112 protein-coding genes and 6 tRNA genes (2 of these 118 running past the window's edge) are annotated in these 115,343 nt (G+C 38.7%); 72 read left to right on the top strand and 46 right to left on the bottom strand.

All coding sequences use genetic code 11. The features are described from left to right. Nucleotides 1–972: the 5' portion of a DNA methyltransferase gene (locus tag TEL01S_RS08045; protein WP_028843832.1), read on the bottom strand. It extends 267 nt beyond the left edge of the window; 972 of the gene's 1,239 nt are visible here — the first part of the coding sequence; it begins with the start codon at nt 970–972; its stop codon lies off the left edge, out of view. A gap of 156 nt (nt 973–1,128) precedes the next feature. Here TEL01S_RS08045 and TEL01S_RS08040 point away from each other — a divergent pair, with 156 nt between their 5' ends. Next, entirely contained in the window at nt 1,129–1,902 is a 774-nt protein-coding gene (locus tag TEL01S_RS08040) for a class I SAM-dependent methyltransferase (protein ID WP_028843833.1), read from the top strand. A gap of 285 nt (nt 1,903–2,187) precedes the next feature. Continuing rightward, on the top strand, nt 2,188–2,310 hold the full coding sequence (locus TEL01S_RS11210) for a hypothetical protein (protein WP_269764064.1): 123 nt from the start codon (nt 2,188–2,190) through the stop codon (nt 2,308–2,310). Between the two features lie 253 nt (nt 2,311–2,563). Here TEL01S_RS11210 and TEL01S_RS08035 read toward each other — a convergent pair whose 3' ends face one another. Together TEL01S_RS08035 and TEL01S_RS08030 are read right to left on the bottom strand one after the other, a co-directional pair. Then, nucleotides 2,564–3,454: an MBL fold metallo-hydrolase gene (locus TEL01S_RS08035; protein WP_028843834.1), complete on the bottom strand. Its 891-nt coding sequence runs from the start codon at nt 3,452–3,454 to the stop codon at nt 2,564–2,566. 298 nt (nt 3,455–3,752) lie between these two features. Further along, a complete protein-coding gene (locus tag TEL01S_RS08030) occupies nt 3,753–4,259 on the bottom strand; it encodes a nucleotidyltransferase domain-containing protein (protein ID WP_012003594.1) in 507 nt (168 codons plus the stop codon). 376 nt (nt 4,260–4,635) lie between these two features. On the opposite strand from TEL01S_RS08030, the gene TEL01S_RS08025 reads away from it, so the two are divergent. The 3 genes from TEL01S_RS08025 (at nt 4,636) to TEL01S_RS08015 (ending at nt 10,904) form a co-directional block, all read left to right on the top strand. After that, nucleotides 4,636–6,240, top strand: coding sequence for an HNH endonuclease (locus TEL01S_RS08025; protein WP_028843835.1), 1,605 nt, complete (start codon nt 4,636–4,638; stop codon nt 6,238–6,240). 183 nt (nt 6,241–6,423) lie between these two features. Then, a complete protein-coding gene (locus tag TEL01S_RS11130) occupies nt 6,424–8,328 on the top strand; it encodes a site-specific DNA-methyltransferase (protein WP_028843836.1) in 1,905 nt (634 codons plus the stop codon). After that, nucleotides 8,325–10,904, top strand: a complete 2,580-nt coding sequence (locus tag TEL01S_RS08015; protein ID WP_028843837.1) for a DEAD/DEAH box helicase — start codon at nt 8,325–8,327, stop codon at nt 10,902–10,904. The genes TEL01S_RS11130 and TEL01S_RS08015 overlap by 4 nt, the downstream gene beginning before the upstream one ends. Nucleotides 10,905–11,200: 296 nt before the next feature. On the opposite strand, the gene TEL01S_RS08010 is transcribed toward TEL01S_RS08015, so the two are convergent. From TEL01S_RS08010 to TEL01S_RS07985, 6 genes are all read right to left on the bottom strand, one after another. Next, nucleotides 11,201–11,407: a helix-turn-helix domain-containing protein gene (locus tag TEL01S_RS08010; RefSeq protein WP_028843838.1), complete on the bottom strand. Its 207-nt coding sequence runs from the start codon at nt 11,405–11,407 to the stop codon at nt 11,201–11,203. Between the two features lie 240 nt (nt 11,408–11,647). Continuing rightward, nucleotides 11,648–11,723: transfer RNA gene (locus TEL01S_RS08005), tRNA-Asn, on the bottom strand. A gap of 85 nt (nt 11,724–11,808) precedes the next feature. Continuing rightward, nucleotides 11,809–13,119, bottom strand: coding sequence for an esterase EstD (estD, locus tag TEL01S_RS08000; protein WP_028843839.1), 1,311 nt, complete (start codon nt 13,117–13,119; stop codon nt 11,809–11,811). A 14-nt stretch (nt 13,120–13,133) separates the two neighbouring features. After that, nucleotides 13,134–13,901, bottom strand: a complete 768-nt coding sequence (locus TEL01S_RS07995; RefSeq protein WP_012003592.1) for an ABC transporter permease subunit — start codon at nt 13,899–13,901, stop codon at nt 13,134–13,136. Continuing rightward, entirely contained in the window at nt 13,898–14,680 is a 783-nt protein-coding gene (locus TEL01S_RS07990) for an ABC transporter ATP-binding protein (protein WP_012003591.1), read from the bottom strand. The genes TEL01S_RS07995 and TEL01S_RS07990 overlap by 4 nt, the downstream gene beginning before the upstream one ends. After that, entirely contained in the window at nt 14,664–15,044 is a 381-nt protein-coding gene (locus tag TEL01S_RS07985) for a GntR family transcriptional regulator (protein ID WP_012003590.1), read from the bottom strand. Before TEL01S_RS07985 ends, TEL01S_RS07990 begins: the two co-directional genes overlap by 17 nt. Nucleotides 15,045–15,323: 279 nt before the next feature. Here TEL01S_RS07985 and TEL01S_RS07980 point away from each other — a divergent pair, with 279 nt between their 5' ends. The 16 genes from TEL01S_RS07980 (at nt 15,324) to TEL01S_RS07905 (ending at nt 32,990) form a co-directional block, all read left to right on the top strand. Continuing rightward, a complete protein-coding gene (locus tag TEL01S_RS07980; protein WP_012003589.1) occupies nt 15,324–16,652 on the top strand; it encodes a short-chain fatty acid transporter in 1,329 nt (442 codons plus the stop codon). Nucleotides 16,653–16,665: 13 nt separating this feature from the next. Beyond that, nucleotides 16,666–17,871 carry an acetyl-CoA C-acetyltransferase gene (locus TEL01S_RS07975; protein WP_028843841.1) on the top strand — a complete coding sequence of 402 codons (1,206 nt, stop codon included), beginning with the start codon at nt 16,666–16,668 and terminating at the stop codon, nt 17,869–17,871. A gap of 12 nt (nt 17,872–17,883) precedes the next feature. Further along, complete coding sequence (locus tag TEL01S_RS07970) at nt 17,884–18,543, top strand: CoA transferase subunit A (RefSeq protein ID WP_028843842.1); 660 nt, start codon at nt 17,884–17,886, stop codon at nt 18,541–18,543. Continuing rightward, a complete protein-coding gene (locus tag TEL01S_RS07965; protein WP_028843843.1) occupies nt 18,540–19,214 on the top strand; it encodes a 3-oxoacid CoA-transferase subunit B in 675 nt (224 codons plus the stop codon). Before TEL01S_RS07970 ends, TEL01S_RS07965 begins: the two co-directional genes overlap by 4 nt. Before the next feature lie 384 nt (nt 19,215–19,598). After that, nucleotides 19,599–20,174: an alpha/beta hydrolase family protein gene (locus TEL01S_RS07960; protein ID WP_051366218.1), complete on the top strand. Its 576-nt coding sequence runs from the start codon at nt 19,599–19,601 to the stop codon at nt 20,172–20,174. A 264-nt stretch (nt 20,175–20,438) separates the two neighbouring features. Beyond that, nucleotides 20,439–21,206, top strand: a complete 768-nt coding sequence (locus TEL01S_RS07955) for a DeoR/GlpR family DNA-binding transcription regulator (RefSeq protein WP_051366216.1) — start codon at nt 20,439–20,441, stop codon at nt 21,204–21,206. Nucleotides 21,207–21,233: 27 nt separating this feature from the next. Further along, on the top strand, nt 21,234–22,229 hold the full coding sequence (locus tag TEL01S_RS07950; RefSeq protein ID WP_028843844.1) for an SIS domain-containing protein: 996 nt from the start codon (nt 21,234–21,236) through the stop codon (nt 22,227–22,229). A 21-nt stretch (nt 22,230–22,250) separates the two neighbouring features. Further along, nucleotides 22,251–23,933 carry a family 10 glycosylhydrolase gene (locus TEL01S_RS07945; RefSeq protein WP_028843845.1) on the top strand — a complete coding sequence of 561 codons (1,683 nt, stop codon included), beginning with the start codon at nt 22,251–22,253 and terminating at the stop codon, nt 23,931–23,933. Nucleotides 23,934–23,989: 56 nt separating this feature from the next. Beyond that, entirely contained in the window at nt 23,990–24,751 is a 762-nt protein-coding gene (locus TEL01S_RS07940; protein ID WP_161632325.1) for a sugar isomerase domain-containing protein, read from the top strand. Between the two features lie 27 nt (nt 24,752–24,778). Next, the gene (locus tag TEL01S_RS07935) at nt 24,779–25,894 is read left to right on the top strand and encodes a family 10 glycosylhydrolase (protein WP_028843847.1); all 1,116 of its coding nucleotides are present in this window, start codon (nt 24,779–24,781) and stop codon (nt 25,892–25,894) included. A gap of 48 nt (nt 25,895–25,942) precedes the next feature. Then, complete coding sequence (locus TEL01S_RS07930) at nt 25,943–27,214, top strand: ABC transporter substrate-binding protein (RefSeq protein WP_028843848.1); 1,272 nt, start codon at nt 25,943–25,945, stop codon at nt 27,212–27,214. Between the two features lie 79 nt (nt 27,215–27,293). Next, complete coding sequence (locus tag TEL01S_RS07925; RefSeq protein WP_051366214.1) at nt 27,294–28,175, top strand: carbohydrate ABC transporter permease; 882 nt, start codon at nt 27,294–27,296, stop codon at nt 28,173–28,175. Between the two features lie 11 nt (nt 28,176–28,186). Beyond that, nucleotides 28,187–29,026: a carbohydrate ABC transporter permease gene (locus tag TEL01S_RS07920; protein WP_028843850.1), complete on the top strand. Its 840-nt coding sequence runs from the start codon at nt 28,187–28,189 to the stop codon at nt 29,024–29,026. After that, nucleotides 29,023–30,144, top strand: coding sequence for a hypothetical protein (locus TEL01S_RS07915; protein WP_028843851.1), 1,122 nt, complete (start codon nt 29,023–29,025; stop codon nt 30,142–30,144). Before TEL01S_RS07920 ends, TEL01S_RS07915 begins: the two co-directional genes overlap by 4 nt. Nucleotides 30,145–30,163: 19 nt before the next feature. After that, the gene (locus tag TEL01S_RS07910; protein WP_028843852.1) at nt 30,164–31,111 is read left to right on the top strand and encodes an N-acetylglucosamine kinase; all 948 of its coding nucleotides are present in this window, start codon (nt 30,164–30,166) and stop codon (nt 31,109–31,111) included. A 49-nt stretch (nt 31,112–31,160) separates the two neighbouring features. Next, nucleotides 31,161–32,990: a beta-N-acetylhexosaminidase gene (locus tag TEL01S_RS07905; protein WP_038051542.1), complete on the top strand. Its 1,830-nt coding sequence runs from the start codon at nt 31,161–31,163 to the stop codon at nt 32,988–32,990. Nucleotides 32,991–33,085: 95 nt separating this feature from the next. Here the strand turns inward: TEL01S_RS07905 and TEL01S_RS11095 are convergent, their stop codons facing one another. The 4 genes from TEL01S_RS11095 to TEL01S_RS07885 all read right to left on the bottom strand — a co-directional run bounded on the left by TEL01S_RS11095 (nt 33,086) and on the right by TEL01S_RS07885 (nt 35,832). Beyond that, complete coding sequence (locus tag TEL01S_RS11095; RefSeq protein WP_028843854.1) at nt 33,086–33,397, bottom strand: class II fructose-bisphosphate aldolase; 312 nt, start codon at nt 33,395–33,397, stop codon at nt 33,086–33,088. Further along, nucleotides 33,394–33,912, bottom strand: a complete 519-nt coding sequence (locus TEL01S_RS07895; RefSeq protein WP_028843855.1) for a hypothetical protein — start codon at nt 33,910–33,912, stop codon at nt 33,394–33,396. Before TEL01S_RS07895 ends, TEL01S_RS11095 begins: the two co-directional genes overlap by 4 nt. 346 nt (nt 33,913–34,258) lie before the next feature. After that, nucleotides 34,259–35,527 (bottom strand): MFS transporter, encoded by a 1,269-nt coding sequence (locus TEL01S_RS07890; RefSeq protein ID WP_269764072.1) that lies wholly within the window; start codon nt 35,525–35,527, stop codon nt 34,259–34,261. Between the two features lie 229 nt (nt 35,528–35,756). Then, nucleotides 35,757–35,832, bottom strand: a tRNA-Met gene (locus TEL01S_RS07885). A gap of 80 nt (nt 35,833–35,912) precedes the next feature. Between TEL01S_RS07885 and TEL01S_RS11050 the strand changes: the two genes are divergently transcribed. Genes TEL01S_RS11050 through TEL01S_RS07875 form a run of 3 tightly spaced genes read left to right on the top strand, consistent with a single transcriptional unit; the run spans nt 35,913 to nt 38,881 of the window. Further along, entirely contained in the window at nt 35,913–36,071 is a 159-nt protein-coding gene (locus tag TEL01S_RS11050; RefSeq protein ID WP_012003572.1) for a hypothetical protein, read from the top strand. Between the two features lie 36 nt (nt 36,072–36,107). Next, nucleotides 36,108–37,553 carry a TldD/PmbA family protein gene (locus TEL01S_RS07880; protein WP_028843857.1) on the top strand — a complete coding sequence of 482 codons (1,446 nt, stop codon included), beginning with the start codon at nt 36,108–36,110 and terminating at the stop codon, nt 37,551–37,553. Continuing rightward, on the top strand, nt 37,550–38,881 hold the full coding sequence (locus TEL01S_RS07875) for a TldD/PmbA family protein (RefSeq protein ID WP_028843858.1): 1,332 nt from the start codon (nt 37,550–37,552) through the stop codon (nt 38,879–38,881). Before TEL01S_RS07880 ends, TEL01S_RS07875 begins: the two co-directional genes overlap by 4 nt. Nucleotides 38,882–38,906: 25 nt before the next feature. Here the strand turns inward: TEL01S_RS07875 and TEL01S_RS07870 are convergent, their stop codons facing one another. Next, a complete protein-coding gene (locus TEL01S_RS07870) occupies nt 38,907–40,655 on the bottom strand; it encodes an NAD+ synthase (protein ID WP_012003569.1) in 1,749 nt (582 codons plus the stop codon). Nucleotides 40,656–40,788: 133 nt separating this feature from the next. Here TEL01S_RS07870 and TEL01S_RS07865 point away from each other — a divergent pair. From TEL01S_RS07865 to TEL01S_RS07845, 5 genes are all read left to right on the top strand, one after another. Next, nucleotides 40,789–40,864 (top strand) — tRNA-Thr (locus tag TEL01S_RS07865). A gap of 26 nt (nt 40,865–40,890) precedes the next feature. Continuing rightward, nucleotides 40,891–42,234 carry a tRNA lysidine(34) synthetase TilS gene (gene tilS, locus TEL01S_RS07860; protein WP_012003568.1) on the top strand — a complete coding sequence of 448 codons (1,344 nt, stop codon included), beginning with the start codon at nt 40,891–40,893 and terminating at the stop codon, nt 42,232–42,234. Further along, nucleotides 42,231–44,111 carry an ATP-dependent zinc metalloprotease FtsH gene (gene ftsH / locus TEL01S_RS07855; RefSeq protein WP_012003567.1) on the top strand — a complete coding sequence of 627 codons (1,881 nt, stop codon included), beginning with the start codon at nt 42,231–42,233 and terminating at the stop codon, nt 44,109–44,111. Before tilS ends, ftsH begins: the two co-directional genes overlap by 4 nt. After that, the gene (locus TEL01S_RS07850; RefSeq protein ID WP_012003566.1) at nt 44,068–44,469 is read left to right on the top strand and encodes a thioesterase family protein; all 402 of its coding nucleotides are present in this window, start codon (nt 44,068–44,070) and stop codon (nt 44,467–44,469) included. Before ftsH ends, TEL01S_RS07850 begins: the two co-directional genes overlap by 44 nt. Next, nucleotides 44,453–45,898 carry a B12-binding domain-containing radical SAM protein gene (locus TEL01S_RS07845; protein ID WP_012003565.1) on the top strand — a complete coding sequence of 482 codons (1,446 nt, stop codon included), beginning with the start codon at nt 44,453–44,455 and terminating at the stop codon, nt 45,896–45,898. Before TEL01S_RS07850 ends, TEL01S_RS07845 begins: the two co-directional genes overlap by 17 nt. A 287-nt stretch (nt 45,899–46,185) precedes the next feature. On the opposite strand, the gene TEL01S_RS07840 is transcribed toward TEL01S_RS07845, so the two are convergent. Next, entirely contained in the window at nt 46,186–47,040 is an 855-nt protein-coding gene (locus TEL01S_RS07840; RefSeq protein WP_012003564.1) for a BadF/BadG/BcrA/BcrD ATPase family protein, read from the bottom strand. 99 nt (nt 47,041–47,139) lie between these two features. Here TEL01S_RS07840 and TEL01S_RS07835 point away from each other — a divergent pair, with 99 nt between their 5' ends. The 7 genes from TEL01S_RS07835 to TEL01S_RS07805 are packed head-to-tail and all read left to right on the top strand — an operon-like array spanning nt 47,140 to nt 55,069. Continuing rightward, nucleotides 47,140–48,912, top strand: coding sequence for an ABC transporter substrate-binding protein (locus tag TEL01S_RS07835; RefSeq protein WP_012003563.1), 1,773 nt, complete (start codon nt 47,140–47,142; stop codon nt 48,910–48,912). 45 nt (nt 48,913–48,957) lie between these two features. Continuing rightward, nucleotides 48,958–49,926 carry an ABC transporter permease gene (locus TEL01S_RS07830; RefSeq protein ID WP_012003562.1) on the top strand — a complete coding sequence of 323 codons (969 nt, stop codon included), beginning with the start codon at nt 48,958–48,960 and terminating at the stop codon, nt 49,924–49,926. Nucleotides 49,927–49,938: 12 nt separating this feature from the next. Then, the gene (locus TEL01S_RS07825) at nt 49,939–51,024 is read left to right on the top strand and encodes an ABC transporter permease (RefSeq protein WP_012003561.1); all 1,086 of its coding nucleotides are present in this window, start codon (nt 49,939–49,941) and stop codon (nt 51,022–51,024) included. Then, nucleotides 51,021–51,995 carry an ABC transporter ATP-binding protein gene (locus tag TEL01S_RS07820; protein ID WP_012003560.1) on the top strand — a complete coding sequence of 325 codons (975 nt, stop codon included), beginning with the start codon at nt 51,021–51,023 and terminating at the stop codon, nt 51,993–51,995. Before TEL01S_RS07825 ends, TEL01S_RS07820 begins: the two co-directional genes overlap by 4 nt. Continuing rightward, a complete protein-coding gene (locus TEL01S_RS07815) occupies nt 51,992–52,960 on the top strand; it encodes an ABC transporter ATP-binding protein (RefSeq protein ID WP_012003559.1) in 969 nt (322 codons plus the stop codon). Before TEL01S_RS07820 ends, TEL01S_RS07815 begins: the two co-directional genes overlap by 4 nt. A 4-nt stretch (nt 52,961–52,964) precedes the next feature. Next, nucleotides 52,965–53,996: a serine hydrolase domain-containing protein gene (locus tag TEL01S_RS07810; protein ID WP_012003558.1), complete on the top strand. Its 1,032-nt coding sequence runs from the start codon at nt 52,965–52,967 to the stop codon at nt 53,994–53,996. Further along, entirely contained in the window at nt 53,975–55,069 is a 1,095-nt protein-coding gene (locus TEL01S_RS07805; protein ID WP_028843859.1) for an anhydro-N-acetylmuramic acid kinase, read from the top strand. The genes TEL01S_RS07810 and TEL01S_RS07805 overlap by 22 nt, the downstream gene beginning before the upstream one ends. A gap of 2 nt (nt 55,070–55,071) precedes the next feature. Here TEL01S_RS07805 and TEL01S_RS07800 read toward each other — a convergent pair whose 3' ends face one another. Both TEL01S_RS07800 and TEL01S_RS07795 read right to left on the bottom strand, forming a co-directional pair. Next, nucleotides 55,072–55,830 carry an acyltransferase gene (locus TEL01S_RS07800; RefSeq protein WP_012003556.1) on the bottom strand — a complete coding sequence of 253 codons (759 nt, stop codon included), beginning with the start codon at nt 55,828–55,830 and terminating at the stop codon, nt 55,072–55,074. Between the two features lie 5 nt (nt 55,831–55,835). Continuing rightward, nucleotides 55,836–57,077, bottom strand: a complete 1,242-nt coding sequence (locus TEL01S_RS07795; RefSeq protein WP_232504355.1) for a sn-glycerol-1-phosphate dehydrogenase — start codon at nt 57,075–57,077, stop codon at nt 55,836–55,838. A gap of 154 nt (nt 57,078–57,231) precedes the next feature. Here TEL01S_RS07795 and TEL01S_RS07790 point away from each other — a divergent pair, with 154 nt between their 5' ends. From TEL01S_RS07790 to nuoF (TEL01S_RS07770), 5 genes are read left to right on the top strand one after another with little or no spacing between them, the layout of a single operon-like run. Beyond that, complete coding sequence (locus TEL01S_RS07790) at nt 57,232–57,726, top strand: NADH-quinone oxidoreductase subunit NuoE family protein (protein WP_012003554.1); 495 nt, start codon at nt 57,232–57,234, stop codon at nt 57,724–57,726. Next, entirely contained in the window at nt 57,727–58,104 is a 378-nt protein-coding gene (locus TEL01S_RS07785; protein ID WP_012003553.1) for a (2Fe-2S) ferredoxin domain-containing protein, read from the top strand. A gap of 15 nt (nt 58,105–58,119) precedes the next feature. Then, nucleotides 58,120–59,919 carry an NADH-quinone oxidoreductase subunit NuoF gene (nuoF, locus tag TEL01S_RS07780; protein WP_028843861.1) on the top strand — a complete coding sequence of 600 codons (1,800 nt, stop codon included), beginning with the start codon at nt 58,120–58,122 and terminating at the stop codon, nt 59,917–59,919. Between the two features lie 15 nt (nt 59,920–59,934). Beyond that, nucleotides 59,935–60,423, top strand: coding sequence for an NADH-quinone oxidoreductase subunit NuoE (gene nuoE / locus TEL01S_RS07775; protein ID WP_028843862.1), 489 nt, complete (start codon nt 59,935–59,937; stop codon nt 60,421–60,423). Then, nucleotides 60,420–62,045, top strand: coding sequence for an NADH-quinone oxidoreductase subunit NuoF (nuoF, locus tag TEL01S_RS07770; RefSeq protein WP_028843863.1), 1,626 nt, complete (start codon nt 60,420–60,422; stop codon nt 62,043–62,045). The genes nuoE and nuoF (TEL01S_RS07770) overlap by 4 nt, the downstream gene beginning before the upstream one ends. On the opposite strand, the gene scpB is transcribed toward nuoF (TEL01S_RS07770), so the two are convergent. From scpB to TEL01S_RS07725, 9 genes are read right to left on the bottom strand one after another with little or no spacing between them, the layout of a single operon-like run. Further along, nucleotides 62,017–62,535, bottom strand: coding sequence for an SMC-Scp complex subunit ScpB (gene scpB / locus TEL01S_RS07765; RefSeq protein ID WP_012003549.1), 519 nt, complete (start codon nt 62,533–62,535; stop codon nt 62,017–62,019). The genes nuoF (TEL01S_RS07770) and scpB overlap by 29 nt on opposite strands. Next, nucleotides 62,519–63,187 (bottom strand): segregation and condensation protein A, encoded by a 669-nt coding sequence (locus TEL01S_RS07760; RefSeq protein WP_012003548.1) that lies wholly within the window; start codon nt 63,185–63,187, stop codon nt 62,519–62,521. The genes scpB and TEL01S_RS07760 overlap by 17 nt, the downstream gene beginning before the upstream one ends. A gap of 27 nt (nt 63,188–63,214) precedes the next feature. Continuing rightward, nucleotides 63,215–64,201 carry a tryptophan--tRNA ligase gene (trpS, locus tag TEL01S_RS07755; RefSeq protein ID WP_028843865.1) on the bottom strand — a complete coding sequence of 329 codons (987 nt, stop codon included), beginning with the start codon at nt 64,199–64,201 and terminating at the stop codon, nt 63,215–63,217. Then, nucleotides 64,198–65,019: a bifunctional 5,10-methylenetetrahydrofolate dehydrogenase/5,10-methenyltetrahydrofolate cyclohydrolase gene (locus tag TEL01S_RS07750; RefSeq protein WP_028843866.1), complete on the bottom strand. Its 822-nt coding sequence runs from the start codon at nt 65,017–65,019 to the stop codon at nt 64,198–64,200. The genes trpS and TEL01S_RS07750 overlap by 4 nt, the downstream gene beginning before the upstream one ends. An 11-nt stretch (nt 65,020–65,030) precedes the next feature. Further along, on the bottom strand, nt 65,031–66,692 hold the full coding sequence (locus TEL01S_RS07745; protein WP_028843867.1) for a formate--tetrahydrofolate ligase: 1,662 nt from the start codon (nt 66,690–66,692) through the stop codon (nt 65,031–65,033). Nucleotides 66,693–66,707: 15 nt separating this feature from the next. Next, on the bottom strand, nt 66,708–67,112 hold the full coding sequence (gene nusB / locus TEL01S_RS07740) for a transcription antitermination factor NusB (RefSeq protein ID WP_038051556.1): 405 nt from the start codon (nt 67,110–67,112) through the stop codon (nt 66,708–66,710). 27 nt (nt 67,113–67,139) lie between these two features. Continuing rightward, nucleotides 67,140–67,478, bottom strand: coding sequence for an Asp23/Gls24 family envelope stress response protein (locus TEL01S_RS07735; protein WP_012003543.1), 339 nt, complete (start codon nt 67,476–67,478; stop codon nt 67,140–67,142). A gap of 11 nt (nt 67,479–67,489) precedes the next feature. After that, nucleotides 67,490–68,047, bottom strand: a complete 558-nt coding sequence (efp, locus tag TEL01S_RS07730) for an elongation factor P (RefSeq protein ID WP_012003542.1) — start codon at nt 68,045–68,047, stop codon at nt 67,490–67,492. A 15-nt stretch (nt 68,048–68,062) separates the two neighbouring features. Beyond that, entirely contained in the window at nt 68,063–69,151 is a 1,089-nt protein-coding gene (locus tag TEL01S_RS07725; protein ID WP_232504354.1) for a M24 family metallopeptidase, read from the bottom strand. Between the two features lie 35 nt (nt 69,152–69,186). Here TEL01S_RS07725 and nth point away from each other — a divergent pair, with 35 nt between their 5' ends. The 8 genes from nth (at nt 69,187) to TEL01S_RS07685 (ending at nt 77,398) form a co-directional block, all read left to right on the top strand. After that, the gene (nth, locus tag TEL01S_RS07720) at nt 69,187–69,840 is read left to right on the top strand and encodes an endonuclease III (RefSeq protein ID WP_051366213.1); all 654 of its coding nucleotides are present in this window, start codon (nt 69,187–69,189) and stop codon (nt 69,838–69,840) included. A gap of 73 nt (nt 69,841–69,913) precedes the next feature. Then, nucleotides 69,914–71,455: an ABC transporter substrate-binding protein gene (locus TEL01S_RS07715; RefSeq protein ID WP_028843869.1), complete on the top strand. Its 1,542-nt coding sequence runs from the start codon at nt 69,914–69,916 to the stop codon at nt 71,453–71,455. A 13-nt stretch (nt 71,456–71,468) separates the two neighbouring features. Beyond that, nucleotides 71,469–72,488, top strand: coding sequence for an ABC transporter permease (locus TEL01S_RS07710; protein ID WP_012003538.1), 1,020 nt, complete (start codon nt 71,469–71,471; stop codon nt 72,486–72,488). Nucleotides 72,489–72,501: 13 nt separating this feature from the next. Next, nucleotides 72,502–73,359 (top strand): nickel transporter permease, encoded by an 858-nt coding sequence (gene nikC, locus TEL01S_RS07705; protein ID WP_012003537.1) that lies wholly within the window; start codon nt 72,502–72,504, stop codon nt 73,357–73,359. Continuing rightward, nucleotides 73,356–74,318: an ABC transporter ATP-binding protein gene (locus TEL01S_RS07700; RefSeq protein ID WP_012003536.1), complete on the top strand. Its 963-nt coding sequence runs from the start codon at nt 73,356–73,358 to the stop codon at nt 74,316–74,318. The genes nikC and TEL01S_RS07700 overlap by 4 nt, the downstream gene beginning before the upstream one ends. Then, nucleotides 74,311–75,267: an ABC transporter ATP-binding protein gene (locus tag TEL01S_RS07695; RefSeq protein ID WP_012003535.1), complete on the top strand. Its 957-nt coding sequence runs from the start codon at nt 74,311–74,313 to the stop codon at nt 75,265–75,267. Before TEL01S_RS07700 ends, TEL01S_RS07695 begins: the two co-directional genes overlap by 8 nt. Before the next feature lie 15 nt (nt 75,268–75,282). Beyond that, nucleotides 75,283–76,386 carry a DUF917 domain-containing protein gene (locus TEL01S_RS07690; RefSeq protein ID WP_012003534.1) on the top strand — a complete coding sequence of 368 codons (1,104 nt, stop codon included), beginning with the start codon at nt 75,283–75,285 and terminating at the stop codon, nt 76,384–76,386. Further along, nucleotides 76,376–77,398: an aminopeptidase gene (locus tag TEL01S_RS07685; RefSeq protein WP_012003533.1), complete on the top strand. Its 1,023-nt coding sequence runs from the start codon at nt 76,376–76,378 to the stop codon at nt 77,396–77,398. The genes TEL01S_RS07690 and TEL01S_RS07685 overlap by 11 nt, the downstream gene beginning before the upstream one ends. On the opposite strand, the gene TEL01S_RS07680 is transcribed toward TEL01S_RS07685, so the two are convergent. The 4 genes from TEL01S_RS07680 to TEL01S_RS07665 form a co-directional block, all read right to left on the bottom strand. Continuing rightward, complete coding sequence (locus TEL01S_RS07680) at nt 77,376–78,293, bottom strand: ribonuclease HIII (protein WP_012003532.1); 918 nt, start codon at nt 78,291–78,293, stop codon at nt 77,376–77,378. The two genes, TEL01S_RS07685 and TEL01S_RS07680, sit on opposite strands and share 23 nt — an antisense overlap. After that, entirely contained in the window at nt 78,290–79,492 is a 1,203-nt protein-coding gene (locus tag TEL01S_RS07675) for an FprA family A-type flavoprotein (protein ID WP_012003531.1), read from the bottom strand. The genes TEL01S_RS07680 and TEL01S_RS07675 overlap by 4 nt, the downstream gene beginning before the upstream one ends. Before the next feature lie 39 nt (nt 79,493–79,531). Beyond that, nucleotides 79,532–79,924, bottom strand: a complete 393-nt coding sequence (locus TEL01S_RS07670; RefSeq protein WP_012003530.1) for a class II SORL domain-containing protein — start codon at nt 79,922–79,924, stop codon at nt 79,532–79,534. Between the two features lie 108 nt (nt 79,925–80,032). Next, the gene (locus TEL01S_RS07665; protein ID WP_028843872.1) at nt 80,033–80,908 is read right to left on the bottom strand and encodes a radical SAM protein; all 876 of its coding nucleotides are present in this window, start codon (nt 80,906–80,908) and stop codon (nt 80,033–80,035) included. A gap of 65 nt (nt 80,909–80,973) precedes the next feature. Between TEL01S_RS07665 and TEL01S_RS07660 the strand changes: the two genes are divergently transcribed. The 8 genes from TEL01S_RS07660 to ispE are packed head-to-tail and all read left to right on the top strand — an operon-like array spanning nt 80,974 to nt 88,723. After that, nucleotides 80,974–82,917, top strand: coding sequence for a molybdopterin biosynthesis protein (locus TEL01S_RS07660; RefSeq protein ID WP_012003528.1), 1,944 nt, complete (start codon nt 80,974–80,976; stop codon nt 82,915–82,917). Then, on the top strand, nt 82,886–83,404 hold the full coding sequence (locus tag TEL01S_RS07655) for a MogA/MoaB family molybdenum cofactor biosynthesis protein (protein WP_012003527.1): 519 nt from the start codon (nt 82,886–82,888) through the stop codon (nt 83,402–83,404). Before TEL01S_RS07660 ends, TEL01S_RS07655 begins: the two co-directional genes overlap by 32 nt. After that, on the top strand, nt 83,394–84,626 hold the full coding sequence (locus TEL01S_RS07650; RefSeq protein ID WP_028843873.1) for a molybdopterin molybdotransferase MoeA: 1,233 nt from the start codon (nt 83,394–83,396) through the stop codon (nt 84,624–84,626). Before TEL01S_RS07655 ends, TEL01S_RS07650 begins: the two co-directional genes overlap by 11 nt. A gap of 10 nt (nt 84,627–84,636) precedes the next feature. After that, nucleotides 84,637–85,914, top strand: a complete 1,278-nt coding sequence (locus TEL01S_RS07645; protein ID WP_232504353.1) for an ArsB/NhaD family transporter — start codon at nt 84,637–84,639, stop codon at nt 85,912–85,914. A gap of 4 nt (nt 85,915–85,918) precedes the next feature. Further along, nucleotides 85,919–86,779, top strand: coding sequence for a site-specific tyrosine recombinase/integron integrase (gene xerA / locus TEL01S_RS07640; protein ID WP_012003524.1), 861 nt, complete (start codon nt 85,919–85,921; stop codon nt 86,777–86,779). 2 nt (nt 86,780–86,781) lie between these two features. Beyond that, nucleotides 86,782–87,339: a thymidine kinase gene (locus TEL01S_RS07635; protein WP_012003523.1), complete on the top strand. Its 558-nt coding sequence runs from the start codon at nt 86,782–86,784 to the stop codon at nt 87,337–87,339. A gap of 14 nt (nt 87,340–87,353) precedes the next feature. After that, nucleotides 87,354–87,944, top strand: coding sequence for an NUDIX domain-containing protein (locus TEL01S_RS07630; protein WP_012003522.1), 591 nt, complete (start codon nt 87,354–87,356; stop codon nt 87,942–87,944). Next, nucleotides 87,896–88,723 (top strand): 4-(cytidine 5'-diphospho)-2-C-methyl-D-erythritol kinase, encoded by an 828-nt coding sequence (gene ispE, locus TEL01S_RS07625; protein WP_012003521.1) that lies wholly within the window; start codon nt 87,896–87,898, stop codon nt 88,721–88,723. Before TEL01S_RS07630 ends, ispE begins: the two co-directional genes overlap by 49 nt. Here ispE and TEL01S_RS07620 read toward each other — a convergent pair. Next, complete coding sequence (locus TEL01S_RS07620) at nt 88,695–90,383, bottom strand: acyl-CoA dehydratase activase (RefSeq protein WP_012003520.1); 1,689 nt, start codon at nt 90,381–90,383, stop codon at nt 88,695–88,697. The genes ispE and TEL01S_RS07620 overlap by 29 nt on opposite strands. After that, nucleotides 90,380–91,621, bottom strand: coding sequence for a 2-hydroxyacyl-CoA dehydratase subunit D (locus tag TEL01S_RS07615; protein ID WP_012003519.1), 1,242 nt, complete (start codon nt 91,619–91,621; stop codon nt 90,380–90,382). Before TEL01S_RS07615 ends, TEL01S_RS07620 begins: the two co-directional genes overlap by 4 nt. Before the next feature lie 97 nt (nt 91,622–91,718). Here TEL01S_RS07615 and glmS point away from each other — a divergent pair, with 97 nt between their 5' ends. The 3 genes from glmS to TEL01S_RS07600 are packed head-to-tail and all read left to right on the top strand — an operon-like array spanning nt 91,719 to nt 96,121. Further along, complete coding sequence (gene glmS, locus TEL01S_RS07610; RefSeq protein WP_028843875.1) at nt 91,719–93,515, top strand: glutamine--fructose-6-phosphate transaminase (isomerizing); 1,797 nt, start codon at nt 91,719–91,721, stop codon at nt 93,513–93,515. Nucleotides 93,516–93,529: 14 nt separating this feature from the next. Continuing rightward, nucleotides 93,530–93,730 carry an FmdB family zinc ribbon protein gene (locus TEL01S_RS11215; protein ID WP_028843876.1) on the top strand — a complete coding sequence of 67 codons (201 nt, stop codon included), beginning with the start codon at nt 93,530–93,532 and terminating at the stop codon, nt 93,728–93,730. Nucleotides 93,731–93,742: 12 nt separating this feature from the next. After that, nucleotides 93,743–96,121, top strand: coding sequence for a Lon protease family protein (locus TEL01S_RS07600; RefSeq protein ID WP_012003517.1), 2,379 nt, complete (start codon nt 93,743–93,745; stop codon nt 96,119–96,121). A gap of 2 nt (nt 96,122–96,123) precedes the next feature. Here the strand turns inward: TEL01S_RS07600 and tsaB are convergent, their stop codons facing one another. The 9 genes from tsaB to fliJ form a co-directional block, all read right to left on the bottom strand. Continuing rightward, nucleotides 96,124–96,789 carry a tRNA (adenosine(37)-N6)-threonylcarbamoyltransferase complex dimerization subunit type 1 TsaB gene (gene tsaB, locus TEL01S_RS07595; RefSeq protein WP_012003516.1) on the bottom strand — a complete coding sequence of 222 codons (666 nt, stop codon included), beginning with the start codon at nt 96,787–96,789 and terminating at the stop codon, nt 96,124–96,126. Beyond that, nucleotides 96,786–98,510: a CehA/McbA family metallohydrolase gene (locus tag TEL01S_RS07590; protein ID WP_012003515.1), complete on the bottom strand. Its 1,725-nt coding sequence runs from the start codon at nt 98,508–98,510 to the stop codon at nt 96,786–96,788. Before TEL01S_RS07590 ends, tsaB begins: the two co-directional genes overlap by 4 nt. Nucleotides 98,511–98,531: 21 nt before the next feature. Continuing rightward, nucleotides 98,532–101,294: an excinuclease ABC subunit UvrA gene (gene uvrA / locus TEL01S_RS07585; protein ID WP_012003514.1), complete on the bottom strand. Its 2,763-nt coding sequence runs from the start codon at nt 101,292–101,294 to the stop codon at nt 98,532–98,534. A gap of 51 nt (nt 101,295–101,345) precedes the next feature. Beyond that, a tRNA-Gly gene (locus TEL01S_RS07580) sits at nt 101,346–101,420 on the bottom strand. Nucleotides 101,421–101,429: 9 nt separating this feature from the next. Further along, nucleotides 101,430–101,514 (bottom strand) — tRNA-Leu (locus TEL01S_RS07575). Further along, a tRNA-Lys gene (locus TEL01S_RS07570) sits at nt 101,515–101,590 on the bottom strand. It abuts the tRNA gene before it with no gap. 54 nt (nt 101,591–101,644) lie between these two features. Next, entirely contained in the window at nt 101,645–102,346 is a 702-nt protein-coding gene (rlmB, locus tag TEL01S_RS07565) for a 23S rRNA (guanosine(2251)-2'-O)-methyltransferase RlmB (protein WP_012003513.1), read from the bottom strand. After that, the gene (locus tag TEL01S_RS07560) at nt 102,330–102,707 is read right to left on the bottom strand and encodes a Mini-ribonuclease 3 (protein WP_012003512.1); all 378 of its coding nucleotides are present in this window, start codon (nt 102,705–102,707) and stop codon (nt 102,330–102,332) included. Before TEL01S_RS07560 ends, rlmB begins: the two co-directional genes overlap by 17 nt. A gap of 4 nt (nt 102,708–102,711) precedes the next feature. Then, the gene (gene fliJ / locus TEL01S_RS07555) at nt 102,712–103,146 is read right to left on the bottom strand and encodes a flagellar export protein FliJ (protein ID WP_012003511.1); all 435 of its coding nucleotides are present in this window, start codon (nt 103,144–103,146) and stop codon (nt 102,712–102,714) included. 98 nt (nt 103,147–103,244) lie between these two features. On the opposite strand from fliJ, the gene minC reads away from it, so the two are divergent. From minC to gltX, 10 genes are read left to right on the top strand one after another with little or no spacing between them, the layout of a single operon-like run. Next, nucleotides 103,245–103,874 carry a septum site-determining protein MinC gene (minC, locus tag TEL01S_RS07550; RefSeq protein ID WP_028843878.1) on the top strand — a complete coding sequence of 210 codons (630 nt, stop codon included), beginning with the start codon at nt 103,245–103,247 and terminating at the stop codon, nt 103,872–103,874. A gap of 13 nt (nt 103,875–103,887) precedes the next feature. Further along, on the top strand, nt 103,888–104,901 hold the full coding sequence (locus TEL01S_RS07545) for a M42 family metallopeptidase (protein ID WP_012003509.1): 1,014 nt from the start codon (nt 103,888–103,890) through the stop codon (nt 104,899–104,901). Between the two features lie 2 nt (nt 104,902–104,903). Then, nucleotides 104,904–105,923 carry a M42 family metallopeptidase gene (locus tag TEL01S_RS07540; protein ID WP_012003508.1) on the top strand — a complete coding sequence of 340 codons (1,020 nt, stop codon included), beginning with the start codon at nt 104,904–104,906 and terminating at the stop codon, nt 105,921–105,923. Further along, nucleotides 105,920–106,924: a M42 family metallopeptidase gene (locus TEL01S_RS07535; RefSeq protein ID WP_012003507.1), complete on the top strand. Its 1,005-nt coding sequence runs from the start codon at nt 105,920–105,922 to the stop codon at nt 106,922–106,924. Before TEL01S_RS07540 ends, TEL01S_RS07535 begins: the two co-directional genes overlap by 4 nt. A gap of 2 nt (nt 106,925–106,926) precedes the next feature. Next, on the top strand, nt 106,927–107,631 hold the full coding sequence (locus tag TEL01S_RS07530) for an SPOR domain-containing protein (protein ID WP_012003506.1): 705 nt from the start codon (nt 106,927–106,929) through the stop codon (nt 107,629–107,631). Then, complete coding sequence (locus TEL01S_RS07525; RefSeq protein WP_012003505.1) at nt 107,628–108,170, top strand: ComEA family DNA-binding protein; 543 nt, start codon at nt 107,628–107,630, stop codon at nt 108,168–108,170. Before TEL01S_RS07530 ends, TEL01S_RS07525 begins: the two co-directional genes overlap by 4 nt. Before the next feature lie 12 nt (nt 108,171–108,182). Next, complete coding sequence (locus TEL01S_RS07520) at nt 108,183–108,659, top strand: OmpH family outer membrane protein (RefSeq protein WP_012003504.1); 477 nt, start codon at nt 108,183–108,185, stop codon at nt 108,657–108,659. Then, nucleotides 108,656–109,366, top strand: a complete 711-nt coding sequence (lptB, locus tag TEL01S_RS07515) for an LPS export ABC transporter ATP-binding protein (protein ID WP_012003503.1) — start codon at nt 108,656–108,658, stop codon at nt 109,364–109,366. The genes TEL01S_RS07520 and lptB overlap by 4 nt, the downstream gene beginning before the upstream one ends. Continuing rightward, a complete protein-coding gene (locus tag TEL01S_RS07510) occupies nt 109,363–109,887 on the top strand; it encodes a TIGR00725 family protein (RefSeq protein WP_012003502.1) in 525 nt (174 codons plus the stop codon). Before lptB ends, TEL01S_RS07510 begins: the two co-directional genes overlap by 4 nt. Then, the gene (gltX, locus tag TEL01S_RS07505; RefSeq protein ID WP_012003501.1) at nt 109,884–111,284 is read left to right on the top strand and encodes a glutamate--tRNA ligase; all 1,401 of its coding nucleotides are present in this window, start codon (nt 109,884–109,886) and stop codon (nt 111,282–111,284) included. Before TEL01S_RS07510 ends, gltX begins: the two co-directional genes overlap by 4 nt. Before the next feature lie 255 nt (nt 111,285–111,539). On the opposite strand, the gene TEL01S_RS07500 is transcribed toward gltX, so the two are convergent. The 4 genes from TEL01S_RS07500 to TEL01S_RS07485 form a co-directional block, all read right to left on the bottom strand. Next, nucleotides 111,540–111,896: a hypothetical protein gene (locus TEL01S_RS07500; RefSeq protein ID WP_012003500.1), complete on the bottom strand. Its 357-nt coding sequence runs from the start codon at nt 111,894–111,896 to the stop codon at nt 111,540–111,542. Continuing rightward, a complete protein-coding gene (locus tag TEL01S_RS07495) occupies nt 111,889–112,107 on the bottom strand; it encodes a 4Fe-4S dicluster domain-containing protein (protein WP_228369006.1) in 219 nt (72 codons plus the stop codon). Before TEL01S_RS07495 ends, TEL01S_RS07500 begins: the two co-directional genes overlap by 8 nt. Before the next feature lie 10 nt (nt 112,108–112,117). After that, complete coding sequence (locus TEL01S_RS07490; RefSeq protein ID WP_012003498.1) at nt 112,118–112,390, bottom strand: ArsR/SmtB family transcription factor; 273 nt, start codon at nt 112,388–112,390, stop codon at nt 112,118–112,120. 232 nt (nt 112,391–112,622) lie between these two features. Then, nucleotides 112,623–113,342 (bottom strand): GntR family transcriptional regulator, encoded by a 720-nt coding sequence (locus TEL01S_RS07485; protein ID WP_012003497.1) that lies wholly within the window; start codon nt 113,340–113,342, stop codon nt 112,623–112,625. A gap of 668 nt (nt 113,343–114,010) precedes the next feature. Between TEL01S_RS07485 and TEL01S_RS07480 the strand changes: the two genes are divergently transcribed. Together TEL01S_RS07480 and TEL01S_RS07475 are read left to right on the top strand one after the other, a co-directional pair. Further along, nucleotides 114,011–114,313, top strand: coding sequence for a nucleotidyltransferase family protein (locus TEL01S_RS07480; RefSeq protein WP_012003496.1), 303 nt, complete (start codon nt 114,011–114,013; stop codon nt 114,311–114,313). After that, a complete protein-coding gene (locus TEL01S_RS07475) occupies nt 114,306–114,665 on the top strand; it encodes a HepT-like ribonuclease domain-containing protein (RefSeq protein ID WP_012003495.1) in 360 nt (119 codons plus the stop codon). The genes TEL01S_RS07480 and TEL01S_RS07475 overlap by 8 nt, the downstream gene beginning before the upstream one ends. Before the next feature lie 160 nt (nt 114,666–114,825). Here TEL01S_RS07475 and TEL01S_RS07470 read toward each other — a convergent pair whose 3' ends face one another. After that, nucleotides 114,826–115,343: the 3' portion of a succinate--CoA ligase subunit alpha gene (locus TEL01S_RS07470; RefSeq protein ID WP_012003494.1), read on the bottom strand. The gene runs 319 nt beyond the window's last position; 518 of the gene's 837 nt are visible here — the last part of the coding sequence; its start codon lies off the right edge, out of view; it ends in the stop codon at nt 114,826–114,828.

Below are 115,343 nucleotides of genomic sequence, written 5' to 3'. Positions count from 1 at the left end.
TCCCGTATCTATCTGGACTGTTTGTTCATCAATGATACTAACAACTTTATATAGCTTGCTGTTAGAGTTGAATTTTTGAGGATTAATGAGTGGTTTGGCATCTTTAATTGTTGGGGTATAATTAATTTCATCTACGTTTATCTTGTGTTCTCGTTTTATGATTTCGACATTAAAATTAGATTGAAACAGATTTTTTTTCGACTCTATTTTGTTTTCTATTACAGTTAAGAATTTATCATTTATTTCATAACCTATAGCATTTCTTCCTATTTCAAGAGACATCTTTGCAGTTGTTCCGCTACCAAGGAATGGATCAAGGACCGTATCGCCAACAAATGTATACATCTTTATGAGCCTTCTTGGCAATTCTTCAGGAAACATTGCTTCGTGCCCTATTTGCTTCGCCCCACCAAAATACCAGTGCCCGTAGAAATACTCTTTCCATTCTTCTTTTGTGAGTTTTGATTTTTCTTTTATATCCGCAGATGCTTTCGAACTCTTTCCTGGTTTTTTAAAAATAAGGATGAATTCATAGTCTATCTCTATCATTCCATTTGGAGGGTATGGATAAGATCCCATAACATTTGCTCCACCAGAGGTGTTCATTGTGGTTTTTTTCTGCCATATTATTGATCCCATATAATCAAAGCCTATATCTTCACATTGAGCTACTATTTCGGCGTGCAGCGGTATAATTTTGTATCTTCCATAAATGGCCGAACGAGCAAATTGATCACCTATGTTTATACATAACCTCCTGCCAGGTTTGAGAACACGAAAACATTCATTCCAGACTCTGTAAAGATCTTTCAGATATTCATGAAGACTTTGTCCATAACCAATTTGCCCTTTGATGCCGTAATCTTTGATGTGCCAATAAGGAGGGGATGTGACTATTAAATCCACACTTTCATCATCTATCTCTGGCATTTTTCGGCTATCACCAATTATTATCTTTACCCATCTATCCATAATCTCACCGTATTTCATCGCTTTATTTTAACATTTCTGAGTTGAGAAATCTCTATCCTGAGATCGATATGAGTTTAAAGATATTGAGATAAAGTGATATAATATTGCAGTTATCACATATATCAAAAATTTCGGGTATACAAAGGAGCCCATTGTATGAAAAAAGAAGAAATGTTAATTCATGATTTCGATTTGGGATTAATCTGTGATTATTTTGGCAGATTGGAGCGGCAGGGCCCTGGCAGCCGCGAATCTACTATTAGAGCATTGAGTTTTATCGATAACATTTCGAGTGAATTAAGAATAGCAGATTTAGGCTGTGGAACGGGCGGTCAAACGATGGTCCTTGCCCAAAATACAAAAGGTACTATTATTGGGCTTGACATTTCTCCGGATTTTATTGAAAAATTCAATAAAAACGCTGAAAAGCTCGGCTTGCAGAATAGAGTAAAAGGTATTGTTGGTTCGATGGATAATTTACCATTTCAAAAAGAAGAATTCGATATTATATGGTCTGAAGGGGCTATTGCAATTATAGGTTTTGAGAAAGGTTTGAATTACTGGAGAGATTTTCTAAAAAAAGGTGGCTATATAGCTATAACATATGAATCGTGGTTTACCAATGAAAGGCCTGCCGAAGTCGAAAAATTCTGGGTCGATTCTGTTCCTGAAATGAATACAGTGGGGCACAATATTTCAACAATGCAAAAAGCTGGTTATAGTTTTGTCGCAGCATTTGCATTGCCTGAAAAGTGCTGGACGAATAATTATTTTATTCCGCAGAAAGCGATACAAAAAGCATTTTTGCAGGAACATTTTGAAAGCAAATCTGCAAAAGCTTTTGTTGAATATATGAATTATGAGGCAGAATTGTATTCAAAGTATAAACAGTATTATGGATATGTTTTCTACATTGGCAGGAAAATATGAGATGAAATATATTGCTATTCTTTCAGTACATGTATATTTCTGCTGACTTTTTATTGACTGCGCAACTTGAAGAAACAAAATCTGCCATTCGTTTTTTATAGAAGATTTTGAGATTTTTCAGCTGGCATATCAGGTTTGCGGTATTTTCTCGATAAATTTTAAGATATAATGCTGCGCGCGAGTGAAAATCCAAACTAACATTTCTATCTATCCGCTCAGAATTCAGATAGAGATGAGTTCGTTTGTAGATAGAGGGTAGGCCCAGCGATTGTTGCGGTTGCCATAATGGAGTTGAAACAGATAGAAACAACTTTTATAATAGAAACAACTTTTATAACTGCTAAGGAGGTAAAAGAAAAGCTTGAAACAAATAGGCGCGCCGCGACGATGGAGGTTTTATTTTTTTAAGTGAAAATATAGAGGTACTGGGAGAAAAGTTGAACATAGACATAATCGGAAGCAATATAGAAAAGAAAGATTGTAAAATGGAAAATTGAAACGATGAGGAGTAAGTAAAATTCATTTTCTGTTATCACAAGCCCACTTTCGAGGCTGTTGTGGGGATCTGGTCAGAGCTTTCAATCTTCGCTCAAATTGCCTTTGACGAGTTCAGATACCACAGAGTGACGGAGCGCCCTGCTTACTGAGCATTTTGAGTCTTTCATATTCTTCTCCAATGCAACATATTATCTTCTATCGTTAAATCCAGAATTTTTCTATTATTCAATGAACTAAGATAAGCCATTACTAACGTTTTCATTAAATAGTAGTGTTGAACATCTTTTATTCTGATTCTGTAGTTGGAGCATAGGTCTTTTAAAATTTGTTCTGTCGTTTTCTTTTCTCTGGTAGTTCTGATAAGATATTCTTCAACATCATTGATTATCTCTAAGGTCATATCGACTAGCTCTGTAATATTCTCTAATGGTTCTGCATGGCTTGGTACATAAAGTTTGTATCTACTATCTTTAAGGAAATTCAAAGTCTTTTTCTGAGCATCTATGTCAATATAAAAAGGAAGCCTATGCCTTCTTAGCATATCTTTAGAAAAAACGGAATCTGCGCAAAAGAGAATGTTATCAATAACAATGCCAATTTGGTTCGGAGAATGACCTGGCAAATTAACAATATCTAATTCGATTTCATCAAAGCCTAATTTTTTCCCATCTCTTATGACATAATCAACCTTTGATGATCTTGCCATCAAAAATTTATTCTTCAAATTGATAATAGGGTTTGCACCTGAAAATAAATACAAAGGTTCTAAAAGAGGGTTTTCTATTATGGCTGATTCAATTTCTGGAGCATAAATTTTTGATCCTGTTTTTTCTTTCAGATGAGCATTGCCTCCACAGTGATCAGCGTGAGAGTGTGTGTTTATTATTGCTTTAGGATAAAGATTTTCTCTTTCTAAGATTTTTAATATCTTTCTGGCTGTGTCGTCGTCCAATCCGCTGTCTATAAGGATTGCTGTTTTTCTATCTCTAATTACACCTACATTTGCTGGATTCTGAATATAATATACTTTTTCGCCAAGTTGTCTTAACTCCATTTTTCCACCTCATACTAGCACATGGCGATATAAGCAAGTTCATCGAAGTCATTAGCCATGATAATACCTGTTTCTTTAAAACTTCTTACTAATTTTTATTCTGTAATAAAAATTTGGATTTTTCTGAGAATTCTAATAGGCTCGTTGAAAACCTTACGATTATGCATCAAAACACAATTTTCTTTTCATTCAACCGCTGCACTAAATTTAGTATACATTCAATTTGTTAATAGGACATGTGGAATTTTTGCTAACTTTCTGGGGATAAATGAAGGTAATTTGTGGAAACCTTTGATTTTTATTCGCTGCCGGGCGGTGTGCTGTCTGAAAATTCATACTCACCATGCAACCACTTTCTTAACATTTCGGCTCTCTCTATCCTGCCCAATTTCAAATATGCTTGATATTCATACTCTAAAGATAGAACTGGTATTTTCATCCCTTGTATCTCTACAAACCTCTTGTGCTTGTTCAAATCCACAGGATCCTCCCAATTTCCATCTTCAAGCCGTTTCCGGATATCTCCCATAATTTCCACCTTTATCCCGTCAATAATTAATTTGCCGAAGTGCGAACGGATTTTTTCTGTAGAGGAGAACCTAACCTTTTTACTCACAAACTCGGAAAAGAGACATTCGATCTCATAAGCTCCTGCTTTGTCAGTCTGAATGTCAATATCATGAATTTCAATGGGAACACCCTGCAGCGCAAAACCAAGACTGCCTGTAACTACCCAATTCACATTCTTACTCTTCAGTCGGTCGTATATTTTCCGAAGAACACAAAGATATTCAGGCTTAATCATTTTCTTACCTCGGAAAGCATTTCGCCTAACTCATCCCTGAGTACAATCATGATTCCCTCTCCTTACATAATATATATATCAAAGAAAAGCAAGAATTTTTTGAAAATTGACTTGACCCTTTGCTTTTCTTTGATATATATTATTATGTGATGTTAAAAAATGATAAACTTTGACACGCACAAAAGGAGTTAAACCTATGATGGAAGGTTTCTCTGAAATAATGACCCTTGAGGAGACCGCAAAATATTTAAAAATGAGTTCATGCAAAGGAAGGTATATGCGAACAGTTCGCATATCTTCCAAATTCAGTAGCATATCTGAACAGTTCGGATATGAACGAGTTGTGCGACATGCTTGCTGAGAAGGAGGTAGGAAAATGGGATCTTTATATTTAAGTCGTCTAACACCAAATGAACGAGAAGAACTTGTCAAAAAACTATGGGAGGCTCAAAACCACAAATGTTTTATTTGTGGTGAAGAGATAGATTTAGATATACATCAGGTAGACATAGATCATGTTATTCCCTTAAAATTAGGTGGTAAAGATGACTCATCTAATTTTGCCATAACCCATCAATCCTGCAATAGATCGAAACAAGATTCTGATTTGAGAATTGCAAGAATCCTCCATAAATTTTCAAAAATTTCAGAAACTACTATAAATGAGAAGGGAACGGCTCCTAATCTGAGTGATATTCTGGCGGAGTATGGTGGTTCAAAATACAAATTAAGATTTAAGATTGAAGGTAACATCATAAAATTTTCATTCCCAGAAATAGGAGATAACACGATATACTCATATCCAATATTTGAGGATAAGCTTAGCGGATTCAAATATTTTTTTGGTACATTCCCGATTGAATATTTACACCATGACGAGAGAATAAATCCAAGGTCAATTGGTAAAAACATATCAAAGTTAATTAAGGAATTCTTTTTAAAACGTCCCCAACTCCATGTGACTTTAGGATATATATTGTCAAAGGATAGTAGTTCGGAAGTTAAAGTTTTTGATGGACAACATAAGGCTGCGGCACAAGTCTTGCTGGGTGTAAGAGAATTACCTGCTAGAGTATTCATTGATCCAGATTTAGATGTGCTCCTTACTACAAACACCAATGCAGGAACGACATTAAGACAGGTTGCTTTTGACAAATCAGTCCAGAGGCATCTTGGAAGTGCGTTATATATTGAAAGAGTTGAAAGATATAAGAAAGAGCGTGGCTTAGCAGAAGATGATTATAGTTTTTCAGAAGCAGATTTGGTTAAATATTTCAAGGGAGAATCTAGAGAGATGAAAAGATATATTCTGGACTCAATAAGAGACTGGATTACACATAATCCAGAAAATAAACTTAAAGATTTTATAGATTTTGGGGGTAGAGCAAAAGAGAAACCATTGTCATATAGTACTATAGAAAAGACATTCTATTCATTTTTTATATATCGAGACGCATTACAAACTCCGATTAATTATAGATTAGAAGAAGGAGAAAATCCGAGAGAATTGGAAAAACAACAAATACTTAAGCTGATGAATATCATTGCAGAAGAAATTTATATTGGCAGGTTTGATCCAGATATAGGTACATACAGAATAGAAAATAGAATTCAGAAAGGAGAAAACATTCCAGAACCACATCTAATAGCGTACAGGATGAGCAAGGAGGAAATTATATATAATTGGCTTAAATATATATCACAGATAATAAAGAATTACTTCATAATGCAGGGCAAACCAATAGATGAAAACAAGCTGTTTCAGTATAGTTTTCCTGAACCACTGTGGGATAGAATAAAAATATTCGTGAAGAATCTGAGAGATCTTCCGATCTGGGTCAACAAAGAATTATCCAATACCGTCTTTGGTGGAAAACAAAATTATGAGTACTGGCAAACAATATTTGAGACCGGAAAAACTCCACAAGGATATCAAGTTTTGCCTCGTCCAATAAACTTAATGGAGATGATTAAAGAATGAGCACGTCGCACAACAAGCGGGTATCTGGTTCGGGCTTTCAGCCCTCACCCAAATCGCCTATGGCTGGACTTCAGATACCCGCCGGACGTTAAGTGAAATCGGGGGCGTATGGCTTATGAAAAAAGTAAATAAGGAGACCGCCTTAATGGAAATTAATCAGACAACAGAAAGAGGTTGGTAATCATGGCAAATAATAAAAAATATGTAGAACTCCTCTGGTATGGAAAATACGAGAAAATAGAACTGGGCAATAAAATGCCAATTGAAAGGCCAAATCTTCCTTTCCAGGTAGTGGAAACAATCAATAAGCCAAGAATCAAAGGAGAAGTTCAAAGTTTCCTTTTTCCAGAAAAAGAATGGCCAGAGAATTATCCAAAGGACTGGAAAAACCTCTTGATATGGGGAGATAACAAACTTGTTATGTCCTCACTTCTTAAGCAAGGTTGGGCTGGAAAGATAAATCTGATCTACATTGACCCGCCGTTTTTCACAGGTGCTGATTTCACGATAAGAACAAAGGTGGGAGATGAGCAGATAGAAAAGGCACCCTCCATAATTGAGGAGCGAGCATACAGGGACACATGGAGCGGTGGCATTGCCTCTTATCTCAAATACATGTATGAGAGATTGGTTTTGATGAGGGAACTTCTGGCAGAGAATGGGACTATATGGGTTCATTTGGATGAACATGTAGGTCATTATGTTAAGGTTATGATGGATGAGATCTTTGGGTATGAGAATTTCCTGAATGAGATAGTTTGGTATTATCCTGATAATTTTCAAGGAAATGTAAACAGATACGCAAATAACCATAATATAATTTTAGTTTATAGCAAGACTTTAGAAATAAAACTTAATAGAATCAAAATACCGTTAGATAAGCCTATTAAACGAGATAAAAGAGTTTGGGATAAAGAAAAAAGCAAGATAGTCGCTGCAAGAGATGAAAATGGCAATATCATATATGAATTATTCACACACAAATATGCAGACGATGTATGGACTATTGGTCAGAGTAGTGTATCTAAAGCTCATAGTAGTGAATATTTAGGATTTGATACCCAAAAACCAGAAGAATTATTGAGAAGAATCATACTTTCTGCATCCAACCCCGGTGACATAGTTGCAGATTTCTTCTGTGGCTCTGGCACAACCTTAGCGGTAGCAGAGAAACTTGGCAGGCGGTGGATTGGGTGTGATTTGTCTAAATTCGCTATTCAGGTAACGAGAAAGAGGCTGTTGGATATTCATAATTCAAAGGACTTATTGAATGATGATGAAAAGAAGAAGAAACTCTATGGCAAGCCGGCAAGACCCTTTGAGGTGTGGAATATAGGGAACTACGAGACAATATACTGGAAGGACAGAGAAGATGAATACCTTGCCTTTATGCTTAAGCTCTATCAGGCTCAGCCGCTACATGGCTTCAGATACTTGCACGGGAGAAAAGGAGATAGAATCGTTCATGTTGGACCGCTGAACGCACCGGTAACAATGGAAGAGGTTGAAAAAGTGGTTTTAGAGTGCAGGGCTAACAATTTCTACAAAGCAGACATCCTCGGCTGGGAGTGGAGTTATGAGGTAAATGAACTTGCCAAAGAACTGGCAAAGAAAAACGGCGTTGATATAAGACTTATTCAGATCCCATCTGTGAATGAGATCAAGTCTGCCCTCGTAGGTTTTGATTTGCAACTCCTAAAAATACCAGATCAGGTTGTTGAAAAAGAACTTGCTCCGCATATAAAATTCCCAGAAGTGGCATATCTTGAAATAGAGACGGAAGTTAATGGCAGAGAAGTTGTGTTAAAGATAACCGATTTCCAGCTCCTGCCAACGGCAGAACTCGCAGAGATTGCAGACAAGATAAAAGATTCTCGTGAGTTAATAGATTACTGGGCGATAGATTGGGATTATAAGGGCGATACCTTCCACAATCAGTGGCAGAGCTTCAGAAAGGAGAAAGAGCCAAGAGTGGAGTACGAAGCAAAGCACAGGTATGATGAGCCCGGGGAATACACCATAATGGTTAAGGTTATAGATGTATTTGGGACAGATACAAATAAAGTATTGAAGGTGAGGATAAAATGAATCCAACCGATATATTAAAACCTACAGAGCGAAGGCCAAGCAGGGCTTATTTAGTTAATGAACTCAGAGAAGCGGTGTATAAATGGCGTGAGGATGGTTATCCCGGTGTAACAGATACTACAAAAAGACTTTTGCAATTCTGGTTTGAGGAAGATCACAAACTGAATGGAGAATTGTTCCAGTTCTGGTTCTGCCAGAGAGAAGCTATTGAAACCCTTATTTATGTTTACGAAGTTATGAAGAAACGCAATTTTATAGACCTGGCAAGGGATTTTGGAGCAGGACCAATACAGGCCTATGACCCATCTTATGACCAATATCCGCTGTACGCTTTTAAAATGGCAACCGGCTCGGGAAAGACTTTTGTTATGGCTCTTGCTATCATCTGGTCATATTTCAATCATAAATGGGAAAACAAAGAAGATTATACATCCAAGTTCCTCTTAATTGCTGGCGAGAAAAATGTTATCTATGATAGGTTAAAGAGAGATTTTAAAGATGGTGCCATATTCAAAAAGTGGCCTTTTATCCCACCAGAATGGGAAGAAGAATTTGATTTACAGGTAATTTTGAAGGAAGACCCAATCCAGGTGATTCCTGACAGTGTTTTATTTTTAACAAATATTCAGCAACTGGAGGAGAGAAAAAACAAAAAGGAAGAAGTTGAGGAATATGTAGATGATGTTTTAGTACTTGAGGAAGTGAAAAAGCACGATATTTATCAGGAAAACAGAATAAAGGAAGTTCTTACAAAATGCCCAAATATCATGATCTTAAAGGATGAGGCTCACCACATATACAGTTTTGAAAAGGCATGGAAAAAGACCCTTCTGAATCTCCATAAGAACCTTGTTTCTCAGTTTGGCAAAGGTATCAATATGGAGCTTGATTTTTCTGCAACACCAAAAACGGAAACAGGTGCTTTATTTCCGTGGATAATAGTAGATTTCTCGCTCAAAGAGGCCATAGAAATGAACATTGTTAAGCTACCGCTTAAAGGAATAGTAAAGAATGCTGAAGAAATCGCATCTAAAAAGGCGGTAGAAAGATATAGGGCTTGGATAGACGCTGGAATAAGGAGATGGAGAGAATATAAAAAAGCGTTGAAGCCTCTTTCTAAAATACCTGTCTTATTCATTCAGTGTTCAAGCAACAAGGAATCCGACGAAGTTTTTGAGTACATTAATTCAATACCGGATCTTAAGGGAAAAGTCTTGCTCATTCATACTGACAGCACTGGAAACATCCAGAAAAAAGACCTTGAGCCTGCCAGAAAGGCTGCAAAGCTTATTGATGAGCCAGAAAAAATTGCAACTGATCCAGAACTTAACAAACTCTTTCCAGAAGGGATTGAAGCTATTGTCAGTACAATGATGTTGAACGAGGGTTGGGATGTTAGAAATGTAAATGTTATTGTTGGACTGAGACCGTATGGTTCAAAAAGAAAGGTTTTACCAGAACAGGTTATAGGGAGAGGTTTAAGAAAAATGTTCCCTGAAGAACCGGCAGATGTTGAACATTCAATAAACACCTTAGAAGTTATTGGTCCACCCGGATTAACAGAGATACTTGAGGATTTAGAAGCGGAAGAAGGTATAAAGTTTGCAGAATTTGATACGGACAAATCTTTAAATTTGACATCGATATTTGTAGATGAAAATAAATTGGACAAAGACATAGAAATTCCAATTCTCAGTTCCAGAATTGTCATAAGGGAATTTGATATAAACTCTATAGATATTGATTCTCTGTCATCTCTTGGAATTCATCTTGAAAACAAAGTGCTGGAAATGGAATATGTCGCTGTGGATATGCTTGAAGGTGTTGAAAGAATTAATAGAAGGTGGAATTTACCGGTACCCAAGGATGCAAAGAGCGTTATTGCCTATTACACTGACTTAATACTTAAAGAATTAAAGATTGGCGGAGCGTTTGCAAGCTTCTATCCCATAGTAAAAAAATATGTTCAGGAAAAACTGTTTGATACTGTGGTTGATATAGATGATCCTCGTGTTCTTTATATGCTAAGCAGTCCAGATGTTCAGGAGAAAATCGTAAAATTATTTGTTGATACATTTAAAGATATGACCTTCTCTGAAAGAGAACCCAAGAAAATGGATACAATAAAACTTTCTGATACTCCGCCCTTTGTATGGTCAAAACAGGTTTATCCAGCGGATAAGTCCATATTTAACTATGTACCCTGCGATAACAATTTTGAAGTGGATTTCGCTAAATTCCTGGATAGAGCTGATGATGTAAGAGCATTCAGCAAAATTATCCCTAAAATTGGCTTTTTTATTGAGTATAGAGATTCAAAAGGCAACTTGAGATTGTATTATCCTGATTTTATTGTGGAAACCAATGGGGGTGAGAAGATAATAATTGAAACGAAGGGTAGAGTGGATGTAGATGTTGAACATAAGGATAAAAGAGCAAAAATCTGGTGTAAAGATGCTTCTAATTTAACCGGTGAAACATGGAGATTCTTTAGAGTAAATCAGGAATTATTTGAAAAACATAAGTTTGAAAATTTAGGAGAAATTGCTTCAGTCTTAAAAAATGAAAATGAATAGGCGGTCTCCTATGAAAATAAGAAGTGACAGGATAGTAAAGACGCCATACGCCCCCGACTCGTCACAACCCTTTGGGTTGCTTGCCTCGGCCATAAGGCCTCGGTCACTTAACAAGCGGATAAACGGTTTCGGGCTAAAGCCCTTCGCCCAAAGTTTGCTTCGCAAACCTTCGTTTATCCGCAAAACGTTATAGTGAAATACTAATGTGGCGGAGAAGCCCGCATCTTCATAAACACCAAAAAGTTCCCAGCCCTCAAACTTTCGGCTTTTAAAAGTTGAATAGAAAGAGAGAGGATTTATTTTTCTTTGTAGGTAAGAATTTCCTTATTTCTTACTTCACGCCACCATTTATCAATTTCATCTTTTCTAAATCTCCATTGATTAGCAATTTTCACGGCGGGGATTTTTCCTTCCCTTGCCATTTTATAAAGAGTAGATTTTCCTATTTTTAAATATTTTGCGGTCTCCTCAAGGGTCATTATTTCAGAGAAACCTTCCATCATAGGTTTAACTCCTTTTGTGCGTGTCAAAGTTTATCATTTTTTAACATCACATAATAATATATAGCAAAGAAAATCAAAAAGTCAAGTTCCTTTTCAAAAATTTTTCCTTTTCAGGGCGGGTGTGGGGGGTCTCATCGCCAATCCAAAACAGGAAAAAGGGAGAGTTTTATTTTCCCTGCCTTTTCTCTTGTGCGGATAAACGGAAGGAGACTTTGAATGAGTTTAAGACAGCTATTAAAATGGCTCCGGCGGAGGGACTCGAACCCCCAACCTAGTGGTTAACAGCCACCCGCTCTACCGGTTGAGCTACGCCGGAGCGAATCTTTGTTCTGAATGAGATTCTATCAGATGTTTGGTACTTTTCAAGTGTCTGAATGGTGAATAATTTATTGCTTTGTAAATCACTTGATTGTCTTTATCCACTGGACTATATCTTCGATCACTTCTTTTGGTATATTATTTGGTTTTTGGTATTCATAAGGTGTTGAAGGGCCTTCGCCCGGCATAAAGAGGTGGTTTAATTTTTCATAAAACTTGAAAGATACATTATGCTTTTCTGAAAGGGCTTCTTTCCACATCTCAAAATCTTTTATTGTGACCTGATAATCTCTTGCTCCCTGGAGTATTAAAATTGGTATTTCCAAACTGCGCGCAACTTTCAGTGGATCGTAATCAAGCAGATCTTCCCAGTATTTTTTTGAAGCACCAATCAAAACCTCGGATTGTTCCATCTGGCGACTTTTGATGCGTTCCAGTTGCTGTTTTGTCTCATCGAGTTGTTTTGATTCTGTTTCATCTATTTTTCCATCGAGCGAGAAAATATACTCAAGTTGACTTAAAAGATTTTCAGCATAAAATCCATGAGCAGCAGGAGCCATAAGTATTAAACCGGACAGTTTATCTGTCATAGTTGCTATTCTCGGTGCGACTGTACCGCCAAGACTGTGTCCAATCAAAAATATTTTGTTTTTATCTACCATGTCAAAACTGCTCAATAGATCAATTGCCGTAACGGCATCATTTACGGTTTCATCATTGACTGTGAAAGTGCTGATCATTTCGGAGCTTTCTTTTGCATAGATTTTGGTGCGTTTGTCATACCTGAGCGCCGCTATTCCTTTGCTTGCGAGTCCCCAGGCAATGTCTTTAAAAGGTTTGTTTGGACCTATTGTTTCGTCTTTATCATTCGGGCCAGAACCATGCACCAGAACAACTGCGGGAAAAGGTCCTTCACCTTTTGGAACTGTCAAAATGGCAGGAAGTTCCCATTTATCATTTTTTACAGTACATTCGATTTCATAAAATCTGTTTTTATCAACATATTCTGGTTCTTGATATGAAACTTCCCCGGTATAAGGCAAAAATTGAAGCCCTGCTATTTTTTCGTCTCTGTCGAAAACTATTCTTGCATCAAGTGATGCTTTCTCGAACTCACATGCAACATAAACTACCTGATAACCCTGTTCCTGGGAAAGCTTAATTCTTTTTACCTGCTCCAATTTTCCAACCTGTTGATTTAAAGTGTTCCAGAATGATTCCATGGTAAGACTTGATTGATTTAGGGCATTCAAAAACACATCTGAGACCATTTTCTGTGCGTTCTCAAAATCATTCGATGATAATAGAGTGATGAACTGCAGGGCTTTCTGCTCGTAACTCGACCCAAAAGTTAGACCAGCTATAAGCAATATTGGCAAAAGAAACTTTCTCATTTTAACACCGCCTTTCAGTATTCTCTTTTTAGAAATGTAAAATAACTGATGACAAATAAAACCACTGTAATGCACAGCAACCCGGAAGTGTACGGTAAATTCATTTTTCCACTCTGAAATATCTCACTTCCAAGTATGTAAGAATATGTGTTTAGAAATCTCAGCGGTTTGATCATTCCGGCCACTGTAGTTGCGGCTAAAAGGCCAAATGAAATAAGAATAGGTTTTACCTGATCGCTGGACAAAACAGATAAAAACAGGGTCACCGAAAACCAGAAAAATGCGCCAACTACAGTGTGGACAACGAAAGCCGGCAGATATCTGTAAGCCAGATCTTTATTTGCAACAAGAGAGTATATTCCCGGTAGCAAGGAAAATACAATCATTTGAGAAAATAAAACGAAAGATGCCAGAAGTGATTTTGATAGAAAGATTTCCTTCCTGCTTCTTCTTGCAAGCAGAAATTCTATTGTACCATTCTCGTTTTCACGTGAAAATAGAGGAAATGCCATTATAATTGCCAGAATAGGAATCATTTGTCCGAGGTTTTTTCCAAACCACTGACTGTATATATAAAAGTTCCAATCGCTCAGGTTTTCAACGATACCCTTGGGAAAGAATTTTTCAAGGGATTTTGGTAGATTTTCTGCCTGTGAATACTGTTTAAGCATTTCTACAGTGATATTTTGTAATGGAGCAAGTGTGAAAAAAAGCCCTATTCCCAAGAAAAGTATTACAAAAGTTCTGAGTCTCATATCATAGAACTCTTTTTTAAGCATCATTTCGCCCCCTTTACAATAGCTTCAAAGATCATGTCGAATGTTGCTGGTTCGACAACTCCCTCGGCTTTTTCTTTTCTCACTATGTAAATATTTTCTCTGTCGGTACTTTTGTAAAGGAAACCTCCCGGGTTTTTGCCTTTTGGCGTAATACATACCACATACTTATCTTTTATATTGTCAATTTCGTCAAGTTCGATTATCTTTCCATTAACCATTATTGCTATGGTATCTGCGAGTTTTTCGACTTCCGCGAGAATATGGCTGGTGTAAAAAATTGTCTTTCCTTCGTAGGAAAGCTGTCTTATCAGTTCGAGTATCCTGTTTCTCATTATTGGGTCAAGCCCCCACGTTGGTTCGTCCATGAAATATATATCAGCATCTTGAGCAAATATAAGAGAAATGTAAGTCTGTGTCATCATGCCATGCGATAAATTAGAAATTTTCTCATCCAGTGGTATTTGAAATTCTTCGAGAAAATTGAGCGCCTTCTGTGAAGAAAAATTATCTGTAATTTGAGAAGTTATCTGTACTGTTTTTTTCACAGTGAGATATCTGTAAAGTTCCTTTTCTTCCGGCAAATATGCATAACTGCCATGCAGCAAAATTTTTCCCGAATCAGGCTTTCTCAATCCAAGGATGCATTTTATTGTTGTGGTTTTTCCTGCACCGTTTGGGCCAAGCAATGCAAAAATCTGCCCTTTTTCGATTTCGAAAGAAACATCATTCACAGCTATTTTTGAATTATAAGATTTCCTCAAATTTTCAACTTTCAGGATCATTTTTATCCCTCCAGTAGATTCTCTCTAACAGATTGTAAAGTTCTTCAAAAGAAATTCCTGCTTTTTTGCATGATTCTATTTGAAGCTCCAGTTTGGAAAGAATTTGTTTTGTGAACTCATCTCTGTTTAGTTTTCGAACTATATAGCCTTCACCCCTAACCGGCTCAAGGACCCCTTCTATAGTCAGCTCCCTGTATGCCCGGGCGACTGTATTTATGTTCACACCTAAATCCTCGGCAAGATTTCTGATAGAAGGCACAAATTCACCTTTTTTAAGAATATTTGCGTTAATCAAGCCCTTTATCTTCTCTTTTATTTGCTTGTAAACAGGAACATGTGAAGAAAAATCTAAGGTGAACCACATTGACTTACCTCCATACTGTAATACTACAACATTACAGTATATCTGTCAAGACTGTTGTTCAGATATTAAACCATTAATTGATGAATTTATTGGAAAAATGATTTGTTTGCAGATACGATTATCTCTCAAAAATGAGCCTGTATAAAACTTAATTTATGTTCTATTTGCACAGTTAGCTTAAGTTAATTTATACAGAATGAATATTGTTGAAATAGAAAAAATATAGTGGTATAATTTCGTTGCATTTTGTCACATTTTTCACAATAGGAGGGTGAGAGTATGCTTAGGGTTCTGGGTAGTGCTTTTTCCAGGTTTGCGAAAAAGTGGTTACCTGATGCTCTGATTTTTGCTATTATTCTGACGCTGCTAACTTTTGTGCTTGGTATGCTTATCCAGCACAAAAGCCCTATTGACATGATTCGTTACATGGGCGATGGTTTCTGGAACTTACTTTCTTTTGCAATGCAGATGTGCTTGGTGCTCATGACGGGACACATTCTGGCTCAGACCAAACCTATGGCAGCTATTTTAAGAACGATTGCGAAAGCTGCCAACACACCATTTAAAGCTGTTGCACTGGCATGTGTGGTTATGATCATCACGAGTTATTTGAACTGGGGGTTTGGTTTGATCTTTACATCGCTTCTGGCAATTGAAATAGCAAAAAATATGAAAGGGAAAGGCCTGCACTATCCGCTGCTTGTTGCTTCTGCTTATTCTGGCTTTCTTGTATGGCACGCCGGGCTTTCAGCATCTGCACCACTTCTGGTTAATACAAAAGGGCACTTTTTGGAAAAGCAGATTGGTCTGATACCTGTTTCGCAGACAATTTTCTCTCCTGTAGGTTATGTGCCTGTCCTGGTATTGCTTTTCACATTGCCATTCATCATGGCTGGAATGCATCCGAAAAAAGAAGAAGTTATAGAAGTAGATCCATCTGTGTTTGCCGAGAAAAAAGAAATCGCAAAGAAAAAATGGTCTGATATGACACCTGCTGAAAAGATGGAAAATAGTCCTGTTTTGTCCTTGATCATAGGTTTAATAGGTCTGGTTTACATCTTTTACTACTTCTTTGTAAAAGGTGGTTCTCTTGATTTGAATATACTCAACTTTATTTTTCTTATGATCGGGTTATTGCTGCATGGTACACCAAAGAATTTTATAAATGCTGCGATCGAGGCTGGAAAAACTGTCTGGGGAGTTGTCATACAATTTCCATTTTATGCAGGAATTATGGGTATGATGATCAATTCTGGCCTTGCTGCAACAATTGCAAACTGGTTTGCCTCTTTCTCCACTGCAAGAACTTTACCTCTGTTCTCTTACTGGAGTGCAGGTTTGATAAATCTGTTTGTTCCATCAGGCGGAGGTCAGTGGTCTGTTCAGGGTCCAATAATGACGCAGGCAGCTCAGCAAATAGGCGCTTCTATACCAAAGGTTGTTATGGGTGTTGCATGGGGCGATGCATGGACAAATATGATTCAGCCATTCTGGGCTTTGCCACTACTTTCAGTTGCAAAACTTGATATAAGAGACATCATGGGGTATTGCGTAATGGCTTTGATATGGAGTGGGGTTGTAACAAGCTTGCTGATACTCATTTTGTAAGGAGGTGAATAAATTGAGAAAGGTTTACATTGTTGGTGCTAAGAGAACGGCTATAGGTACATTCGGTGGTAGTTTGAAAGATGTTCCTGCTGTGCAGCTTGCAGTTGCGGCATCAAAGGCGGCTATTGAGCAGGCAAATGTTAATCCAGAATGGATAGATGAAACAATCGTCGGAAATATACTAATGGCTGGGCAAGGAATGGGGCCAGGCAGACAGGTGAGTATTTACTCCGGTGTCCCCGCAGAGAAACCGGGGTATACCGTGAACATGCTCTGTGGATCTGGGATGAAAGCCATCATGATAGGCGCGGTAGATATCATGGCAAATCAAGCTGAAATAGTTCTGGCTGGTGGTATGGAAAGCATGAGTACCGCACCATATTTGTTGCCGAAGGCAAGGTTTGGCTACAGACTTGGCGATGGTCAGATAATAGATCACATGGTTTTTGATGGGCTTACAGATGTTTTCAACATGTATCACATGGGAGTCACAGCGGAAAATCTTGTAGAAAAATATGGCATATCGAGAGAAGAACAAGATCTTTTTGCCTACAAAAGTCAGATGAAAGCAAAAAAAGCCATTGAGACAGGTAGGTTTAAAGATGAAATAGTGCCATTTGTCGTAAAAGAAAAGAAGAGCGAAAAAATCTTTGACACAGATGAACATCCAAGATTCGACACAACACTCGAAACACTTGCAAAATTGAGGCCTGCCTTCAAAAAAGATGGTACTGTTACTGCTGGAAATGCTTCGGGAATAAACGACGGTGCTTCTGCCACAGTTCTTGCAAGCGAAGATGCCGTGAAAAAATATGGTTTAAAACCTCTGGCAGAAATAATTGCATTTGCTCAACACGGGGTTGATCCAAGTATAATGGGTATAGGGCCTGTGGGAGCTATCTCAAAGGCTTTGAAATGTGCGAATCTCAAACTTACAGATATTCAATTGATAGAGCTCAATGAAGCATTTGCTGCTCAAAGCATAGCTGTTCTGAAAGATCTGAAAAATGAACATGGTGTGACAGATGACTGGCTTGAAGAAAGAGTAAATGTAAACGGTGGAGCTATCGCACTCGGTCATCCAATTGGAGCAAGCGGCAATAGAATAACGGTGACATTACTTTATGAGATGAAAAAGCGCAATCTTGAATTAGGACTTGCAAGCCTTTGTATAGGTGGAGGTATGGGTACAGCAATCATCATCAGAAATGTTAATTAGGAGGTGCCTGCAGTGAAAAACAAAGTTATAACAGTAGAAAGAGCCGTTGAAATGATACCAGATGGTGCCGTGCTGATGATTGGTGGATTTCTTGGAGATGGCACACCTGAATTACTCATTGACGCTCTTGTAAAAAGTGGCAAAAGAAACTTCACCATCATCGCTAATGATACAGCCTTTCCAGACAAAGGCATCGGGAAGATGATAGTCAATAAAATGGCGAAAAAAGTGATTGTTTCGCACATTGGTACAAATCCAGAAACACAAAAGCAGATGATCGAAGGTACTCTTGAAGTGGAATTGGTACCGCAAGGTACACTGGCTGAAAAAGTTCGTGCAGGTGGATTTGGCCTTGGCGGGATCCTGACACCTACTGGTGTCGGTACAGTTGTTGAGAATGGAAAACAAAAAATAGTCATTGACGATAAAGAATATCTCGTTGAGCCAGCCCTAAGGGCTGATTTTGCCCTGATAAAGGCTCAAAAAGCTGATTTCTATGGAAATCTTTTCTTCAATCTCACTTCGAGAAACTTCAACCCATTGATGGCATTTGCTGGAAAGATTACGATAGTAGAAGTTGAAGAATTCGTTCCAGTAGGAGGGCTTTCACCAAATGAAATTCATACACCACACGCAGTTGTAGATTACATTGTAAGGGGGAATGCCAGATGATACAGGATCAGAACCTTGCAAAAGCTGTAATTGCTAAGAGGGTGGCACTTGAACTCAAAGATGGAGATATCGTAAATCTGGGTATAGGCATTCCAACCTTGGTGGCAAATTACCTGCCTCCAAAAGTCGAAATTTTTCTACAGTCCGAAAATGGAATACTTGGTATGGGACCTGCACCAATGAGTGGGTATGAACATCCTAATTTGACAAATGCCGGTGGCTCGCCGATAACATTTTTGCCGGGCGCCTGTGCTTTCGATTCGGCAGTTTCTTTTGGTCTTATAAGAGGCGGCCATGTTGATGCAACGGTCCTCGGGGCTTTGCAGGTGGACGAAGAAGGTCATCTTGCAAACTGGATGATACCAGGTAAAATGGTTCCGGGTATGGGTGGAGCGATGGACCTTGTTACAGGCGCAAAAAAGGTTATAGTTGCAATGCAGCATGTTGCAAAGGGCAACGCACCAAAAATTGTCAAAAAATGTACATTACCTTTGACATCGATCAGGCGTGTTGATTTAATCGTTACAGATATGGCGGTTATCGAAGTAACAGAGAATGGCTTAATTTTAAAAGAACTCGCACCTCAAACAACCGTAGATGAAGTTGTGAAGTTTACTGAGGCAAAGTTGATTGTACCAGAAGATGTTCCAGTAATGCCAGTGAGTTTGTAAAATAAAAGCGGGCTTAATGCCCGCTTTTTTTCTGGATAGCAGTTTCATTGTTCTTATTTTCTTATAGACATCGATGTTTGATGATCGAAAGTATATTGTTTCTTTATAATCACATTGTCTAACGCGACAGCTAAATCGCCTTTTGGAGTAGGTAAGCATTTAAATTGACCCTGTGTTTAGGAATACTCTGTCCTAGTTTTGAATCAATTTGCGCTTTCTGGTATGTTTTTGGTCTATAATTTTTTCCTACTCATTTGTTTACTGTTTTTAAGATATATTCTCAAAAAACTCTCATATTTAATTTTTAATTTCTCTCTGATAATTTGTTCTCCATTGGTTTAAAAACTTTGGTAGATTTATTATTCGATCTTGGCGTTATTTTTGGTGTCACAGGGATTCATTGTGGCAGCAATAGGATACAGCAGAGGTTATATTCAAGAGATAGAAAAATTGCTCGAAGAGCTTTCCAACGCTATATTGTTTTTGAAAAAAAAGATCGACAATCTCTCCAAAAACCAATTTGCCTTGATGGGCTTGTCTGCTGGAGGCCTCCTTGCCCTTTTAACTGGCTTGAGGTATATGAATCTTGTTGACAAAATAGTAGCTTACTACACTCCATGTGATCTCATGGACATATGGAGATCTGAATCAATCTTTGCACGATTCTCTGTTACGGCAACGATCAAGAGATTGCCAAATAAGTCTAAGGATATTTACGAAAAATACTCTCCAATAAACTATGTAACACCAGCATCTCCTAAGATTCTACTCGCCCATGGAATGAAAGATTCTGTTGTTCCATATGTGAGTTCTGTAAAGATGTTCAAAAAACTCAGACAAAAAGGATGTACAGCGAAATTGTTGTTGCACCCGAAGGGCGATCATGGTTTTGAATTCGTGTTGAAAGATCGCAAGACTTTGGAAATATTGGAAAAAACTATTGATTTTTTGACAAACTAATGTTATCTCCAAATTTTTATACTGTTTGTTAAATCCTCAAACTGTTTTGCATCCAACCTATCACTCAAAAACCCCAGAAAACTCACGAAAAGCCAAGTAATCTTGAGAACCCAGGTGAAAAGAACGAACAACTGTCATTTTTTCACTTCAAGGTACAAAAATCAACAAAAGCGACTATTGATATTATCATTATGGATCATATATAGTTATAAAAGATGATATATAAATGATCGATTATGATCGAAATAGGAAGGGAGTGATCCGGTGGGCCGGCAAGAACGACTGAAAGCGATCCTAACCACATTAAGGCAATACGGTCAGATAGGCATTAATGATATTTGCAAATCCTTTGATATATCCGTAATAACTGCTCGACGCGATCTTGATATCCTGGAATCCCAGGGTTTGGTTGAAAGGACACGAGGTGGCGCTGTTCTTAAAACCATAACAGGTGATTCTCCGTTTTTCAAGAATTTAGACATTCGGAAAGATGAAAAACAGCGCATAGCAAAAAAGGTTGTAGAGTTTTTCAAGAATGGACAGACAATTGCAGTTGGTGGCGGTACAACAGTTTATTACGTCATCAAAGCTTTGGAAAGCAGCTCAATTCATTCTTTGAATATAGCAACAAATTCAATAACAACTGCTTGGGCTGTCATAAACTTGAGTAAAACCTTTAATCTAATACATTCAGGTGGAATTGTACGTCATGGATCATTTGAATGCGTTGGCGAATATGCATCAAAGCTATTCGAAAATTTGTATTTTGATTGCTATGTACTTGGAGCAAGTGGGGTGGGGCTTGAATCAGGCGTAACTGTTGCTGATTTTGAAGAAAGAAACCTCGCTGAGTTAATAATTCAAAAATCAAAAACTGTGATTTTAGTTGTTGACAGCACAAAGATAAATCAGGTGGCACCTTACAAAATATGCAATATAGAGAAAGTCAATGTACTTGTTACTGACAATGGCATCGATCAAGAGCAGGCCAGAAAATTTAGATCCATTGGAATAAATGTAATAATCGCTTAATTTTTTGACCAAAGAGGTGATGGCAGATTGTACACAAAAGAGGAAATACTCAGTCAACCTGGTGAATTCAAAAAAGTACTTTCATATTTGAATCAACTACCAACATCTTCTTTCCCATATTTTCTCACTGACAGTGATGTAGTTTATTTTGTTGGTTGTGGTTCATCGTACTACTTAGGCATCTCGGCTTGTAAATATTTCTCTCGTGTCACTGGCATAGAAACAAAAGCAATTCCAAGTGGTGAATTATTGTTATCTGATATGAAATCAATGATCAGCACAAAACTCAAATACTCAGCCGTGATGATCTCTCGTTCAGGTAATACAACAGAAACCGTGGTCGCGGCAGAAAAGTTAAACAAAATTGGCATAAAGACGTTCGGAATCACACTCGATGGAAAAAGTGATCTTCAAAAAGTATGTGATTTATGTTTATCTCTACCATTAGAAGAAAAGTCAGTAGTTATGACTAAATCATTCAGTTGCATGTTGTTGAGTCTATTTTTTGTTAGCGACAAACTTTCTGGTAAAGAACCAAAATATGATCGACTTATTAATGATTCAAGCGATTTTGTCAGTGAGTTATGTCAACTGGGAGAAGACCAAACTTTGTTTAAAGCCAATCATTACGTTTTTCTTGGCTCTGGGATATATGAGGGTATAGCAAGAGAATCTGCATTGAAATTACAGGAAATGTCCCTCAGTATGGCGGAAGCCTTTTCCTCCCTTGAATACAGGCATGGCCCAAAGGCACTCGTAACTAATGACACAGTTATCGTCCTGTATTCATCAGGCCAGAGCGAAAAAGAAGAAATGAATTTGCTGGGCGAGATGAGAGAGCTTGGAGCCTCAACCATTTGCCGTTCACCAATTGCTGAGGACGGGCGTGATGCATTTATACAAGTTATTTTTGCACAACTTTTAGGCTTATTTATCGCCAAGTGTAAGGGTTTAAATCCAGACCAGCCAAGAAATCTATCCAGAACAGTTATTCTGAATCACAGTTTCAAGAAAAATACGTGATTTTTTGGTGGGAGGGATAGTATGAAGAAGGGTCTAATATTGATTGCTGTGGGGTTATCGGCATTTGTATTAACTGGTTGTTTTGTAATTGCTAATAATAAGCTTCAAGAAACATTTGCAAGTGATGATGTATTGATGTTAGCAGAAACTATAGCTGAGCAAGTTGACATGTATCAAAGGTTACCAGAAGCATGTGAAAAGGTATGGCAAGCCAAAGGAAAGGTCTCGGACAACGTAAACCTAAACGACGCATCGTATATTATGGCCAAATACACTGTTGAATTGCTTAATTCTAACAAGAGACCAAGTGGTGTGCCATATATCCAAATTATTTTACCATCGAATTTTGAAGCTGGAGATTTTGAACTTGAAAGTACATCATCAACGTGTACAATGTCGGATTTCCATACTGCCCTGTCATGGTTTGTAAATGAAGTTGAAAAAACCAAAACCCTACCAAGTGCTATTCCAATAAGTATTAATGGATCACAAAAGAAAATGTCAATCGATGTCTTCATCGCAACAGCGTCAAAGACTTTGAAGGAATTTTCTGATACTGGGAAATTGCCAAACGATGTAATTTTATCAAAAGCCTTGTTACCCTTTTCATGGCCTGCCAAGATAAAGGCAGTATGGGTCTGGGGAAGCACACTTGCTAATCTTGGAGTTGAAAATACTCTACAACATCTTAAAGAGGTCGGCTTCACCGATATATTACTCCTTGTTAAAGGAACCTCTGGTACAGTTAACTGGCCATCTCAAATTGCGTTGGGTTTTTCATCAGACACAACTGTTCTGCCCAGAGCATCGGAATTTTGTAGAACAAGCGGCTTAAGGTTACACATGTGGTTTGTCTGCAACCAAGATCAGGCATTCACCTCAACTTATCCAGAGAGCAAGATGTACGGAATTCCAAAAACAGTGGATGGGGATCCTCAAAGAGCAGGAAAAACTGTAGATTTTGTTGGTTTTGATGAATACAAAGAGTATATGAAATCACTCATACGCGAAGTCATAGAGAATTATAGGCCAGATGGACTGCACTTTGATTACATAAGATACCCAACGGGTGCTTGGGGTTGGGGGCCAATAGAAATCCAAACAGCTATGGAAAATGGCCTTAATGATTCGGATATTCAGTATCTCAAGAATTTGGCTATTCAAACATGGGGAACAAATGGCGATAACCAGTCTTTCGTAAATGCATACATTAGCGGAGATGCGACAGTTACAAAATGGGTTGAAATCAGGTCAAGAAATGTCCAGAATTTTCTTCAAGACTTATCCAGTTGTGCCAAACAAGTAAAACCAGACATAATAATCAGCGCCGCTCTAATGCCAGAACCTGCAAGTCTCGATAGTACTGAGAAAGCCTTTGGATTAGTTCATTATGGTCAGAATTATGCGATTTTTTCAGACGATTGTGAAATGATCATACCCATGGCTTATCACAGAGATTATGGTAAGGATTCATCCTGGATTACGGGAGAGATCTTCACTGGAGCAAGACAACAGATTCAAATGAATACCAAACTTGTCTTGGGACTTCAAGGATATTCTCCAGTAACAGGGGATGAACTTGCACAAATTGTTGATGATTGTATTGATAAAAATGCCGAAGGCATATGTATCTTCAGGGCAGGGACAATTCTCAACACTGAAAGAGAAGAACCACTCAGAAATATTTTCAAGGAATTCAAGTGAGGCATAGCTGTATTGCAGAATATGTTCATTCATTGAGTACAAGGAGGGAATTTTTTGTGACAAACGAATTTTCAAAGCACGATGCTGTGAGTTTAATTGATCAATATTATCAAAAGATCAACATCAGTCTTCAACAAATCGTTGAAAAAGAAACAAACAAGATCAAAATTCTTGCAGAAAAAGCATACAAAGCAATTAAATCCAATGGACTCATCTATGCTTTTGGTACTGGACATTCTCATATACTTGTGGAAGAAATTTTCTATCGTGCTGGTGGAATAGCACCAGTATATCCTGTGTTGATTGGTTCACTAATGCTTCATGAAAGGGCTGTATTGAGCTCAAAACTTGAAAGAATAGATGGTATTGGAGAAGCAATAGCTTCTGATCTACCCATTTCTTCTCGCGATGTGGTTGTCGTGTTTTCCAATTCTGGCTCAAATTCTGTCGTTGTAACATTTGCTGAAAGTACCAAGAAAATAGGTGCATACGTAGCAGCAGTCACATCTGTTGAGCATTCAAAGAACGTAACTGCGAGAAACGAGTTAGGTAAAAAATTGTACGAAGTCGCTGATTTAACCATTGACAATCATGTTCCATACGGAGATGCATCTTTGAAAATGAACGATATTACCGTTGGACCACTTTCAACGATATGCGGCGCATTCATCATAAATTCCGTCATGGCTGAGATCGTCAAACTTTTTGAAAAAGATGGAGTAGAACCTCCCGTATTTCTCAGTGCGAATGTACCGCAAGGAGATGAAGTAAATGCATTATTGGTGGAAAAGTATAGAAAGTATATTCCAATGCTCTGAGCCAAATCTTCAAAGGGTGTATTGGGTATGAGTGAAAACCTTCAAGGTTATGTAAAAGGTATCTGGTCCTGGAGTTCATCGTTATCAGAGTATGGCGTGGAGAAAGCTATCAAAGATTCGAAAGAGATGGGTTTCACAGACTTATTTCTTCTTGTGAAAGGAACTACAGGGAAGGTGTATTGGCCTTCTAAAATTGCCATAAGCGTTTCAAAGAATAATGTGGTCTTGCCAAAAGCTTCAGAAATATGCAAAAAGTTGAACATAAGACTCCATGCTTGGTTTATTGTGTCACAAGATAGATCTTATCTTCAGTTAAACCCCAGCTCTGGCATGTGGGGGATACCACTTGAAGAACTGTCTCACGAGTATAGATTGGGTGAACACACTTGTTTCAGAGTATCAACATCTGTTATAGATTTCACAACCGATCAGAATTACAAGGAATATCTTTTTTCTTTGATCAAAGAAGTTGTAAATGATTACGAACCCGAAGGAATTCATTTAGATTATATAAGATATCCCAATGGCGCATGGGGATGGGGACCTTCCCAAATTCACAAATTACGCACTTTTGGTTTAGATGTTGAAAAACTCCTTAAAAAAGCGATTCAAACCTGGGGCAGAAACGAAGATGGTCGAGGCTTTCTGGATGCATTCGAACATGGAGATCCTGACGTTCTTAAATGGACAGAGTTAAGGGCTAATGACATCAAAGATTTCACGCAAGCAATATCACAACTAATCAAGAACATGAGAAATTCTACTACATTTAGTGCGGCTCTTATTCCAGAAGGAGGTGATCCAAACCCAAGTGAAAGAAATTTTGCGTTAATACATTGTGGACAAAGATATCAAGATTTTGCAGAATTATGTGATCTCATGTTACCCATGGCTTATCATCAAGATTTTAACAGATCAAATTCATGGATCGAAGACATAACTAAGACAACTCACAAGATAGCTATGGGTAAATCAAGAGTAGTGATCGGAATTCAAGCACACAACAATATAAGAGCACATGAGGTTGTTGAAACAATTAAAATTGCACAGAATTCTGGAGCAGATGGTGTATGCATTTTTGCATTTCATGAAGTATTCAAAAACGAAGAAATGAGATTTTTCTTAAGCAGATGCATGAATTGAAAAAGGATTTCTGAGTTATTTGCCAAAAGGTAGAAGGGAGGTTTTGTTATGAGAAAGCTTTTTGTTTTATCGGTAGTGTTCCTGACCTTAACGATCTGTTTAGCAACCGAAGTGACGTTTTGGTTTGCCGGGGGAGACCCACAACTCGACCTTCCGGTCGTAAAGAAACATATAAAGGCATTTGAGGAAGCTACAGGTATTAAAGTCAACTTAGTGGTAATTCCGTGGGCAGAAGATCCACACACAAAACTCGATGTTGCAATAATGTCAGGTAAGGCACCAGATCTGGCAAAAGTAGGATCACCACGTGAACATGCATTAGCTTGGTCGAAATCGATCGAACCTCTTGAGAAGTATTTACCGCAAGATTTTCTAAAGGCTTTCCCGGAATCAGTCCTTTTAGGAAGCACTTACAAAATGAACAAACCAAAAGAAATGAGTGGAAAAATTGTAGGTATCCCATATTTTTGTCATACACGTGTTGTCCTTTACAGGAAAGATATTCTTGCAGAAAGAGGGTTACCAGAACCATCACCCAACTGGACTTGGAATGATTTTCTTGAATATGCAAAACGCTTGACCTTTGATAGAGACAACGATGGGCAAATTGATGTGTATGGTTTTGGGGCATCTGCTCAGTACGCATATCAATTGATGATTTGGGTATGGCAAGCTGGTGGACATATGATAAACGAGAATGGCGCCCCAGCTATTACAACTGACGCATTTCGGAAGGGTGCAAAATTTTTTGTAGATTTGTTCAAAACATACAAAGTCGTTCAACCAGGAGCTGTGAATGCTAATCTGGCTGATGTTCGTCGACAGCTTGTAGCTGGTCAAGTAGCAATGTACATCGATACAGGTGATGCAGGGACAGCATTGAGAAAAGAACTCGGTGACAAAGTTGGTGCTGTTGTATTGCCAACCAACCCAGAGACTGGTAAAAAAACTTCCTATTACGGTGCCGATGTGTTTGTCATACCCTCATCTGCAAAACACAAAGAAGAGGCAGCAAAACTTTTAATGTGGTTATGCAGCAAAGAAAATATGCTGGAATATTGTAATGTTGCGGGATTTATTCCTTCAAGGTCAGATTCTGCTGAATTGTATGTTGCCGACGATGAAATAATGAAGGCTTTCGATGAACAGATGTCTGATTCGAGACCATGGGTTGAACATCCAGAATATTCTGCTTTCACAAGAATAATAAGAGCAGCAATCCAAGATGTACTTTCCGACAAAATATCGTTAGAAAGCGGATTAGAAAGGGCACAAAAAGAACTTGAGTCACATTTGAAAGATAAAGGTTACACTTGGTGAAAAATCGAGGGAAGGCTTCGGCCTTCTCTTGTTTTGATTAGTACAAGCCTGCTGGAAAGCCTATGAGGTGATAATAGAAGTGAGAAAAAAATTGAGAGAAAATCTGATCGCTTATACTTTTTGTGCACCTGCATATATTGTTTTTACTGTTTTTCTCTTTATCCCCATTGTATGGGTGGTAATTTTGAGCTTCAAAGAATTCAGTATAATAACATTTAATTCTGCGGAATTTGTTGGATTGAAAAATTATACTAAATTGTTGAAAGATCAAGTATTTCTTAGATCCATTCTTAATACTCTGTACTTCACGATTTTATATGTTCCTGGTAACACCATCTTGGGACTCATCTTTGCTCTTTTGTTGAACAAACCATTTAAAGGTAGAAATTTCTTCAGACTTGCTTTGTTTATTCCAAATATTATTTCAATGGTGGTTGTGAGCATAATATGGTCACTGATCTTTTCTTCAAGTACGACAGGCATAGCAAACAAACTGCTGGTCACGTTACATTTGAAGCCCATAGAGTGGCTAAGTGATTACAGATATGCTTTGATTGCTGTTGGTATAGTCCTTATCTGGAGTGGATTTGGATACAGAATGCTCATCTTTCTGGCTGGACTTCAAAATATCCCAGATGAACTCTATGAAGCAGCAGCGCTGGACGGTGCTTCGAAGTGGCAAATCACATTTAAGATAACTTTACCACTCTTGAGGCCGACCACTTTTTTTGTGATCACAACCTCATTGATAAATTCTTTCCAAGTTTTCACACCCATCTACATAATGACAGGTGGAGGACCAGGGTATTCAACAACAACAATAGTTAATTATCTGTACACAAAAGGATTCAGCGAATTTCAAATGGGTTATGCATCAGCAATCAGTGTTATATTACTCATTATCATCATGGTATTAACTTTCATTCAAAGAAAAATCGGTAGGGAAGACCTTATTTTTTAGGAGTGAGATCTGTGAGAAGACAAAATCGATGGGCGTTGTTGGTTAAATATATTCTTGTTATACCCGCATGCGCCTTTACACTTCTACCGCTTTTATGGGTAATTGTAAGATCTATAGAACCAGATACAGGTATAGAATCTTATTCATTCATGCCAAGAGCAATCACTTTTGATAATTACAGTGCCGCATGGAACTATCCAAGGGTGATAGATGAAGATGTTACCCTTGGCACTATGCTTTTGAATAGTTTATTTGTAGCGATAACAGTGACAATTGTGAGCATTTTATTTGATTCTATGGCTGGGTACGCTTTAGCGCGGAAAAACTTTTGGGGAAAGAAGATACTTTTTTGGCTGGCTTTGTCAACACTAATGATACCGTTCTATACAGTTGCAATACCGATGTATATAATAGTTATCCGCATGGGTATGTACGACTCGTTGTCATCACTTATAGTTCCTTTCACAGCAAGTGGATTTGGCGTATTCATGTTCAGACAGGCTTTTCTATCTATTCCGCTTGATTTTGAACAAGCAGCCAGAGTTGACGGTGCAAATGATTTCTTCATTTACTGGAGAATCATGTTGCCAATGGTGAAACCAACCATTGCAACCATGATAGTCTTCAAAGTTCTGTGGTCGTGGGGTCAATTTTTCTGGCCATTGTTGGTAATCCAAGATTATTCGAAGATGCCAATCAATTTAGGACTCGCTATGTTTAGAGGTCATAATATTACAAGATGGGGTCTATTGTGTGCAGGAATGGTTGTAGCAACTATACCGATTTTGATCGTTTTCTTGATGTGTCAAAAATGGTATGTAGAAGGACTAAGCGGTGGCCTAAAGGGATGAAAAAATCGTTAGGATGTGATCGTGTGATAAAAGTTGGTATTTCAAGTATGGATCTTTCTTTCCCAAAAGGGTTGGAAATGGCTGGTTATATCCTTAGAAAAGGAGTTTCTGCAGACTATCATGATCCATTACAACTATTCTGCATTTATTTGAGCGAGAATGAAACTGAAATGGCAATATTGGTATTCGATCTGCTCACAGTTCCAAAAACATTTCCAAAACAAATAGATAATATAAAACTCATACCTATTGCTACTCACACGCATTCTGGACCCAAACCGGGTCTTGTTAAGGATATTCTTGAATCATCAGCAAGGGAGGCCTTAGTCAAGGCAAAGCAAAATTCGGCTAACCTGAACAAGTTGGTTGTAAAACAATCCGAGGTGTCCGGCATTTGTGATTTTAGAGACAAACAGGATAGTACGACAGTACCTGCCAATTTAATTGAATTTGAAACTGCAAGGCAAAGATTCTCAATAACATTATTCCCCTGTCACCCCACTATTCTTGGCCCAGAAAATTTACTATATTCGAGTGACATAGCTGGAGCAATAAGAAGAAAATTGCAAATGAAAGATGGGTACCCAGTTGTTTTTCTTAATTCCTGCTGTGGTGATTTAAGCACACACAAAACAAGAAAGGAAAGATCATTTGCAGAAATTGAGAGATTATCAGATATCTTTCTTGAACAATATACCCCATATGTTGTGTATCAAACCTGCGTACCAGAAAAGTTTTCACTGAAAGAAATTGAGTTTGAGATAGAAAACGTCGAAAAGAATATTGAAGAAACCTCATTAAATGAAAGAGATTTACCAGGTGTAATGTTACTCAAGCAACGTGGCCAACTACCAAAGAAGGAAAAAATCACAATATCTTTTCTCGTGATCGACTCACTTAAATTTATTTTTGTCCCTTTCGAATTATTCTTTGGATTCTGCAATCTCGTTTCGTCAATAGCTAAATTTACCTTTATAGTATGTTATGCGAATTCTCCTGCTTCATATGTAGTACCAAAGAGTGTGAAAAGTGGCTATGAATGGTTCGCATCTCCTTATGCAGAAGATACTGAGGACAAATTATTATCTTTAATATCTTACGAATTGATGTGTCTGTAAAATACCAGGAGGTATAAAAATGAGATTTCTTGGAGTAGATGCTGGTGGAACTAAAACTCGACTAGCCTTATGTGATGAAAACGGGATAATAATCTCTTCCGTTTCAGGAGGACCAGGAAACCATCTTGACATAGGAATTGAGAAACTGATGGAAACTATCTCAGAATGCTTGAAAAACATGAAACAAAACTCAAATGAAGTAGATGCATGTGTTCTTGGACTATCTGGAGCGGGTTTTTCCAAAAAAAGTTGCGATAAATTATGTGAACTGATGAAGTCAGTTATACCCGCAAGAAAGCTTATGGTTGTGAATGATTGTTTAATTGCCTTAATGGGCTCATTGGGACATATTAGAAAATCCGGTGCAATAATCGTTGCTGGCACTGGTTCAATGATCGTTGGTATAGATGAAAATGGTAATATTTATAGAGCAGGAGGATGGGGCCACATAATAGGTGACATATGGAGCGCCTATGGAATAGCCTTTGAAGCCGTTAAAGAAGTAATGAGATACTGGGAAAACAGAGGTGAATTTACCGACCTTGTACAGTATGTAGAAGAAATCCTAAACCTTCATTGCGTAGACGATGTATTGAGATATTTCTATGTTGACAAACATCCCAAAAGTCATCTTGCTTCTTTTGCACCGTTTGTTCTGAAATGTGCTCGTGAGAATGATCATGTAGCCAGAATGATTGTACAAAGGAGTGTTGAAGAACTCATTAACGCCACTGAATCCATTTTAAAATCGATTCACAGCGACTTTCTATCTTATACCGGAGGGCTTTTTGAAGAACCATATTTTTTCAATTCTGTACAGGAATCTGTGAAAAGAAATTTTGGTATCTCACTTCAAGAACCATATCTCCCTCCCGTTGGCGGAGCGCTGATGATGGCAATAAAGCTAATATCTTCAGTCAAAAATGAGGTTGTCCAGAATTTGAGAGATCAGTTTAGGAACAATTAAATCACGCATAAATTTGAATACTTGTATGCGAAGGAAAGGAGATTGGGATATGCTACCTCGTCCGAAGAAAATCACTATACTAAACGATATTTTTGAAATTCCAGTTGAAGGTAAGATTTTCACCCTGCCAGAATCCTTTAAACTTGCTGCATTTTTAAAAGATGAGCTGACCAGATACGGGAAAAGATTCTTACTCACAGGTTTTAACGATAAATCTACAACGATAAAAATCATCTTGAATCCAAACATGGTATCACATTCACAGGGTTATAAAATCAAAATAACACCCAATGGAATCGTTTTGATGGCAAAAACGACTCAAGGTATTTTCTACAGCCTGCAATCTCTAATTCAATTAATGAGAGAATATGAATGTAGAATACCCACGATGATCATAGAAGATGAACCAGATTTCGAGAATCGTGGATTTATGTTGGATATAAGCAGAGATAGGATACCAAATATGGACACATTAAAAAAAATAGTAGACATATTGGCTGAACTCAAATACAACCAATTTCAACTCTATACAGAACACACATTTGCTTACAGTAAGCATGAATTAGTTTGGAGAGATTATACACCACTTACCTCAGAAGAAATACAAGAACTAGATAATTATTGCAGAGAAAGATTTATCGAACTTGTCCCAAACCAAAATTCATTCGGGCATCTCGGTAAATGGCTTAAACACGATCAATACAAATATCTCGCGGAATGTCCAGATGGTTTCATAACTCCTTGGGGAGAAAAGTACGGACCGTTTTCTCTCTCTCCAGCCGTACCAGAAACATTGAATTTCTTGAGTGAACTGTTTGACGAACTTCTTCCCAACTTTACAAGTACCAAGGTTAATATCGGAGCCGATGAAACGTACGATCTTGGCTTGGGAAAATCAAAAGAATTGTGTGAAAAATATGGAAAAGGAAGGGTATATCTCGATTTTCTGCTAAAAATCCATCAAATATTGAACAGACATGGCAAAACTGTGATGTTTTGGGGGGATATCATAAAGAATTACCCAGAACTTGTGGCACAGTTACCAGATAACACAATTGCATTGCTCTGGGGTTACGAAGGTGATCATCCATACGATGAGGAATGCAAATTATTTGCAACCAAAGGTGTGGCGTTTTATGTTTGCCCAGGTACTTCTACCTGGGATTCTTTCACCGGTAGGAGCGATAATGCTCTTGCAAATATCAAAAACGCCTTGGTAAATGGCAAAAAGTACAATTCTATTGGTTTTTTATTAACAGATTGGGGTGATAATGGTCATCATCAACACCTCCCATTTTCTATGATAAGCCTTGGTTATGCAGCATCATTGGGTTGGAACCTATCGGAGAATTTGATGGATGATGAATTACTGAAAAAAATTAACACTCATGTGTTCAAAACAAGGCTTTCCATAGCAGAATCAGTCTACAATCTTGGTACAATTTACAAGCGCATAAAACTCAAATTGCACAATACAAGTCCATACTTCATATCACTCGTATTTCCACACAGAATATCGAAATACTTGAACGAAATCGATGATGAAGACATTAAAAATACCGAGGATGCAATAGAAATTGTAAACACGACTGTTCATAATTTATCTGAATTTATGGCAGAAACAAAATCTGAATCTGAAAAGCTCACCATTTTGCAGATCATTAATAATGCTGAAATGTTAGCCTTGGGGATGGAATCATTGATACTTATAAAGCAGAATGGAAATATCTCGTTGATACCAGAGGAGAGAAAAACCTACCTAAAGCAAAAATTAGAACAGATAACTGAACAGTACAGAACTCTCTGGCCTATCTTAAACAGAGAAGGTGGTTTAAACTACAGTGTAGAAAAACTGTCTCAGATATCAAAATATCTTTGAGTGTTTCATTGTTATATATTCATGCAAAAATAACCACTGAAAAAATCCTGACCAGAACTCAAAACTGATCAGGGTGGTTGTATTACGACAATATTTCATATTCTCTGATTACTGTTGAGCAACTTTATCTTGTGTTTGACCATTTCAGTTACAGCACAAGATGCGTCTTTTAACAGTATAATTTGGTCTTTCAACTCCGGTTTGTTTTGCAATATCTCTCTTATCTTCTTCACGTAAACTGTTTTCAAAACTGTACCTATGTTTATCTTTCCAAATCTCATTTTGCTGATCTTTGACGCCATGCTACTCGACTCATTTGCAAAGGCAAAGTTGATCGTACCAGAAGATGTTCCAGTAATGCCAGTGAGTTTGTAAAATAAAAGCGGGCTTAATGCCCGCTTTTTCATCCCGGTATATCGTACCAGTAAGTTGCGTAAAATCCAAATGGTATGTTATCCCACCATGTAATTCCTGCGATTGCTCTTTTCATTGTCTTGAGAGTCTGGGTGAATATATACCCATCGAATCTTTGGTCATCTTGTTGATTGTTTGGTGTATTTGCAAAATCAACAAAGAAAACTACTCGGTGGCCGAGGTTAGTTTTCTTTCCAGTATAACCAGGGCCTGTCATACTTGATATACTGTCCTGAGGATTGCGAAGAATAGTGTAAGTAAGGTTATATTTATTTCTGTTTTCATCTTCTATATATCCTTTTCCATCTTTTTGAAATACCAAGGTTCCTTCCCAACCATCCCAGAAAATTTTCCAGACAGAACCATAACGGCCAAGTAAATCGCTCTCTTGAACAGTGGTTGGCAGTTGCGGAATAAAAGGAATATTTGGCTTAATTGGCTGAAGTTGTGTCTGTGCAAAAATTAAGGTGCTGAACAAAACAAGTGTTATCACAAAAACTTTACCCATACCTATCGCCTCCTTATAATTGGATGGCTTATTATACAACGAGGGTCATTAGAAAAAAATTAAATATTATTATGAAGCCATTCGATGAGGAGGCTTACGACGGATTAGACCTATCCCAATGTACGGTTCTATGGTATTTACCAGGACCTGGTAGGCGCCTTCCATAATATAATATACGGAAGTGTCAAAATTGAAAAATATCAAAAAAGCCTGTCAAAACAGTATTTTTTAAGAGAAAATATGAATAATCCTTGTCAGATAAGAAAGATTGTAAAGTGCAAAAATTCACAAGGTAGAAACTATCTTCTAAAGCCAATTTCGGCGCTTTTTTCTATTTTGAAACGATTCATTTGCTTTTTCTCCAGATATTCGTCCAGCTTCTCATCCACGGAATGATAGCTGTTGTGAAAGATTCTCGTACCAGCTCAAAGAAAGGAACTTTTCTTGCTGATCCAAGATCTGCTTTGGACATTGTATATGCTGCGAGAATCCGGAGGCAAAATGAGATAAACATAGTCAACCTGATGGAGGTAACATCCAGATAGAAGACCTTAAAGCCAAAATTTGAAAGAGAAGACACGATAATTCCAGAGATCAGAGAACCAAGCGTCAGAGCAATGTTAGAAAAACTGTTGAAAATGGAAAATGCCTCAGTTCTTAGATCAGCTGGCGCGATGTACATTAATGTATAAAAAATAAGCTGACTTGAACCAGCAGTTACGAAAATGCCGATAAATATTTGCAGCAAGAATACATAAAGAAAAGATTTTGGAGTCAGACCCCAGAAAAGAATCAAAAAAGCCTGAACCCAGATGCACATTTTCAGAAAATTTTGAAAACCGTATTTGTCACCTGCTTTTCCCCAGAATGGTTGAAACAGCGTGCCGATAAACATTGCAACAGCATTTAAAATACTTACCTGAAGGTAGCTAAATTGAATTTCTTTGAGCAGCATAACATTTATATAGACTGAACCAAAGCCAACAGCAAAATACCAGATAGCAAAGCTCAACATGAGATTTTTGAATTGCTTATTATGCATAAGGAGTTTAAATGAGGTCATAGGGCCAATAGAGCTTTCTCGAATTCTGTATACAGGTTCATGCTGAATTTTCAGAAGATATCCGTTCAGAAAACCTGCCAGACCGGCAAGTAAAAATAGAACACTGAATCCTTTTGTGTTTTCTCCCAGCGCATCCAGAACAATACCAGCTATAAACATTGCTGGTATCTGTACTACTCCAAGAACAAAATTTCTGAGCCCAAAATAACTGCCTATAGAGTGCTTAGGTACGAGATCGGCCATCCAACTCTGCCAGAGCGGTGAAGATATTGCACCTGCTATCTGGATGTACATGTACATGGCGTAAGAAAGAAATAAACCTCCTTTGAGAATAGGGAAAAGTGCAAAAGTTGCTATACCAGTCCTTGCAATCCACATTAAGGGAACGATCAATTGTTTTCTTGAGTTTAACCTGTGGGCAAAAAGAAGAGGGAGTATTTGAAGAGCGCTTGCAAGTGAAGGAATAGAGCCAAACAAACCTATCAAAAATGGAGAAGCTCCCATCCATAGAAAATAACCGGTCAGGTAAACTCCACCAAAAAGCTGATTTATAAAAACTGCTAAGGTCCCTTCGAAAATAGAGATCTTCAGAGCCAGGTTGATTTTCTCTTTATCATTATCATTTATTTGAGATGGATTACTTGGCTCTGGATCGATAGACTCTCTGCTCGTTGAGTTTAACCTCCCTGTTTCTTTTCAACACAGAAGATATTTTATAATGACGTGTTAACTTTACAAAAATCGAAATTAATGGTAAAATAAAAGGGAGCCGAAGCTCCCGTGGTGGGCTCGGGTGGACTCGAACCACCGACCGCCCGGTTATGAGCCGGGCGCTCTACCAGTTGAGCTACGAGCCCACAACCACTGTTCATTATACATCCAGCCCTTAAAGGTGTCAAGGGCTTTTAGGATGGTGATTGCCTTGGAGACCAACGTAATGAAGCTTGACCCGGTTAGAAAACTTCTGAAGCGTTATCCCAGAATTGTAGTAATTAAAGCAGCTCTGATGGTTCTCAAATCGGGCCAGAAGGTTGATGCAAAAAGTATAGAAGAAGCAATAAGCGTTATAATGAAAGCGGAAAAGAGCAGGGAATAAATCCCTGCTCTTCAGTTTACGGAGGGAGGTTAGATTGTGCAAGAAAAACTACAGAAAATTCTGCAATATCTCACAAACAAGGGGGCGAGATATGCGGATGCAAGGTATGAAGAGCATCTTCAGCAGGAAATTTTTGTTGAAAATGGAACTCTGAAAACATTGACTAACAATTTCAGCGCAGGAACAGGTGTTAAAGCACTACTAAAAAACGGATGGGGATTCGCTGCTACTGATGAGCGAGGAGATTCTGCGCTCGAGCGAATAGCGGATGAAGCTTTGGAAATAGCCGAAGCTTCGAACAAACGCGCTAATAAAGAGGTAAAGCTTGCCGAGGAACCTGTGCACAAAGATAAATTTAGATCTCCTTATGAGAAAGATCCTTTTGAAATTTCTGAAAAAGAGAAAATTGAACTTCTCAGGCATGCCACCTTAAAAGCGAAAGAAATTGAAGGCGTGATTAGGGCGACGGGATCAATGTTTTTCAAGAAGATCAGGAAATTGTTCGTGAGTAGCGAAGGTTCTGTAATTGAACAGGAGATAGTTATTTCCGGAGCAGGTATTTCTGCCCAGGCAATAGGCGAAGGAGGTTTTCAAGCAAGGTCGTATCCAACAAGCTTTGGTGGAGATCATTCAACAAAAGGCTGGGAGTTTATACAGAAAATGAATTTGATTGAACATGCACCAAAGATTGCCCGTGAAGCTGTCGAACTTGTGAATGCGCCGGAGATAGAGCCGGGGGAATATGACGTGGTGATCAGCGGAAATCAGCTTGCCCTGCAGGTACATGAATCCTGTGGCCACCCTGTAGAGCTTGACAGAGTCATGGGTTCAGAGTTGAGTTTTGCTGGCGGGAGTTTTCTGAGCCTTGAGAAATTGAATAAACTGAGGTATGGTAGTGATTATGTCACAATTACTGCTGATGCAACTATTCCAGGTGGACTTGGTAGTTTCGGTTATGATGATGAGGGTGTTGAAGCACAGAGATCATATATAGTGAAAAATGGGCTTTTTGTTGGTTATTTGATGGATAGACAGACTGCGGCAGAGATAGGATTGAGATCTAACGGTGCAGCAAGAGCTGATAGCTGGTCTCATTTACCTATAATAAGGATGACAAATATAAATCTGATGCCAGGAAAATACACGCTGGAAGAACTCATTTCCGGTATTGATTATGGATTTCTGCTGGATACAAACAAAAGCTGGTCGATAGATGATCTGAGATTGAATTTTCAATTTGCTACAGAAATTGCCTATGAAATAAAATCGGGTAAGCTTACCGGGAGAATTTTCAAAAATCCAGTATATTACGATATAACGCCGCAGTTCTGGAATAAATGCGACGGAGTGGCCAATGAGGATTTTTGGCACGTTTGGGGTGTACCAAATTGCGGTAAAGGTCAACCAATGCAGGTTATGCATGTTGGCCACGGAACATCGCCTGCAAGATTTAGAAAAATAAAGGTAGGTGTTCGAAAATGAGAGGGGAAAATTTTTACAGAAATTTCTTTAGATTGATGAATGAACATTTTGTCGATATTAAATTTCTTGCTGTCATTTCGAATGTCGAGTCGGCTCTGACCAGATTTGCAAACAGTAGAATCCATCAGAATGTTTTTGAAAGAAAGAATAATGTGAGCGTCCTTGCCACAAAAGATAATAAAGTTGCGATTGCCACAAGCAACGATTTAACCACATCAGGCTTGAGATCTATCAAAGAAAAACTTCAAGGAATGCTTGAAAGTTCAACGCCTCTGGATTATCAATTTAAGCTCCCGGAGCCAACGATAGGTTATCCATTAGACAATGTTACAGAAGATGCAAAAAACTTTTCTCCCGAAATGCGGGCTTCTATCTTTGATAAAATTCTTCATGCTTGCGGTGAAGATATTCAAGCTTTTGGCTATGTGAGTGACAATGTAACGGAAAATTCGGTCATATCTTCGAATGGGATGTTTATCTATCATGCTTACTCAAGTTTTAGTTTTAATTTTGTAGCTGTAAAAGATTCTGCTAGTGGATACGTTTCTTCTTCGGCAAAAAATATTGCCGATCTCGATGTTGAAAAAAAGGCTCAGAGAGCGGTTGAGTTTGCAAAGATGTCTGGTGAATCCATTGAGATTGAACCAGGGCTTTATACGGTTATACTTGGCCCTGAAGCGGTGGCTGATCTTTTCTTTTATTTCTCCTATGTGTGCACAAATGGGTATATGCACGAACTTAAAATGAGTCCATCAACAAGATTTCTGGGGCAGAAGATTGGTCCAGATGATTTGAATGTTTACGATGATCCTTTTCATCCTGTACAAATACCATTTGCGTATGATCTGTGTGGCAAAAAGAGAGAAAAGACACCTGTTATTGAAAATGGTATTTTCAAGAATGTGTTTTATTCACATGGGGCTGCTCTGAGATTCGGCAAAAGCCCTACAGGGCACACGATTTCACTTGAAGATATGGATTTTGCCATGCCAGTTAATCTTGTTGTTGAGGGTGGTGACAGTTCGCTGGAAGATATGATTGCGCAAACGAAAGAAGGAATATACATAAACAGATTCCATTATATGAACGTTGTGGATCCGTATGAAGCCATGTTCACTGGAATGACAAGAGATGGGACATTCCTCATAGAAAATGGGCAGCTTACCAGGGCTGTTAAAAACATGAGATTTAACGTCAAATTCTTTGAGTTTACTCAAAACATTGAGGCAATATCAAAGCAAATAGAATCAACAAGCGGGGAGTATTTCCCGGCAGTTGCTCCTTTCATGAAAGTAAGAAATTTCAACTTTACTTCCAAAACGGCTTAAAACAATAGGGCGACCTCTGTCGCCCTTATTTGTCCTCCCATTCGCGGAACTGGTTTGTTATCGGTAATCGCCGGTCTTTTCCAAAAGCTCTGTAAGTTATTTTTGGTCCGGGTGCTAATTGCCTTCGTTTGTATTCACTGCTGTCGACCATCCAGGCTACCTTTCTCACAGTCGTCTCGTCATATCCTGCTGGTACAATTTCCGAAACACTTCGATCGTCTTCAACATACGCTTTTAAGATTGAATCAAGCAGCGGATATGGTGGCAATTTGTCCTGATCCACCTGCCCAAATCTGAGTTCAGCGCTTGGCGGTTTTTCAAAAACTCTTTGCGGAATAATTTCTTTCTGGGCTTTCTGATTAACATATTCAGATAACTCGTAAACAAGAGTTTTATAAACATCTTTTAAAACCGCAAAACCCCCTGCTGTATCTCCATAGAGCGTGCAGTAGCCTGTGCTGCTTTCACTTTTGTTACCAGTTGTCAATACAAGCCATCCAAATTTGTTGGATAATGCCATCAATATTACACCTCGAATGCGAGCTTGTATATTCTCTTCGGCCACATCGAAAGGTAAATCACCGAAAACTGGCTTCAAGGATTTCAGGAAAGTTTCGTAAATTTCATTTATGGGTATAACAAGATAGCGTATGTTAAGGTTTTTTGCAAGAAGCTCGGCATCCTCGAGGCTGTGTGTGGATGAATATGGACCCGGCATAGAAACGCCTGTAACATGATCTGGCCCCAGGGCATCAACAGCTATACAACAAGTTAGAGCGCTGTCAATGCCTCCGCTTAAACCAATCACAACATTTTTTATGCCATTTTTTTTGAGATAGTCTCTGGTTCCAAGGACCAGAGCGTGATAAACTTCAGCAACTCTTGGTAAGGGATTCTCGATGCGGCTTTTGATATCAGGTTTATTTTCAATCGGTTCAAATGGTATATTTACTATGTTGAGTTTGGCAATTTCTTGAGACCAAACGCGCTTGTCCTGTCTCCTTCTTGGATCATGGAGCCTTGATCTTTCGATACCAACCAGATCGATATCACCGATTAAGAAATCTTCCTCAAATTGCTTTGCCCTTGATATGATTTCTCCCTGTTCATTTACTATTAAGCTTGCTCCATCGAAAATAAGTTCATCCTGTCCACCAACAAGGTTGACATATGCGATAGCAGCAAGGTTATCATTGGCACGCACAGCAAGCATTCTTTCTTTCCAAGAAAGTTTTCCAGAATGATATGGTGAAGATGAAATATTCAACAACAGATGAGCATCACCAAGCAGGGCCTCTATTCGAGCTGGTCCACCCGGATACCATATATCTTCGCAGATGGTCACGCCGATGCGAGCATTGCAAAAAGATATCACTAAAGCTTTGTCACCATGTTGAAAATACCGGAATTCGTCGAAAACACCATAATTTGGTAGATAATTTTTTCGATATACTGCAACAATACTACCATTATTAAGCACAGCAGCGGCGTTAAAAATATCGCTGTTTTCATCTACAAAGCCTACGACGGCTATCATGGATTTTGGAACGTACTTTGCTATTTTTTCCAGTGCTTTTTTGTTCTGATCTATGAAATGTCTTTTGAAAAGTAAGTCTTCTGGTGGATAACCTGTTATGACAAGCTCGGGGAAGGCAACAACATCTACTGAAAATTGCTGAGCCAGTTCGAGTTTTTCAAGGATTTTCTCAACATTTCCCTCTATATCACCCACAGTAGAGTTGATCTGAGCCAATCCAACCCTCAAGGTATTCATTATTTCACCTCCGTCTTTATTAAGAGTATATATCAACAACATCTTTTCGTTCAGTACATTATTTCTGGAGTGAAAGATCAATACTTGATTTTTTGGCACTGTGTTTGTATAATGTCATTGTGGAAATTGGCGAGCCAGCGTAGCTCAACCGGCAGAGCGGCGCATTCGTAATGCGTAGGTTGGGGGTTCGAGTCCCTTCGCTGGCTCCAGATATCTGGATTTAGAAGGTGCTGTCGTGCCTCTCGATGAATTTGAATTTAGTGTGTTGAAGACCATTCAGACTCATCATCTGATCTTTCCCGGCCACAAAGTATTGGTTGCCCTCTCTGGCGGAATGGATTCGATGAGCCTCCTGAACATCTTACTGAAACTTCGACAAAAGCTCAACTGCGAAATATTCGCAGCTCATTTGAACCATATGATAAGAGAAAACGCTATCAGAGATGAGCAATTTGTTTATTCTTATTGTAAAAAAGCAGGAGTTAAAATCTTTGTTGAACGCTTTGATGTGCCAAAATTTTGTGCAGATAGGAAAATAGGAATCGAAGAGGGGGCAAGAGCTGCGAGATATACGTTCTTAAACAGGATTGCCCATGAAAATGGGATAGATTTGATTGCGCTGGCGCATAATTTGAATGATCTGGTTGAAACTATTCTCTACAGAATTGTTCGAGGTACGGGCCTGTCTGGAATTGTGTGTATGAAACTTAAAGATGAAAACAAAATAAGACCACTTTTATATTTTAAAAGGGAGCAAATAGAGGCATACATAAAGAGAAACAATATTCCATATGTGCAAGATGAAACCAATTTTAACCTCAAATACAGTAGAAATTATATAAGACACCGCATTGTTCCAGCTTTAAAGTTGCTTAACAGCGATCTTGAAAATGCATTTTCACAGGTGCATTTTTCTGGTATGATGCTCGAAAATCATGTGAAAAGGCTTATCAAAAAGTATTCTGAGAGAATATTCAGATGTGGAAAGCGAATAATTTTCGACTCAAAAGATATGGATGAATTCGAGATAATTGAACTGGTGAAATATTGTGCTGGTCAAATGAATGTTGATTTGAACTACAGGCAAATACAGCTTGTAGTTTCCAAGCTTAATGAAAATTCGTGGAGTATTGATTTATCTGAAGATATAGCGATTAAAAAAGGTTTCGATTTTTTCAGCATTGAAAAAAAGTGCAAATTTATGAATATCTTGAAAGTAGGCAAACCAGGTGTTTACAAATTCAATGACTGGACTTTTGAGCTTTCCAGTGAGGTAAAATCAAATGAGTATGTTTTTATTCATGATCAAGGAGGTGTCTGTATCAGGAAAAGAAAAGCTGGTGAAAAAATAGCAGGTGTAAAAATGAAAGATATGATGATTGATTCGAAAATCCCTGCATTTTTGAGAGATGAAATGCCAGTTGTGTGTACTATAGATCGAATAATCTGGGTTCCATATGTATACGTAGACAGATGCTTCAAAGAAAGGAAAGAAGATTCTCTTGTTTTAAATTTGCTGCAAAATCCATACAGTTGTATACTTGAATTGAGAAAGGACGAAAGGAGGAAAATGGTTTGAATGGAAATCGACCAAATTATATATCTTTGATATTTGCTGCACTTGTTATCCTGTCATTATTTTGGCTGGTTCGATCTTTTTATTTTGACACATCAGCACCTTCAAAGATGAGCTTCAGCGATTTTATTCAGATGGCTTATGAAGAACCAACCAGAATAGCAGAAGTTGTTGTGAGAGACGATGGAATACTCAGAGTAACGACAAAAAGAGGAGAATATTATGAAATATACGCACCGTGGTTTATGCAGGATTCAGAAACCATAAAAGTTCTCAGTGAAAAGGGTGTGAGAGTAACTGGTGAAAAGGGTGTGAGCAGTTCTTTCTGGGTGAATGTTATAGGAAATGTCATATTCATAGGTTTTCTTCTGTTTATGTTCTTCTTCATGATGAGAACTATTTCGGGCAGAAACAATCAGGCTTTCACCTTCACGAAAAGCAGGGCTCAGATGAACAGACCTGGTCAGGCACGTGTAACTTTCAAAGATGTAGCCGGGGTAGATGAAGCGGTTGAAGAATTGAAGGAAACAGTTTTGTTTCTGAAAGATCCGGGTAGATTTTCAAAAATTGGCGCCCGAATGCCAAAGGGAATTTTGCTTGTTGGGCCCCCTGGTACCGGAAAAACTCTACTTGCAAGGGCAGTTGCCGGTGAAGCAAATGTACCGTTTTTTCACATAAGTGGTTCTGATTTTGTCGAATTATTCGTCGGTGTTGGCGCTGCACGCGTGAGGGATCTGTTCAACCAGGCAAAAGCAAATGCTCCCTGCATAGTTTTTATAGACGAAATAGATGCAGTTGGTAGACACAGGGGCGCTGGACTTGGCGGAGGACATGATGAGAGGGAACAAACTCTTAACCAGCTTTTAGTTGAAATGGATGGCTTTGATGTTCGGCAGGGTATAGTAGTTATGGCTGCGACAAACAGACCGGATATACTCGATCCGGCTTTGCTCAGACCTGGGAGATTCGATAAGAAAGTTGTGCTTGATACTCCGGATGTCAGAGGAAGAGAAGAGATTCTGAAAATTCACGCGAGAAATAAACCTATTGCTGAAGATGTGGATATAAGAGTTCTTGCACAGAGAACAACAGGTTTTGTGGGAGCAGATCTTGAGAATCTGGTTAACGAAGCAGCTTTGCTCGCAGCAAGAAATGGAAGAGATAAAATAAAGATGGAGGATTTTGAAGAGGCAATAGATAGAGTTATCGCTGGTCCAGCGAGAAAATCTCGGGTTATAAGTCCCAGAGAAAAAAGGATAGTTGCTTACCACGAAGTTGGTCATGCAATTGTTTCGAGCTTGTTGCCGAATGCTGATCCAGTCCATAGAATATCTATCATTCCTAGGGGTTATCGTGCTCTGGGTTATACACTTCAATTACCGGCTGAAGATCGATATCTTGTTACTAAGCAGGAGTTGCTTGATCAGATAACAGGTTTACTTGGTGGCCGAGCTGCGGAGGAATTGATCTTTCAAGAGGTCACAACTGGAGCAGCTTCAGATATTGAAAGAGCGACAGAACTCGCAAGAAGAATGGTTTGCCAATTTGGCATGAGTGATAAACTTGGTCCGCTTTCATGGGGAAAGACCGAACAGGAAATATTTCTTGGAAAAGAACTGACAAGGATGCGCAATTATAGTGAAGAAGTTGCAAGTGAGATAGATGAGGAAGTTAGAAAAATTGTTACGGAAAGCTACGATAGAGCCAAGGAGATACTCACAAAATATCATAAACAACTTGATGAGCTGGTAGAGCTCTTACTTGAAAGAGAAGTGCTTGAAGGTGAAGAATTGAGAAAAATCCTCAAAACTGAACTTGGCGAGGAGATGGTGAACCATGACAAACTTAGAGCTGCTGCGGGGTCAGAGCAAGACAGTTGAAAGAGTTGTTGACGAATCCTGCCTGTGGAATGAAGATCAGGAGATGGCAATGTTTTCTTATGCCAGTACTTCTGGACTTAGTGCTTTAGTGTTTCATGTTGCTTATGAAATGATTCAACCATTTCTCGATGAAAACGAGGTGTCTGTTGTTATAGCTGCAGATGTAAGACATATTTCACCAGTTCACGTCTCAGAACGACTTGCAGTTGGCGTGAAAGTGATTGACATACAGGATAACAGAATAAAGATGCGGGGAGTTATTATGAAAGGTGAATCAAAGGTCCTGGAAATGGAGTTTGTCAGAGCAGTTGTGTCAAGAAACTACCTCAGGAGGATTTCTATTGAGAAGACCACGTGATAGTAAATCTTTTCGCGAGTTTGACATTGTCAGAAAGTTTAAACTGAGTGAAAAGAATGTTGAAAAAATTGATTTGAAGGGCGACCTGAGGGTTGCCCTAATTTTTCCAAATTCGTATAATGTCCTGTCTTCAAGTCTCGGATTTAACATAGTTTGGAAACTGTTCAATAAAATTGAAAATGTTAGATGTGAAAGATTCTTTTATCATGATGATTTCGTTAAATTCTATTCTATAGATTCTCTGACACCACTCGACGAGTTTCCAATATGGGCTTTTGCGGTGAACTTTGAAAACGATTTGTTGAATATTATTTCAATCCTTAAAAAGAAATCTGTTCCAATACGAAATATAGATAGAAGACCATTTGACCCTCTGGTAGTTTTTGGTGGCGCTTTGACATATACGAAACTCCCTGTGTTTGATATTATTGCAGATGTGATTCTTCACGGTGATTTTGAACCAATGGTTGAAAATTTGGACTCAGTTCTCGAATATATTTCACGCGAAAAATTGGTTGAGAAAATGGCTGAGCTTCATTTTGCATCTGTGCCTGTTTTAAGAAAAAAGGAGTCAGAAATCTCAAAAATAAGCGATTTGAATCTTACCATTCCAGCCAGTCCGATTATTTTCTCGCACGGAGAATTCAAAAATAGATTGCTCATCGAAATAGAACGTGGATGTGTATGGAATTGTAATTTTTGCATGATGGGCGCTTTGAGAAAGCCGGCAAGGTTTCTTAATATAGAAACTTTAAAGAGGCTAATCATGCATACAGAAACCTGTTCTGTCGGATTGATTGCATCAAATGTGACAGATTACCCGTGGCTCGAAGAAATGTTATCTTGGCTCGAAAAAAATAGTATAAAAGTGTCTGTTTCTTCTCTAAGGCTTGACAGATTGAGTAAGCGATTCGTCAGTTTCTTGAAGCGCAGTCAACATGCTTTCACGATTGCTCCGGAATCTGCAAGTGAAAAGATAAGGAAAATTCTTGGAAAGAACTTCACTGACCAGCAGATAGAAAGCGCATTAGTAGTAGCTTCCGAGGCTGGTTTCAGAGAAGTTAAAATGTATTTCATGTATGGATTTGACGAGGAAGAAGAGTCTGATTTGAAGAAAATCGGATGGTTCGTCAGGAAAGCAAAGCGCATGGGCTACAGAGTAAAAATCTCTGCAAATCCATTTATCCCAAAGCGTGGAACATTTATGCAGAACAGAAAAATGCAGGATTTGAGAGTTCTAAAAGAGAAAGAGAAAATAATAAAAAATACTGTTCAACATGATGCCTCTGTTGTTTTTGAAAACATTGATCTTTCTTTTATTCAGTATACAATAAACAGTGCTGAAGGAGATATGTTGCATGAATTGATCCAGAACTTTGAAAACGGCGAAAAATTGAAATTCATAGTGCAAAAGCTGGCGTTCAAATAATATTTGCTTACAATTTTGAATTGATATCAAAAAATTTCACTGACAAAGATTTTCACAGCTTTACCATCCACCTAAGGAGGTGGAGGTTTCCTGTTTCACTGGCCAGGCTTGCTACCAGGGCTGTGTTTCCAATTGTAGAGGTCCAATCTCTACAGGCGTGAATGGGCTATTCCTGCCCTGCTTTTATTGTATACCGAACCAGATATTCATCAACTGCTATTCATCCTCACAGAAGATGGAGATGAACTGCAGAATCTTTGTTGAAATTTTTCAGAACATATATTGAATTAATAGCTTCCCAGTAAAAAATGAGACTTGACGGCGAGTAGCAAATCGATATCTCTTTCGATTTTGCGGGTTTCTATATTTTTAAAATGATCAGCAAAATTTTGATAGAAGTAATCCATACTGAACATGCCTCCATGTACATAAAGCTTTTTGGAATTCACTTTTGAGATTATGTGGAAGGTCCTTTTGGCGAGGACCTCTATTTCTTCTTCTATGATTTTTTTTGATAGCGGAGTTAGCTTCATGTGCTTTGTGAAAGAGGCTATTTTTTGCTTGAAATCATTGTATCTTTGAAGCTCCACAAGATCTTCTATTTTTTTTGCTCCGTAGAAACTCAATAGTTGATCAAAAATTGGATCGTAATCTATGAGCTCGTCTCTGTAATTCAACGCCTGTCTAATCAACTTGCAAACTATACTGAATCCTCCTCCTTCGTCATCAAACAAATGTCCCCATCCTCCTGCCCTGAAGATATTTTTACTGCTGTCTATTCCCATGACAATTGATCCTGTACCAGCTATGACTACGGTTACAGGCTTCCCTTCGTAACATGCCCAGAGGGCTGCTTCAGCATCTGTGAAGATCCTTATTTTAGCATTGGGAAAGCATTTATTCAAAACCGCAAGCAGGATTTTTTTTCTTTCCTCACTTCCAGCGCCAGAAAATGCTGCCCTTATCTCGTCAACCTCTCCTGACCAGCCTGCAACTTCTGCTATAGTTTCCTCAAGTTGCTTTTCTGAAATTGCAGAAAGGTTCGTTCCTTTGCTGAAAGTAGCTCTTTGAAGAACCTCTCCATTTCTCACGAGGGTCACCTTTAAAGTTGTTCCTCCGCCTTCGATCGAAAGTATTTTCATGTTATCTCCTCCATTTGATTATTTCTTTCTTCTGTGATATTATACCTTCTGGGAAAATTAGTATTATTATCAATACATTATTTCTGGGAGGTGTTCCTCATGAAAAGGGTCTTCATTTTTCTGTTATTGTTATGTGCTGTTCTTCTAATGGCTACCGAGTACTTTGTCGAAGATGCGGTTCTCACACCAGATTCAAATCCAGAAATTGGAGGCACCTTGAGGCTTGCTTTATCATCCACACCTGAATCTTTTTTGCTTTATGGAACACTTGATTCTGCTGCATATACGGTAGTTATGGGACCAATGTTTTCTACGCTTGTAGAAATGCATCCTGTGACGAACGAGATCAGACCTGCTCTGGCAAAATCCTGGACTGTGTCAGAAGATGGCAGGGAGGTTACATTCAAAATCAGAGAGGCTTACTGGTCTGATGGCACAGCAATCACGTCAGATGATGTAATATTCACCTTTGAGTATTTCGTGATGAATAGCTACGCACGCGGAAACTCTGTTGCCAGATTCACCATACCTGATGAAAAAGGTGAGAACAAACCTATAATCTGGCAAAAGATTGATGATAAGACCGTGAAAGCGATTTTACCTTCCTCCTATGGTCCATTTTTCACAGTGTTGTCGCATGTGTATATTTATCCGAAGCATAAACTTGAACCTTTGATTGACAAGAACGATCTTGGTTCGGTAAACAAACTGTGGTTGTCCAATACAGATCCAAAAGAGATAGTTGTTAATGGTCCTTATAAGCTCTCGCAGGTTATCACCGACCAAAAAATCGTTTTGGAAAGAAATCCATATTACTGGAAAGTTGACAGATTTGGAAACAGATTGCCATACTTTGACAGGGTTGAATATCTGATTGTAAGAGATGCGGAAGTCAGACTTGCGAAATTCATGGCAGGAGAGATCGATTTTATGGCGATCTCATCGAAAGATTATCCAATGTTGAAACAGCAAGAGCTCACAGGCAAAGCACCGTATAAAGTTTATGCAACTCAACCAAACCAGGCCACTCCAAGCCCTATACACATCTCGTTTAATTTTGATGTAGATGATCCACAGCTCAGAGAACTTTTTAGAACGCTTGAATTTAGAGAAGCCATGGAATATGCTCTGAACAGAGAAAGAATTATAGATGAAGTTTTCGCTGGACTTGCGATACCAGATGCGGGATTGATGCTTCCTTCAAACAAAGCTTTTTATAATCCAAAAATCGAGGAACTTCTCAGACCTTATGATTTGAAAAAGGCCAACGAGTTGCTTGACAAAATTGGTTTGAATAAGAAAGATAAAGATGGTTATAGACTGTTTTCGAATGGTAAAAGAGTAGAATTTAACCTGCTTGTGCAGAGTTCTCCACAAGAGTATCAGGATGTTGCAGTTATATTTGCTCAGGATCTCGAAAAAATCGGAATAAAGGTGAATTTACAGATACTGGATTCTTCTCTGGTTGGACAAATGTTTGGTGCTGGCAATTTCCAAGCTGGTGTCAGGGCATTTGGTAACCAGCCAGATCCGCAGCTAAGAAAAGCGATATGGCAACCAGGAACACAACTCTATTACTGGCACTACTCAACGATGGATAAGACAAAAACACCACCACAGCCTGTTTTCGAGAACATGTTCGATTGGGAAAAGAGAATCTGGGAACTGTTTGAAAAAGGTCAGGTTGAGATGGATCCAGCAAAAAGAAAAGTGTATTACGACGAATGGCAGGAACTTTATCATGTATATCTTCCTGTAATATTCGTTTGCAAGGGCATGAACATATGGGGTATAAACAACACCCTTGGAAATGCAGGCCTTACAGATGAAGGAATGATAGTGTTCACTGTCTGGACTGCATACAGGAAATAAGATAGCTTCCCCCGGGTCGGGGGAAGCTTTTTTGGAGGACTTGTCATGTGGTCATTCATTCTCAGGAGAGTATTGATAATGATTCCAATGATGTTTTTAATATCTATTGTGTGTTTTGTTGTGACGGAATTACAACCTGGGGATTTTCTGTCTCAGTATCTTGAAAATCCGAGGATATCACCTGAACAGATAGAGTCTCTGCGAAAAGAACTTGGACTTGATAAACCTGCATATGAAAGATATTTTATGTGGATAAAAAATATTGTGTTGAAAGGTGATTTTGGTTATTCTTTTTCTTATCAAAGACCTGTTGTTGAGTTAATATGGGAAAGACTTGGATGGACAGTTGCAATAGCCTTGTTTACCATAGTTTTTCAATGGTTGATAGCAATTCCAATGGGGATCTATTCTGCATTTCATCCCTACACTGCTGGCGATTATACCTTAACCGTTGTGGGTTTCATAGGTCTTTCTATACCTGAGTTTTTCATGGCGCTTGTTTTGATGTACCTGATACTCAAAGTAGGCGGCACAGCAGTTGGCGGGCTTTTTTCCCCACAATTTATAGGTGCTCCATGGAGCTGGGAAAAATTTGTGGATTTACTCAACCACATCTGGCTTCCAGTAATCGTCGTGGGGGTCAGTGGGCTTGCTGGTTTGATGAGAATAATGAGAGGAAACATGCTTGACATAATGGGATCACCCTTTGTCACATCACTGAGAGCAAGGGGATTAAGTGAGAAAGTTGTGAAAAGGCATATTATCAAAAATGCGCTGAACCCACTTGTCAGTATCGCTGGCATGGAATTGCCTAATATATTCAGCGGCACAATAATTGCTTCTATTGTTTTGAACCTGCCTACGATTGGTCCATTTTTTTACAACGCGCTGTTAAATCATGATCAGTATCTCGTTATGACATTTTTGATGTTTATAGCACTGATAACCCAAATTGGAAATCTATTAGCGGATATTGCCCTTGCAGTACTTGACCCGCGTATCAGGGTTAGTTGAGGTGAAAACTGCATGACAACGTGGAAAAGAGTACTTTCTCAATTTAAAAAACATAAACTCGGCGTGATAGGTTTCTGGATTTTGATTGTGATGTATTTGCTTGTTATATTTGCTGATTTCATTTCCCCATACAATTACAAAGAAACACACAGTAGATTCACAAACGCTCCTGTAACAAGGATACGAATAATCCACAATGGAGAGTTAAGATCACCTTTCATTTACGGTTTGAAAAAAACAAGAGATCCTGTAACTTTTATGGTTAGATATGAAGAGGATAAAACAAAGATTTATCCGATAAAATTCTTCGTCCGTGGTGAAAAATACAGATTTTGGGGGCTATTTGAAACAGATATTCATCTTTTTGGCATTCAAGCAAGTTCATCTGAAGCGATGCTCTTGCTCTTCGGTGCTGATAGATTTGGCAGAGATCTTTTTTCAAGAGTTTTGATGGGTGGTAGAGTATCACTCACTGTTGGCCTTGTTGGAACACTTATAAGTGTTGTAATCGGGGCTATTATGGGTGCCATATCTGGCTACTATGGCGGATGGATAGATGTTCTGATACAGAGATTTATAGAATTACTCAGATCTTTTCCAAGGATACCTCTCTGGCTTGCGCTTGCAGTAATTCTTCCTCCAAGCTGGCCGAGTACGTGGGTGTATTTTGGTATAGTAGTGGTTCTGTCCCTCATCGGGTGGATGGGAGTTGCAAGAGTGGTAAGAGGGATGGTGCTTAGTTTGAGAGAAAAAGAATTTGTTTTGGCAGCCAAAGTTGCAGGGGTATCCGATTTCAAAATTATAACAAGACATCTTATTCCAAACATAATGAGTTATCTCATAGTTGTTTCAACCCTTTCCATACCTGGAATGATTCTTGGTGAAAGTGCGATAAGTTTTCTTGGGCTTGGTATAAAAGAGCCAATGACAAGCTGGGGACTCTTACTAAAGCAGGCTCAATCTCTTTCAACTTTATCGACAAGCCCGTGGCTTTTAATACCGGGTATTTTTATAATGATTTCTGTTCTTGCCTTCAATTTTGTTGGAGATGCGCTCAGAGATGCACTTGATCCATACAGGGTGGTTGAAAAAATATGAAGAAAATTCTGCAGATTGAAAATTTAAAGACGTATTTCAGAACACCTGATGGAATCGTGAAAGCTGTGGATGGAATCTCATTTCACTTAAATGAGGCAGAAGTACTTGCTTTGGTTGGAGAATCTGGTTGTGGAAAATCTGTCACAGTTATGACTATACTTGGCCTTATTAAATGCCCACCTGCAATCGTGCAGGGAAGTATCAGATATGGTGAAATAGATTTGTTGAAACTTTCTAACGAAGAATACAGAAAAATCAGAGGAAAAAAGATTTCGATGATTTTTCAGGAACCCATGTCTTCTTTCGATCCTCTTTACACAGTTGGAAAACAAATGATGGAAGTTGCCATGGCACATCTTAATTGCAATCCAGATCAAGCCAGACAACTTTGTATAGATATGCTCAAAAAAGTACAGATACCCCTCGCAGAAAAAAGATTCGATGAGTATCCACACGAGATGAGCGGAGGGATGCTCCAGAGAATAATGATAGCCATGGCATTGTTGACAAATCCAGATGTATTGATAGCAGATGAGCCAACTACGGCTCTGGACGTCACTATTCAGGCCCAGGTTCTAAACCTTTTTAGGGACCTTCAAAGCACTTATAGAACATCTGTAATTTTTATAACCCATGATCTTGGGGTTGTCGCAGAATTGGCAAACAGAGTGCATGTTATGTACGCTGGAAAAATAGTAGAACGTGCGACAGTCGAACAAATTTTTAAAAGTCCAAAACATCCTTACACCAAAGGTTTATTGCGATCCCGCGTTAGAAGAGAGTACAAAGGAAAATTGCTGCCATATGTGCCCGGCTACGTCCCAAGTGCTACAAATTTTCCGAAAGGTTGTAGATTTCACCCGAGATGTGAGTATGCGAAAAATGTATGCATAGAGCAGGAACCACCTGAATTTTTCATTGACGGAACGGGTGTTTCGTGCTGGTTGTATGCAAGGAGCGATGAAAAGTGATCATTTCCTTGAAAAAAGTGAAAAAATATTTTCCAATAAGATCCGGGGTATTTTTGCAAATCAGTGGATGGGTAAGAGCGCTTGAAGAAATAGATCTTGAGATATGTGAAAACGAGACAGTTGGTGTTGTGGGTGAATCTGGCTGCGGGAAAACCACACTTGGTAGAGTTGTTGCAAAGATTCTTCAACCCACTGCCGGTGAGATAAATTTTTCCGGGGTCGATATTTCGAAAAAATTACCAAGACAGATTGAAAAGACTTTCAGGCGGAGTGTTCAGATGATCTTTCAAGATCCATTCAACTCACTTGATCCAAGAATGACTATTGCAGATGTTGTTAAAGAACCGTTAGAAGCGCATAATGTTTTTTCTTCTAAAAAAGAGCAGGAAGAATACATACGGGAATTGCTTTCAAAGGTTGGGTTGCATGGAGAGTACCTTTCCAGATATCCACACGAGTTTTCGGGTGGTCAACGCCAGAGAATAGCTATAGCACGCGCCATAGCACTCAAGCCAAAGCTAATAATATGCGATGAACCAACCTCGGCGCTTGATATATCTGTCCAGAGTCAGATAATAAATTTGCTTCAACAGTTGAGAGAGGAATATAAAATGTCTTATTTATTCATATCACACAACCTTGATGTGGTATATCACATGAGCGATAGATTGATAGTTATGTACTTAGGGAATGTGGTTGAGTGTGGAGAAGCAAGAGAAGTTTTTGAAAATCCGGTTCATCCTTATACGAAAGCATTGATGGAATCTACACCAAGCTGGAATCCGGAAGAAAAAAGGCTGTCCAGAATAAAACTCTCAGGTGAACCACCAAGTCCTGTTAATCCACCTGAAGGATGTCCATTTTCTACAAGATGCCCGGTTAAAATTGAGCGATGTGAGAAAGAAAAACCAGTATTACTCGGAAATAATCAACACAAAGTTGCATGTTTTATAGGTGAGGTGTGAAAAAATGGGTGAATTACAGCGCGTTTTTCGAAATGTTGATAGAATCGTTGAATCTGGTTTGAACAAAATTTACCCCGGATGTGTTGTGTTGATAGCAAGACCAGGCGAAATACTTTATAAAAATGCATATGGGACACTGGATTTTGAAAGAAAAACGAAAATTGATACGATCTATGATCTTGCGAGTGTGACAAAAGTTGTTGCAACTACAACAGCTGTTATGAAACTTTTCGCTGATGGATTCCTTCATTTGAGTGATACAGCCGGAAGGTTTTTGAATGTTGAAAAGCCAAAGGGAGATATAACAATTTTTCAATTTTTGACACACACATCTGGCATGCAGCCATACTCCGATTTATGGAGATTTTTGAATGGAAGAGAACTTCTTGAAGAAATAATAAGGATTCAACCTGTCAGCGAGCCGGGGAAAAGAATAGTTTACTCCTGCTTGAATTTTATAACATTGATGGCGATAGTTGAAAAAGTTGTGGAAATGCCGTTTGATAAATTTGTATATGGTATTTTTGATTCCCTTGGAATGAAGATTACCAGATTTTCCCCAGGATTTCACGAAAACATAGCCCCAACATCGATCAGAGACGGTAAAAGATTGATTGGTATGCCTGACGATGAACTTGCATATTACATGGGTGGTGTAAGTGGTAATGCTGGATTGTTTTCCAGTGTGGAAGATTTATATATTTTCATGGATTCTTTGTTATCAGGTAAGATAGTTCCTATGAACGTAGTTTCATTATTTACCCAGAAAATTGTTGAGGTAGGCGAGGGCAAAAGACACATAGGCTGGATGTGCCCGACAAGTGGTACGAGCAGCGGAGATATGCTTTCTGAAAAAGCTTTCGGTCACAGTGGGTTTACAGGAACAACTATTTGGTGCAGAGAAGACGGTCTGTTTGTAATTTTCTTGACAAACAAAGGATTCATAAAGAGGCACGAAGATGAAATTACGAGAATCAGAATATTGCTTCACAACGCTGTGTTCGGAGGGATAGAATGTACTGGGCCGATTTTTTGAAACTTTTAGATAAGAAAAAAAGAACTATTGCAGGATTGATGTCTGGTACAAGTGCAGATGGATTAGACATCGCCGTTGTTTCTTTTGATGGGGCATCGAGGGAAACGAAATTCAAGCTGCTGGATTTTAGAAGCTTCGACTATCCTGAAACATTCAAAAAGAGGATTATTGAAACCTACGATCCTTCAAAAAGTACTGTGAAGGATGTAACTTTCATGAACTTTGAGATAGCCAGAATTCATGCCGCTATGCTAAAGCAACTGTCCCAGGAAATTGATGCGATAGGCTATCACGGCCAGACTGTTTATCATCTTCCGGAAAATGGAGCAACTCTGCAAATAGGTGAAGCTGATGTAATTGCAGTAGAGACAAATCTACCAGTTATTCATTCTTTCAGAACAAAAGATGTTGCTCTGGGTGGTGAAGGAGCCCCTATAACTGCTTATTTTGACTGGGTGTTCTTTAAGAGACCACATACAGTTGTTTTAAACATAGGAGGAATTGCTAACATTACTTACATAAATGATGTAGTTTTAGCTTTCGATACAGGTCCTGGAAATTGCTTGATAGATTTGTATGTTAAAGAAAGTTTTGGGATACTTTTTGATAAAGATGGTGAACTTGCCAGAAGAGGGAAGGTAGACGATAAAATTTTGCATGAATTGATCCGCAGAGATCAGGAATATTTGAATAAAAGACCACCGAAAACTACTGGAAGAGAATGGTATAACGAGAGATTTATAGAAGGCATTGAAAAAGGAAGCTTCGATGTTTTAAGAACTCTGACTTATTTTACTGCGTTCTGCGTTCATGAAAATATGAAAAGATATCTTCCAGAGGTGGAAAGAATATATGTTTTCGGTGGTGGAGCTTTTAACAAATTGCTGCTGGAAGATCTCATGAGATTTGGTTACAGGGTTTTTGTACCAAACAGAACATTCGCAAAAGCCAGAGAAGCAATCTGCATGGCGTTGCTCGCAAATGAATTTTTGAATGGAGTTACCACAGGTATGCCATCTGTTACCGGCGCAAAAAGACCAGCTGTGCTCGGTAAAATAGCCTTTCCGTGGTAAAATCACTGGTCTTTGTAAAAAATTTGATTTTCAAGTAATTGGTCTTCTGGAACATCTTTCCATATTCTGGCCGGGACGCCAATAACTATCTTTCTGGCAGGAACATTTTTCGTAACAACACTACCAGCAGCTACAAGGGCATCTTCTCCTATAACAATGCCTGGTAGAATGGTTGCGTTGGCTCCTATACGAGCCCCTTTTTTGATAAGAGGACCTTTGAAGTATTTTCTTCTCTCTTCTGTCCGACCAAGAAAGTTATCATTGGTGAATGTAACTTCAGGAGCTATGAAACAGTAGCTTTCTATTTCTGAAAAGGCTGTTATATAAGCATTTGTTTCTATTTTCACGTACTTTCCAACCTTGCATTTATTTTCAATGGTCACTCCTTTTCCAATAACTGTGTAGTCACCTATCTCAACCTCTTCTCTTATAACTGCGAGATCTCCTATAAAGACGTTGTCAGAAAGAACTGCACCAATGTACAGAATACAACCAGCGCCTATCGTAACATTGTTTTTAATTGTCAGAGGGGGTAGTTGTTTTTCAAATGTTGTGGAAGAAATTGAAGATCTGAAAGGTTTCTTGCCAAGCACAGTATTGTCGGAAATCACGCAATTTTTCCCAACAACTGTTTCTTTGTGAATTACAACGTTATTTCCAAGAACTGTTCCATCGCCAATCACTACATTATCTTCCACAACGACATTAAAACCCAGTTTCACATTCAGTCCTATTTTTGCATTTTTGGAAATCTTATTCACAATCATCACCGGCCTGCTTTTTCAACTATCCAATCAGAAAAGGATTTCAAAATACCTGAAGAATCAAGAAAATCAAGCACCGTGTATCTTTCCCTCAGCATATTTGAAAGATTAATTGCCTGTTTTATAACATCCCTGGAATAGTTTTTAAAAAGTTCCCCGACATCTATAACTTTACAGACATTTTTAAGCAGCGGAGAAAACCGCAGATAGGTTTTCTCGAGTGATTTTTTTATTTTATTCAGATTTGCAATTTTTACCATATTTTTGTTTCTGTATATCCGCAAGAAATTCTCTGCTTTTTTTGGCCCAAAAAGTTGAATCAGGGATCTTTTTTTCTCTTCCAGATTATCGCTGGATTTCTCGAGCGGTATATCTTCAAACAAAATTTCATATGCATGAAGGGATATATATGTTCCCATAGCAACCTGTAATCCATGGAACAGTGGCAATTCTCCCCGGGCTTCATAAACCATCTCCAGAAAATGTGAAATCAGATGTTCTGATCCAGATGCAGGCCTTGAATTTCCCGCAACTGTGATGTTGAGCCCCGAGATCAACTGAGCTGTCATCAATTTTGAGACGAAATTTTTTTCCCTCTGGAAAATATTATTTACATCTTTCAACAATTCAAACAGCACATCTTCCAAATTGTTCCAGAAAAAATCACAAATGTATTCACCGGTTATATGGTGAGACAATAACCAGTCAAATCTTGCTATCACTTTTGCTGAGATATCTCCAATGCCAGCTCTTAAAAGATCGAGCGGGCAATTCCTCAGAATATCAATATCGAGAATAATTGTCCTGGGAGTTTTTGCGTCAAGAGTTTGTTTGATACCATTCACCATCAATGGGGCAGCAGATGAAGTGTAACCATCAACTGATGGAGCGGTTGGAACACAGGAAAATTCCTTTTTTGAAAGATAAGCAGCATATTTTGCAATATCTGTAAGGCTTCCAGACCCTATAGAGACAATCATATCTTCATTGCCTAAGATTTTCAGAACTTTATCAACATTTTCCACAGTTGCCGTTACTCTGCGAGGATCTGTAAGGATAAGCACATTTTTTCCGGACAAATTTGATAGATTGGTTGTATTTTCATCTGCAACAAATAGGGATTTTTTGTTGGAAAAATATGTATTGCTGAATCTATCCCATACAATATTAACGCTTGGTATCGTGTGAATTTTTCCACAATTGCACTGAATCTTTTTCCCTAAAAGTTCGAGCAAGTTCTTCACCTGGCTTTAATTATACTTTATTTTCACATATTGATTATATAGTCTAAAAAGAATTGTTTCTGTAAGGCAAAGGTGAATTTAGAATGTGAGTTTTGGTGATTACGATGGTATAATCGACTTAGATTTGTGAATTTATTAACAGGAGGTGAAGCAGTTGCCTGATACTTGCACTACAGGAGAGCGTCTCTTCAAAGAGTTGGATGAGTACATAGCTTCAACAGGAGCAAAACCAGACAAGCTCATCTCGGTTCTTCAGAAAGCGCAGGAACTTTTCGGGTATCTCTCACCCGAGGTACAGAATCACATAGCAGAGATGCTAAAAATTCCTGTTTCACAAGTTTATGGTGTCGTGACATTTTACAACTTTTTTTCAACAAGACCAAAGGGCAAGGTGCAGGTCAAAGTTTGCCTTGGCACTGCCTGTTACGTAAAGGGCGCAGACAGAATATTTGAAAGATTTCTTGAAGAACTTGCTACTTCAGCTGAAGAGCCAACCAAAGATGGTCAGTTCTCAGTACATGCAGTCAGATGCCTTGGAGCTTGCAGTATGGCTCCGGTGGTACTTGTCGGTGAAAAAGATTTCTATGGAAGAGTCAAGCCAGACATGGTTCCGAGGATTATTGAAAAATACAGGGAGGTGAACAAATAGATGAGCAAAATAAAATCTCTTGAAGAACTTATGAAGATCAAAGAAAAAGCAATAAAAGAACTTCAGCTCAGAGATGCAGGCAAAAGAGGAAAAATCACAGTGGCAATGGGAACATGTGGAATTGCAGCTGGAGCAAAAGATACTCTGAAAGCGATCGTCGAAGCGCTTGATGAGAATAACATTAATGACATAGCAGTTGTTCAATCTGGATGCATGGGACTTTGTGAAGTAGAACCAACCGTTGAAGTGAGGATTGAGGGTCAGGAGCCAGTTGTTTATGGACATGTCAATTCAGAGAATGCCAAGAGAATCGTCAAGCTTCATATAATGTCAAATCAAGTCGTGACAGATCTTTTGGTTAGAAAAGGGGAAATATAAGAAGAGGTGATCTGAGTGCCGTTGACTGCAACCACAGTACTTATTTGTGCAGGAGGAGCTTGTATCTCCGCTGGTGAGGAAAGTGTCAAGCAGGCTCTTGAAAGTGAGATAGAGAAGTATGCGTTGAGCGAGGTTGTTAGGGTTGTTGAAACCGGGTGCATGGGTGCGTGCAGCCTTGGTCCATTGATGGTTATTTATCCTGAAGGCGTATTTTATCAAAAATTGACGCCTCAGGCAGCCAGGAGAATTGTAGAGGAACACATTTTGAAAGGAAGAATTGTCAAAGAACATCTTTACAAGATGCCTACAGGTGAAACAGTACCGGAGGCCGTCGAAAAGCTGCCTTTTTTTGCAAGACAGGTGAAAATTGCTACACGAAATGTCGGATACATAGATCCTATGAACATAGAGGAGTATATAGCCAGGGATGGCTATTTTGCTCTGGCAAAAGTTTTAAAGCATATGAGTCCGGACCAGGTTGTTGAGGAAGTAAAAAAGAGTGGGCTCCGTGGTAGAGGTGGTGCAGGCTTTCCAACCGGACTCAAATGGGAACTCACCAGAAAGTCAAAAGGAGAGAAAAAATATATCATCTGCAACGCAGACGAGGGAGATCCAGGAGCGTTCATGGATCGATCTGTGCTTGAAGGTGACCCCCACACAATCCTCGAGGCAATGGCGATAGCTGGTTATGCAATAGGAGCAAATCAAGGATACATATATGTTCGTGCGGAATACCCGCTCGCTATTGAGAGACTAAATGCAGCAATATCTCAGGCAAAAGAATACGGTTTTCTTGGCGAAAATATAATGGATAGCAATTTTGGCTTTGATATTGAGATAAGAATAGGAGCAGGAGCTTTTGTTTGTGGAGAAGAAACCGCTTTGATAGCTTCAATTGAAGGCAAAAGGGGTCAACCGAGGGTGAAACCTCCATATCCAGCTCAAAGTGGTGTTTGGGGATGTCCTACAGTGATCAACAATGTTGAAACGCTTGCCTGTATCCCACCAATAATAATAAAGGGAGCAGACTGGTTCAGAAGTATAGGGACTGAAAAATCCCCTGGTACCAAGGTTTTCGCTCTCGCTGGAAAAATAACCAACACAGGCTTAGTAGAAGTTCCCATGGGGATAACGCTTAAGGAGCTTTTGTATGAAATAGGTGGAGGTTCGTCAACTGGAAAGAAAATCAAAGCAGTTCAAACAGGTGGGCCAAGCGGTGGTTGTATACCTTCAGATTATTTTGACACACCTGTTGATTACGAATCTCTTCAAAAGCTTGGGGCTATTATGGGATCTGGCGGAATGATTGTTATGGATGAAGATGATTGTATGGTTGATGTAGCCAGATTTTTCCTGGAGTTTACTGTTGACGAATCCTGTGGAAAATGCACACCATGCAGAGAAGGTACAAAACAGATGCTGAAAATTCTGGATAAGATAACTTCGGGCGAAGGAACTGAAAGGGATCTGGAAGAACTCGAAAGGCTTGCAAATGTGATAAAAGATACGTCATTGTGTGGTCTTGGGCAAACTGCACCCAATCCTGTTTTGAGCACTTTACAGTATTATCGCGATGAATATGAAGCACATGTCAAAGAAAAGAGATGCCCTGCGTTAAAATGCAAGAACTTGATAAGATACGTGATAGATTCTGCAAAATGTGTTGGCTGCACAGCTTGCGCGAGAGTCTGTCCTGTGAATGCTATATCAGGCGAGGTCAGAAAGACTCATGTTATAGACAACGATATCTGTATAAGATGTGGTAGCTGCATTGAGGTTTGCAGGTTCGGTGCTATAAGCAAAGTATCGCCATAAGAAGGAGGCATTTTCATGATTGATCGTGAGAAGGTGTGCGCGCTTATCAAAGAGGTTAGCTCTCAGTCTCTTGAAGAAAGAGATATACTCATTAACATATTGCATCGAATTCAGGATCATTTTGGAAATTACATACCCCCGGAAGCAGCTGAAATAGTTGCTGAAGAGCTCAATGTTCCACCATCTAAGGTTTATGAAGTTCTGACTTTTTACACAATGTTCTCTACGAAGCCACTTGGAAGGTATGTCATAAGAGTGTGTGTCAATTTACCATGCCATGTCACGGGAGGAAGGGAAATTGTTAAAGCAATTCAAGAGATGCTCAATGTGAAATTTGGTGAAACAACGGAAGATGGACTGTTCACGCTTGAAACTACAAGTTGTTTAGGCCTATGTGGCGTGGCTCCTGTTATCATGATAAATGATCAATATTATGGTGATCTTACTGTCAAAAAAATCAGAGAAATTATCGAAAGCCTTCGCCAGGGTGGTGAGAAACAATGAAACCTATGCTTGTACTCGTTTCAGTTGATTCAAACAGTGTTTTACTTGGTGCAAGGCAGTTTGTTAACTACTTGAGAGAGCTTGTGGAAAAATACAACCTGAAAGACACAGTGGATGTTCTTGAGACAGGTTCAATGGGTGTTTATACTCAGGGAGTTGTAATGGCTGTCTTCCCGGATGATGTTTATTATTCAGTTAATACAGTTTCCGATGTAGAAAAAATAGCTACGGAACACCTTTTAAAAGGTAGAACAGTGCTCTCTTTAGAAATACCCAGAGAGAAACTGAAATTGGTCGTTGAAAAAGAAAAAGTCAGCGCTGAAACAAGAATTGTTTTGAGGAACGTGGGATTAATAGACCCAAAGAACATAGATGAATATATAGCGCGAGATGGTTATTTCGCATTACACAGAGTCTTGAAAGAAATGAAACCCAATCAGGTAATAGACTGGGTAAAAGAATCTGGTCTTCGTGGTAGAGGTGGTGCCGGTTTTCCCACAGGGCTCAAATGGGATTTGACAGCGAAAGTTCAAGCCGATCAGAAGTATGTTGTATGTAACGCAGACGAAGGAGAACCAGGTACTTTTAAGGACAGATTGATAATGGAAGGGGATCCACATTCTGTTATTGAAGCGATGGTGATTTGTGGCTATGCAGTTGGAGCAACTAAGGGATACATATATATAAGAGGTGAGTATTACGGTTCTGTAGAAAATATCCAGAAAGCGATAAAAGATGCTTACGAGTATGGATTTCTTGGAAAAGACATAATGGGAAGTGGATTTGATTTTGACCTCGTTGTGAGACTTGGTGCGGGCGCATATATATGTGGTGAAGAAACAGCCTTGCTTGAATCGATCGAAGGAAAATCTGGCAGGCCAAGGTTAAAACCGCCATATCCACCAACAAATGGTTTGTTTGGCAAACCGACTGTGATAAACAACGTTGAAACTTTTGCGAATATCCCGCCCATTATCCAAAATGGCCCGGGCTGGTTTAAGTCTTTTGGAACACCTTCTTCTCCAGGAACGAAGGTTTTCTCGCTTGTTGGTAATGTTGTCAGGCGTGGAATAGTTGAAGTCCCAATGGGCGTGACTGTTCGTGATTTAATTTACAGATTTGGTGGAGGTCTCGTTGGCGGCAAGCAACTTTACATGGTACAGACTGGCGGAACAGCTGGAACATTTGTTGGTGTAGACAAACTTGATGTAGCGCTTGACTATGACTCTTTCAAGAATCATGGTGTATCCATAGGATCTGGCGTCATACTGGCAATGTCGGAAGATACCTGTCCTGTTGACGTGGCATTAAATACGATGATGTTCTTTGAGCACGAATCTTGTGGAAAGTGCACACCCTGTAGAGAAGGCACAAGACTATCTGTGCAAATACTTGAGAGAATGAGTAAGGGCCAGGGTAAAGAAGAAGACCTTGAAACGCTCAGAAAAATAGCCATTATCACACAGGAAGCTTCTCTCTGTGGGCTTGGCCAAAGTATAAACGTGCCCTTGCTATCTATTTTAAACAATTTTGAACATGATTTTCTGAGCCATGTTGGCGTTGAGAAATGCCCCCATGGAGTCTGTAATTTTGTCAAGCCTCAGAAGAAGGTTCGTATTTAGCTTGCTTGAGGTGCTCGAATTGTTCGAGCACCTCTTCTATCATGAGAAAGTCTTTGAAATTCTCGCTCAGCTGATATAAATAACTGTTCCCATGTCTTTTTCTCACCAGAATTCCGGATTTGTGCAGAAATCTCACGATGGCAGAAGAATCTTTGCCTCTCATTTCATTTAACGATTGAACCGTTGAAGGACCGTTGAGTATTATTGCGGCTACTATTTCCATCTGTGCGGCAGAAAGTTTTGAATAAATTGTTTTACCAATTTTTTTCACAAACTCTGAATATTCAGGTTTTGTGTAGAACCTATAAACATCTCCTATCTTCTTAAGCTCCACGCCATGTTCTTCGCCGCCATAGTGCCGGGATAATTCATAAAGAGCCTTTTCAGCCTGTTCTTCTGTTATTTCTGCTATTTTTGCAAGTTGCTGTACTGTCATGCCTTTTGATGCAAATATAAGTGCCTCCATTATGGCATTAAGCTTCAAACCCATTCCCCCTCAAGATAAAATCATTCTCTTTCTCAAAAAGTGAGATTTTTTTGAAAAAAATGAGTTCCAGTATAGCAAGAAAATATATTATCAATTGGTAGCGATCTTCGGCTTTTTTTAAAATATCGTAGAGATTTATTTCCTGATCTTTTGACAAATTTTCCAGTATATTTTCCATTGCCTGTTCAACTGTCATCGATTGTTTTCTAATTTTGTAGACGGCTTTTTTTATGCTGATCTCCTGTAAAGCTGATTGAAGGACAAGGGTTAGTTTTTCATGTTCTATTTGAGGTAGGGCAGCCAGACGGACCGCTTTCCTTCCAGCCATACTTTTAACTCTATTCTGAAGGTCTTCACTGAGTTGCTTTATTTGTTCATAAAGTTCCAGCCTCCTGTATATATCTTCTTCGCGTTTTTTTAGTTCTTTAACTTCTTTTTCGCTCAGAGCAGGTATCATGTATCTGGCTTTGATTTCCATAAGTTGCGTTGCCGTGGTGAGAAAATCAGATGTGATATTCAGATCGAGCTTTTTCATCTGCTCTACATGTTCAATGAATTCATCTGCTAACTGCGAAATAGAAATCTCGCGCACATTTATTTTGCGCCTTCTGACCAGGTAAAGTAGTAAATCAAGTGGACCTTCAAATTCCTGCAAACGAAATACTAATTCCAGAAGATCACCTCAAAATAAGAGATGCATTTTTTCTCGGACGAGATTCATCGTATTTTGAGCAACAAATCTTGCCTTTTTGTTACCTTCCTCCATAATATCATCAACGTAATGTGGATCAGAATCTATTTTCGCATAGCCAATCCAGATTGGTTCAAGTTCCTTCTTCATATTTTTAATGAGCAGCTTTTTGCAATCAATGCAGCCTATCTTTGCTTTCGTACATCCTTCAATAACCCATTGGCTTTCTTCGTCATTAATCTCAAAAGCTTTATGGTAATCCCACACGGGGCATTTCTCGGGGTTTCCAGGATCTGTTCTCCTCTTTCTTGCTGGATCAGTCATCATTGGCAGTATAGATTTTTCAAGGTTGCTCAGAGTATTTTCAAGTGGTATTGTATTTCCATAACTCTTGCTCATTTTTCTGCCATCAGTACCCGGTAATTTCGGGATTATCGATAAAAGAGTTTTTGGTTCTGGAAATGTTTCACCGTATATATAATTGAATCTTCTCGCTATTTCTCTGGTTAATTCAACATGATAAGTCTGATCTTCGCCAACTGGCACACCTTCAGCCAGATACATGAGTATATCAGCTGCTTGCAAAACTGGATAAAGTAGAAATCCTGCATTTGATAGATCTTTATCTGAAAGTTGTTGGCGCATTTCTTTGTATGTTGGGACCCTTTCAAGCCAGGATATGGGGACTATCATAGAGAATAAAAGAGCAAGTTCAGAATGTTCCTTTATGGCAGATTGAACGAAGAGAATTGATTTTTCCGGATTAAGGCCGCAGGCGAGAAAAGATCTCATAACTTCTCTTGTGAAAGTTTTTAGTTCATCAGTTTCTGAATAAGCCGTGGTTAAAGCATGCCAGTCTGCAACAAAATAAAAACACTCATTTCCCTCTTCTTGAAGTTTTTTCCAATTTTTCAACGCACCTATATAATTACCAACATGTGGTTTGCCCGTTGGTCTAACACCACTTAAGATCCTCAATTACTATCACCTCTCGATGCATTTTTAGCAACTCTGTTCATAAGTATTGAAGTAGTGACAAGTCCTACTCCCCCAGGCACCGGCGTTAAGTATGCTATTTCCTGAACCGATTGTTCAACATCACCAGCTATCTTTCCGTCGAGAATATTTATTCCAACATCTATTACAACTGCTCCTTCTTTAACCATATCTTTTTTAAGAAAACCTGCTTTCCCAACTGCAACAATTATTATGTCTGCCTTCTTTGTTATCGATGGTATGTCTCTGGTTTTGCTGTGGCATACCGTTACAGTTGCACTTCGATCACGTCTTAGAAGCATTATTGCTACTGGTTGACCCACAGTTGTGCTCCTGCCTATGATCACTACCTGCTTTCCGGTTACGCTGGTGACCGAAGTCAAAATTCGAACAACAGCAGTTGCAGTACATGGTGCAAAATCTTCTTTCCCATATATGAGGTATCCCATGTTGAGCGGATTTCTTCCTTCTATATCTTTTTCCGGATCCACCAATTTGGCTATTTCCATTTCATTTATCCCTGCAGGCAGAGGGTGCGAGACGAAAATACCATGAACAGAACTATCTTTTGATGCATTCAGTATGTCTGATTTCAGATCATCAACAGAATCAAGCACCCTTGTCTCGTATTCTATGCCAAGTGATCGGGCTTTTTTTTGTTGGCTTTTCAGATAAGATATGGTTCCAGAATCTGGATTAATTGTAAAGCTGACGAGCTTAGGCTTTGTCTTGCATATAGTTAGAAGTTTCAGGGTTTCTTCATCAATTTCTTTCGAAATGGACCTGCAATCTATAATCATGCAATCAGCTCCTAAAACAGGCCTGTGATATTTCCTTTTTCATCAATGTCAATGTTCACTGCGTTAGGTTTTTTTCCAAGTCCGGGCATCAACATAATTTCTCCGCTGATGGCAACAATGAAACCCGCTCCCGAGGAAAGTTTGAAGTTCCTGACGTTGAATACATAACCATCTGGAGCACCAAGTTTAGATGGATCGTCGGATATCGAGTATTGGGTTTTTGCAACTATTACTGGAAGGTTTGATAGACCAGCTTTTTCAATCTGCTTCAAAGAAGTGATAGCTTCTTTCGAAAATGAGACATCTTTTGCACGATATATTTCTGTGGCGAGGATTTTTATTTTTTCTTCAACGGGTGAATCCCATTTATAGATGGGGCTGAATTTTGATTCGTCTGCAACTTCAATTACCTTTTTTGCCAGATCTATCGTTCCTTCACTACCTTTTGCAAAGGCCTCGTTTAAAGAGATTTTCGCTCCGAGTTTCTCAACAGTGTTTACAACTAAATTGAGCTCTCGCTCGGTATCTGTTGCAAATCTGTTTAATGCTACTACTACAGGCACATTGAATTTTTTGATATTTTCGATATGGATCTTCAAATTCTCTATACCTTTCTTAATTGCCTCGAGGTTCTCGTTTTCTAAATCTTTCAGTGGAACGCCACCATGATATTTTATTGCTCTCACTGTTGCAACTATTACCGCTACCGATGGCTTCAAATCAGCTGCCGGTGAAACAAAATCAAAGAATTTTTCTGCACCGAGATCAGAGCCGAATCCGCTTTCTGTGACTACGTAATCTGAAAGACCAAGAGCCATTTTTGTTGCAATTATAGAATTAGTACCATGTGCAATATTTGCAAATGGTCCCCCATGAATGAAAGCGGGAGTATTCTCAATTGTTTGAACGAGGTTTGGATTTATGGCATCTTTCAAAATAACTGCTATTGCCCCTTCTATGCCAAGCTCGTGCACAGTCACTGGTTTTCCATTCTTTGACCATCCTATAACAATATTTCCTACGCGATTTTTGAGGTCCTGCAGATCCTTGGATAAACATAGAATAGCCATTATTTCTGAAGCAGCAGTTATGACAAAACCATCTTCCCTCGGATAACCATTGGCATGTCCACCAAGTGCAATGACAATGTTTCTAAGGGCACGATCATTCATGTCTATTGCTCTTGGCCACGTTATTTTTGTTAAGTCGATATCAAGGTCGTTCCCAAAACGTATGTGAGAATCTATAACAGCTGATATAAGGTTATGAGCAGTTCCAACAGCATGAATGTCCCCCGTAAAGTGAAGGTTTATGTCTTCCATTGGAAGAACTTGAGAATATCCTCCTCCGGCTGCACCACCCTTTATGCCAAATACAGGGCCCAGAGACGGTTCTCTTAAAGTCACAATGGATCTATGCCCTATTTTATTAAGCGCCATTGACAGGCCTATGCTTGTTGTTGTCTTACCTTCTCCGGCAGGCGTTGGTGTCATGGCAGTTACCAGAATGAGTTTACCTTTTCGAATGTTGAGATTTTTGAGAAAACTATGAGAGATTTTTGCCATAAATTTACCATAACTATTCAAAAAATCTCCAGGTATTGATAAATTCTTTGCAATATTCATTACTGGTTCCAGTTTTGCAGACCGCGCTATTTCTATATCACTCAGCATGATTAACTCCCTCCCTTAGATGTACCGTTTTTCTTCTGGTGCGAAAGACTTAGCCACTTTATCAAGAACTCCGTTGACAAATTTACTGCTGTTCTCAGTTCCGTATTTTTTTGCAATTTCCACAGCTTCATCAAGTGTAACTTCGATAGGAACGTCCGATTCGTATAAAAGCTCGTAAGTGGCTAAGCGAAGAATGCTTCTATCCACCAGAGAAAGCCTCTGTAAACTCCAGTTTTCAAGACACAGAGAAATCTTTTCGTCTATTGATGGCAGGTTCTCGTAAATGCCCTTTACATACCTTGTTATGTCTGCTTTCATTAAACCAGATTTGCTGATGTGCAATATATCTTCAAGAACTGTTTCAATAGAATCGTTGCGAAATTCATTCTGGAATATCACTTTGAAAACTAAATCTCTCATTTTGCTGCGACGAGTCACGGGTGATGATCACTCCTTCTCTTCTGTTTTCTCCTGCTCGCCTTCTTCGACGTCTTCTATTTTTACGTTCACGGCGGCAACTTGGAGGTCTGTCATTCGTTCGATATCCATTTTCACTCTTTCCATAATTTTCTGGGCAGTTTCAACAAGGGATTTTCCAAATGGAACTGATATTTCTACACCGATCGTCACGTTATCTTCAGGAGATCGATCGATTTGCAGTGATTTTCTAATCTTTTTCTGTTTTTTTTCATCAGTTACTTCTAATGCAGCGAAAATGCTCCTCAGGGCAATTTCTCTTATTGCATTATCGGAGATATCTATGTTTCCCATGCCTTTGTTTTCCATAAAATCACCTCCTATGCGCGTTCGACATACTCTCCAGTACGAGTATCAACTTTTATAAACTCACCTGTTTCCACAAAAAATGGTACATTAATCTTCAGACCGGTTTCCAGCACAGCTGGTTTTCCGCCTCCAGATACCGTATCACCTTTAAAACTTGGTTCTGTTTCGACAACTTTTAAGGTTACCACATTAGGCAACTGAACTCCAATGGGTTTATCTTCCAGAAATACAAGACTCAGCTCAAGATTTTCTATAAGATACCACTTTGCATCCTGCAAGTCTTCTTCTGAGAGAATATACTGCTCGTAATCATCAAGTGCCATAAAATGGTAGTGCGCACCATCGCTGTAAAGAAACTGAGCCTGTCTGAATGATAGATTTGCTTCCTCAACTCTTTCTCCGCTACTGAAATTCACGTCTTTGACAAATCCAGTTACTACACTTTTAAGTTTGGTCCGTATTATACCTCTTCCCATGGCCATGTGGTGTTTGCTCACATCAACAACACGATGAGGTTCACCATTTACCATTATTACCATGCCTTTTTTCAGATCGCCAACTTCTACCATGACTTCACCTCCAGGTTAAATTGTAATTAGCTCTCTCTTCAAGTTTGTCAGTTTTTCCAGAGCATTGCTTCGAACCACGACGTCTTCTTCTATTCTAACGCCGAACTTCCCTTCAAGGTATATTCCCGGTTCAATGGTAACAACACTGCCGGCAGGCAGAAGGTTTTCATTACTGCTGCTTACTCTTGGGGATTCGTGAATTTCAATACCAATTCCATGACCGAGTCCGTGACCAAAGTATTGGCCATAGCCATTTTTCGAGATGTGTTCTCTTGCTATAAAATCAAGTTGCTTTCCTGTCATTCGAGAGTTACCATTCTGGAGAGCTAAACTTTGCGCATCATATACTGTTTGGTAAACTTTTCTAAATTCGTCGTCCGGTTTTCCGAAAAATATAGTTCTCGTTATATCCGCACAGTAACCATTGAACGACGCTCCAAAATCAAACAAAATAGGTTCATTCAGGGATATCTTCCTGTTAGAAGGTCTTCCGTGGGGAAGAGATGTTCTTGGACCAGAGATAACGATTGTTTCAAAAGCAATTCCATCTGCACCAGACTTTTTCATATTGTATTCAAGTTCAGCAGCTATATCCTTCTCAGTTATACCATCTTTTATAATCTCTATAGTCTTTAAAAATGCCCTTTCACTTATTTCGACAGCCTTTTTTATAAGTTCGATTTCTCTTTCATCTTTCACCTCCCTCAAATTATCAATCATCGAATCTATAGGAACAAACTTAGCGTCTATTTCGCTGCTGAGTTTTTCGAAGACGCTATGACTTATTCTTTGAAACTCAAGCCCTATGGTTTTTGCTTTGAATTCTTGATTTAAAACAGAATGGATTGTGCCGATCAGACTCGAATTTCTGAACTCAACCAGTTTGAAATCTGTCTGTTGCTTGGCCTGTTCAAAGTATCTCGAGTCTGTTATTATGAACTGCTTTTCTCTGTTTATCAAAAGTACGCTAAAAGAGCCTGTGAAATTTGAAAGATAATATGTTGATGGCTTTGATGAATACTCCACATTGTAGATTAAAGCAACATCAACACCCGCTTTTTCAATTTTGTCAAAGAACCTCTCAAGTTTATCCAATTTCTGCACCTCCTCGTTTAATTGTACAATAAATAGTCAAGGAGGTGGCAGAAACGAACAGAAGACAGATAATTTTCGTGTGCAAGAAAATTATAGATCTGTTTCCACGGTCTTCTTTTGAAAAAGATCCATTTAGAGTACTTATTGCGACAATACTTAGCCAACGAACAAAAGACGAAAACACATATAAAGCATCCAAAAAACTTTTCGAGAGTTTTCCAGATGTCTATTCTCTTTCTATGGCAAAACCTTCTCAAATTTACGATTTGATAAAAGCATCCGGTATGTACAGGCAAAAAGCGGAGAGGATAATAAAAGTTTCTCAGATCATTGTTGAAAAATTCAATGGAAAAATCCCGGCAAACCTGCATGATTTGTTGAGTTTGCCGGGTGTAGGAAGAAAAACAGCGAATATTGTTTTATATCATTGTTTTTGCCAGCCAGCCCTTGCTGTTGATACTCATGTACATAGAATATCAAACAGACTTGGTTTTGTGAAAACCAAAACACCGGAACAAACCGAAGAAGGGCTTACAAAGATAATACCTAAGAGGTTTTGGGGGCCAATAAATGGTGCAATGGTGGAATTTGGAAAAAAGGTTTGCTTACCTCGAAAACCAAAATGTCAGGAATGCCCTGTGAATAAATGTTGTGAATATTTTAATTCAATCAAATTTTCAGAAAATGGAAAAAATTGAATCTCAAAAGAAAATATGTAAGTAGATTTGATGAGCGTATAATATAACAAAACATAAGAAGGGGGTGCTTTCTATGAGAAAATTTCTTACGCTTTGTACAGTTTTAGTTGTTTCGATACTTTTGTTTGGTCAAAATCAGAGTGTAGTAATCTATGCATTTGGTTCTGAGATGATAACACTTGATCCGAGCACAGAGTTCTCCAACTCAATTGTTGTTTTAAACAACGTTTATGAAACGCTCACTATGTACGCCGACGGAAAATTGATCCCCGTGCTTGCAACTGAGTGGAAATCGAATGATTCTGGAACAGAGTGGGTTTTTAAGCTGAGAAAAAATGTTAAATTTCATGATGGCACAGAGTTGACTTCTCAGTCTGTAAAATACTCTATCTACAGGTGTATAAACCTTGCTGGAGGACCGTCTTACATCTGGGATAGTGTTGAAAGTATTGAGACGCCAGATAAGTACACTGTCGTCTTCAAATTAAAATATCCAGCGAATATTCCATTGATAGCTGCTTCAGGATACGGTGCTTTTATCTTTAGCGAGAAAGTTAGCCAGATTGGAAATGATCAGGTTATAACAGATTGGTTTAATTCAGGAAATGAAGCCGGGTCTGGACCTTATGTGTTAGCAAAATATGATCCCAAAACACAGATTGTTTTGAAAAAATTTGATGATTACTGGGGAGGATGGAATAACAAAAAATTTGAAAATGCCATAATTCAGATTGTTCCTGATCCTTCACTGCGTTCACAGATGGTTACTTCGGGAAAAGCTCATATCACGAGAGATTTGATATACGATGATTTAAAAAAACTTGAGAATAATCCAAATGTAATTGTGAAAAAGAAACCAAGTTATCAGGTGCTTTATCTGTTTTTTAACACGAAAAAACTTCCGTTCAATAACAAAGATTTCAGAAAAGCAGTCGCATATGCTCTTCCTTACGATGATATCCTGAAGTATGTCTTGCTTGGCTATGGAACAAGACCTAATGGTATCATACCCAAAGGCATGGTTGCTCATGCAGATCATCTGGAGCCACTTGTACAGGATCTCAATAAAGCGGATAATTTTCTGAGCAAATCTGGGTTAAACCTGAAATCATTCAAAGTCCTTCTGACTTACATGCAGAGTGATGAAGGTGAGAAAAAAACAGCTGAATTGATTTGGTCATCGTTGAAGAAACTTGGCATAGATACAGAAATCAGACCAATGAACTGGGAACAACAGTGGGCGCTTGCGAGAAGTGATCCATCTCAAGCTCAGGACATGTTCATAATGTACTGGTGGCCAACTGTTATGACACCGTATGATTTTCTATACAGCATGTTCCATACCGAAGATCAGGTTCTGTTTAATCTCTCTTATTACTACAACGACAAAGTTGATGAACTTATGGATCGAGCAGTCACCTTAGAAGGCATTAATCTGAAGAAAGCGGAAGAATTTTACAGAATGGTTGAAACTCTACTCAGAGAAGATATGCCAGCGATTCCGCTATACCAAATTGATGAGGTTTATGTGCTTCATAAATCAGTAAAAGGATTTGAAAGCAATCCTGCTTATCCGAATGTTGTATTTTTCTATAATTTAGAAACAAATTTCTGAGGAAGATTGATCTGTGAACTGGTTAAGGTATAGTGTTTCAAGACTGATAAGTTCTCTCATAGTAATTTTTGGCGTGATACTGGTTGTTTATGTAATATCGGCAGTTGTTCCATCAGATCCTGCTGCACTGTGGGTTGGCCCACATCCAACCTACAGTGCTCTCCAGAATGCAAGAGAGAAATTGAAACTCGATTTGCCCCTATTTGAGCGTTTTTTCTATTTTTTCAAAGATCTTTTGCGAGGGGATCTTGGTATTTCTATAAGAACGCATAATCCGGTCTCACAGGATATATTCAAAGCCTTTGGTGCTACCTTTGAGTTGATTCTTTTTTCAGAATTTTTAGCCATAATTATTGGAATTATCCTGGGAGTTTATGCTGGAGTATACCAGAACAAATTACCCGATAGTATAAATCGAATCTTCGCAGTAGCAGGAGTTTCATTGCCTGGTTTCTGGTTTGGAATGATTCTTCAATTAATATTTTTCAAGTATCTTGGTATATTACCATTATCCGATAGGATTGATATTGTTGTTTCACTCACGAATCCGTTTAAGGAAATTACAGGTTTCTATTTGATCGATACCTTAATTGATAGGAATATTCCAGCTTTTGTAGACGTTCTTAAACATTTGATTCTTCCTGCAATAACCTTATCTGTTTATCCCATTGGTTTGATAACAAGACAGGTAAGATCGATGATGATAGAAGTCTTGAATGAAAATTACATAAGAACTTCCATAGCTTATGGCATACCGAAAAGAAAAATCTATTTTCAATACGCATTGAAAAATGCCATAGCACCAGCGATGGTGACTGTTGCTCTTTCATTTGCCTATACGCTTGTTGGAGCTTTTCTGGTTGAATTGATTTTCAACTGGCCGGGGCTTGGAAGATATGCTGCAAACTCGATATTGAGTATGGATTATCCTGCTATCGTTGGGGTGACACTTGTCGTTTCGATAACATATGTTCTGATCAATTTCGTAGTGGATATTCTTCAGGCAAAAATAGATCCGCGAATTAAATATTAAGGTGGTGGAATTTTTGGATTCCATTCTGGTATTGAAAGTTGCGTTAAAAAAACCAACAGCTTTGTTTTCAGTTGTGGTAATCGCGTTGACTTTGTTCATGGCTATTTTTGCGCCATTTATAACTCCTTATAAAGATCAGGCGCTGGGAGAACCGAATCTTTCGGAACGCCTTCAACCACCTGGCGGCAAGCATATCCTGGGAACTGACCACATGGGACGAGATATACTCAGCCGTATTATCTACGGCAGCAGAACATCACTTCTGGTTGGTATAACTGTCGTGACGTTTTCGGGTTTGATAGGAATGATTGTCGGCATTGCCGCTGGATATTTCGGTGGAATTGTAGATAATCTGTTAATGAGATTTACCGACATTTTCCTTGCATTTCCACCTTTATTGCTGGCTCTGTTGATAGCTTCGACTCTTGGAAAAGGGTTGGGTAATGCTGTGCTTGCTCTGGTGATAACCTGGTGGCCGTGGTATGCAAGGTTATCAAGATCTCAGGTGCTTTCGATTAAAACGCTCGCTTACGTAGAAGCGGCGCGATCTGCTGGTGTTTCAAATTTTATGATTATGATCAGGCATATTTTCCCAAATTGTGTAACTCCCGTTCTGGTACAGGCTACCATGGATATGGGCTCAGCCATACTGGAGGCAGCTGCTTTGTCATTTCTCGGCCTGGGGGTCCAGCCACCAGCTCCAGACTGGGGATTAATGATAAGTGAAGGAAAGAATTACTTTCTGAATTACTGGTGGGTTCCAACTTTTCCTGGCTTGTTCATATTTTTACTCGTTATGAGTTTTAATTTGCTCGGAGATGTTTTGAGAGAAATTCTTGATCCGCGGCTCAGGAGGAGATTTTTTCTGTGAAAAAACTTGTGGAATTTGAAAGCTATTCTTTGACTTTTGCAACACTCAGTGGAAAGATAAAAGTGCTTGAGAATGTTTCATTTTCTATCAACCATAACGAAGTGTTTGCGCTGGTTGGCGAAACAGGATGCGGAAAAACGGTGACAGCTATTTCTATCTTGAATCTGCTTCCTGTAAATGCTATTAGATCGGGGAGGATTTTTTTCAATGGAACGGAAATAGACGATAAAACAGTAGAGTTGATTCGTGGAAGAGATGTGGCTATGATCTTTCAAGATCCGACCTCTTCATTAAACCCACTTTATACTGTTGAAAAACAGTTAATGGACATTCTGGTAACGAGGCAGCATATGTCTAAGAAAGAAGCAGGCTTAAAAATGCCAGAGCTGCTGAAACAGGTTCAGTTATACGACGTAGATAGAATTCTTAAATCTTATCCACATGAACTTTCTGGTGGCATGAGACAACGCATTATGATAGCAATGGCACTGGCGTGCAAACCAAAATTGTTGATAGCCGATGAACCAACGACTGCACTTGATGTGACAGTGCAGCGTCAAATCTTGTATCTGATAGCTCAGATAAAGGAAAAAAATCAACTTTCTATTCTCTTCATCACACATGATATGGGTATCGTTGCTCAGATAGCTGATCGTGTTGGGGTTATGTACGCCGGGATGATGGTTGAAATTGCACCGAAGAAAACAATTTTTGAAAAACCGCTGCATCCGTATACAGCAGGTCTTATGAGTTGCATATTTAATCCAAAAAAGAAAACCAGACCGAAGCCAATCGCTGGTTCTGTTCCGTCATTCAATAGTTTTTCGAATGAATGCAGGTTTCACAGCCGATGTGGAATAAGCCGCAAAATTTGTTCAGAGATATCTCCAGAGCTTGTTGAAATTGAACCAGGACATCTGGTTGCATGTCACGCATGTGGTGGTGTCAGAGATGATTGAGGTAGTTAATCTGAGAAAGTATTTTTTGGTCAGATCCAGTGGCATCTGGGGAAGAAAGAAAATTTTGAGAGCTGTTGATGGAATAAGTTTTTCCACGAAAATTGGTGAAACACTGGCAATAGTAGGAGAATCAGGAAGTGGAAAAAGTACATTAGTTCGCTGCATTAATGGTTTGGTTCAGCCAACGAGCGGTGAAATATACCTTGATGGCGTAAAAGTAAACGGTTTGAAAGGTGAACAGTACAGACAGAAGGTTTCAAGAAAAATTCAGATGGTCTTTCAAGACCCTGTGACGTCATTAAATCCAAGGATGAAGGTTCTCGAAATAGTGAGTGAGCCTTTAATGGTTCATACCAGATTCTCCAGTATTGACAGAAAAGGTATGGTTCTCGAGCTACTGGAGCGTGTAGGGTTGAATGAAAAACATATGTACAAGTATCCAGGAGAGCTGAGTGGAGGTCAGTGCCAGCGCGTTGCTATAGCCCGTGCGCTGTCGATAAAGCCCGGAGCTCTCATCTTGGATGAACCTACCGCATCCTTAGATGTGTCTGTTCAAGCTCAGGTGATAGATCTTTTGATGCAGTTGCAAAATGAGTTTGATTTAACGTATCTATTTGTTAGCCATGATATTTCTGTGGTCAGGAGTATCAGCCACAGAACAATGGTGATGTATCTCGGAAAGGTTATGGAGCTGGGTCCAACTGAAGAAGTGATAGATAATCCACTTCACCCGTACACTGAAATTTTGATTTCCTCGATATTTGTTCCAGATCCAAATATTCCTTTGTTCAGGCCAAGAGTTCAGGGAGAACCATCTGATCCTGTTGAGTTATTGTCTGGCTGTTTATTTCGCACGCGATGTCCGATTGCAGAAAATATTTGTTCGAAGCACGATATGAGTTTGAAGCAGGTGAAAGACAATAGATTTTCTGCCTGTTGGAAAAGCTGAAAGGGGGCACAGGATGTGATTAGACTTAATTTAGATGATATTAAACAAATTTTGTTTGGATGTGCTTTGCTTGGTACTGGCGGCGGCGGTGATCTGCAAGAGGGTGTGAAAATGGTTGAAGAAGTGAATGCAGAAGTTAATATGATCTCCTTGGAAGAGTTAAACGAAGGCGATTTGGTGGCATGCCCATATTTTGTTGGGTCAGTTTCCCCGAGAGACATGATAGAAAAAAAGAAAATTTCGAGGAAAATTACGTCTCCTGTGTTGGAATCTTTGAACATACTCGAAGAGTTCATGGGCAAAAAAATTTCAGGTGTTTTTCCAACAGAACTTGGCGGAGGAAATACGGCGGTGGCTTTCCAGGTGGCTGCTATGAAAAACATTCCTGTTGTGAATGCAGATCCCGTGGGTCGTGCAGTCCCCGAGGTTCAGCACACAACTTTCTTTTTATATGATATCCCTATGACTCCATTTTCATTGTGTAATGAATTTGGGGATAAAATAATAGTCCCGGAAATTTCATGTGATGAACAAGCCGAAGAGATTATCAGATCTGTGGCTGTGGCAAGTGAAAATAGAATAGGTGTGACATCTCATCCGCTCGATGCTAAAATCTTGAAAAAGTCGATCGTAGCAAACACTCTGTCAAAAGCATGGAAAATAGCGAAAGTTCGCGAGGCAGCTCTGATTAAAGGAGAAGATCCCGTTGCAGCGGTTGCAAAATCTGCCGGTGGGTACGTGCTATTCAAAGGTGTTGCCCTGAAAGATGCAAACTGGCGAGACGAAGATGGTTTTACAGTAGGAGATATGTACATAGAAGGTGTGGAAAAATATAAAGGGAGAATTATGAAAATATGGTTTAAAAATGAAAATCTGATCTCATGGATTGACGACATTCCATATGTCACCAGCCCGGATCTGATAATACTTGTCCACTCCGAAGATGCTTCTCCTGTACTGAATCCACACCTGAAAAGAAAAGACAAAGTCAGCGTTATTGGTATTCCCTCAGAGCCAGTATGGCGCAGTCCAAGGGCTATTGAGATACTTGGGCCAAGACATTTCGGCTTTGATATAGATTTTATTCCTGTTGAGAGGAGAATAAAAAGTGCGATTTGAATTGATTCGCCCTGCAAAAAAACTCATTAACGATGTATTTGAAATCAAAGAAGGCGAAGAAGTTGTTTTGACTTATGACACACTTTCAGATTTGCAAGTGGTTCAGATTACAGCGGCAGCAGCTGTTGAAATGGGTGCGAAACCTGTTCTTATATGCGTGCCTGCTCCAGATGGTGTTGGAAAAGCAGCTGATCCGCAGCTTCCTTTAAGAACACTGAGTGCCGCTCTGGAACATTGCGACGTATGGATTGAATTTAATGAAAGATGGCTCCTGTATTCCACAGTTTATGAACAGGCCATGAAAAATAAAAATCTTAGATATATGTGCCTGGTTGGTATGAATTCGGAAATGATGCAGAGAACACTGGATCTCGATCTGAGAAAATTGAGAGAATTTCTCAAAAAGGTAACAGAGAGAATCTCGAAAGCCAGAAAGGTTCGAATCACAACCGCCGCTGGCACAGATATAAATTTCGAAAATCATCCACATAGACCCGTTATATGCGATTCAGGAGAAGCAAATCTACCGGGGATTTATATGCTTCCTGGGCAAATTAGCTGGTCACCTGTGTTTGAATCCATAAACGGTAAAATAGTTTTTGATGGATCTCTTGTTCCTCCTGCTGGCATACTTAGGGAGCCTGTGGAGCTCACTATTGAAAATGGCGAAATAAAAAGAATTTCAGGAGGAACAGAAAGCATTATTTTTAAAAAATGGCTTGAATCATTTAAACATCGAGGTATGTTCAGACTAGCTCATATATCGCTTGGTTTCAATCCAGGAGCCAAACTCACGGGCAATGTGCTTGAGGATGAAAGAGTATGGGGGTGCAGTGAATGGGGGATCGGATACATAGGGGAGGATATGATTCCAGATATAAAAATGGAAGATCAAGCTCCGTCACATTGCGATGGGGTTTGTCTTAATTCGACCATAATTCTTGATGATGCCGTTGTTGTGAAAAATGGCGTTGTCGTTGATGAAGAACTCATGAATTTTGTTCCAAAGTAAGAAACTTTCTAACATTTGAAAAACACAATTTTGCAATTTTTTTCAGTTCTTCCAGGCCATATTTTTTGATAAACTGGCGGATGAACTCTATAGTTTTATTACTTGCTCCAAGTGGTATCTCCATTTCATAAAACTTGGAACGAGTTTCTATCCAATTTAAAAATTCTGCCCTCGATACAATTGATGCTGCAGCTACAGCAAGGTTTCTTTCACCATTTTTGAATCCTATCAGGGTTAATTGTTCAACTGACCTCATTCTGTCTTTTTTTGCTCCGAAATCGTCGTATACAGCTATAAGTGATGATCTTTTTTCTAAAACTCGTGAAATTGCATCTATGTGCATTTGTTCCAGTAATCTGTTCATATTTATCTTTTTTTCATTCAATCTTTCAGGCTCAAAGACAACAATCGCATGAGGGCAGATATTTTTTATTTTTTTCGAAATCTCTAAAATTTTGCGATCGTTAATAGATTTACTATCTTTTATATCCACATCTTTCAAAGCTACATACTCTTTGCAACCAATGTACACAGCTGTAACCACAACAGGACCAAAAACATCGCCCTTCCCCACTTCATCAGATCCTATTGCCGGTAAAATATTTTTGGGATCGGCGGGAAGGTTTTCCAGAATGCGCTTCTGTATAGAAAGATCTGAGTCTTTGCAAAAAAGAGTTTCGAATGTCGGTTTTTCTTCCCCCAATGCATGTTTAATTTTCTCAAGACACGATGGTTTTATTTGAGATAGATCGACAGTTGTACTTTTGTTTTTTCTGAAATATATTCTCAGGTATCCGCAATTTTCTATCAAAAACTGGATACCATACTGAATCTCTTTTTGGGATACAATTCTCAGATTTGCTTTTAACAATTTGTTTTTTAGGTCATCTATCATGGCTGGTTTAAAATCTTCTGTGCAAAATCAAAGCCGAGTTTTTCTGCCCTCTTTAAATCTTCCTCGGTTGGTCCACCATTAAAATCATAAACATCAACTATCTGCCATTTCAAAGCTTCTGCTATTTCCTTAGCGCGCTTTGAGGCACCTCCACTCCAGCCATAACTACCAAATATCGCGGCTGTCTTGAATTGAACATGCTTGATAGATGACACTTCAAGTGTCTCTGCCATTGGTGGAAAGAGAGATCCTTCGTATGTCGGAGCTCCAATAATCACACCTCTATATTTCCACAAAGAGGCCAGTATATAACTCACATGTGTTTCAGCAACATTGAAAACTTCAACAGGTATTCCTGTTTGCGAAAGTCCTTTTAGAACACTGCTCATGAATCTTTCTGTATTTCCATACATAGATCCATAAAGCAATGTTACGCCCTTTTCAGATGGCTGAGAGGCGTATTCGGCCCACTTTTTGTACAAATTTACGACCAGATCTGGTTGCTTGCGCCAGATCAAACCATGAGAAGGTGCGATGACCTCTATGGGAACTGATTTTAGTTTTTCTATGGCTTTAAGCACAGGACGAGAAAATGTTGCAACTATATTGGTATAGTATCTCAGCATCTCTTTAAGGTAAAAATCTTTTTCACTGCATTCATCATCGAATATGGTTCCTCTCAGAACTCCATACCCTCCAAATCCATCGCAGGAAAACAGGATTTTATGGTTTATCTCATAAGTCATCATTGTTTCCGGCCAGTGAACATAAGGTGTGTAATAGAATCTCAAAGTTTTTTTCCCTATATTTATCTCCTGCTGATCTTTGACAATCCTCACCTTGTTGTCTATATGGTAAAAAGCCTTCAAAAGATTTGCGCCTTTTTCGCTTATAAGAATCTCCACGTTTGGCGCTATTTTTTTTAAAACTGTTAAGATACCTGTATGGTCTGGTTCCATATGATTTATGACCACATAATTTATTTTTGATACTGGAATTATTTCTTCGATTTGCTCAAAGAATTCATCAGTTTTTATAGATTTTGCAAGATCTATCAAAACATTCTTTTCATCTTTCAGCAGATACGCGTTGTAAGATATACCTTCTTCTCCTATAGGCCAGAAACCTTCAAAAAGATGTGTGAATCTGTCATTAACGCCTACCCAGTAAACATCGGGTTTTATCTCAACAGCTCTCATATGTGTACCCCCTTACAGAATGCCGGCAAATGCCGGCACTCATGCTACAGTTATCTTTTTACTGCTTTCCCAAAGGCCGTGAATGTTGCAATAAGCAAGGGCATACATTGTTCCAGACTTTTTGATTTTCATCCAGAAATTTCCCGCATGGTGAGTCCACACTGATCCCTGGTTAGGACCAGCTACAGCTTCACCGTGAGCATTGAATTCAAATGTAGCAACATCATAAGTGAATTTCTCACCATCTGGATGAAAGAAAACTTTGATCCATTTGATGTGGTGTTCTGTTGTGTTTGGATGAGCGATCTCTTTACCAATTGAGACTTTTACTTCGAAAAGCTCATCTGCTTTAACACTGTCTGGGCAATCGATTACAGGTACATGTTTTTCTGCCTTCCAGTCAGCACTCTGTATTCGTTCTGATAGACTCATAATTACACCTCCTCTGAATATATTTTAACACCATAGGTGTTAAGAAATAAAAGCATTTCATTTATTTAGATAATTTATAACCAGGCAGTTTTTCGGGGTATTACTTTGCTAAGCGATTATTTTTAACCCAAAATCCTTAGCCATTTGAAAAACTTCGTTGTATTCTTCAACGTGAATTTTTCTTGAAAGCTCTGGATAATGATGAGCTTTGTAAGCTGGATAATACTGGCTCATAATATTCACGGGTATATCTCTGGAAATTGAAGATATAAGTTGAAAAATTTTTTCTAGGGCAGTTAATCTTTCCGGTAAAACGAGATGCCTTACAAAAACGCCTCGCACAGCTAAATTGTTTTCTATTTTCAAAGCACCTACCTGCCTGTGCATTTCTTTTAATGCAGAAAAGGTGTGAGCCACATAATTTTTTATACCGGAGTATTTCAGAGCTATTGAATCTTCCCCGTATTTGAAATCTGGCATGTATATGTCAATTAATCCTTCGAGTAATTCAAGTGTGTATAAAGATTCATAACCACTACAGTTATAGACAATAGGAATTTTGAGTCCTTTTTCGACAGCAATTGAAACGGCTTCAACAATGAAGGCTATCTGGTGGGTTGGACTAACAAGGTTCACGTTGTGGCAATTCATTTTCTGGAGTTCTATCATTATGTTTGCCAGTTTTTCTACAGAAATTTTCTTTTCTTTGACGGACTGACTTATTTGCCAATTCTGGCAATAAACGCATGTTATGTTGCAACCACTGAAAAAGATCGTTCCGGAGCCACCGTTACCCACCAAAAAACTTTCTTCGCCAAAATGTGGACCATAGCTTGAAACAAAAACCCCATAACCTGTTTTACAGGCGCCAATTTCGTTGTTTAATCTGTTTACACCACATTTTCTCGGACAAAGATTGCATTTTTTCATTCTTCTTTTCAAAATGTCAGCTCTTCGCTTGATTTTCTCATAAATAGGTCTCATGATGTTTCCTCAGAGAAATTATACAATTGTCAGTTAGTGCTATCATAAAGATTGGAGGTGCGGTTTTGCAAAGAAAGATATATTTGAAAAAACTTGATGTGTCAGATGCGCTTGAAAAATACAAAGCAGAATTGCAGCAAAGAGGTTTTTTCTTTGATGAATCAGAGATAATTCAGACAAGGAAATCTGCCCGAAGGGTTCTTGCAGAAGCTGTGTATGCAAAGAGAAATGTACCAGCTTACAATAGTGCTGCTATGGATGGAATAGCCGTGAGAAGCGTTGATACTGCTGGTGCTTCGAAAGTAAGACCAAAAATCTTACAAAAAAATCAGTTTGAATTCATAAACACAGGTAATCCTATGAAAATACCTTTTGACAGTGTGATAATGATAGAAAATGTTCATGTAATCGATGAAGACCATGTTCAAATATTTGAATCAATTCCACCTTTTCATAATGTCCGATTAATAGGTGAGGATGTATGTGAACAGGACATGATTTTTACTCGATATCATAGACTCAGACCTTATGATGTAGCACTTCTTCTGGCAGCCGGGGTTTTTGAGGTGAAAGTGCTTAAAAAAATGAAAGCAATTGTCATACCAACAGGTGGGGAAGTCGTTCAGCCAGAAGATGAAATAGATGTTGGAGCGATCCCGGAAACAAATTCTGTTATGATAAAGGCTTATCTTGAGGAACTTGATGTGGATGTCAATGTAAATGATGTCGTTCCGGATTCGTTAGATCTCATATCTGAAACTATATTAAAAGCGGTAGAATCATACGACTTGATTTTTTTAAATGCTGGTTCTTCGGCCGGCTCTTTTGATTATTCTTACCATGCTTTAGAGCAGCTTGGAAAAGTTGTTGTGCACGGGTTAAATGTGAGACCTGGCAAGCCTACCATCCTTGGAATAATCAGAAACAAACCAGTCATATGTCTTCCTGGATATCCGGGCTCATGCTATGTGATCCTCGAGAATATTGTTAAGCCCCTGATAAATGAGAAATACAGAATTATAACGGAGAAAAACCTGTTTCTGGAGGCGTCTTCTCTCAGAAGAGTGGTTTCTTCTATATCAGAAGATGAATTTATAAGGGTAAGTCTGGCAAAAATCAAAGATCGATACGTTTTTGTTCCGTTGAAACGTGGAGCGGCAAGTATGGACGCTTTATCAAAGATGAGCGGCACTGTTGTGGTTCAAAAAGGAGTTGAGCTACTTGACGAGGGAGATAAGGTCACGGTTGGGTTGAACAGGTCGCTTGAAGAGATAGATAAAAATATACTGTTTGTTGGAAGCCATGATCCGCTTATTTCCATAATAGCGGATCTTTTGAAACAAAAAGATTTCTCATTGAATATGTCAATCGTGAATGCTGGAAGTATGGGAGCAGTTGCTGCTGTAGCAAAAAACTGTGCCCATATAGGAGGAATACATTTGTTTGACCCAGTTTCTGGCGAGTACAATGTACCATATTTAAAGAGATACCTTCCCCAATACATCCTGATGAAGTTTGTCAAGCGAAATCAGGGTTTGATAGTTCAGAAAGGTAATCCAAAGAAAATTGAAAATTTGTTTGATCTGACAAGAAAAGATATCAGGTTCGTCAACAGGCAGAGAGCTGCGGGAACGAGAATTCTTCTGGATTACCATCTCTCAAAGCTTGGAATTGATCCATCACAGATAAATGGCTATGAAGACGAAGAGTTTACGCACATAAATCTTGCTCTGAAGATTAAAAAAGGCATGGCTGATGTGGGACTTGGCATTGCTTTTGCCGCAAAAATAATGGATCTTGATTTTATCCCACTGATCTGGGAAGATTATGATTTGCTGGTTCTGGAAGAATTTTTCAATGATGATAGATTTCAAATAATAATGGATTTGATACTTTCAAAAAATTTTTGCAACAGTGATTTGATCTATCAGGGGTATGATCTTTCAAGTGTGGGGAAAATAATCAGAGGTGAAAATTGTGATCAAATCAGCGGTAATAACAATCAGTGATAAGGCTTCCAAGGGTGAGAGAATTGATGAAAGTGGAAAAATTATCCAGCAAATGCTGAAAACGATAGATGCAAACATCATGTATTACAAAATAGTACCTGATGAACTGGATGACATTAAAAATGAGCTGTTGAACCTTTGCAAATCTGGCTTTGACCTTATTCTAACAACTGGTGGGACAGGCCTCTCTCCAAGAGATGTAACACCAGAAGCAACAATTTCCGTTGTAGAAAAAAGGATTTATGGAATAGAAATAGCTATGATAAGTAAATCTATGGTACACACACCTTTTGGGATGCTTTCAAGAGCAATAGCTGGTATTCGTGGCAAAACATTGATAATAAATTTACCCGGTAGTCCCCGGGCAGTTGAAGAGAATCTATCGATAATTCTTCCTGTAATACCTCACGCGATTGAGAAAATAAAAGGTTCGACTGCTGATTGTGCTCATGAAAGGGAAAAACTGGTGAAAAAAAATGAAGGTTGAATCTCTAAGATTTGCGACTCTGGAAGATATTTACAGTAGTTATGTTTCTAAAGTGGGATCAGTGACCGAAATAGAGACACTTGACACGCTCGAAAGTTTGGAGCGCGTCTGCGCGAAAGATATTTTCTCTTTAGAAAATCTACCTGGCTTCGACAAGTCTCTGGTAGATGGATATGCACTTAGGGCGCTTGATACGCGAGGTGCTTCCAGTAGTATGCCAGCGCTGCTAAAGATTGCTTTTGAAGTTCATATTGGAAAGAAACCAGATAAAAAACTGATACCAGGCGAGGCTGCCTGGGTTCCAACTGGTGGAGCGATACCTGAAGGGGCAGATGCAGTTGTAATGGTTGAGCATACTCAAGGATTCGGAGAATTTGTAGAGATCATGAAACCAGTTTCTGCTGGAGAAAATGTTATGAAATTTGACGAAGATATCAAGCGGAGCGATAGAATTTTGGAGAAAGGGACGCTTTTAAAATCTGGACATGTACAACTTTTGTTGCAACTCGGATTAATGCAGATTGAAGTTTTCAGGAAAGTAAAGGTAGCTATTATCTCAACGGGAGACGAAATAGTAGAACCATGGCAAAAGCCAGATACAGCTCAGGTGAGGGATAGTAACACCTATACTCTAAAAGCTTGGATCGAAAAACACGGTTTTGTTGCAGAGAGAGTTTCTCATGTGAAAGATGATGAGGAATCTTTGTATGAATCGCTGAAAAAGTTCCTGAATGATTACGATTTGATCGTAATAGCTGGTGGGAGTTCGATAGGCCCTCGAGATTACACTGCACGGGCAATTGAAAGGTTGGGCAAGCCGGGAATTATATACCATGGCGCACTTGTTCAACCAGGTAAGCCAACCATCTTCGCAATGATTGGTGAAAAGCCTGTGCTTGGATTACCAGGTAACCCTGTTTCATTTTTCGTAAGCTCACGATTTTTCTTGCTTCCTGTGTTGAGAAAATTGGCGGGGGCAAATGATTTTACTCCTGCACCTTCTGGGTTTGTTATATTGGCAAAAAATGTTCCTTCAATTCAAGGAAGAGAACATTTTGTCAGAGTAAAAACAGTTTTCAAAAATGGAAAAATTTTCGCCGAGCCACTTTTCAGTGAAAGTGCTCATGTTTCAAATATAGCAAATGCAGATGGAGTGATAAGGATTCCTCTTGGAGTTGAGGGAATAAATGCTGGAGAATTTGCTGAATTCTATCAGTTTTGAGAGGTGATAAGTGGTGTTTTCGCAGGCGTTGATGCTCGCTATTTTCTGTGTGTCATATTACTTCATATTGAGTGGCAGGTTTAAATCTTCTGTGATGGTCTTTTTAATGGGGCTCATAGTTGCATTCATGAAAATTGTTGAAGACATGAGTCTCGAAAATTTATCCCAATTCATAGATTTCAACACTATCGGTTTGCTTGCAGGTATGATGATCATAGTGGGATTGCTCAAATCAACAGGCTTCTTTCAATTTGTGGCTGTTTATGCTGTTAAGATGGGGAGAGGGGATATAAGAAAGACTCTCTCTCTCATTGTTATATCAATAGCTTTGCTTTCAGCTTTTCTGGATAACGTCACGACAATATTGATCTTTGCACCTATATTGCTTTTTATATCTGATACTGTTGGAATAGATGCAAAATATTTGATGGTTACAGGAATAATAGCCTCTAACCTGGGGGGTGCGTCGACTATGATAGGCGACCCACCAAACATAATTATTGGTTCTGCAAGTAAGTTAAGTTTCAACAGTTTTATAATACACCTTGCTCCTGTGTGTATTTTGATACTTATGCTGATGTTGTTTATCTGGTTCAGGAAAATGAACTCGGATGAATCAATGAGGGAAAAAATAAAAAAACTGGCAACGACAGATCCGAAGTCAGCAATAATAGATAAAAAGAAAATGATAGCTCTGCTGTTTGTGTTTCTGGGAGTGATATTCGGTTTTGCTTTGCACGAAGTACTTGATTATGAAATGGCGTTGATATCTATGGCTGGAGCAACAATTGCCCTTGTTATATATGGAAAATCTTTTGAGGAGGCTGCAAAAGAGGTTGAATGGGACACGTTGTTCTTTTTGATAGGACTTTTTATGATAACCTATGCGATGAGAAAAGTCGGACTGATAGATTATTTAACAAATGTTATTTCGAAAGTACATTCGCCGATCATTCTAATGACAACGCTAATATGGCTTTCCGGCATACTTGCAATGTTTTTGAGCGCTGTTCCTACAGTTATTATTATGATACCAGTCGTTCAAACACTCTTATTGATGGGTTTTACCCCCGTAATCTGGTGGGCACTTTCTTTGGGAGCGTCGCTTGGTGCAAATGGTACAACAATTGGTGCTGCAGTGAATATCGTTGGTGTCTCACTGCTTGGTAAGTATGGTGGGGGGACTGTTAGATTTGTCAGCTATATGAAAAGAGCTGCACCTATAACTTTATTAATGCTGCTCATTGCGAACATTTACGTAATTTTCATCTATCTAACTGGATGGTGAGATTTTGGAAAGAATCCTTCAGAATTTTTCAGATTACCTGATGCATGTGAGAAGACTCTCTGATCACACAGTTGTTGCTTATGTGGGAGATGTAAAACAATTTTTGTGCTTTTTAATTGAAAATGATATCGAATTGAAAGATGTTTCACGGCTCCATATAGAAGAATACATAAAAAAACTTTCTAAACAGAAGACAAAGTTGAATTCAACTTCTCTGGCCAGAAAGATATCATCGTTGAGAAGCTTCTTCAATTATCTTCAGTTAACATCTATTAAAGATGAAAATCCTGTTGAAGGCATTAGAAACCCCAAAATTCGCAGAAGGATACCGGATTTTCTGTTGCCTTCTGAAATTCAAAAATTGCTTGAGTTTTCAATGAAAAATCAGCGCGATTATCTCATGCTATCCCTTCTATATTTTTGCGGCTTGAGAGTGAGTGAGTTATGTAATCTCAGAGTAGAAGATCTATCATTTTCCCCTGCTTTTGTCAAAATAACAATGGGAAAGGGGAAAAAAGATAGAATAGTGCCTTTAACCAGTAAACTTGCTGAAAAGCTTGAAAACTACATTACCAGTTGCGGAAAGTCTCCAGAAGATTACCTTTTTGGCTCACAGATTAAAATACATCCAAGTACAGTTTTCAGGATAGTGCGTAAATACACAATGATGTGTGGCATCAAAAAAAGAATTCACCCCCACACGCTCAGGCACACATTTGCTACCCATCTTCTACAAAAAGGAGTTAATATAAGAGTTGTTCAGGACCTACTTGGGCATTCTAATTTATCAACAACAAGTGTGTATCTGCATGTTGTAGATCAGGAAAAATTCGATGCAATAAACAAATTGCTGCAGGAGGGTTGAATGTGGCTGGAAAACTGACATTAATAGTGGGACCTATGTATTCTGGAAAAACTACCGAACTACTTTCTTATGTTGAAATCTACAGACTTGGAAGAAAAAAGACGATTGTTTTCAAGCCTTCGTTGGATAATCGCTATGGGGTTGATTGTGTGAAAACCCACGCTGGTGTTGAAGTAGAAGCGATTGCTGTTGAGAAATCTGCTGATGCAATGAAATACATCAAACAACCTGTAGATGCGGTTTTTGTTGATGAGGTCCAGTTTTTTGACAAGGACTTGGTTAAAATCGTCAGACAATTACTCGATCAGGATGTTGATATTTTCTGTGCCGGGCTTGATATGACTTTCAAGCAAAATCCATTCGAAACTACTATGCTTTTGATGTCGCTTGCAAATGAAATCATCAAAAAGAAAGCGGTGTGCCACATATGTGGTGAATACAACGCAACGCTTACCTACAAATTTGTTCAGGACGATTCCGAAATAGACATTGGAGGCAAAGAAAAATACATAGCTGTTTGCAGGGATTGTTATAACAAAGTTGCTTCAAAAAATGACTGAAGGAGGGCTTCGAGTTGCAGGAAAAAATTTTGACTGTGCCAGCGACTGTTGTTGATCAGCTTACAAATATGCAGGAAGGGCTGATCTATGTGGAACTGAGAGATATAGAGACAGCTGTCAAAAAATATGGTGTATTTGTTGATAGAGATATCGCTGAAAGCGATGAACGTTTCAGACAGGTAATTCCTTATGTCGTTGTAATGAATGATGACAAAATATTACTTTTAAGGAGAACTGACAAACAGGGTGAAAAAAGACTTCATAATAAATTTTCTGTGGGTGTTGGCGGACATATCAGACGGGAAGATGGTGCAGACCCATGGTGTGCATTTTTGAATGGAATGAAAAGAGAAATAGATGAAGAGGTGAAAGTAGATTTATTAGATTTACAGTACATAGGATTAATAAATGATCTTCAATCACCCGTCAGCAGGGTCCATGTTGGAGTTGCTTATATTGCAACAGCGACTTTTCATGGGTTGAACGAGCCAGATATGTTTGAATACTGGTGGAAAGCTTTGAATGAAATTCGCGTTGATGAGAAAAATCTGGAGGGATGGTCATATCTGACTATTTTGAGATTGAAAGAGCTTACGCAAAGTTAAATCTTTACTTGGACGTGCTTTCCAAAAGACCGGATGGCTATCACAATATAACAGGTCTTTTTCAAACAATAGATTTGCATGATGAACTTGAAATTAGCCAGATCGATAAACGTGGTGAAGTGAGAATAGAGACTAACATCGAAATACAAGGAACAAATTTGATAGAGAAAGCTTTCAGAACAGTTGAGAAGTTTTATAATGTGGGTTTTGGAATAAAAGTGAGACTGAAAAAAAACATCCCGATGGGATCTGGGCTTGGTGGTGGAAGTTCTGATGCAGCAGCTGTTCTTCGGTTCTTAGGAAGAAAACTTAAGATCTCCATCAAAGACTTGTTGATACTTGCTGCTGAAGTTGGATCTGATGTACCATTTTTGATTGTTGGAGGAACGGCAATAGTTGAAGGAAGAGGTGAAAAAGTTACCTTTCTCAACCCTATAAGTGATTACAGAGTAGATCTGTTTTGCCCAACAATTTCTGTTTCTACCAAGTTTGCTTATCAAATGATACACGAATCGACGTACGCAAAAAAACCGGACTTTGCTTTAAAGCTTTATGAAGCTTATTTGAAAAGGGACCATAATCAGATAAAAGCACTTTCTTACAATGTTTTTCAAGAAATAATGACTTCTAAATATCCACAAATACAGGACGCGCTTGATAAAGCTCAGAGGTGCAACCCGATTGTTGCCATGATGACAGGTAGTGGCTCATGTATTTTTGCTGTTCAAGCAGATAAAGGAAAATATAGGTTCATTGAAGATGTTTTTCAGCACCTATAAGCGCAGCGCCGATAGCACCCATCAGCACAGGGTTTTTTGGAATATCGATACGAGTGTTCATGTGTTTTTCGAGAGCAAATTTTACACCTCTGTTTTGAGCTACTCCACCTGTTAAAACAGTCGGGACATCTGCATTGACTCGCTGGCACATTGTGCCTATCCTCCGTGCAATTGCCAGGTGAACTGCGTGCAGTATATCCTCTCGCGAATGACCGTGTGATCTCAGCGAGATCACTTCGGATTCGGCAAAAACTGTGCAGACGCTGCTTATGCTTAATTCTGTTGAATATCTCAGGGAAAGTTCACCTATTTCATCCAACGGGACGTCGAGAACGTTCGCCATCACCTCGAGGAATCTTCCTGTACCAGCGGCGCATTTGTCATTCATAACAAAGTCGATTACCTTACCGTTTTCAATTCTTATCACCTTGCTATCCTGACCACCTATATCGATTACTGTGCGTGTTTGTGGCAGAAATTGATATACTCCTTTTGCATGACAGGTTATTTCAGTTATTTGCTCATCTGCAAAATCCACGGAAGACCTACCGTATCCTGTTGATACGACATAGACAGCTTCTTTTTTGATATTCAATTTTGCAAGCATTTTCTCAAAAATGGCTTTTGATGCTAAGTTAGGATAAGCGCCTGTTTTAATTATGTCTTGATAAACAATCTTCATGTCTTTGTTAATTACAGCTATTTTCGTTGTTGTTGAACCACTGTCAATTCCGACAAAGTAGTAGCATTTTCTTTCCGGTTGCTTTTCTGAATTTTTCACTAATTCTATCAAAGCCTCCATTCGTGTTTTCAATTGAGCGCTGGTGCCGCTGAGATCATTTTCAACAACAGTAAATGGAATTTTAAGGTTTCTCAGAATTTTTTCGTCGAAACCGTAGAAGTCACAAAATTTTATTGTATGTAAGATTATACCGGATGGCCTGTAGAAATTTATTATTTTTTCTATATCTCTGTTATGTGCAGATCGCATACATACGATACTTTTTTTCAAAATTCTGAAGGCCATGTTTTTGAAAACATCGTTGCTGTTAAGATTCTCACCAATTATCGCGAACGGTCCTGAACAGGTTCCATTTAAGGCATATCCCCCGCTGTCTTCGATTACCTTTATCAGGTCTTTTTCAACATAGGCTCCGAGGATCAATATTGGTATACCTTTTTTCTCAACAGAACCAATCCACTTTTGGCAGGTCATCTGTTCATAAAGCTCCGCCGAAGATCTTAAATCGTTGTTAAGCAGTTTCAAAAGCTTTTCACTTTGTTTTTGAAAATTCTTGTGTTCAATGATGAGTTTTTCATCATCGGCTTCTCCGTATCTCTGCTTGAGGTTGTTCCAGAGATTTCTCAAATCGTGAGCCAGCTTGTCGACATTTTTTTCATTTACGGTAACAGGTATGTGAAGGTCGAAAACAGTACAAGCTCTCTTTAAAAAATCTTCGCTTCTTCTCATTGAGTCACACGAATCCACCCAGATGACAATTTCTTCAGGATTCACCGAGGGAAATGAGTTTTTACAGAATGAGCATATATTCGAATGAAACAATTCAAATTCACAACCAGAGTTTTGAATACGTTTTGCAGGTATATCAAGGGCTTTAAAAAACTCAAACGGGACAAGAGGACAATTGTATACAATCACTCTATCATCTCCAAAAAGGCTTCAATTCGTGTTTTGAACTGAGCAGATGACTGATTTGAATGATCCACGCAATCTCCATCTATTGCAAGAAACGGTATTCCAAGTTTTTCAAAATTTTCCTTTATCAAATGAATGCTGCCCCACGACTGCTTGCAACCCCAGTGATTAAAATGTATAACGCCATCAACCTTGAAATCCAGCGCCAATTTGCTAACAAAATCTATTCTTTTTTCAACGGGACCAATTTCCGGGTTTAGCATGAGTTTCTTCGCAAGAGATTGAAAAGGATGCACCGGATCTACCTGCCAGTACAGCCAATCCCATTCGAACTCACTCGTTGCAACAATTGTTTTAGAAGTTCTGCAAAAGATTTTGTAGAGTTCGTTATCGTAATATGGTGCGAGGTGTAACCAGAGAATTTTTTTATTGTTTTCTGGTGGTTTGTCGTATTTGATAAGTGATTTTGCAGCCTTTAAAATATAATGCTTTGGGGCGATATGAAAAGAATACAGTGCGTTGACATGCTGGTACAATTCCATTGGTAGCGGTCTAATGCAAAGTTTATGGTAGGCTTCTCTCATTATATCGAGGGCCTCTTTTTCTATTTCAAGTTGTTTTACAAGTTCTGAATAGACAAATTTCCTTCCAAGATGGTTTTCTATGTTGAAAATAAGATCTTCCATTTGCCTGACCAGATATTCTTCGCTGCCCAAGTGATTGTTTCTTGGAACATCTATGACATAAAGAGGTACTGAATACAGTTTCGAATATGTGGTGAATACAGGGATATTTCCATCACAGAGAATATTCGTTGTTGCTACAAAGGAAGGACCTGGAAAAAAACCCGAGTAACTTATGCCGATTCCTGTCCTGTGAAAGGTGCAAAGATTTCGAGAAATTCCCAAAGATTCGGCTTTTGTTATAGCTGTGTCCTCAAGGAGCATAGAAGCAAACATTCCAGATAATCCTTCGGCAGAAACACAATTGAGTCTGAATGCGTGTATAATTTCAACAGGGAAAAATAGATTGACCCATGCTGTATCACCGCACACAGCTTTTTGTACAGCTTTCAATGCCGCAAAATCCATCCAGCTGGTGAAGTCATTTCTGGTAATGGCAGCCATTTTTCTTCTTGCTAATTCTGCTGACAAGCCAAGATTCAAAAATCTTTTGAACAGCAACGGTTTATCGAGAAATTTTTTCAGAAATCTGCCAAACGCAACGCTTTTCTCACTCATATATGTTTGTTGATCCTCCCGTTTGAGACTGCTTGTTATGGCACAAGAAACAGTATACTATATCTGTAAGAGACTCTTGAATCTGGAGGGAGATAGTGTGTGCGGAGTCTTTGGAATAATCTTCGAAGAAGAGCGCGAAGATCTCGGGAAGATCCTGACAGCAGCTGCTAAAAGATTGGTTTACAGGGGTTATGATTCTGTAGGTATTGGGGTTGTGAGTGAAAGTGGAAGTTCTGATCTGAGAAAAGATGTAGGTATAGTCGATGAGGTCAACCAGAAATTGAACTTTGAACAGATGAAGGGGTTCAAAGGTATTGTTCAGCTCAGATGGGCCACCTTTGGGACACCATCGCAAAAAAATGCCCAGCCTCACTATGATTGTGACAAAAATATGATAGGTGCTCATAATGGGAACATAATCAATACAGTTCAGTTGAGAAAGCTTTTTACTGAAGAAGGTCATACACTGAGGAGTGAAAATGATGGTGAGATAGTAGTTCACGCCATAGAAAAATTTTATGATATCCATCATAATATGGATCTCGCTATTCAGAAAGCTGGCGAAATACTGAAAGGTGACTTTGCGTGTGTTATAACCTGTGTTGATGATAGAAAAATGTATTGCATTAAACGTGGATCTTCTCTTTATCTCGGAGTCGGAAAAGGATTTGTCTGCGCCTCATCTGATCTACCATCAATTATTCCATTGACTCGTAGAATAGTTCCTTTAAGAGATGGAGAGTACGTCGAGTTTGATCATTGTTCTTACAGAATCAGAGATATCAAAACTGGCGATGAAATACAGAGAGAACCTCAAATTATGGACATTTCTTCTGAGGCCGCTTCCAAGCTTGGTTTTGATTATTACATGCTTAAAGAGATCTATGAACAGCCCAGAACAACCTCAACTTTGCTGGAGTTTTTGAGGTTTGATATGGATCTTACAAGATACATTAATATTCTGAATCGTGCAAGAAATATCTTTATAGTAGGATCGGGCAGTTCTTATCACGCATCACTTGCCGGTAGTTATTTTTTCAACAAGTTCGCAAAAAAAGTTTCTGTATCATGTGAGGCAGGAAGGTTTGTTGAAAATTATGCAAATGCGGTTGGAGAAGAAGATGTGCTTATTTTGGTTTCTCAAAGTGGAGAAACCAAGGATGTGATAAACGTTCTCAACTCTCTCGATGGCAAATGCACTGTGCTATCGATTGTAAATGTTACGGGATCCACGGTAATGATGAGAAGTCTTTTAAATGTGCCTCTTTGTTGTGAATTAGAGATATCAGTGCCGGCAACGAAGACTTTTATTAACGAACTCACTGTGCTTTATTATCTCGCGGCAAAGATGAGTTTTGACGATAATTATATAAAACAGATTAAGAATCTGCCAGAATTGCTCGAGAAAACACTCCATCAAGCAGAGCCTCAAATAAAAGAATTGGTAGAATCACAGACAAATTTTTCTGATTCATATGTGCTTGGTTACGGTGTTATGCACCCTGTAGCGCTCGAAGGGGCTTTGAAGATAAAGGAAGTTGTTTACAAGCACTTTGAGGGAATGTATTCTTCAGAATTCAAGCATGGTCCACTGTCGATGGTTGAGGAAAATTATCCTGTCTTTTTTGTTACTCACAGCTCTCAAACCAACATGATTGTGTCTCACATAAACGAAGTAACATGCAGAAACGGGTATGCAATAGCTATTTCTGACGATTCTGAAGAAATTGCATCAAATGTTATGAAAGTGGTTCATTATCCAGATTGTCCATGGTATTTGTCTCCTTTTCTGGCTACAATCCCACTTCAGCTTTTTGCTTACCATTTTGCTATCAGAGAAGGAAAAAATCCAGATCTACCAAGAAATCTTTCCAAAACAGTGACGGTTGATTAGAGAGGAGGGTTATCGTGCCATTTTATAGGTATTATTGTGAAAAATGTAAAAAGGAATTCGAGTTTTTTATGAAAATGGGAGAAAAAGCCCCAGATTGTCCGGACTGCGGAGGGGAATTAGTAAAGCAGTTGCCAAGAATTCAGATAAAAGGTTCATCAAATTCCTGTTCTTCAGGGAGTTGCTCTGGTTGTTCTGGTTGTTCAACTCATACTTGAGGGGGAAATTTTATGAAAGCGGAATATGATGATCTGGTTTATCGCTGCCCATATCTGCCAGATTTTTCTACAAGTGCAGAAATAGAGCCTGCTCAGGGATTCATAGGTCAGGAAAGAGCTAAAAAAGCTGTTGAAACAGCTTTAAAAATCAACGAAAAGGGTTTCAATGTCTTTGTAGTTGGTTTGCCCGGAACAGGTCGCAGAAGTTTTGTAACATCTTTTTTACAAAAATATTCACTAAAAATGCCTGCTCCAAAAGACTGGGTCTATGTTTATAATTTTTCAAATCCATCAGAGCCGAGGGCGATTTCCTTAGAATCAGGAAAAGGATCGCAATTAAAGTCTGATATGGAAAAACTCTCAGAAGAAGTCATTGAGCTGGTAGAAAAAACATTTGAAAGCGAGGATTATGCTTCGAAAAGATCTGAACTTGAAGATGAATATATGCGAAAGAAGACTGTATTGTGGCAAGAACTTCAGGAAAAAGCGAAAGAACTTGGTTTCGCAGTTCAGATCACTTCTACTGGAGTCGTGACTGTGCCAATTTACGATGGAAAACCATTAACTCCTGAAACACTGGATTCTTTACCAGATAATGTGAAAGAGATGTTCAACGAGAATAGCCGAAAGTTGAAACATATAATAGATGGAACACTTTATAAATCAAGAAAACTTGACAGAGAATACAAAGAAAAACTGAAAGATCTCGACAAATATGCCGCACTGTTTACCATAGGAGCTCTATTTGATGAGATAAAGAAACAATATGAGTCAAATTACGACGTTGTTGAATATCTCAGTACTGTGGAAAATGACGTACTTGCAAATCTCAGTGATCTGAGAAGTGAAAACGAGGACCTCAGACAACTGTACAAAAAACGATATTCTGTCAACCTGATTGTCGATAATTCTGAGCTGCAGGGAGCACCGGTGATTTTTGAAAGGAATCCCACTTATTCGAACCTCGCTGGTAAGGTTGAGTATTACAGCAAGGGCGGAATAATGTTGACTGATTTTACGCTTATCAAAGCCGGAGCTTTTCACCGAGCAAACGGTGGTTTTCTGATTCTCGAAGTCGAAAATCTTTTGAAGAATCCGTATGCCTGGGAATGTGTCAAAAGAGCTTTACTATCTGAGGAAATAACGATCGAGAATTTAGAAAATGCCCTCGGATTTTCAAATGTTGTTTCACTTAGACCCCAGCCAATACCATTGAATGTGAAAGTCTTTTTAATAGCCTCCCCAAAAGTTTATTATCTCATGCATGCGTATGATGAAGATGTTAGAAAGCTTTTCAGAGTTAAAAGTGAGTTTGACTGGGAGCTTGAAATGAACGAAGATAATGTGAAGAAATATCTTGGATTTATTTCATCAACTTGTTGTGAATTTAAATTGCCTCATCTCAACCGTGAAGCTGTTGAAAAAATCCTCTGGTATTCTTCAAAACTTGCTGCAGATAGAGGAAAACTCTCTGTCAAACTCGGAGAAATCAGTAGTTTGATCAGAGAAGCGTGCAGCATTGCTGAAGAACGCGAGAATAAAACAATCACAAGGCAGGATGTAGTATGTGCAATTGAACAGAGGGAAGAAAGAGTGAGTTTGATTCAAGAAAAGTATGATTCTCAAATAAAAGCCCGAGATCTGATGATTGAGACGTCGGGAAATAAAATAGGGCAGGTGAACGGATTAACTGTGATGGAACTTTCTGACCATAGTTTCGGTGTGCCTGTAAAAATTACCGCCAGGGCTCATTTAGGTAAATCAGGGGTTGTTGACATACAGAGAGAAGCAGATTTGAGTGGAAAAATTCACAGCAAAGCGGTTTTAACAATTGAGGGGTTTTTTGGCGAACGTTATGCCAGGCATGTTCCATTATCTATCAGTGCAACAATAAATTTCGAACAGGTCTATGGAATGATAGAAGGTGATAGTGCATCGCTGGCGGAGGTCATAGCTTTAATAAGTGCTATTGCAAAAATACCTGTGAAACAGGAAATAGCAGTCACTGGCTCTATGAATCAGCATGGAGAAGTCCAGCCAGTTGGGGGAGTTACTGAAAAAGTTGAAGGCTTTCATAGAGCCTGTAAATTACATGGTATGACAGGCAGCCAAGGAGTGGTAATACCAAAATCAAATTTGAAAAATCTTGTTCTTAACGATGGTGTTTTATCAGATATTAAGCAGGGCAGATTTCATATCTGGACCGTAGAGCACGTCGATGATGCTATAGAGCTTCTCACCGGTAAGAAAGCGGGCAAATTGACGAAAACAGGTGGTTATGAGCGTGGTTCGGTAAATTATCTGGTTATCAAAGCTCTTCAGAAAGCCAGGGAGATATCAGAAAACAGAGTTAAAACATTAAAGAGGAGAAAAACCAGAAAGAGTAAATAAATTCAGCCTTTGCTTTTTCTTTTTTCGAAATTCATTTCTGCTATAGATTTTTGAAGGTAAAGAGGTTCAAGCTCGTGGGGTTTGAGAATGGATTTACTTTTTATCTTTTCGAACACCTTGTTCAATAGAACCTCACCTCTGATAGCTTCGAGCTCATCAGGAGCTGTTTGTGCAATATGTTCAAAGAGTTTTTTTGCATCACCAACTACAATTGGATTATTAAGGGTTTGAACAAAATGTTTAGCCTTTTCAAATTCCATCACAGATGGTTTCAGCATTTCTGTGTTTTCTTTATAGCAAGCTATGTAGACATATCCTTCACGTGCTTTTTTAACTATTACTATTTCGCCCTGATGGTATAGAAAATTTGCTGCGACAACCTCGGATGATGTGACGGCAACAACATTTTTAGAAAAAGCGTGGGCCATCCCTTGAATAAAAGCTATCCCAATTCTCAATCCGGTAAGGCTACCAGGCCCAACGCCACATCCAAAAAGATCGATAGACCCTTTATTAACATCTGCCATGTTGAGAAATTCATGAACCAGAGGGCCTATTTTACTTGCATGTTTCTCGACTCCTCTGTAATTAAGTGTGAGTATATTTTGTTCATTGGAGTACGCTATAACCAGAGTGTCTGTAGAAGTATCTATAGCAAAAATTTTCACGGTAATCTCCCTTTCAATTTTTTCATCAATTGCGATGGTTCTTCGCAGGAAATGAATAAAAATCCATCCTGTTCGTAGAAATCAAGCATTTTATCATTTTTAAACAGAAAAACATTTCCCTCAGACTGTGCAAGTTTTGCATCTATATGCATCTTTTCCAGTAACGTATTGTAAGAATCTTCTATGAGAGAATTTTTCAAAGCTATTAGGACTATTTGTCCACCTTTTTTGTAGAACTCTACGAGATTCTCTATTTCAAAATCGTTGAGCATTCTCAGTTCAGGAAAACTATCTTTCGAGGGTAGAGTTAAGAATACCATCGAGGCATTTGGAACTTTTTTGAAAAATCTTTGAGAATATTCAACCTGATAACCCTGATTTTCTATATCAATTTGTGCAGTTTTCCAGAAAGATTCATAAGTATTTTCATGCGACTGGTCAACTATTATAAGCCCTTTTTTGACTTCAACAGTTCCGGTTTGGGCTTTGAAACCATTCAAAAAGACTTCAACGGTTTGAATACCACTCTCGACATTAGATAAAGGCACCGTAATCTGCTTTATTTCTCTTGCTTTTAATTCAGCTTCTGTTCTGGCTGGCACATTAGAAATTTTAACGCTGATATCGCAATGAACAGGTAAATTTGATGTATTTATGAGGTCGAAATACACATCTACATTCCTTCCGCTTACTTTTTCATGCAAATTAACCACGTGAACATCTCCATATTGTACCCAGATAGGCGAGGTTACTATTTCGTCCCAGTCATTCTGAATCACGTAAAGAAAATACCACTCGTAACCATCTGGAGGCACAATCCTATAGCTGGTTGAAAATTCGTTCGAATTGATTCGCCATTTTGCCACATCTCCGCTCTGGGATACTAACACTGCCTCATAAAATGGTTCATCATCGCTTAATTTTATCTCGAAGTTCAGCTGGGTGGCATCTTTTAAAATAGATCCCATCCAGAAATCGTTGCATTTGAAGAGTATTTTTGCATTTTTATCCTCGGTTGCATAAGTTCTTCGCTGCTTGAGAGCTTCCATAATCGAATTGTAAGTCAGTGCGTCAGCAAGAATAGCAGTTCTTGTATCATTTGCTGATCCCCAGTTTGGTCTGTGGTTGTCCTGATTTGCCGTTGCTCCCACATGCCATCCTTTGTTCAATGCCAGAATATAATTAGAATACATTTCTTTTGTTATAGTTCTCCTGCTTGTATTACCGTTCCCAACTTCGATTAGATTTATATATTTGTCTGCTTCCAGATCATATTCAAAATCGTAGAAATTTCCGTATGTTACTCCCGGATGATTAAATTGAGCAAGGGCTCTGTGAGAAACAATCCATTTATAGAGATTTTTGAGATCGGATTCGTTTCTATCAGTCCAGTCTGTAGTACCATAAACATTTATATGTCCTACCCCACCAGTCCATTCAAATCCCCACATCGCAACAAACTTACCTTCGACCGTAGCATCTTCTGCCATCTTTTTGGTTAACAACAATTTATCCTGATTGTCGATTTTTTGCCGAAAATAATAAGCATGGTCTGTTATTGCCTGAATATCAACATAATTTTTTGCATATGTGTAGGCATCTGTGGGAGTAGAAGAGCCATCTGAAAAAGCAGTATGTGCGTGTATGTTAGCAAAATAAAAATTGTACGCTACGGCGTTTATGGAAAAAATCACCAGGGCAAGCAGTAAAAACTTTTTCAATTTTTACACCTCCATAATGTATTATCTGAGTAATTTTTTCAAAAATTGTCCTGTGTAAGAGGACTCGACTTTTGCAATTTCTTCAGGAGTGCCGGTTGCAACCACATAGCCCCCCTGTTCTCCTCCTTCAGGACCAAGATCTATTATATAATCTGCATTTTTAATGACGTCCAGGTTGTGTTCTATTACTATTACTGTGTTCCCTCTATCAACAAGTCTGTGAAGAACATTTATCAATCTCCTGATGTCCTCAAAATGTAGTCCTACGGTGGGTTCGTCTAAAATATAGACTGTCTTTCCTGTTGGCAGCTTCCTCAGCTCTGAAGCAAGCTTTACTCGTTGAGATTCACCACCTGATAAGGTTGTAGCAGGTTGTCCAAGTTTTATATACCCCAATCCGACTTCAGACAAAAGCTTCAAGGTTCTGAATATCACTGGTACATTTTTAAAAAACTCGAGTGCTTCGTCAACAGACATTTCGAGAACATCGTGTATGTTTTTGCCTTTGTATCTAACTTGAAGAGTTTCTTCATTATAGCGTTTTCCTTTGCAAACTTCACATTCGACGTAAACATCAGCCAAAAACAACATTTCTATTTTTACAAGCCCATGGCCCTGACATGCCTCGCATCTTCCTCCTTTCAGGTTGAAACTGAATCTACTTTTGGAATACCCCTTTGCTTTTGCTTCTGGTGTCATTGCAAAAAGTTCTCTTATACTGTCAAATACCTTGGTGTATGTTGCTGGGTTGCTTCGAGGTGTCCTTCCTATAGGAGACTGGTCTATGGCGATTACCTTGTCTACATTTTCCAATCCTTCGATTCTATCGTATTTTCCTGTTGGCAGTCTGGTTTTGTATATTTCGTTCATCAGAGCAGGATAAAGCGTGTCCAGAATCAGGGAAGATTTGCCAGAACCGGATACGCCCGTCACACAGACAAAAGTTGAAAGCGGGATACTGACTGTCAAGTTTTTAAGGTTGTTGTGGCATGCGCCAATTAGTGTTAATGTCTTTCCGTTGCCCCTGCGCCGGGATTTTGGAAAATCTATTTTTTTTGTTCCGGACAAATACTGTCCTGTGATTGACTCGCCAGGTGATTGAATTAATTTGCTTACAGGCCCAGAATAGACAACCCTTCCACCGTTTTCACCACCGAGAGGTCCCAGATCAACTATGTAATCGGCACTTCTTATCACTTCTTCGTCGTGTTCAACAACAATTACTGTATTATCAAGGTCTCTCAATTTTTTCAAAGTATTTATCAATTTCATATTGTCCCTTTGGTGGAGCCCTATTGTTGGTTCATCCAAAACATACGTGACACCTGTCAGGCCAGAACCTATCTGTGTTGCAAGCCTTATTCTTTGCGCTTCACCACCAGAGAGTGTGTTAACAGTGCGAGAAAGCGTTAAATACCCTAAGCCAACATCAATCATGAACTGAAGTCTTCTTCTAATTTCTTCAGTCAATTCGCCTGCAATTTTTTGCTCTCTTTCCTCAAAAGATTCCTGCAATTTCAAGATGAAATCGTAAGCTTTTTCTATCGTTAATTCCGTTACATCAATTATATTCAATCCATTTATAGTTACAGATAGAGCCTCCGGTTTCAGCTTCTTTCCTCCGCATACGGGGCAGGTTCTCTGAACTATGAATTTTCTTTCGATCCATTCTTTTACATCCTCTGACTCAGTTTCTCTATATCTTCTTTCCAGATTATTGATTACTCCCTCAAATTGCCCGTATCCGTAAAGTACAGCTTCCTGGATGTGATGGGGTAACTGCGAAAAAGCGATATTTGTTGAACCACCAAGCAAGCGAACAGTTTGCTTTATGAGGGATAAATAATATCCGTCATTGCTATATGGCACAATTGCACCCTCATCGATGCTTACATTCGTATTCAAAACAAGCTGAGGATCTACTTGGAGATTGTAACCCAGACCATGGCAATGTGGGCAAGCTCCATACGGGTTATTGAACGAAAATAATTTTGGGTTTATCTCTGGCAAGCCTATATTACATACTGGGCACATCATATGTTCGCTAAATGTCAGTGTTTCGTTTGAATCAATATTCTTGACTTCGACAAATCCGTTACTTTCTCTGAAAGCTATTTCTATATCATCCGCTATTCTGTATTTTTCTTCACTGTTCAGAATTAATCTGTCAATTAAAAGTTTAATTGTATGCCTTTTGTTTTTGTCAAGTTCGTCTATTTCCTCTAATCTTATAATTTCTCCGTCCACTTCCGCCCGAACAAACCCTTTTGCAACAAGGGCTGAAAATTCTTTTTTGAAGGAACCTTTTTTGTCAATCGCAATTGGAGAAAGTATATATATCCTCACGCCTTTTTGAAATTTTGAAAAAAGGTCGTTCACAATTTGATCAACACTCTTTTTCTCCACAGGCCTTCCACAGGACGGACAGTGTGGTTGACCGATCTTTGCGAAAAGGACTCGCAAGTAATCATAAACTTCTGTTGTTGTTCCTACTGTAGATCGCGGATTGTGTGAGACACTTCTCTGATCGATCGCAATTGCTGGAGAAAGCCCTTCTATAGAATCAACATCTGGTTTTTTAAGCTCGCCAAGAAACTGCCTGGCATAAGTAGAAAGAGATTCCAGATATCTTCTCTGACCTTCGGCATATATGGTATCCATCGCAAGGGTTGATTTCCCCGAACCGGACAGCCCAGTTATGACTGTTATTTTTCCTTTTGGAATCTCTACTGAAATGTTTTTAAGATTATGAACGCGGGCCCCTTTGACCTTTATATTATTCAAATGATTCACCTCACTGAAAAAAACCCCCTGCTCAGCAGGGGGATTCCTATTTGGAGCGGGCGACGGGATTCGAACCCGCGACCTTCTGCTTGGCAAGCAGACGCTCTACCACTGAGCTACACCCGCAGTCCTGGGTGCGAGAGGTGGGACTTGAACCCACACGGATTCATCATCCACTGGATTCTAAGTCCAGCGCGTCTGCCAGTTCCGCCACTCTCGCTGGTGACCCGCCCGGGACTCGAACCCGGGACCCCCTGATTAAAAGTCAGGTGCTCTTCCGGCTGAGCTAGCGGGTCACACAAATGCATTTTGATGATATCATACCCAAATACATTTTTCAAGTACCTGTATCATCTTTTCATGAAGCATTTTCTTGATATTTCAAATAATATAATTCCAGCACTGACCGAAACATTCAAAGAATCAATTTTACTGCGCATGGGAATAGATATTAGTTGATCGCATCTTTCTTTCACGAGGCGGCTTAGTCCTTCTCCTTCGTTGCCAAAAACTATAGCGACAGGAGAAATAAATCCTTCTTCGTAAAGATTCTTGCCATTCATATCTGCACCATAAACCCAATAACCTTTGTTTTTTAATTTTTCGATGGTATAGACTATGTTTGTTACTATCACAACAGGTATGCGAAAAACAGTTCCCGCAGAGACCTTAACTACCGCAGGAGTTATCTTGGCGGATCGGTCTTTTGTGATAACGATTGCACTAACTCCAGCACCAACGCAAGTACGTATTATCGCACCAAGATTATGTGGATCAACTATATGATCAAGCAAAACTATAAAATCACCATCGAGATATGTTTCATCTGCATAATTGAAATCAAGATCAATAACTATTCCTTGATTTTTTTCTTCACCACATAGTTTTTCTAAATGTTTAGCCGATGTTTTTATATAATGATAACCGTTTTTCTTGAGGATCTCTTCTATCTCCTGAAACTTTTCGTTGTTACTTTCCCGCAGATATATTTTTTTGACAGGATATCGTATCCTCACGATTTCATCCAGAACACTTTTACCATAAACGATCATCTTTATCATTCTCCACAGCAATTTTCAGCAAATCTATTAATCTTTCTTTATTTCCCTTAAGATAAAGATAACCTATCAATGCTTCAAGAGCGGTACTTTTTCTGTAAAAAATATCATTTCCATATTTTTTTGCTGCTCTGCTGTTTAAAGCACGTTTGACCAGAGAAAACTCCTCCGCGCTCAACAACTCTACTAATCTGTCGAAGCTTCTCGCCTGCCCTTCGCGGGATATGATTTTGTTGACCTCTTTATGAATGGCTTTTACTTTCATTAGTTTTAATGATTTTACTTTGCAATACAATGAATAAATGGCATCTCCTATATATGCCATAGTGGAGATTGGAATTTGCGAAACGTCCAAAATTTCACCTTCTTGCATATTTTCTGAGTGCAATTTCATCCATATAAAGCCTGTTTAATCTATCCTGTTCAAATGCATATCTCTTAAATTGCTTTGCCTTAAGATTTTCGAGAATTTTTCTATCTTTTCTCATTTCAAGGTATTTTTCTTTTAATCTGTCTTCTTCAGATTTCAAATTTTTCAGATCCTGTAGTTTCTTTCTTATATAGTTTTCGGTTGCCTCGACGTACGACCTCCATTGATGAATTTCATTGCCAGATAAACCTCTTGAAGGATCTTGAAGTACCTCCTGGCTCATTTTATAAAGCATCTGCTGTGCTGAATTGATTTCTTCCTGTAAGATGCGCATTCGAGCTCTTACAGAAGCCAGTTCAAGCTTCAGCTGATTTTCTTCGGAAATTCTGAGCTGAAGTACTCTTTCCAATCTAAATTTAAACATAAGCCGCACTCCTGAGTTGAGATTATTTCAGACATTTATATTATACGTGATAAAATCTTATTGATAATCTTCGGGGGTGAACTTGCGTGACTATAGATCTGATAGATTTCAAAATGACCAAAGAAGGCCTTGTGCTGGTGATAAAAGATTACGATAACCTGGAAGATGTTGTGAACCAGTTGACCTCGAAAATATCCCAGATGAGCGGTTTTTTTGCTGCAGGCGATAAGATCATGCTGATGATAGAGAACAACGAAAAACATTCCCATGATATGCCAAGGATAATCTCTATTCTTAAAAAAATGGGGATAGAAGTTTCCCAGATACTTATGGGGGTTACTGCAAAAGAAGGAATTAACGTTCGCGGCAGAATGAAAATGGTTGAAGAAGGCGAGACGAAATCTGGTACGAAAGTTGTCAAAAAAAACCTGAGATCAGGACAAGCTCTGGTACATTCGGGCGATGTTATCGTTATTGGTAATGTACATTCTGGTGCTGAGATTATGGCTGGAGGATCAATTGTTGTGTTTGGAAATGTTAAAGGGATATTAAGAGCTGGGCTTAACGAATCAGATTCCATTGTGGCTGCCTTGTCTATGGAGCCGTCTTTAATACAGATATCGGAATATATTCTCAGGGAAGCTGGTTCATACGACGAACCCGTTGTGGTTCATGTTAAACAAAACAAAATTGTGATTGAGAGTGCCAAAGATGTAAAATTTCAATAGGGGAGTGATAAATTTGAATATCAAAAAGTTGCTTGTGGACCTTTCACAGATTGATGGCCCATCAGGTTTTGAAGATCCTGTTCTGGAATACATAGAAAAGCAAATCAGCCCTTATGTAGACAGAACTTTCTATAACAAAATTGGCACTCTGATTGCTGAAAAGAAAGGTGAAGGAAAAGAAAAATTAGGGATTTTTGCACATGTTGACGAAGTAGGTCATGTTGTAACAAAGATTGAAGAAGGTGGATTTGCCAGGCTTGAAACTGTGGGAGGAGTAGACCCAAAAGTAATGTTTGCTCAAAGGGTCAGGATATATACCAAGAAAGGTATTGCAAGGGGCGTTGTAGGTGTCCTGCCTCCACATTTACAAAAAGAAGAGCATAGAAAACGTGTGCCAGATTTTGACAAAATTTTTATTGACGTTTCATGCAGCGATTTAGGAAAAGACGTCTCTGTTGGAGATGTGGGCGTGATTGAATCTACACCCGTTGAGATAGGTGGAAAAATATGTGGTAAAGCCCTGGACAACAGAGCAAGTTGTGCAGCGCTTATTGTTGCAGCAGAATTGTTGAATTTTATAAAGAATAAGGCGGATGTTTACTTTATCTTCTCAAGTCAGGAAGAAATAGGTGGACCGGGAGCTGTATCTGTTGCTTATCAATTAGAACTTGATAAGGCCATCGTTTTGGATGTCACTCACGGCGAAGCAAAGATTCCGGGTTTTCCGCAAATAAAACTTGGGAATGGGCCTGCTCTTGGTACTGGACCGGTTGTGGACAGAGAATTTTATGCGGAAGTAGCCGAATTAGCACAAAAAAATGGTGTGAAATTTCAGATAGAACCAGTCCCAGGAAGATCTGGTACAGATACTGATGCAGTTCAATTAACTCGCACCGGTATTCGAACAATGCTTGTTTCAATACCATTGATGTACATGCACACACCAGTTGAAGTTGTTGATCCAGTTGATGTTCAGGAAACGGCGAGGCTTATCGCATTGTGTACGGCAATCAAAAAGGAGGGATAGAGTTGTACTTGAAGCAGCTTACCGAGCTTGATGGAGTTTCTGGAAATGAAGAGAAGGTCAGAAAATTCATAGAAAAAGAGATAGAAAAATATGTTGATGAACTGAAGGTGGATATTCTTGGAAACCTGATTGCCTGTAAAAAAGGTACAAAAAGCAAAAGGAAAATAGTAATAGCGGCTCACATGGACGAAGTCGGCTTTATGGTGACAAACGTTGAAGATGATGGAATGCTCTGCTTTGCGCCTGTTGGCGGGGTAGAGACTCAAGTAATGCCCGGAAAAGTTGTCAGAATCAATGGAGAAATCCCCGGGGTAATAGGTTTCAAAGCCATACACATTCAGGAAAGAGATCAGATTTTGAAGCCACCATCGGTGGATCAGATGAGGATCTACATTGGGGCAAAATCTAAGGAAGAAGCTTCGAAGATGGTTAAAATAGGGGATTATGTATCTTTTACAACAGGTTATCACCAGGAGAACGGCAGAGCCACGGGAAAAGCTTTTGATGATAGAGCAGGATGCTCTGTTTTGATGGACATCATTACTCTGGATAATCGTTATGAAGATGATGTTTATTTTGCCTTTCTTGTTCAGGAAGAAGTTGGATTGCGTGGAAGCGCAGTTGTTGTGGAGCAAATTCATCCTGATATTGCAATAGTTATAGAAGGAACAACAGCGGGTGATGACCCGGAGTTGCCTTCTTACCAATGGGCAACTCATCTTGGTGAAGGGCCGGCAGTTACATTTATGCACAGAGGGTATGTAATCAACAAAAGAGTTTATGAATCAATCTTAAAGCTGGCAGAGAAATACTCCATACCATACCAGGCAAAAAGGCGAACGGCCGGAGGTACAGATGCGGCACGTTTTGCAAGGACAGGCGCCGGCACCGCAGCTGGAGTGATATCTGTTCCAGCACGTTATATACACAGTCCTGTTTCAATGATTGATTTGAACGATTATAAAAATACGGTTCTTCTGGTTGAAAAAATACTTGAGGAAGGGGAGGCATTTGCAAAATGATAGATTTAATCAAAAAATTAACAGAAGCTTATGGTCCGAGTGGTAGGGAAGAAGAAGTTCACAAAATAATACTTGAAGAACTTGAAGGTTTTATTGATGGGTATAAATTTGATAACGTTGGTAATCTCTTAGTCTGGAAAACAGGTTCGAGTGGAAAAAAAGTACTTTTTGATGCTCACGCAGACGAAATAGGACTTGTTGTTACAAATGTCGATGAAAGAGGCTTCTTAAGAGTTGAAAGTGTTGGTGGAGTTCCTGCTCATTCATATGTTGGCCACAGGGTTAAATTTCCAGAAGCAACAGGGATAGTTTATGTTGAAGGAGAAACTTTTGAAGAGCAAAAGAAAAATTACTCTAATTTGAATCTGGATGTTATGTTTGTGGATATAGGGGCGAAAGATCGTGATGAGGCTCAAAAATTAGTTCCAATCGGTTCTTTCGGAGTTTATGATTCTTATATGTATAGAAACAATGATTTACTTGTTGGTAAAGCCATGGATGATCGCATAGGATGTGCGGTGATAGTGGAAATGTTCAAACGAATCAAAAAACCGGTTAATACGATTATAGGCTCTTTTTCCGTCCAAGAGGAAGTAGGGCTTATAGGAGCGTCGGTTGCAGCTTACAGTATCTCACCGGATGTTTGTATAGCTATTGATGTAACAGACTCATCTGATTATCCGAAATCTTTTAAGAGGCACTCAATGGTTTTGCGTAAAGGTCCTGCTGTAAAGGTGAAAGATCGAGCATCGATAAGCAACAGAAAGATTGTCGACAGACTTGTTGAAATTGCTCAAAAAGAGAATATTCCGTATCAAATGGAAGTACTTGTTTTTGGAGGTACAAATGCATCTGTTCTTCAAAGGACAAAAGCAGGCATTCCGTCGGCAACAGTTTCGATTCCAACAAGATATGTTCACTCTCCAAGTGAAACTCTATCTCTAACAGATGTGGAATACACTATACAGTTGCTCATGAGTTATGCCGAAAAGGGAGTGTAAAAGTGGCACGCAGGCAGATAAAATTAACTGAGATGCAGGCCCGAATTTTAGCCATATTGATAATTGCTCTCAGTGTTGGATTCGTCAGTTTTACGCTGGCGACTTTTTTCCTGGTGAAGAGTCGCTCCAGTGTGCGCATTGAGATAGTAGAAATGCCATCACCAAAGATAGAAATACCAGCAGAACAGAGTAGCCCTGCGACCATTACAGAATATTCAACCCCTCAGATTTATATGGTGGAGGAGTTTGATTACAAAGAACTTATTGTTCAGGCTACAGAGATGGTTGAAAAAGGAGAAATTTTCTCGGTTTATCTTCTACAATCTGAAGATGCACTGAAGGTCATAAGAGGTTCCAATTTACCATTTCTTATCTGTCAAACTCTGGACGGCTTTTATACAGTTGCAATTGTCGGGGAGTACACATTGAAAGATGTTACTCCTATGAGGACTATTTATGGCGTTCTGGTGCTTTCTGTAGTTAATAAAGATTCTGCCCTTGAAAGAGCTCTTGCTTTAAGAAGTGCAGGATATCCGGCATACCTTATGCATTTTACCCGCGATGGCCGAGACTGGTATTCAGTAGTTGTTGGGGCCTTCAACGATGTAAATTCGGCTGAAGATTACTCACAAAAGTTGAACTGGGAAGAGATAATGAAGATCGCCGGTACCAATCGACCTGGCTATGTCGGGAGAGTGGCACCTTGAAACTGTCTGTGAGCGAGAAAAGACTTGCTTTTTTAGCTCTTGCTGGGCTTTTGCTCTTGCTTGGTTTTGCTTTTGAGAAAATGGAGAATCGGGATTTTCAAAGTGACGAGCAACCTGTTCAAAGAAAAACGGTGCAGTTTCCAATAGATATAAATTCAGCTACATATGAAGAGCTGTTAGAGATACCTGGCATTGGCCCTGCCAAAGCAAGATCGATTCTTGATTATAGAGAAAGTAACGGTCCATTCCAGTCAATAGAGGATCTAACAAATGTTTCGGGAATAGGTAGAGCGACAGCTGAAAAAATGGCGAGTTTTGTTGATCTCAAATACAATTCTTTCGAAAACAAGAAAGTGAATATTAACAGAGCTGACCTTGAAAAACTTTCTGAACTACCTGGAATAGGGGAAGTCAAAGCAAGTGAAATAATCAAATTCAGGGAACGAAATGGGCCCTTCGAGAAACCAGAAGACCTTCTCGAAGTACCTGGAATAGGTCCAAAAACACTTGATAAAATAAGAGATATGATTGATTTTTAAGGAGGTGTCTGTGTGAAAAAAGTATCTATTATCATCGGGGCAGTGAGTTTATCGATTTTCATGATGTTTTTCTATGGAGCAACTCAGGAAAGTCCTAAAATAGTTTTCGTTGATGTGAATCGAATTACCCAGGAATATCCAAAAATGGTTGAACTCAATGAGCGTTACAAAGCAGATTTTCAGTATTATCAGAACAAACTCAATGAGTTAACAAAAGAACTGGAAAACATGCAGAAATCAGGAGCCTCTCAGACTGACATAGAGAAAAAACAAAATGAGATACTCACGAGAAGGCAGCAGTACGAACAACTCCTTCAAAATGAGTATCAACCAAAAATGCAAGAAACGCTCAATGAGATAGCTGACAAAATTGATAAATACGCCAAAATGATGGGTTATGATTATATTATGAACAAGCAGATGCTTGTTTATGGTGATGATGCTTATGATATAACAGATCAGTTGGTGAAATTTTTAAAAGCTCAATGAAAAAGATAGAATGCAGTGACCTTGTAAAAAAATTTGGGAGAAAAGTTGTAGTTGATCACGCAGATCTTTCAGTTGAACAGGGAGAAGTTGTCGGATTACTCGGTCCAAATGGTGCTGGGAAAACGACTATTTTTAATATGATACTCGGCGTTGTTATCCCCACATCGGGGAAAATCATGTTTTCTGGAAAAGACATAACCAAAATGCCTGTGAGTCACAGAGCGAGGCTGGGTATAACTTACCTGCAGCAGGAGACATCTGTTTTCGGCGGGATCAAAGTGCATGAAAACATTGAACTTGTACTCAGATTCTACGAGAAAAATACGATTAAGCGGAGAAAAAGAGTGGAAGAACTTCTAAGGGAGTTTGGTATCTGGGAATTAAAAAATCAATATGCAAATGATCTATCTGGTGGTGAAAAACGTCGACTTGAGCTTGCACGCATGATGGCGCTGAGCCCATCTTTTTTATTGCTTGATGAACCGTTTGTTGGTATAGATCCAAAAACTGTTAAAGATATACAGCAGATGATACGTTTGCTGAAAGACAGAAACATAGGAATAATTATAACTGATCATACTGTAGATGCGCTTGCTCAGGTTGTTGATCGACTTTATATAATCCACAAAGGAAAAATAATTGCTCAGGGAGAACCGGAAAGTGTCTTGAAAAGTGAAATAGTTAGGGAGGTCTATCTTGGAACATGAATGTGGGAATAATTGGTTATTCAGGTCCTGTTGATAAACCACCGGTCAGCAAAATCTCGAATTTGTGTGTTGAGACAGGGAGAGTTCTTGCAGAAAGTGGATATACTATTGTGTGTGGAGGAAGAGATGGTGTAATGGAACTTGTTTCAATAGGGGCAAGGCAAGCTCAAGGATTTGTTGTAGGTGTTTTACCAGCTTTTGAAGATGGAAACAGATATCTGAGTTTGAGAATTAAAACACCTTTTGATAATATAACAAGATCTCTTGTCTTGATAGAGAGCAGTGATGTTGTTTTATCAATCGGTGGAGAAATTGGAACAGCCATAGAAGTCCTCATGGCATACGCAAGGGGAAAACCCGTAGTGCTTTTTACTGGAACTGGGGGTTGGACTGATAGATTTTCGGAGAATTTAATAGAGGGAAAATATCTGGACTCGAGAAAAATAGTAACTGTACAGAAGGCTGCCAGCATAAAGGAAGTTATGGAAATACTTGAGAGAATTGGGAGGCAGATAAAATGACAGTGAGACTTCGATTTGCACCAAGTCCTACTGGGTATTTGCATGTTGGGGGAGCGAGGACAGCTCTTTTTAACTGGCTTTACGCAAGAAAAATGAATGGAAAATTCGTTTTGAGAATAGAGGATACAGACCTTCAAAGATCAACGAAGGAATCAGAAAAAGCCATTATTGAGTCTTTAAAATGGTGTGGTATTGACTGGGATGAAGGACCGGATATCGGAGGAGATTTTGGGCCCTACAGACAAAGTGAACGTGTTTCAGAAGGTATATATAAAAGATATGCTCAGATTTTGGTGGAAAAACAATGTGCTTATTATACAGTTTATGACAAAGTTGACAGAAAGAAAGTTCTTTTCAACACCTTCGAATACCCGGAGGAATACGAAAAAAAAGGGCATGATATAACCATTTCTTTCAGGGTTCCTGAAGGTATCACTAAATTCCATGATTTGTTGAAAGGAAATATGGAGTTTCAAAACTCAGTCATAGGAGATTTTGTCATAGTGAAATCTGATGGTTTTCCAACTTATAATTTTGCTGTTGTTATAGATGATTATTTAATGAGGATTACCCATGTTTTCAGAGGAGAAGATCATCTTTCCAACACCCCCAAGCAGATAATGATCTATAAAGCTCTTGGATGGGAAATTCCGCAGTTTATGCACATTCCGCTGATACTCGGTTTTGACAGAACCCCATTGAGTAAAAGGCATGGCGCTACTTCTGTTGAACATTTCAGAAAAATTGGCATACTGAATATGGGATTGATGAATTATCTTGCGTTGCTTGGCTGGAGTGTGGGGGAAGAAGAGGTTTTTGATGTGAAGGAAAAACTGGTAAATTTCGAACCTGAAAGTATATCCAATAAAGGTGTGATTTTTGATCCTGAAAAGCTCGAGTGGGTGAATGGTAAGCACATGAGAATGATTAATATTGAACAGCTATGGAATGAATTTGTCGAATGGATAAAATTCACTAACAGGAAAATACCACATTGTGAAGAAAGCTATGCTTTAAAAGTTTTAAATGTATGCAGAGAAAAAGTCAATACACTTTCTCAATTATATGATTTCTCGTATTCATTTTTCTTTGATGATTACACGTTAGAAGAAAGGTTTGTCAGTGAATATCTAAGCACATCATATGCCAAGGAAATCCTGAGAAAAGCTGTAGTGTTGTTCAGTGAGTTGAAAGATTGGTCGATAGAGGGAACAGAAAAGGTATGCAGAGCATTGGCAGACATGAAGATAGCTTCTAAAAACAAGGTTTTTCAATTGTTGAGGGGCGCTGTTACGGGAAAACTTGTTACACCGGGATTGTTTGAGACTCTTTCAATACTTGGAAAAAAGCGGGTAATTGAAAGATTTGAAAAATTACTCAACAGTGTAGATTGTTGAGTTTCTATATTATCAGATAAGAGATAACATATCTCTCCGCCATGTGTGGTAATGGTAGTTGCCTTGTTGTGCAAATTTATTATCTAACGAGGAGAGAAGGACAAAACGGTTGAACAAAAAAGATGAAGAAAAGTAAGATTTGAACTGATAAGAAAGCGGGTTATTTTTGAAATGAAACATACAATTTTTAAAGGCAAGCTTCTATCTCGGGTAACCAGAAGCCTGCCTTTTATTGATGTTGCTAAATATAGATTATCAATTATTTTTGATCATATTCTTAATTGCTTCAATTGCTTGCTCTGTGGTCATATTTCTTATATCTACGCCGATATGTTTTGATTTATCAAAATTGCTCTCTTCAAAGGCATCTCTGTACATCTTTTTTTGCATTGCTGGATCGCAGCCTGCCACATAAAGCTTTTCTATATGTTCGTCTTTTGTCAACGTCTTCAAATAAATATCCCCATCGTCCGCACACAATTGTGGATGAAGTGCTACAAAATCAACCAGTTTTTCCCTTCTTATGGCATTGAGCACTTCAAAAACGTTCATTTGATGAAAAGATGGACAAGTTCCCTGACAGACACACAGTAACAATCCTTTTTTACCCATGAGTTTTCACCTCCGCCGAATAAGTTATCGCACCATAATCACAAAGTTTCTGGCAGCCTCTGCAAAACTCCACACACTCGAGTGGATTAGTAACAACAGGTTTACCATCTTTAATTGTGTAAACTCCATGAGGGCAGAAATTTGCGCAGCTTAGACACCCAGCGCATTTGCTGTAGTCAATAACTGGATACCAGTTTTTTGCCAATTTCATCTCCTCCTTTTTAAAATGAATATTCCTTAGCAATCTTTTCCGCCAGATTTATGAGCTCAAGAACCCTGGAATCTTTGAGAACGATTCTTTTTCTTTGCCCTTCTCTTTGCAACTCGATGATCCCGGCATTCTGTAAGATGGCTATATGTCTTGAAATAGTCGTTTTGTCAATGTGATTTGCAGCCTCAAGATCGCATATACAAAGATCCTGTTTTGCCGCCTGTTTTATGATTTCAATTCTCCATTTACAGGATAGGGCTTTGAAGATTTTTTCAGTATGCACAATTTTCCTCCTTTCATTGTTGTACAATTATACAACTATTCTCGTAAAAATATCCTGAAAAATATCTTTAAAATTTCATATCATTTTTCAGAGAGGTGCTTAAAATTTACTCGAGAAATAGAGCTTTTATTATCTTGCAGCAGTTTTCCCCTTACTAAAAAGTTTTTGATTTTCTCCTGTGTGGCTTGTGACTGTACAGCTGTGCAGGAAGCAAAACAACGAATTTACAAGCTCATCTTGTTATGTGAAAGGTTGATAGATCGTTTCTCATAATTAAATTCAGATAATAGATTGGTTCAACCTGATTTTGAACATAGATCCATCGCTGCATGTGCAGAATCTGGGTTTCTTCAGATAACACTAACAGGGCTCTTTCTTCTTTTTCTGCCACACGCGGAATTATTATTTGTTCAACTTTTGATATCGATACATCTGTTTCATTAACGAGTATTTTCGCAATGGATTTTGACAGGTCTTTACCATCAAAAACATGTGCAGTTTTTGGATGGAAATACGAATCTTCAATCGCCACCGGCACTTCATCAACATAACGTAATCTTCTGACATAAAGACATTTTGCCGCATATTTGAAACGAAGCTTCTGCTTCAGTTTTCTATCAATATCTATGTATTTTTTCTCAAGTACAGTGTTTTTAGAGTGAATATTAAAAGTTTCCAGAGCATAACTTAAACTTATCAAAGGCTCAAAACCAAGAGAAGGTCTTATTCTTTTAACAAAAGTACCAATCCCGTGTTTTTTGACAAGATATCCCTCCAAAACAAGGCTATCTATAGCTGATCTAACAGTAGCCCTGCTGACTTTATAGATTTTCATTAGATCAAACTCTGCAGGAATTTTTTCCCCTTCTTTCCAATCACCTTTTAGTATTTTTTCTTTCAGTTCCTGTTTCAGCTGAACATAAAGGGGCATGGCATTTGTCCTGTCTATCAACCAAGCATTCCTCCACAGATGAAGTATATCCTGATTATAACTCAAGATTTCAGGTAGTTATCATAATGTAGTACTCAAAGAATTATTTACTGTTAGCGGAACTGGTATAAATGATACAATCTGTATAAATATAACTGTTACTATGCGAATGATGTCAAATGCAAAATAATTATAGGGTGATAATATTACTCCTTGCAAGCTAAAGCAAGACAGTGTAACAGACTATATTTGATTGGTACTTCTATTCAAGGACTTGAAATTTTCACAATGAATCAGGGCAAGTGTTTTTGTACTTGTTGATGACTAAACAAAACTTTGAAAATAGCTATCTACATGTACAGGGGAGATACTGAAAGGTACTAACTTTTTCGTGAATTTTCATTTAAAACTTCACATTTCAGAAGATGCACAGCCGCAATATGTGTGTTAGTTTATAAATACAAGGAAAGGATCAAATTAAAGTTGCACTTGTAGAGTTATCAGTATTTCAACTTGACATAAACATCTACAGGATTTTATAAAAAATAATAGCAAAAATAGCAAAATATGTCTTTGATAAAAGATGTTAAAATAATTGCTGTGAAGTATGCATGAAAAGAAAATATTACTTTACTTACGTCTCAAAATGGGTTCAGATTTTAAACCTATCAAATGAGGAGTCGTGAATTGTGAAAAAAGAAGAAATTTTAAAAACCTTGCGGGACAATATGGGTGAGATAAGAAAGTTTGGAGTTAAGAAAATAGGAATATTTGGTTCTGCTGCCAGAAATGAATTAAGAGAAGATAGCGATATTGATTTTGTTGTCGAGTTTGAAGAAGGCAAGGGAAACATGAAAGATTTCATAGGACTTATTGATTTTCTTGAAGCTTTGTTTAGCAGGCAGGCAGATATACTCACCCCATGTGGGATAGAAAGCATACGAATAAGTTATGTTAAAGAAAATATAAAAAAGGAGCTGGAGTATGTATAAAAGAACGAATAAAGAATTCCTTCTGGATATGATGGTAGCATGTAAAAGAATGATAAGATACACGGAAAATATGAACTTTGAAAACTTTTCTAAAGATGAGAAGACAATAGACGCAGTGATTAGAAATGTAGAAATTCTTGGAGAAGCGGTGAAAAATATGTCTTTAGAATTTAAAGAAAAATATCCAGAAGTCAAATGGAGTATGATCGCCAGAACAAGAGATAAGCTAATACATTTCTACTTTGGATTGGATATAGAAGTACTTTGGAAAATATTAAAGGATGATATACCAGAACTAAGGCAAAAGCTTGAGTATATAATGCAAAAAGAAGGATGGCAAAATGAAATTTGAGAAGTATAACCTTCTCAATCTTTTTGTTTCAATTGATTTTAACGAATTGAGAGAATAAAAGATAATGGAACTTCATTTTAAAACTTCACATTTCAGAAGATATGCAGCCACAAGTTGTACCAGATTAGCATCGAGATGAAAATCTCTCAAAGTGAGAAAATCAATTGAAAATCTTTTCGAGCTCGAATAAATTTCTAATTGTTTTGACGTCATACTGCCTCAATTTTTCTTCTTTATATTGCACCCTTCCAGACTCTCCCTCTATAATTGCACCAGCGTGGCCCATCCTGACTCCTTCGGGCGCATATCTACCTGCAAAGAAAGAGAATATTTCTCCATCAAAACCTTTCTCTCTGGCATATTTGATGCCGTTTACTTCGTCATTTCCACCTATTTCGCCAATAACCATGACTTTTCTTATACTCATATTTTCAATTTCATCAAATGCTTCTGCAACGTTGGTGCCTACTACTGGATCTCCTCCGAGCCCCATAGCGATCTTTATGCCATCTGCCTTTGAAATAATCCTGGCAATTTCATACATCAAGGTGCCACTTCTTGAAATCAACGCAAATTCACCGGGTTTAAAGTATTTTTCCGGCATTATCCCCACTTTCACTTCCCCAGGAACAATCACCCCTGGACAATTTGGTCCTACAACTTTTATGCCAAGTTTTT

This window comes from Pseudothermotoga elfii DSM 9442 = NBRC 107921, from assembly GCF_000504085.1.
GTDB lineage: Bacteria > Thermotogota > Thermotogae > Thermotogales > DSM-5069 > Pseudothermotoga_B > Pseudothermotoga_B elfii.
Note: the sequence above shows the minus strand (reverse complement) of the source record. Positions and strands in the feature narration are given on the sequence as shown.

Bases quoted from the DNA above. Each gene is read 5' to 3' on its own strand.
- fliJ (WP_012003511.1), bottom strand. From the start codon at position 103,146: ATGTTTAAATTTAGATTGGAAAGAGTACTTCAGCTCAGAATTTCCGAA.
- TEL01S_RS11095 (WP_028843854.1), bottom strand. From the start codon at position 33,397: ATGAAAAAGCGGGCATTAAGCCCGCTTTTATTTTACAAACTCACTGGC.
- TEL01S_RS07835 (WP_012003563.1), top strand. From the start codon at position 47,140: ATGAAAAGGGTCTTCATTTTTCTGTTATTGTTATGTGCTGTTCTTCTA.
- TEL01S_RS07715 (WP_028843869.1), top strand. From the start codon at position 69,914: ATGAGAAAATTTCTTACGCTTTGTACAGTTTTAGTTGTTTCGATACTT.
- TEL01S_RS07990 (WP_012003591.1), bottom strand. From the start codon at position 14,680: ATGATCCTGAAAGTTGAAAATTTGAGGAAATCTTATAATTCAAAAATA.
- TEL01S_RS07915 (WP_028843851.1), top strand. From the start codon at position 29,023: ATGAAAAAATCGTTAGGATGTGATCGTGTGATAAAAGTTGGTATTTCA.
- TEL01S_RS07535 (WP_012003507.1), top strand. From the start codon at position 105,920: ATGATAGATTTAATCAAAAAATTAACAGAAGCTTATGGTCCGAGTGGT.
- TEL01S_RS08035 (WP_028843834.1), bottom strand. From the start codon at position 3,454: ATGGAGTTAAGACAACTTGGCGAAAAAGTATATTATATTCAGAATCCA.
- TEL01S_RS08030 (WP_012003594.1), bottom strand. From the start codon at position 4,259: ATGATTAAGCCTGAATATCTTTGTGTTCTTCGGAAAATATACGACCGA.
- TEL01S_RS08010 (WP_028843838.1), bottom strand. From the start codon at position 11,407: ATGATGGAAGGTTTCTCTGAAATAATGACCCTTGAGGAGACCGCAAAA.
- TEL01S_RS07850 (WP_012003566.1), top strand. From the start codon at position 44,068: ATGACAAACTTAGAGCTGCTGCGGGGTCAGAGCAAGACAGTTGAAAGA.
- nuoE (WP_028843862.1), top strand. From the start codon at position 59,935: ATGATTGATCGTGAGAAGGTGTGCGCGCTTATCAAAGAGGTTAGCTCT.
- TEL01S_RS07500 (WP_012003500.1), bottom strand. From the start codon at position 111,896: ATGGGTAAAAAAGGATTGTTACTGTGTGTCTGTCAGGGAACTTGTCCA.
- TEL01S_RS07510 (WP_012003502.1), top strand. From the start codon at position 109,363: ATGAATGTGGGAATAATTGGTTATTCAGGTCCTGTTGATAAACCACCG.
- TEL01S_RS07875 (WP_028843858.1), top strand. From the start codon at position 37,550: ATGAGAGGGGAAAATTTTTACAGAAATTTCTTTAGATTGATGAATGAA.
- TEL01S_RS11050 (WP_012003572.1), top strand. From the start codon at position 35,913: ATGAAGCTTGACCCGGTTAGAAAACTTCTGAAGCGTTATCCCAGAATT.
- TEL01S_RS07785 (WP_012003553.1), top strand. From the start codon at position 57,727: ATGAGCAAAATAAAATCTCTTGAAGAACTTATGAAGATCAAAGAAAAA.
- TEL01S_RS07935 (WP_028843847.1), top strand. From the start codon at position 24,779: ATGAGTGAAAACCTTCAAGGTTATGTAAAAGGTATCTGGTCCTGGAGT.
- estD (WP_028843839.1), bottom strand. From the start codon at position 13,119: ATGAGAAAGTTTCTTTTGCCAATATTGCTTATAGCTGGTCTAACTTTT.
- nusB (WP_038051556.1), bottom strand. From the start codon at position 67,112: ATGAGAGATTTAGTTTTCAAAGTGATATTCCAGAATGAATTTCGCAAC.
- TEL01S_RS07825 (WP_012003561.1), top strand. From the start codon at position 49,939: ATGACAACGTGGAAAAGAGTACTTTCTCAATTTAAAAAACATAAACTC.
- TEL01S_RS07495 (WP_228369006.1), bottom strand. From the start codon at position 112,107: ATGAAATTGGCAAAAAACTGGTATCCAGTTATTGACTACAGCAAATGC.
- TEL01S_RS07670 (WP_012003530.1), bottom strand. From the start codon at position 79,924: ATGAGTCTATCAGAACGAATACAGAGTGCTGACTGGAAGGCAGAAAAA.
- gltX (WP_012003501.1), top strand. From the start codon at position 109,884: ATGACAGTGAGACTTCGATTTGCACCAAGTCCTACTGGGTATTTGCAT.
- TEL01S_RS07745 (WP_028843867.1), bottom strand. From the start codon at position 66,692: ATGCTGAGTGATATAGAAATAGCGCGGTCTGCAAAACTGGAACCAGTA.
- TEL01S_RS11210 (WP_269764064.1), top strand. From the start codon at position 2,188: ATGGAGTTGAAACAGATAGAAACAACTTTTATAATAGAAACAACTTTT.
- TEL01S_RS07805 (WP_028843859.1), top strand. From the start codon at position 53,975: ATGTACTGGGCCGATTTTTTGAAACTTTTAGATAAGAAAAAAAGAACT.
- TEL01S_RS07985 (WP_012003590.1), bottom strand. From the start codon at position 15,044: ATGTGGTTCACCTTAGATTTTTCTTCACATGTTCCTGTTTACAAGCAA.
- TEL01S_RS07650 (WP_028843873.1), top strand. From the start codon at position 83,394: ATGAAGGTTGAATCTCTAAGATTTGCGACTCTGGAAGATATTTACAGT.
- TEL01S_RS07820 (WP_012003560.1), top strand. From the start codon at position 51,021: ATGAAGAAAATTCTGCAGATTGAAAATTTAAAGACGTATTTCAGAACA.
- TEL01S_RS07600 (WP_012003517.1), top strand. From the start codon at position 93,743: ATGAAAGCGGAATATGATGATCTGGTTTATCGCTGCCCATATCTGCCA.
- TEL01S_RS11130 (WP_028843836.1), top strand. From the start codon at position 6,424: ATGGCAAATAATAAAAAATATGTAGAACTCCTCTGGTATGGAAAATAC.
- TEL01S_RS08040 (WP_028843833.1), top strand. From the start codon at position 1,129: ATGAAAAAAGAAGAAATGTTAATTCATGATTTCGATTTGGGATTAATC.
- TEL01S_RS07680 (WP_012003532.1), bottom strand. From the start codon at position 78,293: ATGATAGATGACCTAAAAAACAAATTGTTAAAAGCAAATCTGAGAATT.
- TEL01S_RS07475 (WP_012003495.1), top strand. From the start codon at position 114,306: ATGTATAAAAGAACGAATAAAGAATTCCTTCTGGATATGATGGTAGCA.
- TEL01S_RS07665 (WP_028843872.1), bottom strand. From the start codon at position 80,908: ATGAGACCTATTTATGAGAAAATCAAGCGAAGAGCTGACATTTTGAAA.
- TEL01S_RS07965 (WP_028843843.1), top strand. From the start codon at position 18,540: ATGATACAGGATCAGAACCTTGCAAAAGCTGTAATTGCTAAGAGGGTG.
- TEL01S_RS07840 (WP_012003564.1), bottom strand. From the start codon at position 47,040: ATGAAAATACTTTCGATCGAAGGCGGAGGAACAACTTTAAAGGTGACC.
- TEL01S_RS07910 (WP_028843852.1), top strand. From the start codon at position 30,164: ATGAGATTTCTTGGAGTAGATGCTGGTGGAACTAAAACTCGACTAGCC.
- TEL01S_RS07615 (WP_012003519.1), bottom strand. From the start codon at position 91,621: ATGAGTGAGAAAAGCGTTGCGTTTGGCAGATTTCTGAAAAAATTTCTC.
- TEL01S_RS07945 (WP_028843845.1), top strand. From the start codon at position 22,251: ATGAAGAAGGGTCTAATATTGATTGCTGTGGGGTTATCGGCATTTGTA.
- TEL01S_RS07695 (WP_012003535.1), top strand. From the start codon at position 74,311: ATGATTGAGGTAGTTAATCTGAGAAAGTATTTTTTGGTCAGATCCAGT.
- TEL01S_RS07905 (WP_038051542.1), top strand. From the start codon at position 31,161: ATGCTACCTCGTCCGAAGAAAATCACTATACTAAACGATATTTTTGAA.
- TEL01S_RS08015 (WP_028843837.1), top strand. From the start codon at position 8,325: ATGAATCCAACCGATATATTAAAACCTACAGAGCGAAGGCCAAGCAGG.
- TEL01S_RS07870 (WP_012003569.1), bottom strand. From the start codon at position 40,655: ATGAATACCTTGAGGGTTGGATTGGCTCAGATCAACTCTACTGTGGGT.
- rlmB (WP_012003513.1), bottom strand. From the start codon at position 102,346: ATGATCGTTTATGGTAAAAGTGTTCTGGATGAAATCGTGAGGATACGA.
- TEL01S_RS07750 (WP_028843866.1), bottom strand. From the start codon at position 65,019: ATGATTATAGATTGCAGGTCCATTTCGAAAGAAATTGATGAAGAAACC.
- TEL01S_RS07895 (WP_028843855.1), bottom strand. From the start codon at position 33,912: ATGGGTAAAGTTTTTGTGATAACACTTGTTTTGTTCAGCACCTTAATT.
- lptB (WP_012003503.1), top strand. From the start codon at position 108,656: ATGAAAAAGATAGAATGCAGTGACCTTGTAAAAAAATTTGGGAGAAAA.
- TEL01S_RS07995 (WP_012003592.1), bottom strand. From the start codon at position 13,901: ATGATGCTTAAAAAAGAGTTCTATGATATGAGACTCAGAACTTTTGTA.
- TEL01S_RS07810 (WP_012003558.1), top strand. From the start codon at position 52,965: ATGGGTGAATTACAGCGCGTTTTTCGAAATGTTGATAGAATCGTTGAA.
- TEL01S_RS07735 (WP_012003543.1), bottom strand. From the start codon at position 67,478: ATGGAAAACAAAGGCATGGGAAACATAGATATCTCCGATAATGCAATA.
- TEL01S_RS07930 (WP_028843848.1), top strand. From the start codon at position 25,943: ATGAGAAAGCTTTTTGTTTTATCGGTAGTGTTCCTGACCTTAACGATC.
- TEL01S_RS07980 (WP_012003589.1), top strand. From the start codon at position 15,324: ATGCTTAGGGTTCTGGGTAGTGCTTTTTCCAGGTTTGCGAAAAAGTGG.
- ispE (WP_012003521.1), top strand. From the start codon at position 87,896: ATGGTCATATCTGACTATTTTGAGATTGAAAGAGCTTACGCAAAGTTA.
- nuoF (WP_028843863.1), top strand. From the start codon at position 60,420: ATGAAACCTATGCTTGTACTCGTTTCAGTTGATTCAAACAGTGTTTTA.
- TEL01S_RS07675 (WP_012003531.1), bottom strand. From the start codon at position 79,492: ATGAGAGCTGTTGAGATAAAACCCGATGTTTACTGGGTAGGCGTTAAT.
- scpB (WP_012003549.1), bottom strand. From the start codon at position 62,535: ATGGGTTTGAAGCTTAATGCCATAATGGAGGCACTTATATTTGCATCA.
- TEL01S_RS08025 (WP_028843835.1), top strand. From the start codon at position 4,636: ATGGGATCTTTATATTTAAGTCGTCTAACACCAAATGAACGAGAAGAA.
- TEL01S_RS07830 (WP_012003562.1), top strand. From the start codon at position 48,958: ATGTGGTCATTCATTCTCAGGAGAGTATTGATAATGATTCCAATGATG.
- efp (WP_012003542.1), bottom strand. From the start codon at position 68,047: ATGGTAGAAGTTGGCGATCTGAAAAAAGGCATGGTAATAATGGTAAAT.